Annotated in this window: 89 protein-coding genes and 1 rRNA gene (1 of these 90 only partly in view); 30 read left to right on the plus strand and 60 right to left on the minus strand. The window is 50.3% G+C overall.

What is annotated here, in order from left to right; all coding sequences use genetic code 11:
* A protein-coding gene (locus EVJ24_RS10720; protein WP_131441306.1) for a very short patch repair endonuclease crosses the window boundary here: on the plus strand, nucleotides 1-14 show its 3' portion. The gene continues 433 nt to the left of window position 1, outside the view; 14 of the gene's 447 nt are visible here — the last part of the coding sequence; its start codon lies off the left edge, out of view; its stop codon occupies nucleotides 12-14.
* 13 nt (nucleotides 15-27) lie between these two features.
* Here the strand turns inward: EVJ24_RS10720 and EVJ24_RS10725 are convergent, their stop codons facing one another.
* A complete protein-coding gene (locus EVJ24_RS10725; protein ID WP_131441307.1) occupies nucleotides 28-714 on the minus strand; it encodes a BglII/BstYI family type II restriction endonuclease in 687 nt (228 codons plus the stop codon).
* Nucleotides 715-1,038: 324 nt separating this feature from the next.
* Between EVJ24_RS10725 and ahpC the strand changes: the two genes are divergently transcribed.
* Both ahpC and ahpF read left to right on the plus strand, forming a co-directional pair.
* The gene (gene ahpC, locus EVJ24_RS10730) at nucleotides 1,039-1,602 is read left to right on the plus strand and encodes an alkyl hydroperoxide reductase subunit C (protein ID WP_016510347.1); all 564 of its coding nucleotides are present in this window, start codon (nucleotides 1,039-1,041) and stop codon (nucleotides 1,600-1,602) included.
* Between the two features lie 12 nt (nucleotides 1,603-1,614).
* The gene (gene ahpF, locus EVJ24_RS10735) at nucleotides 1,615-3,138 is read left to right on the plus strand and encodes an alkyl hydroperoxide reductase subunit F (protein ID WP_131441308.1); all 1,524 of its coding nucleotides are present in this window, start codon (nucleotides 1,615-1,617) and stop codon (nucleotides 3,136-3,138) included.
* A 36-nt stretch (nucleotides 3,139-3,174) separates the two neighbouring features.
* On the opposite strand, the gene EVJ24_RS10740 is transcribed toward ahpF, so the two are convergent.
* From EVJ24_RS10740 to EVJ24_RS10765, 6 genes are all read right to left on the minus strand, one after another.
* Nucleotides 3,175-3,471, minus strand: coding sequence for a hypothetical protein (locus EVJ24_RS10740; protein WP_131441309.1), 297 nt, complete (start codon nucleotides 3,469-3,471; stop codon nucleotides 3,175-3,177).
* Between the two features lie 108 nt (nucleotides 3,472-3,579).
* Nucleotides 3,580-4,284, minus strand: coding sequence for a hypothetical protein (locus tag EVJ24_RS10745; protein WP_035386810.1), 705 nt, complete (start codon nucleotides 4,282-4,284; stop codon nucleotides 3,580-3,582).
* 24 nt (nucleotides 4,285-4,308) lie between these two features.
* Nucleotides 4,309-5,262 (minus strand): ABC transporter substrate-binding protein, encoded by a 954-nt coding sequence (locus EVJ24_RS10750; protein ID WP_131441310.1) that lies wholly within the window; start codon nucleotides 5,260-5,262, stop codon nucleotides 4,309-4,311.
* 19 nt (nucleotides 5,263-5,281) lie between these two features.
* Complete coding sequence (locus EVJ24_RS10755) at nucleotides 5,282-6,283, minus strand: FecCD family ABC transporter permease (RefSeq protein WP_131441311.1); 1,002 nt, start codon at nucleotides 6,281-6,283, stop codon at nucleotides 5,282-5,284.
* Nucleotides 6,280-7,344, minus strand: coding sequence for a FecCD family ABC transporter permease (locus EVJ24_RS10760; protein ID WP_016510900.1), 1,065 nt, complete (start codon nucleotides 7,342-7,344; stop codon nucleotides 6,280-6,282). The genes EVJ24_RS10755 and EVJ24_RS10760 overlap by 4 nt, the downstream gene beginning before the upstream one ends.
* Before the next feature lie 154 nt (nucleotides 7,345-7,498).
* Entirely contained in the window at nucleotides 7,499-7,900 is a 402-nt protein-coding gene (locus tag EVJ24_RS10765) for a hypothetical protein (RefSeq protein WP_131441313.1), read from the minus strand.
* 143 nt (nucleotides 7,901-8,043) lie between these two features.
* On the opposite strand from EVJ24_RS10765, the gene EVJ24_RS10770 reads away from it, so the two are divergent.
* The 3 genes from EVJ24_RS10770 (at nucleotide 8,044) to EVJ24_RS10780 (ending at nucleotide 10,267) form a co-directional block, all read left to right on the plus strand.
* Nucleotides 8,044-8,391 (plus strand): PadR family transcriptional regulator, encoded by a 348-nt coding sequence (locus tag EVJ24_RS10770; RefSeq protein ID WP_035386661.1) that lies wholly within the window; start codon nucleotides 8,044-8,046, stop codon nucleotides 8,389-8,391.
* On the plus strand, nucleotides 8,378-9,340 hold the full coding sequence (locus EVJ24_RS10775; RefSeq protein WP_131441314.1) for an HAAS signaling domain-containing protein: 963 nt from the start codon (nucleotides 8,378-8,380) through the stop codon (nucleotides 9,338-9,340). Before EVJ24_RS10770 ends, EVJ24_RS10775 begins: the two co-directional genes overlap by 14 nt.
* A 90-nt stretch (nucleotides 9,341-9,430) precedes the next feature.
* Nucleotides 9,431-10,267, plus strand: a complete 837-nt coding sequence (locus EVJ24_RS10780) for an aldo/keto reductase (RefSeq protein ID WP_131441315.1) — start codon at nucleotides 9,431-9,433, stop codon at nucleotides 10,265-10,267.
* Nucleotides 10,268-10,301: 34 nt separating this feature from the next.
* Here EVJ24_RS10780 and EVJ24_RS10785 read toward each other — a convergent pair whose 3' ends face one another.
* From EVJ24_RS10785 to EVJ24_RS10795, 3 genes are read right to left on the minus strand one after another with little or no spacing between them, the layout of a single operon-like run.
* Nucleotides 10,302-11,117 (minus strand): MetQ/NlpA family ABC transporter substrate-binding protein, encoded by an 816-nt coding sequence (locus EVJ24_RS10785; RefSeq protein WP_131441316.1) that lies wholly within the window; start codon nucleotides 11,115-11,117, stop codon nucleotides 10,302-10,304.
* A 25-nt stretch (nucleotides 11,118-11,142) separates the two neighbouring features.
* A complete protein-coding gene (locus EVJ24_RS10790; RefSeq protein ID WP_071398721.1) occupies nucleotides 11,143-11,805 on the minus strand; it encodes a methionine ABC transporter permease in 663 nt (220 codons plus the stop codon).
* Nucleotides 11,798-12,544, minus strand: coding sequence for a methionine ABC transporter ATP-binding protein (locus tag EVJ24_RS10795; protein ID WP_131441317.1), 747 nt, complete (start codon nucleotides 12,542-12,544; stop codon nucleotides 11,798-11,800). The genes EVJ24_RS10790 and EVJ24_RS10795 overlap by 8 nt, the downstream gene beginning before the upstream one ends.
* A 190-nt stretch (nucleotides 12,545-12,734) precedes the next feature.
* Here EVJ24_RS10795 and EVJ24_RS10800 point away from each other — a divergent pair, with 190 nt between their 5' ends.
* A complete protein-coding gene (locus EVJ24_RS10800) occupies nucleotides 12,735-14,519 on the plus strand; it encodes an SLC13 family permease (protein WP_131441318.1) in 1,785 nt (594 codons plus the stop codon).
* A gap of 48 nt (nucleotides 14,520-14,567) precedes the next feature.
* Here the strand turns inward: EVJ24_RS10800 and EVJ24_RS10805 are convergent, their stop codons facing one another.
* On the minus strand, nucleotides 14,568-15,311 hold the full coding sequence (locus EVJ24_RS10805; protein WP_131441319.1) for a hypothetical protein: 744 nt from the start codon (nucleotides 15,309-15,311) through the stop codon (nucleotides 14,568-14,570).
* Between the two features lie 192 nt (nucleotides 15,312-15,503).
* On the opposite strand from EVJ24_RS10805, the gene adhP reads away from it, so the two are divergent.
* The 3 genes from adhP (at nucleotide 15,504) to EVJ24_RS10820 (ending at nucleotide 17,759) form a co-directional block, all read left to right on the plus strand.
* The gene (adhP, locus tag EVJ24_RS10810; RefSeq protein ID WP_070328005.1) at nucleotides 15,504-16,535 is read left to right on the plus strand and encodes an alcohol dehydrogenase AdhP; all 1,032 of its coding nucleotides are present in this window, start codon (nucleotides 15,504-15,506) and stop codon (nucleotides 16,533-16,535) included.
* 160 nt (nucleotides 16,536-16,695) lie between these two features.
* Nucleotides 16,696-17,130, plus strand: a complete 435-nt coding sequence (locus EVJ24_RS10815; protein WP_070328004.1) for a MarR family winged helix-turn-helix transcriptional regulator — start codon at nucleotides 16,696-16,698, stop codon at nucleotides 17,128-17,130.
* Between the two features lie 104 nt (nucleotides 17,131-17,234).
* Nucleotides 17,235-17,759: a CarD family transcriptional regulator gene (locus EVJ24_RS10820; RefSeq protein ID WP_016510581.1), complete on the plus strand. Its 525-nt coding sequence runs from the start codon at nucleotides 17,235-17,237 to the stop codon at nucleotides 17,757-17,759.
* A gap of 30 nt (nucleotides 17,760-17,789) precedes the next feature.
* Here the strand turns inward: EVJ24_RS10820 and EVJ24_RS10825 are convergent, their stop codons facing one another.
* From EVJ24_RS10825 to mqo, 3 genes are all read right to left on the minus strand, one after another.
* Entirely contained in the window at nucleotides 17,790-18,485 is a 696-nt protein-coding gene (locus tag EVJ24_RS10825) for a hypothetical protein (protein ID WP_131441320.1), read from the minus strand.
* Nucleotides 18,486-18,499: 14 nt separating this feature from the next.
* Nucleotides 18,500-18,988 carry a hypothetical protein gene (locus EVJ24_RS10830; RefSeq protein WP_131441321.1) on the minus strand — a complete coding sequence of 163 codons (489 nt, stop codon included), beginning with the start codon at nucleotides 18,986-18,988 and terminating at the stop codon, nucleotides 18,500-18,502.
* A 114-nt stretch (nucleotides 18,989-19,102) separates the two neighbouring features.
* Nucleotides 19,103-20,602: a malate dehydrogenase (quinone) gene (gene mqo / locus EVJ24_RS10835; protein WP_131441322.1), complete on the minus strand. Its 1,500-nt coding sequence runs from the start codon at nucleotides 20,600-20,602 to the stop codon at nucleotides 19,103-19,105.
* A 192-nt stretch (nucleotides 20,603-20,794) separates the two neighbouring features.
* On the opposite strand from mqo, the gene EVJ24_RS10840 reads away from it, so the two are divergent.
* Nucleotides 20,795-21,256, plus strand: coding sequence for a DUF2691 family protein (locus EVJ24_RS10840; protein WP_131441323.1), 462 nt, complete (start codon nucleotides 20,795-20,797; stop codon nucleotides 21,254-21,256).
* Nucleotides 21,257-21,292: 36 nt separating this feature from the next.
* Entirely contained in the window at nucleotides 21,293-21,835 is a 543-nt protein-coding gene (locus EVJ24_RS10845) for a histidine phosphatase family protein (protein ID WP_070327998.1), read from the plus strand.
* Nucleotides 21,836-21,882: 47 nt separating this feature from the next.
* Here the strand turns inward: EVJ24_RS10845 and EVJ24_RS10850 are convergent, their stop codons facing one another.
* Nucleotides 21,883-22,746, minus strand: coding sequence for a DegV family protein (locus EVJ24_RS10850; RefSeq protein ID WP_070327997.1), 864 nt, complete (start codon nucleotides 22,744-22,746; stop codon nucleotides 21,883-21,885).
* A gap of 259 nt (nucleotides 22,747-23,005) precedes the next feature.
* On the opposite strand from EVJ24_RS10850, the gene mprF reads away from it, so the two are divergent.
* Entirely contained in the window at nucleotides 23,006-25,504 is a 2,499-nt protein-coding gene (mprF, locus tag EVJ24_RS10855) for a bifunctional lysylphosphatidylglycerol flippase/synthetase MprF (protein WP_236633789.1), read from the plus strand.
* Nucleotides 25,505-25,551: 47 nt separating this feature from the next.
* Here mprF and EVJ24_RS10860 read toward each other — a convergent pair whose 3' ends face one another.
* From EVJ24_RS10860 to EVJ24_RS10875, 4 genes are all read right to left on the minus strand, one after another.
* A complete protein-coding gene (locus tag EVJ24_RS10860; RefSeq protein ID WP_201740372.1) occupies nucleotides 25,552-27,942 on the minus strand; it encodes a carbohydrate binding domain-containing protein in 2,391 nt (796 codons plus the stop codon).
* Nucleotides 27,943-28,160: 218 nt separating this feature from the next.
* The gene (locus tag EVJ24_RS10865; protein ID WP_131441326.1) at nucleotides 28,161-28,469 is read right to left on the minus strand and encodes a DUF1349 domain-containing protein; all 309 of its coding nucleotides are present in this window, start codon (nucleotides 28,467-28,469) and stop codon (nucleotides 28,161-28,163) included.
* Nucleotides 28,441-28,983 carry an NUDIX hydrolase gene (locus tag EVJ24_RS10870; protein WP_131441327.1) on the minus strand — a complete coding sequence of 181 codons (543 nt, stop codon included), beginning with the start codon at nucleotides 28,981-28,983 and terminating at the stop codon, nucleotides 28,441-28,443. The genes EVJ24_RS10865 and EVJ24_RS10870 overlap by 29 nt, the downstream gene beginning before the upstream one ends.
* 13 nt (nucleotides 28,984-28,996) lie before the next feature.
* On the minus strand, nucleotides 28,997-29,488 hold the full coding sequence (locus EVJ24_RS10875) for an LURP-one-related/scramblase family protein (protein WP_131441328.1): 492 nt from the start codon (nucleotides 29,486-29,488) through the stop codon (nucleotides 28,997-28,999).
* 129 nt (nucleotides 29,489-29,617) lie between these two features.
* Between EVJ24_RS10875 and mntA the strand changes: the two genes are divergently transcribed.
* Nucleotides 29,618-30,025, plus strand: coding sequence for a type VII toxin-antitoxin system MntA family adenylyltransferase antitoxin (gene mntA, locus EVJ24_RS10880; protein WP_131441329.1), 408 nt, complete (start codon nucleotides 29,618-29,620; stop codon nucleotides 30,023-30,025).
* Entirely contained in the window at nucleotides 30,018-30,425 is a 408-nt protein-coding gene (hepT, locus tag EVJ24_RS10885; protein WP_131441330.1) for a type VII toxin-antitoxin system HepT family RNase toxin, read from the plus strand. The genes mntA and hepT overlap by 8 nt, the downstream gene beginning before the upstream one ends.
* 90 nt (nucleotides 30,426-30,515) lie before the next feature.
* Here hepT and EVJ24_RS10890 read toward each other — a convergent pair whose 3' ends face one another.
* Complete coding sequence (locus EVJ24_RS10890; RefSeq protein WP_131441331.1) at nucleotides 30,516-33,293, minus strand: glycoside hydrolase family 3 C-terminal domain-containing protein; 2,778 nt, start codon at nucleotides 33,291-33,293, stop codon at nucleotides 30,516-30,518.
* Nucleotides 33,290-34,372 (minus strand): alpha/beta hydrolase, encoded by a 1,083-nt coding sequence (locus EVJ24_RS10895; protein ID WP_201740373.1) that lies wholly within the window; start codon nucleotides 34,370-34,372, stop codon nucleotides 33,290-33,292. The genes EVJ24_RS10890 and EVJ24_RS10895 overlap by 4 nt, the downstream gene beginning before the upstream one ends.
* 289 nt (nucleotides 34,373-34,661) lie before the next feature.
* On the opposite strand from EVJ24_RS10895, the gene EVJ24_RS10900 reads away from it, so the two are divergent.
* Nucleotides 34,662-36,107 (plus strand): DEAD/DEAH box helicase, encoded by a 1,446-nt coding sequence (locus EVJ24_RS10900; protein ID WP_131441332.1) that lies wholly within the window; start codon nucleotides 34,662-34,664, stop codon nucleotides 36,105-36,107.
* Nucleotides 36,108-36,515: 408 nt separating this feature from the next.
* On the opposite strand, the gene EVJ24_RS10905 is transcribed toward EVJ24_RS10900, so the two are convergent.
* Nucleotides 36,516-37,709, minus strand: a complete 1,194-nt coding sequence (locus EVJ24_RS10905) for a DUF4317 domain-containing protein (protein ID WP_131441333.1) — start codon at nucleotides 37,707-37,709, stop codon at nucleotides 36,516-36,518.
* A 255-nt stretch (nucleotides 37,710-37,964) separates the two neighbouring features.
* Between EVJ24_RS10905 and EVJ24_RS10910 the strand changes: the two genes are divergently transcribed.
* Together EVJ24_RS10910 and EVJ24_RS10915 are read left to right on the plus strand one after the other, a co-directional pair.
* Complete coding sequence (locus EVJ24_RS10910) at nucleotides 37,965-38,597, plus strand: HNH endonuclease family protein (protein ID WP_131441334.1); 633 nt, start codon at nucleotides 37,965-37,967, stop codon at nucleotides 38,595-38,597.
* 18 nt (nucleotides 38,598-38,615) lie between these two features.
* Complete coding sequence (locus tag EVJ24_RS10915) at nucleotides 38,616-38,858, plus strand: hypothetical protein (RefSeq protein ID WP_131441335.1); 243 nt, start codon at nucleotides 38,616-38,618, stop codon at nucleotides 38,856-38,858.
* A gap of 81 nt (nucleotides 38,859-38,939) precedes the next feature.
* Here EVJ24_RS10915 and EVJ24_RS10920 read toward each other — a convergent pair whose 3' ends face one another.
* The 3 genes from EVJ24_RS10920 to EVJ24_RS10930 form a co-directional block, all read right to left on the minus strand.
* Nucleotides 38,940-39,608 carry a DUF3600 domain-containing protein gene (locus EVJ24_RS10920; protein ID WP_131441336.1) on the minus strand — a complete coding sequence of 223 codons (669 nt, stop codon included), beginning with the start codon at nucleotides 39,606-39,608 and terminating at the stop codon, nucleotides 38,940-38,942.
* Complete coding sequence (locus tag EVJ24_RS10925; RefSeq protein WP_131441337.1) at nucleotides 39,598-40,119, minus strand: sigma-70 family RNA polymerase sigma factor; 522 nt, start codon at nucleotides 40,117-40,119, stop codon at nucleotides 39,598-39,600. The genes EVJ24_RS10920 and EVJ24_RS10925 overlap by 11 nt, the downstream gene beginning before the upstream one ends.
* A 132-nt stretch (nucleotides 40,120-40,251) precedes the next feature.
* The gene (locus tag EVJ24_RS10930) at nucleotides 40,252-40,728 is read right to left on the minus strand and encodes a peptide-methionine (S)-S-oxide reductase (RefSeq protein WP_131441338.1); all 477 of its coding nucleotides are present in this window, start codon (nucleotides 40,726-40,728) and stop codon (nucleotides 40,252-40,254) included.
* A gap of 237 nt (nucleotides 40,729-40,965) precedes the next feature.
* On the opposite strand from EVJ24_RS10930, the gene EVJ24_RS10935 reads away from it, so the two are divergent.
* Nucleotides 40,966-41,340: a hypothetical protein gene (locus tag EVJ24_RS10935; protein ID WP_131441339.1), complete on the plus strand. Its 375-nt coding sequence runs from the start codon at nucleotides 40,966-40,968 to the stop codon at nucleotides 41,338-41,340.
* 22 nt (nucleotides 41,341-41,362) lie between these two features.
* Entirely contained in the window at nucleotides 41,363-41,617 is a 255-nt protein-coding gene (locus tag EVJ24_RS10940; RefSeq protein ID WP_131441340.1) for a hypothetical protein, read from the plus strand.
* Nucleotides 41,618-41,792: 175 nt separating this feature from the next.
* On the opposite strand, the gene EVJ24_RS10945 is transcribed toward EVJ24_RS10940, so the two are convergent.
* From EVJ24_RS10945 to EVJ24_RS11070, 26 genes are all read right to left on the minus strand, one after another.
* Nucleotides 41,793-42,683: a hypothetical protein gene (locus EVJ24_RS10945; protein ID WP_236637639.1), complete on the minus strand. Its 891-nt coding sequence runs from the start codon at nucleotides 42,681-42,683 to the stop codon at nucleotides 41,793-41,795.
* 30 nt (nucleotides 42,684-42,713) lie between these two features.
* Nucleotides 42,714-44,165, minus strand: a complete 1,452-nt coding sequence (locus tag EVJ24_RS10950) for an MBOAT family O-acyltransferase (RefSeq protein ID WP_131441341.1) — start codon at nucleotides 44,163-44,165, stop codon at nucleotides 42,714-42,716.
* Nucleotides 44,166-44,233: 68 nt separating this feature from the next.
* Nucleotides 44,234-45,640, minus strand: a complete 1,407-nt coding sequence (locus tag EVJ24_RS10955; RefSeq protein WP_131441342.1) for an AMP-binding protein — start codon at nucleotides 45,638-45,640, stop codon at nucleotides 44,234-44,236.
* Entirely contained in the window at nucleotides 45,640-45,882 is a 243-nt protein-coding gene (locus EVJ24_RS10960; protein ID WP_131441343.1) for an acyl carrier protein, read from the minus strand. The genes EVJ24_RS10955 and EVJ24_RS10960 overlap by 1 nt, the downstream gene beginning before the upstream one ends.
* 197 nt (nucleotides 45,883-46,079) lie before the next feature.
* Nucleotides 46,080-47,033, minus strand: coding sequence for a hypothetical protein (locus tag EVJ24_RS10965; protein ID WP_131441344.1), 954 nt, complete (start codon nucleotides 47,031-47,033; stop codon nucleotides 46,080-46,082).
* Between the two features lie 238 nt (nucleotides 47,034-47,271).
* Entirely contained in the window at nucleotides 47,272-47,610 is a 339-nt protein-coding gene (locus tag EVJ24_RS10970) for a hypothetical protein (protein ID WP_131441345.1), read from the minus strand.
* A gap of 167 nt (nucleotides 47,611-47,777) precedes the next feature.
* Entirely contained in the window at nucleotides 47,778-48,257 is a 480-nt protein-coding gene (gene rlmH / locus EVJ24_RS10975) for a 23S rRNA (pseudouridine(1915)-N(3))-methyltransferase RlmH (protein ID WP_016509065.1), read from the minus strand.
* Between the two features lie 83 nt (nucleotides 48,258-48,340).
* Nucleotides 48,341-48,502, minus strand: a complete 162-nt coding sequence (locus tag EVJ24_RS10980; RefSeq protein WP_071398695.1) for a CxxH/CxxC protein — start codon at nucleotides 48,500-48,502, stop codon at nucleotides 48,341-48,343.
* A 37-nt stretch (nucleotides 48,503-48,539) separates the two neighbouring features.
* The gene (locus EVJ24_RS10985; protein ID WP_131441346.1) at nucleotides 48,540-49,808 is read right to left on the minus strand and encodes a S1C family serine protease; all 1,269 of its coding nucleotides are present in this window, start codon (nucleotides 49,806-49,808) and stop codon (nucleotides 48,540-48,542) included.
* Nucleotides 49,809-49,857: 49 nt separating this feature from the next.
* Entirely contained in the window at nucleotides 49,858-50,649 is a 792-nt protein-coding gene (locus EVJ24_RS10990) for an MBL fold metallo-hydrolase (RefSeq protein WP_071398693.1), read from the minus strand.
* A 13-nt stretch (nucleotides 50,650-50,662) separates the two neighbouring features.
* Nucleotides 50,663-51,487, minus strand: coding sequence for a two-component system regulatory protein YycI (locus EVJ24_RS10995; protein WP_071398692.1), 825 nt, complete (start codon nucleotides 51,485-51,487; stop codon nucleotides 50,663-50,665).
* On the minus strand, nucleotides 51,474-52,859 hold the full coding sequence (gene yycH / locus EVJ24_RS11000; RefSeq protein ID WP_131441347.1) for a two-component system activity regulator YycH: 1,386 nt from the start codon (nucleotides 52,857-52,859) through the stop codon (nucleotides 51,474-51,476). The genes EVJ24_RS10995 and yycH overlap by 14 nt, the downstream gene beginning before the upstream one ends.
* On the minus strand, nucleotides 52,859-54,700 hold the full coding sequence (gene walK / locus EVJ24_RS11005) for a cell wall metabolism sensor histidine kinase WalK (protein ID WP_071398690.1): 1,842 nt from the start codon (nucleotides 54,698-54,700) through the stop codon (nucleotides 52,859-52,861). The genes yycH and walK overlap by 1 nt, the downstream gene beginning before the upstream one ends.
* Before the next feature lie 3 nt (nucleotides 54,701-54,703).
* A complete protein-coding gene (gene yycF / locus EVJ24_RS11010) occupies nucleotides 54,704-55,414 on the minus strand; it encodes a response regulator YycF (RefSeq protein WP_070329347.1) in 711 nt (236 codons plus the stop codon).
* Between the two features lie 158 nt (nucleotides 55,415-55,572).
* A complete protein-coding gene (locus EVJ24_RS11015) occupies nucleotides 55,573-56,385 on the minus strand; it encodes a protein phosphatase 2C domain-containing protein (RefSeq protein ID WP_131441348.1) in 813 nt (270 codons plus the stop codon).
* The gene (locus tag EVJ24_RS11020) at nucleotides 56,382-56,831 is read right to left on the minus strand and encodes an HIT family protein (RefSeq protein WP_131441349.1); all 450 of its coding nucleotides are present in this window, start codon (nucleotides 56,829-56,831) and stop codon (nucleotides 56,382-56,384) included. The genes EVJ24_RS11015 and EVJ24_RS11020 overlap by 4 nt, the downstream gene beginning before the upstream one ends.
* A 107-nt stretch (nucleotides 56,832-56,938) precedes the next feature.
* Nucleotides 56,939-58,228: an adenylosuccinate synthase gene (locus EVJ24_RS11025; RefSeq protein WP_131441350.1), complete on the minus strand. Its 1,290-nt coding sequence runs from the start codon at nucleotides 58,226-58,228 to the stop codon at nucleotides 56,939-56,941.
* 173 nt (nucleotides 58,229-58,401) lie between these two features.
* On the minus strand, nucleotides 58,402-59,754 hold the full coding sequence (gene dnaB, locus EVJ24_RS11030) for a replicative DNA helicase (protein WP_070329345.1): 1,353 nt from the start codon (nucleotides 59,752-59,754) through the stop codon (nucleotides 58,402-58,404).
* Between the two features lie 17 nt (nucleotides 59,755-59,771).
* Nucleotides 59,772-60,215, minus strand: coding sequence for a 50S ribosomal protein L9 (gene rplI / locus EVJ24_RS11035; RefSeq protein ID WP_070329344.1), 444 nt, complete (start codon nucleotides 60,213-60,215; stop codon nucleotides 59,772-59,774).
* Nucleotides 60,212-62,203 carry a DHH family phosphoesterase gene (locus EVJ24_RS11040; RefSeq protein WP_070329343.1) on the minus strand — a complete coding sequence of 664 codons (1,992 nt, stop codon included), beginning with the start codon at nucleotides 62,201-62,203 and terminating at the stop codon, nucleotides 60,212-60,214. The genes rplI and EVJ24_RS11040 overlap by 4 nt, the downstream gene beginning before the upstream one ends.
* Nucleotides 62,204-62,355: 152 nt before the next feature.
* On the minus strand, nucleotides 62,356-62,586 hold the full coding sequence (gene rpsR / locus EVJ24_RS11045; RefSeq protein ID WP_015880232.1) for a 30S ribosomal protein S18: 231 nt from the start codon (nucleotides 62,584-62,586) through the stop codon (nucleotides 62,356-62,358).
* Nucleotides 62,587-62,627: 41 nt separating this feature from the next.
* Complete coding sequence (gene ssb, locus EVJ24_RS11050; RefSeq protein WP_070329342.1) at nucleotides 62,628-63,155, minus strand: single-stranded DNA-binding protein; 528 nt, start codon at nucleotides 63,153-63,155, stop codon at nucleotides 62,628-62,630.
* A gap of 37 nt (nucleotides 63,156-63,192) precedes the next feature.
* The gene (rpsF, locus tag EVJ24_RS11055; protein ID WP_071398686.1) at nucleotides 63,193-63,480 is read right to left on the minus strand and encodes a 30S ribosomal protein S6; all 288 of its coding nucleotides are present in this window, start codon (nucleotides 63,478-63,480) and stop codon (nucleotides 63,193-63,195) included.
* A 130-nt stretch (nucleotides 63,481-63,610) separates the two neighbouring features.
* Entirely contained in the window at nucleotides 63,611-64,711 is a 1,101-nt protein-coding gene (gene ychF / locus EVJ24_RS11060) for a redox-regulated ATPase YchF (protein WP_070329341.1), read from the minus strand.
* A 153-nt stretch (nucleotides 64,712-64,864) separates the two neighbouring features.
* Nucleotides 64,865-65,068, minus strand: a complete 204-nt coding sequence (locus EVJ24_RS11065; protein WP_016509068.1) for a DUF951 domain-containing protein — start codon at nucleotides 65,066-65,068, stop codon at nucleotides 64,865-64,867.
* Nucleotides 65,058-65,996 (minus strand): mechanosensitive ion channel family protein, encoded by a 939-nt coding sequence (locus EVJ24_RS11070; RefSeq protein ID WP_071398685.1) that lies wholly within the window; start codon nucleotides 65,994-65,996, stop codon nucleotides 65,058-65,060. Before EVJ24_RS11070 ends, EVJ24_RS11065 begins: the two co-directional genes overlap by 11 nt.
* A gap of 170 nt (nucleotides 65,997-66,166) precedes the next feature.
* On the opposite strand from EVJ24_RS11070, the gene yyaC reads away from it, so the two are divergent.
* On the plus strand, nucleotides 66,167-66,793 hold the full coding sequence (gene yyaC, locus EVJ24_RS11075) for a spore protease YyaC (RefSeq protein WP_070329339.1): 627 nt from the start codon (nucleotides 66,167-66,169) through the stop codon (nucleotides 66,791-66,793).
* Here the strand turns inward: yyaC and EVJ24_RS11080 are convergent.
* The 5 genes from EVJ24_RS11080 to mnmE all read right to left on the minus strand — a co-directional run bounded on the left by EVJ24_RS11080 (nucleotide 66,766) and on the right by mnmE (nucleotide 72,551).
* Entirely contained in the window at nucleotides 66,766-67,548 is a 783-nt protein-coding gene (locus EVJ24_RS11080) for a ParB/RepB/Spo0J family partition protein (protein WP_131441351.1), read from the minus strand. The two genes, yyaC and EVJ24_RS11080, sit on opposite strands and share 28 nt — an antisense overlap.
* A 42-nt stretch (nucleotides 67,549-67,590) precedes the next feature.
* Nucleotides 67,591-68,469 carry a nucleoid occlusion protein gene (gene noc, locus EVJ24_RS11085; protein WP_131441352.1) on the minus strand — a complete coding sequence of 293 codons (879 nt, stop codon included), beginning with the start codon at nucleotides 68,467-68,469 and terminating at the stop codon, nucleotides 67,591-67,593.
* Between the two features lie 79 nt (nucleotides 68,470-68,548).
* The gene (gene rsmG / locus EVJ24_RS11090) at nucleotides 68,549-69,265 is read right to left on the minus strand and encodes a 16S rRNA (guanine(527)-N(7))-methyltransferase RsmG (protein ID WP_071398682.1); all 717 of its coding nucleotides are present in this window, start codon (nucleotides 69,263-69,265) and stop codon (nucleotides 68,549-68,551) included.
* A gap of 4 nt (nucleotides 69,266-69,269) precedes the next feature.
* Nucleotides 69,270-71,156: a tRNA uridine-5-carboxymethylaminomethyl(34) synthesis enzyme MnmG gene (gene mnmG, locus EVJ24_RS11095; protein WP_131441353.1), complete on the minus strand. Its 1,887-nt coding sequence runs from the start codon at nucleotides 71,154-71,156 to the stop codon at nucleotides 69,270-69,272.
* A gap of 15 nt (nucleotides 71,157-71,171) precedes the next feature.
* A complete protein-coding gene (gene mnmE / locus EVJ24_RS11100; RefSeq protein ID WP_070329335.1) occupies nucleotides 71,172-72,551 on the minus strand; it encodes a tRNA uridine-5-carboxymethylaminomethyl(34) synthesis GTPase MnmE in 1,380 nt (459 codons plus the stop codon).
* A gap of 170 nt (nucleotides 72,552-72,721) precedes the next feature.
* Between mnmE and EVJ24_RS11105 the strand changes: the two genes are divergently transcribed.
* Nucleotides 72,722-73,474 (plus strand): nucleotidyltransferase domain-containing protein, encoded by a 753-nt coding sequence (locus EVJ24_RS11105; protein WP_131441354.1) that lies wholly within the window; start codon nucleotides 72,722-72,724, stop codon nucleotides 73,472-73,474.
* An 18-nt stretch (nucleotides 73,475-73,492) separates the two neighbouring features.
* Here the strand turns inward: EVJ24_RS11105 and EVJ24_RS11110 are convergent, their stop codons facing one another.
* The 4 genes from EVJ24_RS11110 to rpmH form a co-directional block, all read right to left on the minus strand.
* A complete protein-coding gene (locus tag EVJ24_RS11110; RefSeq protein WP_131441355.1) occupies nucleotides 73,493-74,035 on the minus strand; it encodes an HdeD family acid-resistance protein in 543 nt (180 codons plus the stop codon).
* A 119-nt stretch (nucleotides 74,036-74,154) separates the two neighbouring features.
* The gene (gene yidC / locus EVJ24_RS11115) at nucleotides 74,155-75,015 is read right to left on the minus strand and encodes a membrane protein insertase YidC (protein WP_131441356.1); all 861 of its coding nucleotides are present in this window, start codon (nucleotides 75,013-75,015) and stop codon (nucleotides 74,155-74,157) included.
* Nucleotides 75,016-75,118: 103 nt separating this feature from the next.
* The gene (rnpA, locus tag EVJ24_RS11120) at nucleotides 75,119-75,472 is read right to left on the minus strand and encodes a ribonuclease P protein component (RefSeq protein ID WP_070329331.1); all 354 of its coding nucleotides are present in this window, start codon (nucleotides 75,470-75,472) and stop codon (nucleotides 75,119-75,121) included.
* 157 nt (nucleotides 75,473-75,629) lie between these two features.
* Nucleotides 75,630-75,764 carry a 50S ribosomal protein L34 gene (rpmH, locus tag EVJ24_RS11125; protein WP_083274156.1) on the minus strand — a complete coding sequence of 45 codons (135 nt, stop codon included), beginning with the start codon at nucleotides 75,762-75,764 and terminating at the stop codon, nucleotides 75,630-75,632.
* Nucleotides 75,765-76,542: 778 nt separating this feature from the next.
* Between rpmH and dnaA the strand changes: the two genes are divergently transcribed.
* From dnaA to EVJ24_RS11165, 8 genes are all read left to right on the plus strand, one after another.
* A complete protein-coding gene (gene dnaA, locus EVJ24_RS11130; RefSeq protein WP_131441357.1) occupies nucleotides 76,543-77,916 on the plus strand; it encodes a chromosomal replication initiator protein DnaA in 1,374 nt (457 codons plus the stop codon).
* Between the two features lie 197 nt (nucleotides 77,917-78,113).
* The gene (gene dnaN, locus EVJ24_RS11135; protein WP_070329329.1) at nucleotides 78,114-79,253 is read left to right on the plus strand and encodes a DNA polymerase III subunit beta; all 1,140 of its coding nucleotides are present in this window, start codon (nucleotides 78,114-78,116) and stop codon (nucleotides 79,251-79,253) included.
* Nucleotides 79,254-79,387: 134 nt separating this feature from the next.
* Nucleotides 79,388-79,603, plus strand: coding sequence for a S4 domain-containing protein YaaA (gene yaaA / locus EVJ24_RS11140; protein ID WP_070329328.1), 216 nt, complete (start codon nucleotides 79,388-79,390; stop codon nucleotides 79,601-79,603).
* Nucleotide 79,604: 1 nt separating this feature from the next.
* The gene (recF, locus tag EVJ24_RS11145; protein WP_131441358.1) at nucleotides 79,605-80,723 is read left to right on the plus strand and encodes a DNA replication/repair protein RecF; all 1,119 of its coding nucleotides are present in this window, start codon (nucleotides 79,605-79,607) and stop codon (nucleotides 80,721-80,723) included.
* Between the two features lie 54 nt (nucleotides 80,724-80,777).
* Nucleotides 80,778-82,706: a DNA topoisomerase (ATP-hydrolyzing) subunit B gene (gene gyrB / locus EVJ24_RS11150; protein ID WP_131441359.1), complete on the plus strand. Its 1,929-nt coding sequence runs from the start codon at nucleotides 80,778-80,780 to the stop codon at nucleotides 82,704-82,706.
* A gap of 22 nt (nucleotides 82,707-82,728) precedes the next feature.
* A complete protein-coding gene (gene gyrA, locus EVJ24_RS11155; RefSeq protein ID WP_131441360.1) occupies nucleotides 82,729-85,317 on the plus strand; it encodes a DNA gyrase subunit A in 2,589 nt (862 codons plus the stop codon).
* Nucleotides 85,318-85,378: 61 nt separating this feature from the next.
* Entirely contained in the window at nucleotides 85,379-86,368 is a 990-nt protein-coding gene (locus EVJ24_RS11160) for an HD-GYP domain-containing protein (protein ID WP_131441361.1), read from the plus strand.
* A gap of 225 nt (nucleotides 86,369-86,593) precedes the next feature.
* Nucleotides 86,594-86,699 (plus strand): 16S ribosomal RNA (locus EVJ24_RS11165); the annotation flags it as partial.

Genomic DNA, 86,699 nt, shown 5'->3' on the forward strand with positions numbered 1-86,699 from the left:
GACGAAGTGGTTGATGCTTCAAACGCATCAGTCTAAATCCTCGTCAAACAATGGTTCATCATAGGTCTCTGTCGCATCATCGACAATCAGGTTCGTGTAGAATTCCTCTACACGGCCTCTTTTTTCGCCATTTTCGTTCAAGTACTCAACAATCCTAAACGTCTCAGGCGCCTCGAGTCCGATGATGACGATCGGTACAGTTAGTTGCGTGTTCAATGGCTTCAAATGGTGGACGTATTTCTCAAACGTCCCGATGGCGTTGTCGAAATTCCCTGCACGCTGAAGTCGCTGCGTCGCGCAGATGATCACGCCAATCCTTGTTTGGATTGCTTTTTCTACATGGTTCAGCTCGCTTGCAATGACCGGTTTCAACAGATTCCAGGCAATCGTACCCGAATGGTTGAATCCGACCTCTAGCGAAATATTGTCTTTGGCAAAATCGAGGCGCCACACATTCTCGGAATAGTCACGGTCTTGAAATATCGGACTCTCACTCGCCCATCCCCTTTTTAAAAACTCTGATTTGAACAGCTCATTCAAGGCCTTGGATAGACTTTTGTTCTTGCTCGCGTACTTCTCCTCGAATTTCTTGATGATTGCATCATCACTGATCGACTGGATGATGTCATGAATTTCTGACCAGATTTCAGTGAATGCCGCATCATTTTTTAGAATGGTTTCTCCAAATCGATGTGAATGGATTCTATATTTCAATTGATTCACTCTTCTCTGTTAGTAATTGATAATGATATGCCTCATGGCGAGAATGAGATGCTTCTCTTCATTCAAATCGAACTCTCGACCCTGATAATAACTTTATCAGGATACATGATTGAAAACAAAAGCACATTTGATTTGTAATCGCTTTCTTTGCCTTTATCAAGCCTTTTTTCCATTTAACGTTGATAGATCAACCTTTTAGGCAGCATGCATACGTCTTGACAATTTCGCCTAGTTATATGAAATTAGTATTACATTATAATTATTCTAGTAGAGATACAATTCCGCTAGAGTAAAAACCCAAGGAGGACATACCCCATGTCATTAATCGGCAAAGAAATCTTACCATTCACAGCACAAGCGTTCCAAACAGGAGAATTCCTCGAAGTATCAGACAACAACCTTAAAGGTCAATGGAGCGTCGTTTGCTTCTACCCGGCTGACTTCACATTCGTCTGCCCGACTGAACTTGAAGACCTTCAAAACGAATACGCGACATTGAAAGACCTCGGCGTCGAAGTCTACTCAGTGTCTACAGACACACACTTCACACATAAAGCTTGGCACGAAACGTCAGAGAAAATCGGCAAGATCGAATACATCATGATCGGCGACCCGTCACACACGATCTCACGCAACTTTGACGTCTTGAACGAAGAAGATGGCCTTGCTGACCGCGGTACGTTCATCATCGACCCAGACGGCGTCATCCAAACTGTTGAAATCAACGCAGGCGGCATCGGCCGTGACGCGAGCACGCTCGTAAACAAAGTCAAAGCAGCACAATACGTCCGCAACAACCCAGGCGAAGTTTGCCCAGCGAAATGGGAAGAAGGCTCAGCGACACTTCGTCCAAGCCTCGATCTCGTTGGCAAGTTGTAAGGAGCGGATTCCATGTTAGAAGCAGATATTAAACAACAACTAGATCAATACTTGCAGCTCATGGAGGGCGACGTCGTCCTCCGTGTGAGCGCTGGTGATGACGCGGTCTCTAAAGAGATGCTCGAACTCGTCAACGAGCTCGCAAGCATGTCGTCACGTATCTCCGTCGAAAACGTCACGCTCGAACGCACACCGAGCTTCAGCGTGAACCGTCCGTCTGAAGAGACGGGCATCGTCTTCGCCGGAATCCCGCTCGGTCATGAGTTCACGTCACTCGTCCTCGCGTTGCTCCAAGTGAGCGGCCGAGCGCCGAAAGTCGACGCAGATGCGATCAAGCAAATCCAAAACATCGAAGGCACGTACCACTTCGAGTCGTACATCAGCCTCAGCTGCCATAACTGTCCGGACGTCGTCCAAGCACTTAACGTCATGAGCGTGCTCAACCCGAACATCTCACACACGATGATCGACGGCGGCGCGTTCAAGGCAGAAGTCGAAGCGAAAGAAATCATGGCCGTCCCGACCGTCTTCTTGAACGGAGAAGCGTTCGGTAACGGACGGATGTCACTCGAAGAGATCTTGGCGAAACTCGGCACAGGTCCTGACGCTTCGGCGTTCGAAGACAAAGAGGCGTATGACGTCCTCGTCATCGGTGGTGGTCCGGCTGGTGCAAGCGCGGCCGTTTACGCGGCTCGTAAAGGCATCCGTACCGGCATCGTCGCTGAACGCTTCGGTGGTCAAGTGATGGACACGATGGGCATCGAGAACTTCATCGGCACGTCGTACACGGAAGGTCCAAAACTCGTCGCGAGCTTAGAGGAACACGTGAAAGCATATGGCGTCGACGTCATGAATCTTCAACGCGCGAAGCGCCTTGAGAAGAAAGACCTCGTCGAAGTCGAACTTGAAAACGGCGCGATTCTGAAGAGTAAGAGTGTAATCTTGTCGACAGGGGCACGCTGGCGCAACGTCAACGTCCCAGGCGAAGCCGAGTTTAAAAACAAAGGTGTCGCCTACTGCCCACACTGTGACGGTCCACTCTTCGAAGGCAAGCGTGTCGCGGTCATCGGCGGCGGTAACTCTGGCGTCGAGGCGGCAATCGACCTCGCCGGCCTCGTCAAGCACGTCACGGTACTCGAGTTCGCACCTGAACTGAAGGCCGACCAAGTACTTCAAAACCGTCTTCACAGTCTACCGAACGTGACCGTCGTCACGAACGCCCAGACGACTGAAATCACAGGTACGGACAAAGTGAACGGGATCTCGTACATGTCTCGTGAGACGAACGAAACGCATCACGTCGAACTTGAAGGCGTCTTCGTCCAGATCGGCCTCGTCCCGAACACGGACTGGCTCGATACGGTCGAACGCAACAACTTCGGAGAGGTTATCGTCGACCATCATGGTTCGACGAACATCTCAGGCGTGTTCGCTGCAGGCGACTGCACGAACAGTGCCTACAAACAGATCATCATCTCGATGGGCTCTGGTGCGACAGCCGCACTCGGTGCTTTCGATTACATGATCCGCAACTAACGAAAAACTCGTCCTCCACGTGGGGACGAGTTTTTTTTATAGTTCAAACGACTTCCCAGTATCCGGGATGAACAGGATCGACTCCCCCGTTTCCGTTTCAAATACATAAGCGACAGTTGGGGTGAACGGATTCCATTCGTCCCCGTTCGTTCGCACACTTTCCGTATAAGTGACACTCCCGTACGTTGTGAACAGTTCTTGTTCCGCGGCAGCGACCGAGTAAGTCGGAATCGAAAGTACGATTGTAGCGCCGACTAAAAACACACTCACAAATGCGGACCATACTTTACGTCTCGGATACGTGAGCTTCACTAAAATCAATATCGAAATCATCCAACCGATCGGCACACCAAAGCTTTATCTCAATCATCTCACTCATGTTATCCCAAAAAAATGAATGCATTCAAAACCGCTCGGCAACGCACGAGCGGTTTCAACAAATTAATTATGCAACAACGGACACGTTCCGCAACATGAGGAACGATCACGATTTTGTTTCAAGTACGCCAAGCAACAATGTTTGCGCACATAATAGCTCTCAGTTCCATTATCGATTAGCTTGAACGTCATATTCAACGGATTCGCGCTTTTCACTCCGTCATCAATCAGCGTATGCAGGTTCTGACGATATTCGTCTGCATGTTCAGGCTCTGATTGCTCCATCTGTAAATCGATTTGAAATAGATTATGTGAAATCAGGCTATACATGTGAGACAATTTTGCTTTTGTTTCGTCTGAAACTTTTGTTAGCAAAGGAGTAAGGTGACTAGTAAGCCAGCGAACCCAGGCTTCGTTCGTGTCGTGTCCGTTTTGAGACGAAAACACGTCATATTTATGAATAACAAATTCCATACAACCATCCTCGATGCACCGAATCCCGCCGCTATTAAGACGTGGAATTACTAGACAATCGAATCGGTTGAATGCGTCGAGTAACCCCATGAACAAAACCGAATAGCGTTTGGCAAACAGTGTCCCTGCCACGACCGGATGACAGTTTTCCATTTGCTCTTGTTGATGCCGTAGAAGGGAAGAGACCACACTTGCATCCGTCAGCAACTCATTGTAAGCAAAGTCTGGTGATGACGTCGAATCGATTACAATTCCATATTCGTCTTTTAAATAGCGATGCATTTCATCAGTCATCATGACTCCTCCTTTCTGTGCGGCTTATTTCAGTAGATGTCCTTCAAGTTGATCCATGATCAAATTTCGTCCTTTAGGTCCCCAGGCCATGTATACCCAATAGTCGTCAGGATGAACTTGATTTTTTTGCACGGCCGGGACGGATTGCCAAAGGTTACTGTTTTTAATCTCTTCCATGTGAGCTTTCCCGTTATTGTCGACTTGGAAAAATAAATGGTCAGCGTCAATTTCAGGCACTTTTTCGAAAGATAATTCACTCGATCCGCCATCCGCTGGTACCATGTTCGCGGCATTTAATTTCAGATTCTCATACATCAACGTGTTCAACGGATGATCTGTTTTCGCATAAATGTTAAGACCTCGATCTTTCGGGCGCACGCGAAGGAATGCAACTTTTTCATCCCCTAGTTCAGTTTCAAATTGCGCAGATAACTCTTCCGCACGATCATTTGTCTGTTGGATGATATTTTCCGCTTCTGTTTCTTTACCGAACACTTCTGCTACTTTCAAAAAGTTCGTCTCCCACTCTTTCGGGTCCACGTCTCCCTCTTCCGAACCAATCAATATGGTCGGCGCAATCGCGTTCAATTGGTCATAAGATTCTTTCAACCAGACATCCCCGATGATAACGTCTGGTTCTGTCGCCATAATCGCTTCAAAATTCCCTTGATATGGGTCACCGACACGCTGGGCATCTTTCAAATCTTCTTGTAGATAAGGCAAGACCCCATCGCCAATTTGCTCAAAACCATTCGTGACACCGACCGGCGTAATGCCGAGTGACAACAAATAATCTTCCCATCCAGGGACAAGAACGACTACCTTCTCAACATCTGATGAAAGTTCTGTCGTCCCTCCGGCATGTTCAATCGTTCGTTTTTCAGTCGTCGCTGTTTTCGTCTCAGTCTCTGACTGGGCACATCCAACACCGATCACTAAAAGGAGTGCCGCCATTGTGGCAAGCCATAAATGTTTCATATCTCATCCTGCTTTCTGTTTATATTTTTTTAGCGAGCAAATGTAAAAAGTAAGGGGCTCCGATGATTGCGATAATAATTCCCGCCGGTATCTCACTAGGCTGTAAAATAAGGCGTCCGATTGTGTCAGCTGTCAAAACGAGCAGTGCTCCCACTAGACCTGAAATCGGAATAACATACCGATGCTTTGTCCCGATCAGTTGCTTCGTCAAGTGAGGTGCGATCAAACCGACAAAGCTAATGCCGCCACCGACGGCCACACAAGCGCTAGCAACCGCTACCGCAATCCAGCTCAACCACAGCCGGGTCTGTTCCACTTTCACCCCTAAGCCGACAGCCATGTCTTCTTTAAACGTCAACACATCTAAATAGCGGCTGCGGTACATTAAGAGCCCTCCACCGATCAAGAGCCAAGGGAGCAGTGAAGCAACTTTTTCCCAAGAAGCACCCCAAATACTGCCGGCCAACCAAAGTTTTGTGAATTGGTACTGAAAAGGATTCAACGCAAGTGTCAATACGATCATTAACGCACTCATCCCAGACGCCACACCGATTCCAACTAGAATTAACCGAATCGGCGGTGTTCCTTCGTTCCGATTGTAAGCTAACACATAAATGATGAAGGCGGTTAGCACCCCACCGATTAGCGCGACCACCGGTAAGCTGACCGCTTGAATCCACTCGTTTGAAGTGGTCGGCAACAAAGTGACGAATAATACGACGAATAGCCCTGCCCCGCCATTGATGCCTAATATACCTGGTTCAGCTAAGCTGTTTCGCATCGTCGCTTGTAAAGTAGCCCCTGAAATAGCAAGTCCGAAGCCGATGAATGAAGCCAAGAAAATTCGCGGCAACCTCAAATCGAACAAGATCATTGTCTGTTGACTTGTCCCTTGACCGAAGAGGGTGTCTAACACTTCTTGTGGAGTAAGGGATATGAACCCTGAATTGATGCTATACAGTGCAACTATCCACCAACTCACAATGAGCATACCGGTCCAAACAATATATGGCTTTCTCATAGTTCACGCCTCGCTTTTCGCGCGATGTGTAGGAAGAACGGGACCCCAATCAAAGCTAAAATTGCACCCACTGGGATTTCATAAGGGGGATTGATGGTTCGGGCCAACAGGTCAGAGATAAGCAATAACAAAGCACCGTATACAGCAGAACATGGAATGATATATCGATAGTCAACCCCGACAATCCCACGAACCATATGAGGAACTACTAAACCGATAAAGCCGATCGGACCGACCATCGAGACCGAGGCACCAGCTAACAGTAGGACGACTAAAGCTAGCATAAATTTTGATTTCCTAACGTCTTCTCCTAGACCAATCGCCACATCTTCACCAAGACTTAACGTCGTAACTTTGCGACTGAATAGAACCGCAAACATCAACATGGCGACAATCCATGGTGCCACGACTTTTAATTGTTCGAACGAAACGCCGATGAGTCCTCCGGCATACCAAAACGCCACATCTTGCGACACTTTAAAATAGATGGTGACTGCTTCACTTAAAGCAAAAAATAAAGCCGAGACTGCCGAACCAGCCAACACGAGACGCAGTGCGGTAACTTGACCGTATAAGCTCGTCACACCGAACGTTAAGCCCATACTTATTACAGCTCCGATGAACGTAATAAACATTAACAGCGTAAACGAGATGTTCGGGAAAAATACGAATGAAATCGCCAATGCGAATGCAGCGCCTGCGTTAATCCCAAGAATACCCGGATCCGCTAAGCTATTTCGTGTCACTCCTTGCATGATGGCTCCAGCTACGGCAAAGGATGCTCCAACGAGTATAGCCGCAAACACTCTTGGCAAACGCAAATCCCAAATCACAACGTGTTGGGCATTAGATGAATCATAATGAAAAATGGCGTCTTGAATAGCAGAGATAGGGATCGTGGCTGCCCCGACTGTAATTGAGTAACTTGACACAATCACGATTGAACATAAGCCAAAAAGTATCCAATACGTAAATTTAATTAAATTTGATTTTGCTTGAATGAGTCGCACGTCAATTCCTTTCCGCTTCTTTTCATAGATAATGATAATCATTATCAACATATGTATTATTCTCTACCTGCCCCCATCAGTCAAGGCTATTTTTATAAAAATAGTCAGGCTGCTGACGAACGAAGTCGCCGGAAGGATGAGCGAATCTGCTTGTGTTAGTCAACAAGCTGAAAAAAACTCGTCCTCCGCGTGAGGACGAGTTTTTTTATAGTTCAAACGACTTCCCTGAGTCCGGAATGAACAGGATCGACTCCCCCGTCTCCGTTTCAAATACATACGCGACAGTTGGGACGAACGGATTCCATTCGTCCCCGTTCGTTCGCACACTTTCCGTATAAGTGACGCTCCCGTACGTTGTGAACAGTTCTTGTTCCGCGGCAGCGACCGAGTAAGTCGGAATCGAAAGTACGATTGTAGCGCCGACTAAAAACACACTCACAAATGCGGACCATACTTTACGTCTCGGATACGTGAGCTTCACTAAAATCAATATCGAAATCATCCAACCGATCGGCACACCAAATGTCGCCGCACCTCCGTACCACGCGTCATTCACGTAAAGTAAAGTCACCGTCACTGCCAAACCGAGCGCCCACCACCATTTCATCCCAATCACCTCACTCCAATTATCCCAAAAACAGGAAAATAGGCAACTGAATTCCGGTTTCCTAATACTTTTATTCATAATTGTTGTACATCACACTATAGTGTATAATATACAGTATAAAAAGAATCGAAGGAGGCAAAGAGATGTCTGATGTAAAAGCCTCATTGATGACCGAGTTACGACGAGGCACCTTGACGATTGCAGTCTTGAGTCAACTGAAGACACCACAGTACGGGTATTCACTCGTTCAGGCGCTTCTCGATGCCGATGTCAGCATCGATCAAAGCACGCTCTATCCGCTCTTAAGGCGGCTTGAAAAGCAAGGGCTCGTGACAAGCTCGTGGGATACGACTGAGAGCCGGCCTCGCAAATATTACGTCCTCAGCGCAGAGGGAACGGATATGTTGCAGGAGTTGTATGCAGAATGGAATAAGATGTCGCTCACATTAAACCGTTTGATAGAAGGAGGAAACGACCATGAACCTTCGTGATGTGTATATTGCAGAAGTGACGTCTCGAATCCCTGAGTCGATGCGAGAAGATGTTGCGCTTGAACTCGAGTCCACGATTGATGATATGACGGGAGACGACCCGTCCGAGAAAGCTCTCTTGGAGGCCCTCCGTCAGTTAGGTGACCCGAGCATACTGGCCGCACGGTATGCCAATCGCCCGCTCCATTTAATTGGTCCAGCCCTATTCCCAGGCTATGTGAGTATTTTGAAGACCGTCTTGCCAATTGCTATCACACTCTCGATTATTCTCGCAACTATCGCTTATCTTGCTGATGCGAATGTTGAATCATCATGGGTACAATTCATCATCCAAGGACTGGTTCAAATCAGCTCTGCAATCTTCGAAGTCGTGATTCAGACTTTCTTCTGGATTACGCTTGTCTTCTTTATCATCGAGCGGGCTTCCCCAGAAGGAGATGTCCCTTTATCGAAATGGTCACCAGAAAAATTAAAGAACGTAAAACCACGTACAAAGTTCATCCCCCTCAGTTCAATCGTATTTGATTTTGTTATGGTCGTTGTCTTGCTGATGCTCTATGTGAACACTGATCAATGGATCCGCTTATCAATTGACGGAGAGACATTCCCCCTCATTAACCCAGAAATATTGGATCGATTTTTCCCGTTCGTAATTGCGCTAGCCGTCTTTGACATCGGAATTGGAGTTTATAAGTGGATTGTGCGCTATTGGACGAAACCGCTCGCCCTATGGAATGTGGCCTTGAACGTTCTATGGATTGGAGTGACGGCACTGATTCTGCTGCAACCAGAGCTCATTTCATCGGAAGCTCTCGCTCTCCTAGCCGAACGAACCAGCGTCGCTCTCACGACACTCACACAATGGGGTGTATGGAGCATAGTGCTGACTGTCGTCGTCGTCTGTCTCATCGATTTGATTGAAGGATGTTATAAAGCGTTTCGTCCTTAATTGAAATACTCATCTCGCATTCAAACGTTTCATTCCCCAGGAAAGTGGAATAGCCGAGAAGAGAACGTATTTCCACGGAGGAGGCATTTTATGAACATTCCGACCATCAAACTACACGACGGTTACGAGATTCCAGCTATCGGACTCGGCACCGTCTTCTTACGAGGCGAGACCGGTGTCGACGCCATCACGAGCGCGATCCGTAACGGTTATCGTCTCATCGACTCAGCGATTCGCTACGACAACGAAGGCGCGCTCGGGGAAGCAGTCCGCCAGTCCGGTATCCCGCGTGAGCAGTTATTTTTGACGTCGAAACTGCGTGGTCAATATTTCGATTATGATGAGGCCCTCAATATGATTCAAGAGTCGCTCTACCGGGCCAACCTCGACTATTGGGACTTATTTTTACTCCACTGGCCGAACCCGAAGCAAGATAAATACGTCGAGGCATGGCGCGCGCTCATCCAAGCGAAAAAGAACGGATGGATCCGCTCAATCGGCGTCTCGAACTTTATGCCCGAGCATCTCGACCGCTTAATCGAAGAGACGGGTGAGACACCAGTCATCAACCAAATCGAGCTCCATCCCTACTTCTCCCAAGTCGAGCAACGTCAAGCCGACAAAGAGCGTGGCATCATCACCGAGGCGTGGAGTCCGCTCAGCCGGGCCCGGACCGTCATCCATGACGAGACGATCACCGAGCTCGCCAACCAAAAAGGTAAGACGGTGTCGCAAGTCATCCTGCGTTGGCACATCCAGCTTGGCGTCATCCCGCTCCCGCGTTCGTCGAGTGAGCTGCACCAACAAGAAAATCTCAACGTCTTCAACTTCGAGTTGACCGAGGACGAGATGGAGACCATCAATGCGTTGACGAAACCGGATGGCCGCATCGACAACCAAGACCCGAGAGAATACGAAGAATTCTAAAAAAAAATGAGCCGCATGGGCTCATTTTTTTTCGTTAAAACGCCGGGATCGCCGTTTCGTCGTAATTCTCTTCTAAGAACGCACGGACTTCGTCGCTCGTGAGCGCTTCACCGAGTTTCTGGATTGCTTCGTCGTCCTTGTTGTCTTCACGGGCGACGAGCGTGATGGCGAAGTCGTTCTCGACCCCTTCCGTCAAGAGCGCGTCGCTCTTCGGTGTCAGGTTGAGCGGTGCCGCGTACGCCGGCGTCATGAGGACCGCGTCGACGTCGTCATAGGCACGCGCGAGCATGAGAAGGTCGACTTCTTCAAACTTGAGGTTTTTCGGGTTGTCCGTGATGTCCGCTTGCGTGTAATACGAACCGGTCTTCTCCCCAAGTTTGATCACGTCGTGTTGTGCGAGGAGCGAGAGTGAGCGGTCGATGTTCGAGACGTCGTTCGCGATCGCGATCGTCGCACCTTCTGGGATGTCGTCGATGTTGTCGTACTCTTTCGAGTAGACGCCGTAGTTGGCGAAATAGATCGGTTCGATCGGGACGAGGTTGGCGTCATTGCTGCGGTTGAACTCTTCCATGTACGGGACGTGCTGGAAGAAGTTCGCATCGACTTCTTTCGCCGCGAGCGCCGTGTTCGGTTGCACGTTGTCGCCGAGGACGACGATTTCGAGTTCGATATTGTCTTCCGCGAGCTGGTCTTTCGCAATCTCGAGCATGTCGGTCATCGGTGGGATGAGCGAGGCGACTTTGAGCGTCTGCGGCTCGTTCGTCGGTGCTTCCGTCGGTGTTTCGTTGTCAGTTCCACACGCCGCGAGGACGAGTGTGAGTGAGGCGAAGAGTGCCATTAATTTTTTCATTGATTTTCCTTCTTTCTGTAGGTGATTAGCGTTTATCGATGACCCGGGCCACCGTCGTACCGGTGAACTGAATCAGCTGGACGAAGACGAGCATGATGAAGATCATGTACAGCATCAGCTCCGTCTTGAACTGTTGATAGCCGTAGCGGATGGCGAAGTCGCCGATGCCGCCGCCCCCGACCACCCCCATGATGGTCGAGTACGAGATGAAGCTGATGATCGACGTCGTCAGCCCGAGGACGAGTCCGGACCGGGCCTCGACGTATAAGAATTTGAAGATGACGTCTTTGATCGACGCCCCCATCGATACGGCCGCCTCGACGACGCCGCGTGGGACGTCTAGGAGCGACTGCTCGACGAGACGAGAGTAGTGGGCGATGGCGATGATCGCGAGTGGCACGGTCGCTGCCGCCGTCCCGAGCGCCGTTCCGATGATGAGCCGCGTAAATGGAATCAAAAACACGACGAGGAGCAGGAACGGGAACGAGCGGACGATGTTGACGACCAAGTTGAGCACCGAGAAGACGGCCCGATTCTCGAGCAACTGCCCTTTCCGGGACAAGTAGAGCCACGTCCCGAGCGGTAAGCCGACGAGGACGGCGGCGAGGATCGAAACGCCGACCATGATGAACGTCTCACCGATCGAGCGCCAAATCTCGGTCTGATATTGAACGAGCACGTCAGGCATACGGCTCACCCGCCTTTCGCAACTCATTGACGAACCAGGCCGGATTATTGTCGATTTCCGGGACACCACGCGGGACGAGATCGAGCGTCTCATACACCGAGCCGTCCGCCATGACGGTCACGCGGTCACACACTTGCTTGATGACGTCCATCTCGTGGGTGACGATGACGATCGTGACACCGAGCGCCTCGTTGATCGACTTCAGCACGCCGAGGATCTCGGCCGTCGTGTTCGGGTCGAGCGACGAAGTCGGCTCGTCACACAACAAGACGTGCGGTTCGTTCGCGAGCGCCCGGGCGATGGCGACGCGTTGCTTTTGCCCGCCACTCAGCTGGGCCGGGTACTTGTCCTTGAACGACTCGAGCCCGACGAAGCGGAGGCATTCGAGCACCCGTTCCTCGTGCTGCGCTTTTGGTCGCCCGGCCAGTTTGAGCGGGGCGACCACGTTGTCATATACCGTCTTGTTGCCGACGAGGTTGAACTGTTGAAAGATCATCCCGATGACGTGTCGCTGTTCGCGGAGTTGCCGGCTCGATAGACTCGTCAGTTCGTTCCCATCGACCGTGACCGTCCCTGCGTCCGGCGTCTCGAGCAAGTTCATCAGGCGCAGCAGCGTCGACTTGCCGGCACCGCTCGCACCGATGATACCGTATACCTCGCCTCGTTCAATCTGAAGCGAGACGTCACGGACCGCCTCGTCACGACCAAACTGTTTGCTTACATTCGTTAACGTGATCATAGACCGTCCCTTTCTTTCATACTGGAAAAGTGGAATGATAACCGTTCTCCATTTTAGCGAACTAAAGGACGATTGTCAGTTGAGGCGGCTCGTCATAATGGTTCGGTCTGAGCTTGAAGTACGTTTTACTTCACTTTCCGCCTTCTAGACACTTATAATAAAATTAATAAATACCATAGGGGGTATATGAATGACTACCGAAATATTATTGACCTTCGCTGTCTTGGCGCTAGCGATCGTCTTATTCGTCACCGATAAACTCCGGACCGACCTCGTCGCCGTCTTGATCATGGTCATCTTGCCATGGACCGGGGTCATCACGGCTAATGAGGCATTTTCTGGATTCGCGTCAAACGCTGTCATTTCTGTCATCGGGGTTATGTTGATCGGTTACGGTGTCGAACGTTCCGGCATCATGACCGTCGTCGCAGAATTTATCACGAAACGAGTCGGGGTCAAAGAAAAGAACGTCATGGCAACGACATCGACAACCGTAGGACTCATCTCGGCGTTCATGCAAAACATCGGTGCGGCCGCCTTATTTTTACCGGCCTTGAAGCGGATCAGTAAAAATGCCAACATCCCGGCTTCCAAGCTGATCATGCCGATGGGGTTTGCCGCCATTCTCGGGGGCACACTGACGATGGTCGCTTCGGGCCCGCTCATCATCTTGAACGACTTGTTGACCGAGTCCGGGTTTGACGCTTTAAACTTGTTCGCTGTCACACCAATCGGTCTCGTTTTGCTCGCGACCGGCATCCTCTACTTCTACTTCGCGGGCGGCCTCGTCTTGCCGAAAGCGTCCGGGGAAACGCAGACGACGAGTGCTTCTTTCATGGAAGAAACGCATCAATTGACGACCGACATCCATGAGCTCGACGTCAACGCTCGCCTTGCCGGACAAACGATTGAACAACTCGATATTTGGTCGACGTATGGGATCAACATTCTCGCACTTCGCGAAGGTGAGAGCCACGTCTATGGCCCTTGGCGCAAGACTCGCCTCGCCATCGGGCAGACGCTCGCCATCCTCGGAACGGACGAGGCGATCAATCGCTTCGCGGCCGATTATGAACTGACCATCAAACCTGAACTTGAATACTTCGCTTCGCTTGAAAATGAAGACGAGAGCGGGTTCGCTGAGATCATCATCCCGCCGACGTCGCCGTTCATCGGGAAGACGCTCCGCGATATTGGCTTCAGGAAAAATTTCCGACTTGAGCCGCTTGCCATCGTCGGAAGCGACGGTACGCAGACAAAACTGGAAAACGTCCCGTTCGAAGCCGGCATGCAACTCGTCGTCTACGGCAGCTGGAAAGATTTGATCAATTTGCGGAACGGTCGCGAAGTCGCGATTTTAAGCGATGTGAAAGCACCCGAACTCACTCCGCAGCAGAACAAGAAAAAACCAGCCTTGTTTTCAATCATCGTCGCCCTCGGTCTCGTCTTTCTCGGTTTTCCACTGTCGCTCAGCTTCTTTACGGGAGCTCTGCTGATGATTTTACTCGGTGTCATCCCGAAAGATGAGATTTACCCAGCCATTGACTGGAAGACCGTGTTCTTACTAGCCGGGCTCATCCCGCTCGGTATAGCCTTTGAAAAGAGTGGCGCTGCCGCTTATACGGCGGATGCCATCGTCAATCTCGTTGGCGGGTGGAGCACGCTCGCAATTCTATTCATCATCGGGATCATCACGATGTTCTTCTCACTCTTCATGTCAAACGTGGCAGCGACCGTCTTGCTCGTCCCGCTCGTTCTGATGATGGCCGATACGTTCAACATCGATCCGATCGGTCTTGCGCTACTTGTCGCGGTATCAGCTTCGAACTCGTTCATTTTACCGACCCATCAAGTCAACGCCTTCATCATGGGACCGGGTGGTTACCGCAACGCGGACTATATGAAGGCCGGAGGAGTCATGAGCCTCCTCTTCCTTGTTGTCTCGGTTATGATGATTTACGTATTATATATGTAACATTCAAAAAGGCAGAAAGCGCAATCACGCTTTCTGCCTTTTGTGCATTTAAATCGGGTGCCGCTTGAAATGGTCGGCGATATGAGACCGCATCGCATCACGGTTCTCAGCGAAGATACGATGTCGGTGTCCGTTTCCGCCTGACGGATGCGGAAACCCGCTCACGACACGTTCTGGTGCGATGAGCCCTCGGGCGACGAGCGTCTCGACGGCCCGACGCACGTTGACACCCATCGGTAAAATGAGCGCATCTTCGAGGACGGCCATCTCGTCGGCGAAACTGCCCTCGACGTATGAACGGAACAGCTCCGTTCTTAACATGTCCGGACTCGAACCGTTATAGTTCTTTCCTTTATAAAAAACCGGATAAGGCAACACAGCGGTGTTCTGCACGAGATGGTTCGCCTCACCGAACAAGTCGAGCGTCGACTCGATCTGGAGATGGTGATGCAAGTCCAAGTCGTCGAGCATAGTCACCAAGTTCTTGCGGATCGGCCCTGAGAAGCTGCCGCGCTGTTTGACGGCCTGGAGCGCTGCTTCATCCGAAGCGTCAGCCAAGTCGCGGATCGCCTCGAACGACTGTCGCATTTGATAGAGACCCGGCGTGATGCCAGCAATGACGACTTTAGCGTTCGGATTGATGTATTCGAACGGGGCATAATAAATGGTCAATTGCTTCTTCGGGTCTTCCTCAAGAAGGAACGTCTCGCTCTTCAACGTCGCTTCGTCCATGTCAGGAAGCTCAATGATTTTCTGTTTATAGGCTTGAAACAGGTCGGTTCGTGTCGGCACGATTCATCCTCCTTTCGTGTTCTGTCTTATCCTGTTCCCCAAAATCATTATGTGAAAAAAGTTCATGAAAGCGACAAGACTTCGCCTTTAGTTAAGCGTTTTCATTCCCTTTTTTATGCTATTCTTTTCTTGTCAGTTTGGTAATTACATATCTTTAATTACCTATAATTAGGATGGGGAGCGTGGGATAAAGTGAAAGCAGTCGTAGTCAATTCATCTAACAAAGCGAATATCGAAGTGGTTGAAAAGGAGTTGCGCCCACTAAATTCTGGAGAGGCGCTTGTCGACGTCGAGTATTGTGGCGTATGTCACACAGACCTACACGTTGCCGCGGGAGATTTCGGTGATGTCCAAGGCCGCGTACTCGGACACGAAGGCATCGGGATCGTTTCAAAAATTGCTGACGACGTAACGAGTTTGAAAGTCGGAGACCGCGTCAGTATCGCCTGGATGTATCATGCCTGCGGGCGTTGTGAGTACTGTACGACTGGACGCGAAACGTTCTGCCGCCACGTACAAAACGCTGGATATAGCGTTGATGGCGGGATGGCCGAGCAAAGTATCGTAATGGCCGATTTCACTGTCAAAGTACCAGACGGACTCGATCCGGCACAAGCTTCGAGTATCACGTGTGCCGGTGTCACGACGTATAAAGCCATTAAAGTGGCTGATGTGAAGCCAGGTCAAATCGTTGTCATCTACGGATGCGGTGGTCTTGGTAACCTGGCAATTCAGTACGCCAAACACGTGTTCAATGCGTACGTCGTCGCAGTCGACATCAATGACGACAAACTCAAACTCGCTAAAGACAGCGGCGCCGATATGATCATCAATCCAGTGACAGAGGGCGCTGCGGACAAAATCATCCAAGAGCAACTCGGGGGCGCACATGCAGCGGTCGTCACGGCCGTTTCAAAAGTAGCCTTCAACTCTGCGGTCGACGCTGTAAGAGCGTGTGGAAAAGTTGTCGCGGTCGGACTTCCGTCTGAAACAATGGATTTGAATATCCCACGTCTCGTCCTCGATGGCATCGAAGTCGTCGGATCACTCGTCGGTACACGTAAAGACTTAGAAGAGGCTTTCCAGTTCGGGGCCGAAGGAAAAGTCGTACCGGTCGTCCAGAAACGTTGCCTCCACGAAGTCCAAGATATTTTCGAAGAGATGGAACAAGGTAAAATTCAAGGACGAATGGTCATCGATTTCAAAAATAAAGAATGCCAGTAAAAAAACGAGGCCATTTGGTCTCGTTTTTTTACTGGCGTCTAAACCGGGTCATCGTATGACATGATCATCTGTTCAGTTGAACTTGAGATACTAGCGCATTGACGCGCCCTATCCGCTTTTGTATAGTTAGGAACGACAAAACAGAATAGGAGTGACCAATTTGACTCCATACGAACAACTTACGCCAACGCACCTTTTGGATTTGCTCGGTGAGCGCCACGATCAAATCCGACGCATTAGCGAACGGGCATGGAACGAACAACATGATATTTACATCTCCAACTCGGAATGGTACATCCTCGCCCGCATCTACCGAAAGAATCCGACCATCTCCGAAGTGACACGGAACGTCCATGTGTCACGCCAGGCGATCCATAAACTGATCAAGAACTTGAAGACAAAAGAGCTCGTCACGGTGACCGACCACCCGACGAGCCGAAAAGACAAATGCATTCAGCTGACCGACCTCGGTATCCGCTGTTATGAACAAAACGAGGCGCTAAAAGCCGATCTCGAACAAAAAATTGCCACGACACTTGGCGACGATGCGTTTAATCAATTGCAGACGTTGCTCCAAACCGACTGGAAACTGTGATCTCTTCTCATCATAAGAAGAGGTTTTTTCCGTCTGTGCGGCCTTCAATGTCAACCGGGTTGACAATTTACATCAATTACCTCTATAATGGATATTAGGAAGAGGTGATCGATTTGTTCAAAATTGATGATTTAATCATCTATTCGACCCACGGAGTTTGTCGCATTGACGAAATTTCCGATATGACGGTCGCAGGTGAGACGAAGTCGTACTATACGCTCCATCCAATCAACAACGCGCAGAAGCTACAGATCAGTATTCCGGTCGATAGTGACAAAGTCATGATGTTGACACTCTTGGAAGCTAAAGAAGCAAAAGAGATCCTCGAATCGTTCCGCTCTCCTGGTGTCGAATGGAATCCCCATCCGAATAACCGGAACCGCGAATTCTTGCATGTCGTTCATTCGGGCAACCGTCACGATATCGCTCAAGTCATCAACACGCTTGCTCGGAGACAAACCGAAGCAGTTTCGTTGAACAAAAAGTTATATGAACAGGATCGTAAGATTTTAGAAAACGCTAAAACGATTCTTGTGAAAGAACTTTCACTCGCGCTTCATTTGTCGGAAGAAGTCATCGATCAACAGATTGCCGCTTATTTGAGCGCTGAACCTGTTGCCGCCACTTGATTGGACCCTTCTATATGAAGCGGTCTTTTTTTATTGTTTGAACGCCTGTAACACTTGTTCCTTCAACGGTTGGAAGCTCATCCCTAAGTTCCCGTGGTACATAAAATGCTTCGAGCATAGCACCGTCCCGATTCCACCGTCACGGTATGTAAATGGAATCGGGCCTTTTGCAATCCAGTCGCAGAGTCGAAGGTTTCGATTGAAAGTCTGACGTGGAACCATGTGCTCCTCTTCAAGCAAATCGAGCAGTTCGCCGAGTGCCTGTTTGCTATGGACAATAATTACTTTCGGTCGATAGGTGAATAACAATTCTCGGAACACTCGATTCCCATACTGAATCAAGTCAGGATTTACGCTAAGCAAATCTTTCGCTCGTCTCGTCGGATAGGCGTTCATATTCGTCTCAATCACTTCAACTTCTCCATTCGCCCTCAGCTCTAAATCTTCGACAAATTTATTCAAGCCGATCCGCGTGCGTGATAAGTCCGTCTTCCCTTGCGAACGGCGAATCATCTTCACGCGCTCCAAAAACTGCTCTCGATGACAAAATGTATCGATATACTCTTCAGCACTTGCAAAGTCGTCCTTATGCATCGGCGTCGCTGGATTGATGCCAACGATGAAGACGTTGCCTTTTGAACTCGGGGATTTACTGACGAACGGTCGGAAATAGTAGGGATGGGGCGCACGTTCGACCCAACTTTTTAACACTTCAACTGAACACATGCCCCGGTCTCCTCTCAATCAGTCTGTAAAGTCACATCTTCAGCTAATCCTGTATTGTTAATCTTGTTGTACTGGTCATAAGCTTCCGTCACTTCGTTCAAGTCTTCTGGATCAATCAAAAATGTTTGAGTCCCTTTCTCAATCAGCAAAAGCGGCTGCCCTTTGAACTTTACTTCATCCAAGATCTCGGATGCGTCTCGAACGATCACTGTCTCCGTTGTTGGCGTAAGGCACCGGACTTCTGTATGATCTAGCCACTCCAATATTTCTGTGACTTCCGACTCGACATCAAACAATATGGCGACCAAAACATAATGATCCCCTTGTTTCATCAGGACAGCATAGCAATCACCCATTTGGACGCATTCCGTCTTCGCCGTCTCCATATAGTCTTCGTAATGAGGGAGGACACAATACTCGTAACTGTCCGGATATTTTCGCAGGTGTTCGAGATAAGCACCATACTTTTTTCTTTCCCACTGTGTAAGCTTGATTTTATCCATCCTCTACCTCCTACATGATGGTATTCACCTTTTATTTATAACCAATATATGGTTTTTAATGTTGCAATTCAAAAGAAAAAGCGAGAATATTTTCGCATTCTCGCTTCAACCGATTCAATTGTGCACGACACCCTTTTCTTTCAAGCCGAGCGCCATTGCCGTCGATTCGTGGATCGTCTTGAACAGCTCAGGATGGTCTGAGAGCGAGACGCCGTACGATGGCACCATCGCCTTGATCTTCGGCTCCCATTCCGGCAACTGCTCAGGGAAGCACTGCTCGAGCACTTTCAACATGACGTGGACGGCAGTCGACGCACCGGGTGACGCACCGAGGAGCGCCGCGACCGAACCGTCTTCCGCACTGACGACTTCTGTCCCGAATTGGAGCGTGCCTTTGCCTGCTGGCGTGTCTTTGATGACTTGCACACGCTGACCAGCGGCGACGATTTCCCAATCCTCGTTTTTCGCGGTCGGGATGAACTCACGGAGCTCGTCCATCCGCTTGTCGTGCGACAAGAGCACTTGCTCGATCAAATATTTCGTGAGCGGCATCTCTTTCGCCCCGGCCGCAAGCATCGTCACGACGTTGTACGGTTTGACCGATTGGATGAGGTCGAGGTTCGAGCCTGTCTTCAAGAACTTCGGCGTAAAGCCGGCGAACGGTCCGAACAAGAGCTCTTTCCGTCCATCGATGTAACGTGTATCAAGATGCGGCACCGACATCGGCGGCGCGCCGACTTTCGCCTTGCCGTATACTTTGGCGTGGTGCTGCTCGATGACGTCACGGTTTTTACAGACGAGGAACAACCCGCTCACCGGGAATCCGCCGATATGCTTCGACTCCGGGATACCCGTCTTTTGCAACAACGGCAAGCTGCCGCCACCGCCGCCGATAAAGAGGAACGGCGCCGTATGCGTCTCGATCGTATTCGCCTCGATGTCCTTCACTTTCACTTCCCATAGCCCGTCTGGCAACCGTGTCACGTCCTCGACGCTATGCTTGTAGTTGACCTCGACATCATGATTCGTCAAATGGTCAAACAGCACCCGCGTCAGCGCGCCAAAGTTGACGTCCGTCCCTGAGTCAATTTTCGTCGCGGCAATCGGCTCATCGATCGTGCGACCTTCCATGACGATCGGCATCCATTCGCGCAACTGCTCCGGATCGTCCGATAAGACCATACCATCGAACAACGGATTATTTGTTAGCGCTTCCAAACGTTTCTTCAAGAAGCTGATATCTTTCTCCCCTTGGACCATGCTCATATGTGGGATCGAGCGGATAAAGTCTTCCGGTTGTTGGATCAATCCTTTGTTCACCAGATGCGCCCAAAACTGGCGCGAGATTTGGAACTGCTCGTTGACGTTAATCGCTTTTGAGATGTCGAGCGTGCCGTCCGAATTCTCGGTCGTATAGTTCAACTCGCAGAGGGCGGCATGCCCCGTTCCTGCGTTATTCCACTCGTTCGAGCTCTCTTCCCCTGCGCTTGCGAGCTTCTCGAACACTTTGACTTCCCACTCCGGTACGAGCTCTTTAAAGAGCGACCCGAGCGTCGCGCTCATAATTCCCGCACCAATCAAAATGACGTCTGTTCTCTTTTGGACACTGCTCATGAAAACCCCATCCTTCTCCCCTGGATTTGTGTATGAAACGATTCAGTAAATCCCCATTCGCCGATCGTTTCTTTGTAATCGTTATACTGATTATAACGCTTTTGTGATGAAAGATAAGGGTTAAGTAGTGAAAATAGAGATGAAACTTTTAAGAAGAATTCGGCTCATTAATCGTGAAGGGAGAAAATTACCATGAGGCGAGGCGTCAGTTTTAAAATACCGAACAACTACGGGACTTATTTATTAGAAATACTGAAACCAATCGAATTGAGCCGTTACATGTGGTTCATTCTCGGTGAAGAATCTTACACGGTAAGGGATGACGAGTTAAGTGAGCTGTTATTCCATGAACCGACTGTGATGGATGGAGAAGCGTTTGGCGATTTAATCAGCCAAGACCAACACTATCTCATCTTTTTGAATCTAAAAGCTTTTCCAGCTGGACCGGTGACGGATGTCGAAACGTATGAGGCATTCCTCGACAGCCCTTGCGAATTTGCCCTATTGATTGTCGACAGCACGTTCGTCGACATCTATTGTAAAAATCAACGAATGATTGAATCATTTTATGACCATGCGCTCTCATGTGAATTCAAAGAAGTCGCCTACCTGACCGATGCCAACGATATGAGAACAACATTAACAATTTGGTAAAATACGCTCACCCAAAATGATCAAGGAGAATCCACTATGCCAACCATCTACCTCGTCCGTCACTGTTCGGCCACCGGTCAAGAGCCGGACGCTCCGCTCACGGAAGCCGGTCAAATCCAGGCGATCGCCTTGCGCGATTTTTTCGAAGACGTCCCGATCGAGCGCATCATCTCGAGCGATTACACTCGGGCCGTCGCTTCAATCACACCTGTCGCTAACGAGCGGAACTTAACGATTGAACAGGAACCGAAGCTTCGTGAGCGCATCCTCTCGCTCGAACCGCGGGCTGATTGGTTCGACCTACTCCGCCACTCGTTCGACGACCCTTCGTTCAAGTTACCCGAAGCTGAGTCGGGCCTAGACGCAACTGCTCGGATTTTGGACGTCGTCACTCAAATAAACGGTCCGACGATTCTCGTGACACACGGCAATCTGCTCGCGCTCTTGTTACAACATGTGGATAACCAGTTTGATTTCGAGACGTGGCGGAATCTTAGTAATCCGGACGTCTATCAGTTGGAAATTGTGGATAACTTTTTTTCAGTCAAACGCGTCTGGTCGGACCCTGCCTGTGGATAACGTTATCCACAGAAAAAGCCGTCTCATCACGAGACGGCTTCACTGCTTCACTTTTCCACAAAGAACATCGAGATCGCACCTAGACCGACGTGAGTCCCGACCGAGACACCCATCTGCATCAGATAAATCTCACCTTCGAAGTCCGATTCGGCTTGGATTTTCACTTTCAAGTTCTCAGCGATTTTCTGGTCCGATGTATAACCGATGATGATGAAGTTTGTGACGTCTTTGTCGTAGCGTTTAATGAACTCGTCCGTGTAGTGCTTGAGCACTTTCCGAGTTCCGCGTTCTTTGGCGACGATGGCACCTTTCCCGTTCTTCATGCTCATGATCGGCTTGACCATCAACAGCTTGCCGATGATCGCGCTCGCGTTCGAGATACGGCCACTCTTGATCAAATGATCCAAGTCGTCGACCGACAAGAAGTGTTTCACTTTCATCTTATACGCCTCATTGAAGTCGACGAGTTCCTCGAACGTCGCACCCGCTTCACGCATCTGTGCGCTCTTCATAAGTAACCAACCGCTGCCGTGGCTCATCGAACGGGAATCGACGATATGAATCTTCACCGTCGAATCCGGATGCGCCTCTTCAAAATATTCTTTGCCGAGCACGGCCGATTGATACGAACCACTCGTCCCACTCGACATGCAGATACATAAAATTTCGTGATGGCCGGCCGTGACGGCATCTTCCATCAGCTTCAAAAACGTCGCCGGGCTCGGCATCGCCGTCGTCGGAAATTCCGGTAGCGCTTCCAACATTCCGTAAAACTCATCGGGCTGAATATCGACGCGGTCTTCATACGACTTATTGTTCATCGTGATGATGAGCGGAGCTACACCGATATCATATTTTGCTAAAATGTCGTCTGATAAATCGCAAGTTGAGTCGGCTAGTAATTTAATCATAGTATCCTCCAAATTGTCTCCTAAGGTGACGGGAATCGTCCTAGTTCACTACGCCGATTAAGACGTCAAGACAGGACACCTTTAGTGTACCAAATATAGAGGGTTTGATGTTTTTTTACTAGGCTCAATGTGCGACTTATTCATGTTTTTGAATCGATGTGCGAATTCGGGTCGTATACACTACAGGATTCACTATTCCTCACATGCAAAACAGCATATAATGCTAACACTAAGCTTGTAGCCGTAAGGAGAAGACATGATGCAAAAACGACTTTCTTGGAAGCAGCTGAAATGGTTGGTTCCATTCCTATTGATTGGCCTGATTCTTTATCAGAGCGGGCAAGAACTACAAAACTTATCGCTCGCAGCCGCCTTCTCGGCGTTAGAAAAACTGACAGGATTCGAACAATCCAGCTTGATCCTTCTTGGCTTGCTCGCTGTCCTGACGATGACCGGATACGACTACTTTTTACTCCGCTCATTGAACGTTCATATCCCGTTCCACAAGTTGCTTCGTGCGGCTTGGATCACCAACTCGATGAACGGCATGCTCGGGTTCGGCGGCGTCATCGGCATCGCACTCAGGACCTCGCTGTATCGTCCGTACACGGATACATTGCGACTGCTCCGGGCTATCGGTTGGATGACACCGACGCTGATCAGCGGACTGTCTCTACTGTCGATCGGGGTCCTCTCCGGCCTATTTCCGGCCACAACGCTGATATCGACGAAGCAGTGGATTTGGCCCATATTGCTGGCAACGCTAGCCGTCTTGCCACTTTACATCTATATGACCCGCAAACGATCGAACTTGAGCTGGTCGACGTTACTCGGCTACATCGCCACATCATTCGCGGAATGGGTGACAGCAGGACTCGTCGCCTTGTACGCCTTGTATCTCCTCGGCGGGGACGCCCCGGTTGCTAGTATGCTGGGCGTATTCATCGTCGCCACAATCGTCGGGGTCGTTTCACTCGTCCCAGGCGGAGCCGGCTCGTTTGATCTATTGTATTTGGTCGGGATGACGCAGCTCGGCATCGATCAAGAGATTGTCTTGTCATCCTTGATCGTCTATCGGTTCGTCTACTTCATCGTCCCGTTCATGGTTGGTTTGTTTTTAGCAGCGATCGCCTTCGGGGACCAGGTCGTCAAACAAATCGAATACAAACCGATAATCGGCTCATCGTATGAAATCGGGACGGTCGTCTGGCGCACCGTTTTGCGGACACTCGCCAAGACCGGTCGGCTCGCCGGCAGTCTGATCGCTTTGATGACGAGTCTCGTCCTCTGGTTTCAAACGCTGCTCCCGAGTGTGGCCCCGCTTTATGTGACAGCTCCTTGGATGCAATGGGTCGGGACGCTTTGTCTGTTCGTTGCCGGACTCCTGACGTTAGTGAGCACCTACGGCATGTATATCCGCACGAAACGGGTGCTGTGGATCACGGCTGTGTCGTTCTTCTTCGCGACGCTTGGTATATTCGCACGCGGGTTCAATTTGTTCGAAGCGTTGGTCGTGGTCGGATTTGCCTTGTTCGTTTGGCTGACCCGAAACCAGCACACGCGGTATCGCTCGATCCTGACCATCAGCCGCTTCTTCCGAAACGTGTTGTATGTCAGTCTATATGTCGGGACACATGCGATTTTGCTCCAGTCATTCAGTCAAAGCGACACGATTTTCTTTGAACCGGATCAAGCCGCCCTGTTAAGCGTGAGCGCTGTCATGATATCAGGCCTGCTATTGAGTGTCCTGTTTGTCTTGTTTAACCGTCTGAAACGTCCCCGTCTTGGTGAGGCGTTCGAACCGGTGCGCTTTGAACGGTTCCAGACGACGCATGCGACATCACACACGTTTGATTTGGCTTACATGAATGACAAGCGCGTCTATTATGGCCCTGATGACAACGCCTGCCTGTTGTTCGCGTTATCTGGTAATCACGCAATCGTTTTAGGAGACATACAAGGTGAGACGAGTGCCGCCTCCGAGCTGTTGATTCAGTTCATTGAGGCGACCGACCATCTCGGCTATGTCCCGTTGTTTTATCAAGCCACACCGAACTGGATGCCGCGTCTGCATGACGCTGGCTTCACGTTTTTCAAGCTCGGCGAAGAGGCGACAATCAATGTCGATACGTTCTCACTGACAGGTAAAAAGCGCGCGAACATGCGCTCCCTAAACAACCAGTTCATAAAAAAAGGCTTTACCGTGGACGTGATCACGCGACCGAACGAGGCGATCATCACCTCGTTAAAAGATATTTCCGAAGAATGGATCGGCAATCGCAGTGAGAAAGGCTTCTCGCTCGGATTTTTCAACGAGCAGTCCCTATCCCATTATCCGACGGCGCTGCTGAAGGATGTCGATGGGCAAATTGTCGCCTTCATCACGCTGCTCCGCGGGCATGGTACCGTATCGATTGACTTGATGCGCTCGTGTTGTGACGCTCCGCCCGGCTCAATCGAAGTACTGATTCTTCACGTAATCGAGTGGGCGAGAGAGAATGGGTATGCCGATGTCGGGCTCGGAGTCGCCCCACTCGCATCGGTCGGTGAGCATACGTTCGCTTACTGGCCCGAGCGGATCGCGGCGGACATCTTCGAGAACATCAGCTACATTTATCCGTTCAGTGGGTTAAGGCAATTTAAGAACAAGTTCAAACCGACGTGGGAAGGCCGCTACTTGGCATTCCGGCAACGACGGACGCTCCTGCCTTCCTTGTTGCGCACGGCACGGCTGATCAGTCGAAAAAACGTTCAATGACACGCGAAAGGAGCGCCTCGAAAATGTCGAGACGCTCCTTGTTTACATTATTTCGTTGTCACACTGACATTATCAATCGTCACATCGTGCGCACCGAGCGGTGAACCGTCCGTGCGTCCGAGCAAGAATTTCAATCCTGTCATATCGGTTTGTCCCATCGTGAGCTCAAACTCATACGTTTTCGTCTCAGGTCCAACTTGAACGATTTGGCTCAAGTAACGCGTATACGCCGCGTTCTCGACCGTCACTTCCATGTTGCGCGCGACTGTCGAAGAAGCATCGAAACGGACGACGTACGTCTGTCCCTGGTGCAGTTCAAGACCGCCTTGCTCAAGCAAGACGCTCCAAGGTTCCTGTCCTTCTTGCCCGATCGAGATTTGAGCGGCTTCGTTCACCGATTCAACCGCGGCTTGCGCATCGAAGTGCACGTAAGAGCCCCAATGTGTCAACCCGTCCGTGAACGATCCGTTCTTCAGCGGAGACGGGTCGATCGCGATCGGTGTCACATCGAACAGTTTGACGTCGTCAAGCTCAATTGAGCCTTTCGCCGAACCGAGTACGAACTGGAGCTGGCTCAACAGGTCCGTCGCTTGTCCCATCGTGAACGGGATCTCGATCGTTTCAAACTCGCGCGTCAACGCGACGTCTTGAAGCGGGAGATACGCGTTGCCGTCCGCTCCATTCAAACCGACTTGAAGTGCTTTGATGCGTTCCGCTCTCGCTTTAAAGCGCAACACGTAGTCATGACCTTCCGTCAGTTGAATCCCGTTTTGGACGAGCATTGCCGGTTCGCCCTTTTTCGGGTTCGTCACGAACTTGAAGTGACGCAACTTCTCGTCAACTGTAGCCGTCCCTTTCGTTGCGCCCGGGTCGAACTGCCAGTATGTCAAGCGGTCCATCGCGCCTTGGTCAAACGTTCCGTTGTAGACCAAGTTCCCGTCGCCGAGCGCTGGTTTCGTCGCGTTCGGGTCAAGTGCTGCACGTTCGGCTTGTTCGACACGGACGTTCCCGATTTGAACGCCTGACGTGCTAAGTCCCATGTTGAACTCGAGACGCGCCGCGAGATCCGTGTCTTCCGTCATATCAAACGTCATCGAATATGTCTGTACGTCTGTCGTCAAATCGAATGAACCTTCATCCGAGTATTTCGCGTAACCGCGGTCTGGTCCGCCGCCGATTTTCACGGCGATCGAGCGGGCCGAATCGGCGCTCGCATCGAACGTCACTTTATAGTGTCCGCCTTTACCGAGCGAGACGTTTTGAATCAATTGGTGCGAATACGGCTGACTGCCGGCTTGAGTGATTGATACATCAGCAAAGCGTGAGCCTGCTTGTTCGATGACATCAACCGTCCCGACGCCGCCAAAGTCTGGCAAGGCCACATAGTTCCAGTACGTCGGGTTGAGCGCTTGCGAACCGTTCGTCACGGTCGTGATCGGCTCCGTGTAATCTTGGTCGTAGACGAGGTTTCCGTCTTCAGACGGTTGTTTCGCTCCGTCCGGCAATACGATTTCTTCGTCCGTATAGACTGGTTCGACTGCTTCACGGTAATCGCGGTTTTTCAAATCGAAGACACGAACGTAATCGACTTCCATCTCGGCCGGGAACGGTGTCGTCGCATCGACATCCCCGTCAAACCAACCGCCGACGGCCAAGTTCATCACGAGGTAGAAGTTTTGGTCAAACGGCGCTGGGTAGCTGTACTTCGTCGCCTGGTTCAACCCTTTCGAGTACCAGTCGTTTTGCGTCTGATAGAGCTCTCCATCAACGTACCAGCGCAACTCGCCAGGCTCCCACTCGACGGCATATGTATGCCATTGATTGATGCCGTCACCTTCTTCAAAGTGATAATCTTTGCCTGTATATTTGTTGTTCGGCCAGTTCTCGCCATAGTGAATCGTCCCAGCGACTTTGTCAGGCTGGCTGCCCCATGATTCCATGATGTCGATTTCGCCAGACGATGCCCAGGCACCGTACCGGTCTTGTTCCGGCAACATCCAAAACGCCGGCCACAAGCCTTTCCCTGTCGGTAGTTTTGCCCGCATCTCATAGCGACCGTATGTTTTACTGAACTTGCCTTTCGTCGTCAGCTTCGCCGACGTAAAGTCATACGTCCCGAGTTCATCCATCGTTTGTTCCCGTTTGGCGCGGATGACGAGCTTGCCGTCTTTTACGAAAGCGTTTTCGTTTTTGTCCGTATAAAATTGCTTCTCATTGTTTCCCCAACCCGGTGCGACCGGATTGCCGTCGTTATCTTTCAACCAGTTCCCCGTATCGAAATTCCATTTTGCCTGGTCGATCTCTTTCTTGCTGAACTCATCCGCCCAGACTAGCTTCCATTTCGTATTGTCTTTTTTCTCTGGCTTTTCGGCATATGCGCCTTGTGCGGCTGACAAGACAAGTCCGGTACCGAGAGCAAGTGCTACCCATTTCTTCATCAAAATTCCTCCTTTGACATAAATGAAGGCAGACACACTCCAGTCGTACCTGCCTCTCCTCTAACAACGCACGAACATTGAAAGCGTTTTCCGAAAGCGCTTTCGTTATGTCTATTATAATTTTTTCGCCTACCTAGATTCAACCATTTTCTTGAAGTGAAATGAAAATGACACATAAAAAACACCAACCCATAATCAGGTCGATGCTTAGGTTTTCCTCACTGTCCAATCTGAAAATGTGACTGAAAATCCTGAATGTATTCGATCGACGTCTTGAGCCAATGGTCGTCATTCACATACAACAAAATGCCAGCCTGTTCGTATGTATGGCTCGGCTTCATCTCTACAGTCGCGCGACACGTGAACTGTTCGGTCGACACATCCGTCAACAGGACGTGCGCCGTCATCCGGTTGAAACCGTAGTGGGTATTGCGCCAAAAATCGGTGTCCGCTTCTGTCTCGAAGGTAAGTCTCTCCCGTACATTTATTGCTTTCGGCTCATTGATCCACGTGTACTGCTGCCACATGATTGATTCCTCCCCATTGGCCTCGCATCGCGAACAAAAGTGGAATCATCGGTTCGTGGTACGGGATGAATTCTCCTGATCGGATCATGTCGAGGATGGTCGCCTCATCCGCCCACTGCACCGCCTGCACTTCTGATTCTTGAAGCGTCAACTTATTCAAATCGACATCCATTTCGACAAGATAGATGTCGTCGAACCCTTCGTCAAAGTTGATCGTCAAATGTGGTCGCGTATCTTTTAAGTCTAGTGTCAGACCGATCTCTTCTTCAAGCTCGCGCATCGCCGCCTGTTGACTCGTATCGCCGACCGTGGCACTGCCGCCGACCGTGATGTCCCACATGTTTGACCAGCCGTCTTTGAACGTCTGGCGCTGTTGAATCAACATCTGTCCTTGCTTGTTAAAGATACAGACGTGGATGACAAGATGGTAATCGCCATTCTCGAGACGATTGCCCCGCTGCCACGTCCGCCCTGTCTTTTCTCGGTCAACGTTATAGACGTCCCAAAACTCCATCGTTCAATCTCCTTTATGTGGCCGCACTCGCTGCCGCTTGATCTGATTTCACACAATCGATGGCAACGACGATTGAGATGAGCATGTCCTCCATCGTCTCGTCGATCACTTGAATCTCATACGTGTCGCCCCATGACAACCATTTCTTCTGGACGCTGCCGATGACTTGCCCGTTCTGTGTCACCTCGAAGTCCATATCCCACCAGTCGCCATCGATTTCAATCCCTGCTGCGTCAATCGTATAACGCGGTTTGAAGAAGGTGAACTCTTTTGAGATCGTCATCGTCTCTTCGCCCTCGACGTCGACGTAAAACTTCGGTAAGAAACTGAACGTCTTTTTCGTAATGGTCGTGATCTCGCGCCCATCCTTGTCCGAGATGGTGAACGACTTCGGCAGCTTCATAAAGCTCCCTTCGACGAAATACATATCGTTTTCATCCGCGTCCTTGATCGTGAACCGTCCGCGCAAGCTGAAGACTTTCTGTTTCATGTAAAGCGTGTTCATTATCATCCCTCCATTTTTTACGTGTTATTCTCTATACGGCTCTTTACCCGATTATGGTTCGTTTTTTATGATTGAATAAATGTTCAGGCTTATACTCGAGAGCGTATAATGAAATGAGGAGGTGAGAGTATGATTTCTGAAAAAGTAAGACAAACGATCATTGAAACGCTTCAACGTGAAACAGACGCGGATTTCATCTTGTTGTTCGGGTCATTCGCCAAAGGAACAGATCGTGAGGATAGTGATGTCGATTTAGCATACTTCGGTCAGAAGCGACTCTCACCATATAATCGCTTTGCCTTGGCGAGCGAATTAGCGCTTCTATGCGGGCGAGACGTCGACTTGATCGATATCCGTGAAGTCGACACCGTCTTTGCCATGCAAATTTTCTCAGAGGGCGTTCCATTATCGATTCAAGATCAGAACGAATTTACGCGACAACAGATGAAAGCCTTTCGGATGTATGCCGAATTGAACGAACAACGAGACATCGTCTTGAAAGAAATCAAAGCTAGAGGAAGTGTATTCGATGAATGATGTTGTGTTGAACAAAGTGACGACAATCGAGCGCTGTCTTCAGCGAATCCATGACGTGTATGACGATAATCCAGATCACCTAAACGATTTCACGAAGCAAGACAGTATCATTCTCAACATCCAACGCGCCTGTGAAGCGAGTATCGATATCGCGATGTACCTAGTCAGTCAAAAGAAGTTGGGCGTACCCAAAGCGAGCCGGGACGGGTTCATCATGCTCGAGGAAGCAGGTATCATTGATAATGCCTTAGCGAAGACGCTCATGAACATGGTCGGATTCCGTAATATCGCCGTCCACGACTACCAAGCACTCCAACTCGAAATTCTTGAAGCGATTCTCGAAAAGCACATCGATGATTTTAAAACGTTCACAAAAATTATCCTGCAACTGGATGTGTGACAATCGTGGCTTCTCAGTGCCATGAATCACCACAGTAATCCTTAAAAGTATATTAAAACGCCGCCTCGTTTCCGAGACGGCGTTTTCCAATTATCCGTTCTTCATGCTGAACGAGTCAGCGAGCGTGAACGTGATGTCTTTCACGTCGAGACCGCCGAGTGTGAAGTAGAGTTGCAAGTAGTTGTGTTGGTTCAAGAAGAACAGTTGCTTCGTCTGCGTCACCCATTCCCCGCCCGTTCCGTTAAACGTGAACGTCGGACCCGGGATGTTGTTCGCAAATAGCGTCACCGGCATTTGAGCGAGCTCTCCTGCTTCTGAACGGGCCGTGATCGTCACGTCGTACGTGCCCGTCTCATCGACCGAGACGGCGAAGACGTGTGTGTTCCCCGTCGATGTGTCCGCGTCGATCAAGCTGACGCTCTCTCCGTTCGCAAGATGCTGATACGTCACATCGAAATCGATCGTTTGTCCTGCTTCTTCGTCGAGTCCGATCACTTCGACTGAACCGTCATGAAGCCCGAGCAGACGCTCCATCGCCGGAGACTGTAAGACGAAGCGGCAGATGTTCGCTGCACTCCGCAACAGCTCGCCCCGTGTCAACGTACCGGCAGCGAGTGCAGCTCCCGTATTGTCGTCGAACGAGTTCATATCCGGACGGTCGACGACCATGTACAAGTCGTTCTGCGACTGGACCATCGCCGCCGTGTTCTGGCGGTTGGCCGGCTCATCTTCATGGTGGTTCACTTTCGCCCACCAGTCGGTCATGACGATGCCTTCAAAGCCCCACTCGTCGCGAAGGACACGTGTGTTTTGATCGTACAGCCCGGCCGTCCAGACGCCGTTGACGGCACCGTACGTCGTCATGATCGACGTCGCCTTGCCTTCTTTGACGGCCATCTCGAACCCTTTCAAATAAATCTCACGTAACGCCCGTTCCGAGACGACCGAGTCGATGTCGTGGCGGTGCGCTTCTTGGTTGTTAGCGCTGAAGTGTTTGAGCGTGCCGGTCACGCCGACGCGGTGCATCCCGTTCAACTGGGCGATCGCCATCTTGCCCGTCACGTGCGGATCTTCCGAGAAGTACTCGAAGTTCCGTCCGTTGAGCGGATTACGATGGATGTTCATCCCTGGTCCGAGCAACGTGTCGACGCGGTTTTTCCGCATCTCGAGTCCCGTCATCTCGAACAGGTCTTCGATCAACGCCACGTTGAAGCTTGACGCCAACAGCGTCCCGTTCGGCAACGCGAACGCCTTCGTGCCGATGTCCATCCGGATACCAGACGGACCGTCCGCGCAACAAGCGGCCGGAATGTCGAGCTCGTTCAAACGGTCCGACACGCCGCCGAACGCGGCGGCCGTCCCTGGTGTCACGCGAGGCGAATTCATGCCTTGTCCGCGGACGATACAGGCGAGGTCCTCATCCGTCAACTGGTCGAGGAACGTCTCAAGCTCGGCTTTCCCGTGATAGACGTCCGTCAGCTTCAAGCCGTTGTCGCTTGTCTGATGGCGCTGCATCGGACGTTCGGCGAGATAACGTGCCTCGACGTCAACCTGGCGCAGCGGTGTTTCTTCATAGCTGACTTCATATCCTTGACCGCTTGCGACCGGCTTGATGCGGTCAAACGGTGTGACCGGCGCCATGTTCTCGCTGAGCGTCTCGACGACTTGTAGTTCGGCGAGCTCATAGTCGAAGACCGCGACAGCTGAACGGACGTCCGTCCCAGCGTGAATCCGGTACGTCCCTGCTTCTAAGACAAAGCTCGATGCGTGTCCGGTGACGCCACGATCGTCATAGCTCGCAAAGTCCGTGACCGGGACGGAGAATTCGAGCGTTTGCCGCTCTCCTGGTGCAAGCAGACCTGTCTTATCGAACGCGACGAGGGCGCGCGCCGGGTTACCGAGGACGCCTTGCGGCTTCTCGACATACAGTTGCACGACTTCTTTCCCGTCAACTGCCCCGGTGTTCGTCACCGCGACGTTGATCGTAATCAAACCGTTCTGTTCACTCGCTTCAACGACTTCCATGCTGAAACTTGTATACGATAACCCGAAACCGAATGGATAGAGGACCTCGTCTTTCGCGAACGTCTCGAAATAGCGATAGCCGACATAAATATCTTCTTGATAAATTCCTTTGTCGGCGTGACCGAAGTTTTTCGTCGACGGATAGTCGTCAATCGACCGGGCGATCGTGTCTGTCAACTTGCCAGACGGGCTGACTTTGCCTGTGAGTACATCGACGAGTCCCGTCCCGCCTTCTAATCCCCCTTGCCATGCGTAAAGAATCGCGCTCGGCTCATAGTCCGTCGCCCACTTCATATCGATGATGTTGCCGACGTTCAAGACGACGGCCGTCTTCGTAAACGCCTTCGACACTTTCTCGATCAACTCGTTCTCGATCTCGGTCAACAAGTAGCTACCCGGGTCGGCCGTGTTGTCACGGTCCTCACCCGCCGTACGCCCGATCATGATGAGCGCCATATCCGACTTGGCTGCCGCTTCCGCGACGAGCGCGTCCGTGACGGCCATCTCCGGCTGTGACCACGGTTCGCCGGCCCAGCCGACACCTTTGTCGAACGGGTTTTCTTCGACCCACGCCTCATACGTCTGAAGGAGCGACTCGTTCAGTTGGATGCCTTCACTCGCTTGGAGCGCCTCGAGCGGACTCGTCACGTGGGAGACGTTGACCATCCCGCCTGATCCGGTCCCGCTCTTATAGTAGTTGAATTGGCTGCGACCGAACACGGACACGGTCGTCCCCGCCTGGATCGGCAGCGTCTGTTCGTTCTTTAAGAGGACAGCCCCTTCGGCGACCGCCGTTCGCGCCAGTTGTTTATACGTATCCCAGTTCAATGTGTACTGTTTCATGTTGTCAGCTCCTTCATTTCGTTTGCGATTTCGTTTATACAGTCTTCAGCTTGTGGATAGTCCCCGATTTTATCGAGGAAGGCGTGGTCCATCCCTCGGTATTGGATCAGTCTCGTCTTCACGCCGTCGCGCGCGAGTTTCCGCGCATACGCCTCGCCTTCTAAGCGTAAATAATCGTACTCCGCCGTCACGATGAGCGCGGGCGGGAGATTCTTCAAGTCGTCCGCCAACAAGGGCGATACGAGCGGATGCGTCACGTCGTTCGCACCTTGTAAATAAATGGCGTTGAACATCGAATCCGCGTCGCTGAGCGCTAGCACTATCTCGCGAATCAAGTTGTGATGATATCGGATATCGTATTGTGCGATGTCCCATGCGTAATCATCTGTCGGGACCGAACCTAAATTGACGACCGGATAGATGAGTGCCTGGAAGCTGATCATGCTTGTCTGTTGGGCACGATCGAGTAAACAGCAGCCGGTCGCCAAATTTCCCCCGGCGCTGTCACCTGCGACCGCGATACTTTCGCGCGACACCCCGAGCGCATCGGCCTGGTCGTATACCCATTTGACCGCTTGAAAGCAATCATGCAAACCAGCCGGGAACGGATGCTCCGGCGCGAGCCGATAGTCGACCGAGACGACGACCGCGTTCGCTTTCTCAGCGAGCGCTTTGCACGGGTTCTCGACCGTATCGAGTGTCCCGCCAAAGAAACCGCCGCCGTGGAAGAACAGGACAGCCGGTAACGGCTCGTCTGACTCGGGCCGATAGAGCCGGGCCGGGATATCCCCTTCAAGGCTTGGAATCATGATCAATTCTGTCGTGATCGGACGTGTCGTCACGTCACGGTTCGGCCAGCCCATACTTGCGCGGACGGCCTCAAGATCAAACGGTGCGGGTGCCTCATCGCCCGTTACGTGTTGATTGGTGTTCGCCAACACGCGCGGGTCAAGGTCGCCTTGTTTGCGTGAATCCGGGATCGGTTTGATCGTCGTCTCGACGCCAGCGATCGTCTCTCGAATATGTACTGCACTTAACTCGTCAACTAACCGTTTGTATGAGTTACTATGAGTCGACATGAACTGAATGCTCCTTTCTCCTAAACAGCGCTTCATGAATGGCCGCTTTACACGTTGACTTAAATCTTACTTTTTCGGACACGGCTTCAAATTCGGTCGTGTCATCGGTGAAGTGTTGATGCAGCTGGCGTTAGACGGTAGAAGTCAGGTCGACTTCTCCCCATTCGCACTCGCTCGATTTCACGGATGAACGACGAACTGTTCCCTTTCGTGTATAATGAGACGTAAACTAAATTGCTAATGAAAATTTCTACAACAGAAGTTTCTTACACGAAAACGAGGTAAACATATGAATCAACCAAACTTTGCGGACTACCGCTTAAGTGAAGACATCCAACGCGCACTCGGTATCATGAAGTACGTGGCACCGACAGAAGTGCAACAGAAAGTCATCCCGCTCGCACTCGAGCACCAAGATCTAGTCGTCAAAGCACAGACCGGGAGCGGCAAAACGGCCGCATTCGGCATTCCTATCACTGAACTGATTGAGTGGGAAGAAAACAAACCACAAGTACTGATTCTCACACCGACACGCGAGCTCGCCGTCCAAGTCCGGGAAGATATGACGAACATCGGCCGCTTCAAACGGATCAAGGCGACTGCCGTTTACGGGAAAGAACCGTTCTCGAAACAACGTGAAGACTTGAAACAGAAGACGCATATCGTCGTCGGGACACCGGGACGTGTCATGGACCATATCGAACGTGAAACGCTCGTCTTGGACCAAATCAAGTACTTGATCATCGATGAGGCGGACGAGATGTTGAACCGCGGCTTCCTCGCTGACGTCGAAGCCATCATTCAAAAGCTACCGACTGATCGCGTCACGATGGTGTTCTCGGCCACGTTCCCGAACGACATCGAGCGTCTGTGTAAACAACACATGAACGAGCCGACCCGCATCTCGATCGAGTCTGCTGGCGTCACGGCCTCGACGATCGAGCACGGCTTGATCGAAGTCCGCAATGAAGACAAGTTGTCGGTGTTACAAGACATCACGGTCGTCGAAAATCCTGACAGCTGCCTCATCTTCTGCCGGACGAAAGAACATGTCGACACCGTATACAGCGAGCTCGACAAAGCCGGCTATTCTTGCGAACGGCTCCATGGCGGACTCGAGCAAGAAGACCGGTTCGCCGTCATGGAAGGGTTCAAGACGGGCAACTTCCGTTATCTCGTCGCGACAGATGTCGCGGCACGCGGCATCGATATCGATAACGTCAATCTTGTCATCAACTATGACGTGCCGATGGAAAAAGAGAGCTACGTGCACCGGACCGGACGGACAGGCCGTGCCGGTAACAAAGGGAAAGCCCTCACGCTCGCGACTCCTTATGAAGGTAAATTCGTCCGCGCCATCGAAGCGTTCATCAAGTTCGAGATCCCGACGATGGACGCCCCGACCGAAGCACAAGTCGCTCGCGGCAAAGCGGCGTTCGAAGAGAAGTTGAGCGGTCGCCGTGTCGTCCGCAACAACAAGACGGCCCGCATCAACCAAGACATCCTGAAGCTTCACTTCAGCGGCGGGAAGAAGAAAAAACTTCGTGCCATCGACTTCGTCGGCACGATCGCCAAAATCCCAGGTGTGACCGTCGAAGACATCGGCATCATCACGATCACCGATCAGATGACGTACGTCGACATCTTGAACGGGAAAGGCTCACTCGTCCTTCAGGCGATGGAGTCGACACCGATCAAAGGTAAAAAGCTAAAAGTGAGTAAAGCCCATAAATAACCAATCCAGGTCTCGGAGAGTTTGATCTCTCCGAGCCTTTTTTATGTTTTGACCACGTTATCGAAAGCGCTTTCGAAAAACAGTAAAAAAATAGCGGTTTCGAGAGAACGCTTTCAACAGAATCATACCGATAACACGTCTTGAATTCAACCTTCCTCACCTAATTGTCAAAAAAAGGCTCAGGCAATGTCGCCTGAACCTTCATCTCTCACTCTAAAAATTTCAATTCCGCATTGTTTCGTGCACGATATCCGGTCACTTCTACCTTGCATACAGAGCACAGCCAGCGTACGAATCACCGTTCACCATTTCCCGTGAAATACATAACATCGTAAAGAGAACAATCGCTGCGAGCACATGCTCAATCAGCTCTGTCGGGTGCAACGGATTTCGTCCAGCCGAGATGAATTAGTCGAACAGTTCTTCCGAGATCAACTTGAATCCTTCGATTTCCGTGTCCTCTTCTAATTCGATTAACAGACATCGTTTGCCTTTCACGTTCACTTGCTTCACGTATTTCAAATCTTGCGGGCTGATCGTGATATTCGCGACTTTCGTGTTGATTTTAATCGACTTCGACGTATACTTCGGGACGACGCTGCTCGCCTTCATCTCGTATTTCGTGTCATCGACGACTTGTTTGAACGCCTGCTCGACTTTCTCCGTCGTCACGTCCTCGACGCCACTCGCTTTCAAGACGACCTCGACCGCTCGTGCGTCAAGCATCGGGACCGTCTCGTCCTCGTCCTCACGCTCTTCTTCCGCGACGATCAAATAATTGATCTCTTCATAGACGGTGGCGAGCGTCGCCAAGTTGACTTCCTCCCCGATAACGGCTTTGACGACTTCTTCGAACATCGCTTTCTCTTCGACCGCCGTCACGATCTCGGTGCCATTCAACACGTTCTCGATAAAACCGAAGTCCGGTTGGTGCGCCTTCTGGGCCGCATACAAGACATGGTTGACGTCGGCCGCGTTGTCCGTGAAACACGGGAACAAGAAACCGCCGACGGGTGCGTCGAGTTTGATGATGGGATTAATGAAGACGTTCGATTTGTACTCACGTTCGATAAAGTCGAACACGAGCGACTGTTTCGGCAGTTCGGTCTGGTTGATGCTGCCGAGGATGAACCGCGACGTGTAAACCTCGTCGCGCATATCGATTTCCGTCTCTTCAGAATGACGCCGCGTCGGTTTATTGTATTGGAAGCGAATGAACGTGACGACGACATCTTTTTCGAACGGAGCGTCTTGAACCATCTTCAACGCGACTTTCTGCATCGAAGCGGCCCAGTCCTCTGTGTCATCCGTTTGCAATCCTTTGTACAATAGCGTCTGCGTATGGTCGGTCTGACCCGCTTCCGGGTGCTCGAACTTCACTTCAAACAGCTTCTCGTCGAGCTTACCGCCGAGTACTTTCTTAAAACTCGTCAAAAATAGCTCCTGATGCTCTTGCTCCAAAAACGGGAACGACCGCATCTCTTCGTGGAAGATCTCGTTGCTGTCTTGCCGGATGTAAATATTATAAATTTCAGCGATTTTGACCGCTTCCGCATTCAACTTGAAATGCTTGCGGATTGCCGCGATGTCTTTTTGATTCATCTTTCCCAACTCCTTCGTTCTTGACTACAAATCGACTTCATTATACCAATAGTTGTTGCTCACGCGTATGTCAGTAGTTCTAAAGCCGGGACGTCTGATGTCATGTCTCATGTCCCTGACCTCAACTTTTCTAATCTTTTGATTCATTTTTGTAAATTTCAATCTTTCTGCCGACTTTGCCGTGTATATTCGATGTGCATCCGGAAAATGAGGGTGCGAGTCGTACAGTCGTCATACATAATAGGAGGCACAAACATGTTGAAAAAATGCATCAGTTCTTTGTTCGCCATCGTCTTAGTCGTCACGACGCTTCACTTAACCACTCCGACCGCCTCGGCGCTCCCGCCGGGTATCCCGTCGAAGTCGAGCGCTCTCACGAAGTTGAACGCGTTGACGGTCAAGACTGAAGGTGCGATGACCGGCTATAGCCGCGACTTATTTCCCCATTGGAGCGGTCAAGGCAATGGTTGTGACACCCGTCAAATCGTCTTGAAACGCGACGCGGACTCATACGTCGGCGACTGCCCGGTCACGTCAGGGTCATGGTACAGTTACTACGATGGGCTCACATTCACGTCGCCATCTAGCCTCGACGTCGACCACGTCGTACCTTTGGCTGAAGCATGGCGTTCAGGCGCAAACAGCTGGACGACGACGAAACGCCAAAGTTTCGCCAACGATTTAACTGGCCCGCAACTGATTGCCGTCTCAGCTAGCTCGAACCGCTCAAAAGGTGACCAAGATCCATCAACATGGCAACCGACACGGACCGGGGCTCGTTGTGCTTACGCGAAGATGTGGGTCGAGACGAAGAGCCGTTGGGGACTAAGCCTCCAGTCATCGGAGAAAGCGGCCCTGCAAACGGCCATCAATACATGCATCTATTGATTTAGAAAGGAGTTCGCTATGAGTCAGCTATCTTCTATCTTTAAAGCCTCCCATGGCGTCACGACCGAGGAAGTCGGCGTCATCAGTGGAGAACTTGAATTACGAACGTCGTGCCAGGAAGACGGGACGCTCGAACTCGCCATCACGTACGTCGGGGCGGCCGAATGGTATACATTGCCCGGGAAAGACTACAAGCTGCATGACATGCGTGACCACGAGGTCGTGCATCGCTTGCTCGTCAACGTTCTCGAGCGTGAGTGAGAAAACTCAGAGGTGAATCTGTTCGAATGAAAGAAGGGACAAACTATCGAAAAACGATGGTCGGTCCCCTTTTCATATATTTTATTGATGCTGTTTCTCGTTGACTGCTCGAATCAGCATCAACACTTGCTCATACTCTTTACGAAGTGACGGTGCCATCTTTTCAATATCATCACCTGCACGCGCACGAATCGATTCTTCTGTCATAATCGCCTCGATATAAGCATCGTATTCTTCCGCTGTTAATCGCTCTCTTGTCGATGCCTGTTTGTTGAGCGTATCGAAATAGGGTTGTAATTCAGCAAGCGCTTGTTTAACGTCTGCACGTGTCTCAACGGGAATCGCATCATAGTCCACATTCCCGCTCGCATCTCCATACGTCATCCGAACGTTCGTGAAAATGCGTAACTCTGTTTTGAACGCATCATATTCTGACGCGTCTAACGTTCCTTTCGCTTGTTTCAACTTGGCATCAAGTAATAAATACTTCTCCATCGTCGCGCTGACAATATGTACTTTCAGCTCATCGAATGAACCGTATAAATCATCGGCCAAGAGTGATTGATAAGCGAACGCACCCGTCGGCACAATTAGTGCAACCGCGAGACTCGCTACCATCAAACGCTTTCGAAAGAAGCTAGGCGTCTTTCGCATCTCCAGTTTCGCTCGTTCCACGCCCTTTTGACTTCGTTCCCGTAACTCACTCGGAATTTCAATTGCCTCTAGGATGCGTTTCATTTCATGATCCATAGTAGTCAGCCTCCTTCAACTCGTTTCGAAGTTTTTCGACCGCTCGATACAATGTTGATTTCACAGTCCCGATTGGCAGTTCAAGTAAATCCGAAATTTGTTGGAACGTATAATCTTGATAATATTTTAGGACGATTATACTGCGCTCTTCTTCGCACAGCGTTTCCATCATATCGGCAAGCGTGAGCGTCAATGCAATATCTTGCTCTTCTTTTCCAACAATTTCGTCAAACTCGGGTTTTAATTGAATGACCTTCTGTCTTTGTTTCATCAGATTGAGCGCACAGTTGATCGTGATTTTGACGAGCCACGTCTTCACGTAGTCGGGTTCTCGTAGTGTCCCAATCTTTTTGAATGCTTGATAGGCCACTTCTTGCACCACATCTAGTGCGTCATCCGGATTTTTGACATACACGTAAGCCATGCGATACAGATCTGACTCATAATGATGAAATACCTTTAGAAATGCTTGGTCGTTTCCACGTTGCGCTTTTTGAATGAGACGTTTCATCAGCCGTCCCCCCTTTTCATTTTGTCCATACACTCATTAGACAAAAGTTTGATGGATTTAGCTTCGTCATTCTAGATTTATTTGAAAAAATCCCTAAAAAAAGACACCTCGTTTGAGATGCCCAATTCATCCTCATGATGTTTGATATTTTTGCAGCAGCGCTTGCGGGATATGGCAGTAATCGTCCGGACATCGTTCTAACCGGTCTTGATGCTCGTCCGCACTCCGCACGTAGTTCGTAAGCGGCAGCACCTCGAGCGCGATCCGATTGACATCGTTCCGTCTGTGAATAAACGCACGGGCCGCATCCACATGCCGAAGGTCCTCGCTATAGACACCGGTTCGATACTTCTCCCCGACGTCCTCGCCTTGACGATTGACGCTATACGGGTCGATGATTTCAAACAAATAGCTCATCAACTCATCTATCGTGACGACTTCTGGGTCAAACGTCGTTTTGACGCATTCCGCGTAGCCGTCATAGTTTCCGTCAAGTGTATCCGTCGTCCCGTTCGCACGTCCAGCTTCTGTTTCGACGACGCCCGGTAACGTCTTGATGAACGCTTGGACGCCCCAGAGACAACCTCCCGCTAAATATACAGTTTGCATTCAATGACCTCCTTAAAATTTTAGTCAATCAATCCCACAATTCGTCATAAATACACTACGATATATGTAAATCTATGATCGGTGCACAGATATGGGGGGCCTCCTTTGAAAAAACTCATGCTGACCACATTTTGTACCATCATGCTCGTATCAGGCACCTATCAGACGGCGACAGGGGAATCATTCGTCTCAATGAGCCAGTCCATTTCCGTTGATCGCAAGGAGATCGAACGCTAGTTGACGACCGAGGTGATGGAGCCGAACTTCGGTGGCGATGTGTGGACCACGTTCAAAATTCTCGACACGAATACACCGAAGAACGAGGTTTATGTTTGGGCGCTCATTCAAGAGTATGTGCAAGAAGGTAACCGCTTCGATCAGGGATCCGGCATGTCGGTCCCCCTTGTATTATACCTCGATGACAAAGACGAATCATTCACAATCCAAGGTCATCGGTTGCCTCGTGACGGTTCGTACTATCCGACCGACTTATGGACCCTGTTCCTGGTCCACGTTCAAGTTTCGATTTCTCCATATCCAGATGGCCTTGTCAAAAAGCTACATGCACAAATGGAACAAAAACTTTCGCAAAGCCAGCAAGCGAAACAATGAAAGGATCCTGAACTTGAAGAACATGAAACTCGCAGTCCTCATCTCAGCAGCATTGCACATCCTTTACTTCGTCGGTACGTTCGGCGTCGGTTTCATCCGGACAGTCACCTATGAGCCCGATATAATCGCTCAAGCAGATTCGGTCGTCGTGTTGCAAAACGAGGTCGTCATTGGAACGACCGGGTCGCCGCTCATCTACGTGCTCACGTGGATTGGCCTCACGATCGTCCTGGCACTCGGACTGCTCGCGGCTCAACGCATGCGACGAACCCGTTGAATATTAATGACTCCGCAAAAGCCAGCTCCATAATGTATTTACAAGTCAAACATGGATGGTCTTCTTGAAGATTTTGAGGACAACACACATGCGTTGATGCGTGAGAGCGATGTATAATATGAAGCCAAACAAAAAGGAAATCTACACGACGATGTAGATTTCCTTTTTAGACTGCTTATAGATAACCGAGTCGTTTCAAATCCTCGTAGACGAGAGACGATAGGAGCGTTCTCCCTTTCCCGTTCAAGTGGTCTGGATTATGGAAGTAGGCTCTATTGTCTATGAACCGCTCGTCCTCCATATAATCCAGGAACGGGACATCTAAATCGAGTGCTTCCAGATGTTGATTGACAAGTCGATCCATCGCTGTCTCATTAAAGTAGGCCAGATATGATTCATGGATCGGTTCCATTGCTAAGACGACCCGATAACCTTTCGTCTGACAATACTCGACGATGTCTTTCAATCGTTCCATATTCTGCTCGATATCATGATGCTCCACAGCCTGTTTATACTGAGCTTCGACCATCTCGTATTTCCGTTCCGAATAGTTCTGGCCGTTATTTACCCACGGTTTGTGAGACTCCCATCTAAAATCACGAATCTCTCGCGACAGCGCCGTATAGACGCTCCCGCTGTTCAACGCCGGGATCGATGTGTACGTGTAGTAATCAAACGTACTGACCGGTTCGATATCTTCCCGGTCCAACACGTGATAATAGTTTTCTTTCCGGCTGATCTCCGCATTGCTGAACGTGATTTGCGAGAGCGAGACGATGACAACCCCACCCGGACGAAGATGTTCGTCGTGCTGCTTCAACATCTTCAAGTCGTACTCAATCGTTTGGCTTGGCAACGCCAAGTCGAGATGCGACAAGCCGAGCGGCTTGAACGCATAGCCGAACATCGCGTGCGACGTCCCCAAGTTGATGATATCTAAAGGGGTCGGGTCTTCTTGAAACGCCAATACGCCGCGGTTGTTATTGTATGCCCACGACTCTTTGACAAAGTTGTTGAGCGGAATCAACAATAGGGCAACGATTCCGATGATCACCGCAATTTTCATCCATATACTTCTCATAGCCATTCCTTTCATTTAGAAACCACCATAAATGAACCCTTCACTCGAAACACCGAACACAATCACCGAGACGATTACGAACAGTTGAATTACCACGTTCGTAAAGGCCGAACGCCCGGCCAACCAGTCCCATGCCGAACCCTTCGTCCGTTCGATGTACTGAAACACGTGGACGGTCGTAAAGAAGAAGAGAAACACGAGTAAATCGAGCAACGAGAACAGTTCAAGGGCGTTCATCAGTTCCAGCGGCGCCCATGACGACGGCGTCACATACAGCCGGGCATGGTGAAACGCTTGCGCGACCGAGTCGGATACGAAAAAAACGCGCGAGAAACAAACTAACTGGAACGTGACCGCGATCTTCAACCATTTATGAAGCTCAGGCGTCCGGTCGAGTCGAATGAAGGATGCCATCTGTTCCCGCTGATGTTTCGTCGCATCTCCGAACACGCGGTACAGACCATGAATCAGCCCCCATAAGACGAAACTCCAAGCTGCCCCATGCCAGATGCCGCTCACCAAGAACGTGATGATGATGGCGACATAAATCTGATAGCGCTTCTTTTTCCCTTTGCATAACGGGATGAAGATATAATCGCGGAGCCATGTCGAGAGCGAGATGTGCCATCTGTTCCAAAAGTCGGCGATCGATACCGCGAAGTGAGGCTGTCGAAAGTTCTCCGTCAACTTGATGCCGAATAACCGAGCGCTGCCGATGGCGATGTCGCTGCAGGCTGAAAAATCGGCGTACAATTGAATCGAAAACAACATCGTGCCGAGCACAATCTCTGAACCGGTCGGGTCTGGCTGACTGAACACACTTGCGACCATCGGCGCCAATCGGTCGGCGATGAGCGTCTTTTTAAAGAAGCCCCAAGCGATCCGCTTCATCCCGTAACTGACATGTTCATAATCGAACCGTTGCTCCGCCTTAAATTGAGGGAGTAATTTCTTGGCCCGCTCAATCGGCCCCGCCACTAACTGCGGGAAGAAAGCGAAGTAAATTGAGAAATAGCCGTAATGGCGCTCGGCCTTCAGTTTCCCGCGATACAAATCGACGAGATAACTGATCGCTTGGAATGTATAAAACGAAATCGCGAGCGGCAAGACGACGTCTCGATACGGGATCTCATAGTTCCAACCTAGCGATATGGCCATCGTGCGCAACGATTCGTTCACGAAGTTAAAGTATTTGAACCAACCGAGGAACAGGACCAACATCGTAACGCCCATAAGCATGAGGCGTTTCTTCTGCCGTTTCTCGTCCTGGCGTTCAATCAGGAGTCCTGTGACATACGTAAAGGCGGTGCTCACAAGCAACAGTGGGATGAACTGGATACTGAGCGTGGCGTAAAACAAGTAGCTTGCCGCCAGCAACAGGACCCATCTAAACCGATGCGGTACCATATAATACATCGCCATCAAGATGGCGAGAAAGAGTAAAAACTCGATTGAAATAAACGTCATAGCTTCACCTGATTATTCTAAACTTGTGTTGCGTTCAACAAAGGATTCTCTTGCACCAGCTTGTTGGTTCAGGTGGTGATGAGTTCTCGTTTCGGTAATGCAGAATAGAGCACTTTCCCGGATGCGTTCCGTGGAATCGCATCGATTCGTAAAATCGTGACCCCTCTTGTATGCATCATGTCCTTGATGACTTGTTTGACGGCGGCACGGTCGTCGTGCAACGTGTACACGTATAGCTCGTCATCCGTTCCTGTACACACACACTCATGTCCGTGTGCTCGTAACAGGTCCTCCACTTCATCGAGGCTGATTCGGTTTCCATGCATCTTAATCATGCGCTTGATGCGGCCGACGATGAAGAAATAGCCGTCTTCATCCATATACGCCAAATCTCCCGTCTGCAGGGCGCCCCCGTTCTCATCTCCGTTCGCGAGATCAGACAATGCGGTAGCATACCCTAACGAAACGTTGTCTCCTTTGTAAATCAATTCGCCGACGACGTCGGGTGAGGTGATCACTTCACCCGTTTCCTTGCGTAACGTCAATTCGCCACCTTGGATGGCAACGCCGATGCTGCCAGCCTTCTCACGATTCCGGTCCGGCGGTAGATACGACATGCGCGCCGTCGCTTCCGTTTGACCGTACATCATGAAAAATTGGATGCCTTTTCGTTCGCATATATCGGTAAAGGCACTTGCGAGAGACGGATTCAACTTCCCTCCGGCTTGCGTCAGTTTCGTCAAACTCGGCAGCTCCATCGTTTCGAATTTAAGCCGGTGTAACATCTCATAGACGAACGGGACGCCGCCGAACGTCGTGACGTGCTGGTCGCGGCACAACTGCCAAAATTCCTTCTGCATGATGGATGCATCCGTTACTACGACGGTCGCGCCAGACACAAGGTGGCTGTTAAGAATCGAGAGACCATACGAATAGTTCATCGGGAGCGTCGTGATGGGACGATCGTCTTCATTGATATCAAGATACGACACGATGGATGCCGCATTGCGGAAGACGTTATCGTAACTGAGTCGCACGAGCTTCGGACTGCCCATGCTACCGGACGTCGTCAACAAGAGCCAGAGCTCGTCATGAAGTTTGTGCTCAATCACGTGGGGACACTCGAATAGCGCATAGTCTCCGTATGCGTAAACCGTATCCATCTCCTGCGCTAATAAATCGTGATCCCGATTCGCCCAGATGTGCGTCGGTCGGTAGCGATCCATTAAGTTCTGCAGCTGTTCCGATTGAATCGCTGCATCTAACAGGAGCGGCACGATGTGTCCGCGGAGAAATCCGACATAGCCGAAAATTGACTCTTTATTATTGGCACATAAACAAAAGACAAGCGTTCGATCACCGACCTCATCCGCAATCGCGTCGGCCGCCTCAATCATTTCAGTATACGAATACGCTCGATCCGTATAAATGGCGGTTCGTTCTCCATACTGATCAATCGTGTCGAAGCGTTTCATTAACTGAAGTCCACGCCCAATCGTTTCAATAGGTCGATGCCAGATTGATACGTGTTGAACTCCGTGATTACATCGGCATCGAGATCGACGTCAAAGGCGTCCTCGAGCTCCGCGATCAATGTCATGTGGCCGATCGAATCCCACTCTTTTGTGTCACCAAGCTTCATTTCTTCGAGTGACGCGTCTGGCTCGACATCAAGTCCGTCGATGAATGCCGTTTTATATAATTCGATGTTTTTCATTGGATGAATTCTCCCCATTTTCTATAATTGATAATGATAATCATTTGCCATGTGATTCTATCATATTGCCTTTTGGACGGCAATAAGACTTCGGAGCATTGATGTTATTCATTGAAAAAACCGGTACCTAAATTTGGTTTCCGGTCTTCAATGTAAGACTTTTAGATTAGAGTGGATTGCAATCAGCGTCGCTTTTTTTAATCTCCTTGAATCACTTCAGCTAGTCTTATGACTTGAAGTTCTGTTTTCACTTCATTGATGGATGAAATCGTCTTTTTCGAACGCTCGGCCATTTCATCAGGAAGATCTTTAAGGCGTTCTCTTGAATCCGCAAGTTCTTTTTCAATTCGATTAAATTCATCTTGATCAATTTTCTTTTCGTTTTTTTCTTCTTTCCAGAATTGAAGTGTCTCGAAGGCTTTCCCGCTCGCATTTTTGACCTTTTGGTAAATAGAGATGGTATTGTTCGTCGCCATTACGACACCAGCAGATGATTCTAGTACTTCCCTCGCTTCAATCGTTGCCGTTCGAACGTCCTCAATTTGATATACAAGTTCCGTATCCAATTCGTGCTCCATTTCTAATAGTAATGCCGGATCATTCTCAGTTTGATATTTCTCATACAATTCACTAATCTGTTTGCGCGTCTCACCCATCTCTTGTTTGACACTCGACAAGTGCTCTAACCGGAATAGAAAGGCGTCTACTTCATTCAACGTGCTGTTGGCAGAACTTAAAGAGGAACTCATTTTACCTAACACCGGACTACTCACCACACTGTTGACTCCTGAGATTACAAGCGTCGCTGAATTGATATGTTCTAATACGTTACGGACAGGGACCATATTTTGCTCTAACCAATCTACTTGTTGGACAAGCTGAGCTAAGTCTTTATCGTATTCCTTTAAATCATGAATAATTTTTGGGACTTCTCTTTCAATAGTTGTGACAGACTCTTCTTGCATATCGTCGACGCGTGATTGCATCTCCGCTTGAGCGATAGATCCGTCCGCATTCCTATTCATATTGAATTGACTGACAAAGTACCCGACTGTGCCGGATACAACTACAGATGATGCGATTGTAATTGGGATCAAATAGGTTTGAAAAAATGATGTTCGTCTGCCAGTTAGCTCTCTTTTCGATTCCATTATGAAAAGCTCCTCTACTAATATTTTTATAAAAATTACCATTTTATGATTATTTTTATCTATATTGTAAATCCGAAACTAAATATCAACAATCCTTTTTAAGATTAGACTCACAAAAAAAGCGACTAGAACTATTCTCTCGTCGCTGTCTGCAGGAGACTTAATAAACTAACTCTGCTTGTTTGTAAGTTCCACTAATTAGACGAACCGGCTTATGATGTGGAATAATTTTTCACTTTTAAAAAGACCACCTGTGATCTTCTGGTAAACAGTCATCACACAGCAGTTTTCCTTCGAAAGTTGCTCCATTACACAACTGTAACAACGGATTATCTTTTTCTCTGTCTGTTGTCCAACGTCCACAAGTTGAGCATTGTACACAATTCATTGAAACTGGATTCAAGACAACCGTGGAGCAACTTTCCCATTCTACATTCACTTCCTTCGCTCCGATTTTGATTGTTTGGGCGTGACACAACTCGTTTGTGACTTGATCAATCATCCCAAAATCTTTATGTACTTCTGTTTCTTCTATTTCGACCAAGAAAGATACATTGATTAAAACTGTTTTTTTCAAAGTTAAGTCTCCTTTCAGATATTCAATGCCTCAGAGTTTTAATTAGAAGGTATCTTTTGCTAAAGTTTCTCTTCAACAAGATTACCATTCGGCAATGGCGAAGATTCACCTACAAAAAGCGTCAAAACCGGTGAATGGCTCTGACGCTTCAATCATTTTTTATGTGATTACTTATGATACGGTTCATTCCGGTTAATCCGGTACGCCCGATAAATCTGCTCACACAAGACGAGCTTCATCAATTGATGTGGGAACGTCATCTTCGAAAATGAGATCGTATCGTCCGACCGTTTCATGACGTCGTCGGATAAGCCAAGCGACCCACCGATGACGAAGGCGATTTTGCTCTTGCCGTACGTTGCCAACTTGTCGAGCTCGCGGGCGAACTCTTCACTCGTCCGCTGCTTGGCGTCGATCGCGAGAGCGATGACGTGCGTGTCCGGACTGATTTTCGCCAAAATCCGCTCGCCTTCTTTTTGTTTTACTAGAAACATGTCGGCTTCACTCAAATGTTCGGGCGCTTTCTCGTCCGCAACCTCGATTTCATGCACTTTCGCGTATGCCGACAGGCGCTTCGTGTACTCCGCAATTCCTAGTTTCAAATATTTTTCTTTTAATTTGCCGACCGTGATAATTGAAATATTCATCCAATTCTTCCTTTTTCCACAGTTTTTTCGGAGTTATCCATAGGGTTATCCACAGAGTTATCCACAAATCCACATGTTGACAATCATTTTTTGCTTGACACAACATATGTTGCGTCGGCGTCACAGAACTCACATTTGACTTGTCCACTTGTGGATAGTTCTTCGAGTAACGGGTACTCCCCCGTCTCATCGACAATGATGTCTAAAGCGATTTCAACATGTTCCTTGCATACTTTTTTTTCCACAAATTTTCCTCCTTAAAAAAGAAGCGTCGCCGCTCCTTTACGTTGCTTCTGTTAATGTGGCCTCGGTCGTTTCTGCCTTGCCTCGCCGTGTATATTCGATGACGATGTTATCCCCGACCGCGGCGTCTCGGTACAAAGCGTCACGTAAATCGACGTAGCGTTTAATCTCACGGTCGCCGATCTTCGTGATGACGTCCCCGACGCGAAGCCCTGCTTGTTCGGCCGGACTACCGGGTGTGATCGCTTCGATGAACACACCGTCCTCTTTGTCAAAACTGATGCCGTATTCTTCCCGGACGTTGCCCGGGACGGCGATGACTTCTTGGATCGTGACGCCGAGCTGAGCCCGTGTCACCCGTCCGTCACGCTCGAGCATGTCGATGACCGGTAGCGCCACGTTGACCGGGATCGAGAAGCCGACCCCTTCGACGCTCGCTTCGGCGATCTTCATCGAGTTGATGCCGACGAGCTCACCGCGGATGTTGATGAGTGCCCCGCCCGAGTTGCCGGGATTGATGGCGGCGTCGGTCTGGATGACTTCGGCATTATAGTCCATGAGACCGTCCGCGTTCGTATCGACCGGCACGGTCCGTTCGACACCACTGACGATACCACGCGTGACCGAGTTTGAAAAGACGCCGAGCGGGTTGCCAATCGCCATCACGGTCTCGCCGGCCTGTAGCACCGTCGAATCGCCGAGCACGATCGGATTGACGTCAATATTCTCCGGAAGTTTCACGGAGGCGACCGCCAAGTCGTTGAGCGGGTCTTCTCCTAAAATCGTGGCCGGGGCGACTTGCCCATCGGCGAAAGCGACGTTGATCTCGTCCGCTTCCTCGATGACGTGGAAGTTCGTGACGATGTACGCCGTATCCCCGTCGACTTTATACACGACGCCAGAACCCGCACCAGCCTCCCATTGCGAGTCCGAGGTGAAGGCGCGCTGGATGTTCGTGATGCTGACGACGGACGTCTTCGCGCCTGTGACGGCGGCCGTGATGTCCGATTCCGTGACGGTGACGGCTTGCTCGGTACGGACCAGCTCGTTTGTAACAAAACGAGAGGTCGGCGAATCCCAGAGCATCATCGCGAAAAAGAATAACGCCGCTCCTAAGAATCCGCCAACCCCTCCGAGTAATAACGGTTTTACATTCAGCCGTGGCTTATGGCGCACGTGTTCCTCTTGCTTCGGACGCCACTCGCTTCGGGATGGAAAAGTCGATGGTGAATCGTTCATTGATGTTGCTTCGTGCTCTAAAGGTTCGACGTCTTGAGGTTCATACTCATGGTGTCTCTCTTCGTTCACGACGCGCCCCCCCTTCAGGACAGTGTTACCTGTCTTTTCCCAAGTTCGCTTATAAAGAAACGAGCGGACATGGGATTAATGGGTCGGTGTCATGCAATTTGATGCGTCCGAGATCGACGTCACGCATGCCGAGCGTCTGTGCGACGCTCATCTGCGCGAGTTCTTTCATATTGTTGTCTTTACTGAGGTGGGCCAAAAAGATCCGTTTCGTCCGCTCACCGATGACCTCGCTCATCGCGATGGCGGCGTCTTCGTTCGAGACGTGGCCATAGTCCCCGAGGATGCGCCGTTTGACGCTCCACGGGTACCGTCCCATCTGCAGCATCGAGACATCATGGTTCGACTCAAAGATGAAGTCGTCCGCGCCGCGGATGAGCCCTTTCATCCGGTCCGAGACGTACCCGGTGTCTGTGATGTGGGCCAATCGCTTGCCGTCATGGGCGAACTGATAAAACATCGGGTCGGCCGCATCGTGGCTGACGTTGAACGACTCGATCTCGATGTCACCGAACTGTTTGATGTCACCGACCTCAAAATGGAACTTCAAGGCCGGATCGATCTTCCCGATTTTATCTTCCATCGCTGCCCACGTCTTCGCATTCGCATAGATCGGCAAGTTGTACTTCCGGGCGAGAATCCCGACTCCTTTAATATGGTCGGAGTGCTCATGTGTGACGAGCAGTGCGTCGATACCCTCGAACGACTGGCCGATGTCTGTGATGCGTTGCTGCATCGCCTTACCGGTCAATCCGGCGTCGACGAGCAATTTCGCACGGTCCGTCTCAATATAGAGCGCGTTACCGGTCGAACCGCTCGCGAGCACACTGTAGCGTAAAGTCACTCGATCACTCCTTTCAGTCTTCTAAATTAAATTCAACCCGTTCGACCGTCCCATCGATGGCATTGACGAAATACACGTTGTCGTCGATGGCGATCGACCAGAGCGGCGGCATGATGATCAAACTGCCGGAACTGTCGAGCGGTAAGCTATAAAACCCGGTGTTGATGGCGCGCATCTCTTGGTTCGGCTGGAAGTACTTCCGGGCCGCGAGTTGCGAGATCGCCTCGCTCGCCGTCAAGACGAGGTCGTCTTGCGATTTCGACGACAAGTTCGTCAAATGGCGCTGCTTGTAGTCCGTCACTTCGTAGTTTTCGTTCAATTGGAGCAATAACAGGGACGGACCGATATATGTCTCTGTGTCCGCCTCGATTTCCGGGTTCGAGAAAATCTTATTGTTTTCATACGTCTGAACGAACGCGAGTTGGCGCGTCTCTTGGTCAAACCGCCAGTAGGCGTACTCTGATCCGAACGGCACGTACTCGGTGACGAACGTCGACGACGTCGTCCGCAAGTCGTTCTCGTCGAGCGGGACGGCTTGTTTGAGCTCGACTTCAAGCTGCATGTTGTCGAGCGTCGTCGCTAGTTGTACTTCACGATTTTTCGTGATCATCGACGCCGACATCTGCTCAGACGAGCCGGTCAAATAACCGATATCCCGTCCCATCCGTGGCAATTTCGATGCGTCGACGTCACGTTGGTCCAAGATTTGGGCGATTGACGTGTTGTCGCTCGTCACAACCTCGGTCGCCCACGTTTCCGTCAAGAGCTGGAACAACAGGTAGATGTTCAGCGCGAGGAAGGCGAAGATTAAAATCGTTTTCGCTTTACTCCAATCCACGGTACATCATCCTCTCTGTCCAATCTTCCGGCTTGTCGTAAGGGATCCATCTCCCGGCTTCACGGACGAACCAATTCGGAGAGAACGTGACGTAACGACTCGCGTCTTCATTGTATTCAATCTCATAACCGAGACGAATCTCGGTCACGTTTTCGAACCGATCTGCGTTGACGAGCGTATCGATGACGTCTTGCCCGTCCGCAAGCTGTGTCGTCCCGACCGAGATCAACCGGTCGATTTCGAGATGGTGACGCGTGATGGACCGGACTTGTGCCCCGTCGTTTTCAACGCGCAGTGTGGATAAGTCGATCGCATCGTTGTTGATAAACGCATCACGCTGGCTAAAGACAGGGTGCCCTTTCACGTGAAACCGAAACACGGTCGTCTCAAATCCTTTGTTCGCTGGTGTGATCGCATCGAAACGAAGGGACAGGCCTTGACTCTCTGACGTCTCATCGACCCAGCCGCCATGAAAGTTGACGAAGTCGACGATCGTATCAAGCCCGATTGCCGACTCGCGCTCGGTGCTATTACGTGACAAGTTGCGATAGCGGCTCGCGTTCAACGTCGCGTCATACTCGGCGACGCTGATCCCGTTCGTGAGTGCGCCGACCGAACTCGCCGGATCGACTTCTTGAACGTTCGGGTCCCCGGGGAAGAACGTATCGCGCATCCAATCAAGGCGTGCCGAGATCTGGATTTGTGAGACGTCATACGCGAACAGCTCGTTCATCTCAGGCCCGACGACCGGGATATAGTTGACCCGCTCGTCCGTGTACGTGACCCGTTGCATCGCGCGGTTCGAATCTTTTAAGAACAAACTATTGACGTCCCCTTGTCCGGCTTTAGAGAGCCGACCTTCCCACAGCGACTGATCGCTCATGATCGCCCGGACTTTCCAGACGTTGTCGTCCATGAAGATGAGCGCCCGTTGCGGTACTTTCCCTGACAGGCTGTAAGACCCGGGCAGAATGTAACTGAGCGTGTCCGCATAGTATGGTTCCGGTAAAATCAGTTCAACTGCCTCGTTGACACCTGCATACAAGCTCGGTACGTTTTTGGCAGCGAGCGGTTTAAACTCGTTCGCCTCGAACGCATCGCGGATGACCCGAGCGATTTGCTTCGGCGTGTTCTTCGTCGCAAAGACAGCGTTGTTCTCGTGGACGACCGTCTGGGTTGGCACGATAATTTGCCTCGCCTGACGTTGCAGCGACTCGTCCACCGTCGCCACTTGGGTCTCGGATTGGACCGATTGATACTTCGGATGGTAATCCCAAAGGATGACCGTTTGGACGATGGACGTGACGATCAAGGTAAGCAAGACGAGCGATTTCACCAGCTCTGGCTTCGCCCAGAAACGTTTTCGTCCCATCAGTCATTCACCTCCACGATCGTATCGAACGGGATGGTGAAGTAAATCGTCGTCCCACGTCCAAACTCGCTCTCCGCCCAAATGTCGCCACCGTGGGCTGAAACGACTTCCTTGGCAATCGACAGACCGAGTCCGGTCCCGCCGATATTTCGCGCTCGGGCCTTGTCGACCCGATAGAACCGTTCAAAGATTTTCTTCAAGTTCGACTTCGGAATCCCGACACCTTCATCTTTGATGCCGATGACGAGACGTTTCGCCCGTAGCATCGTCCGGAACGTGATCGTCCCGCCTTCTGGCGAGAACTTGACCGCGTTCGTGATGATGTTGTCGATCACTTGCGTCATCTTATCTTGATCGGCGTGCACGTAGACGCGACGCTTCATGAGCTTCCGGCGGAACTGGATCGTTTCGCCTTTCGTCATCTCATGGCGCTCGATGATATCGTTGAAAAACTGGATGAAGTCGAACTTCACTTTTTGCATCGTATACTCTTTACTGTCCATCTTCGAGAGCTGGAGTAAGTCGTTGACGAGACGAATCATCCGTTCGGTCTCGTTTTGGGTCGTCTCTAGGAACCGTGGTGCGAGTTCATCGTCTTTGTACGCGCCTTCGGCGAGCACTTCGAGATAGCTCCGCATCGTCGTGAGCGGCGTCCGCAGCTCGTGGCTGACGTTGGCGACGAACTCACGGCGGTCTTGTTCGACTTGCTCTTGCTCGGTCACGTCATGCAAGACGACGATGAGACCAGTGATCGGACCGCTATGTTTTTGAATTGGTGAGAAGTAGGCGCGGACGAGGAACAATTCTTCGTCCGTACTGAGATCGATCAATTTCGCCGGCATCGTCCCATCTTCCGGGATGACGATCTCATCGTCAAACTCGAGCAGGCTCTGCAGGTTCGACCCCATCGCCTCTTCTTCGGCGACACCGATCATATCGCGGGCCTGGTCGTTCATGAGGATGACGCGGAGCGAACGGTCGGTCGCGACGACACCGTCCGACATGTTCTCTAATACACTTGTCAACCGGCGTCGTTCCGCCTCGGTCGTCGCGTTCGCTTCCATCAGTTCATCGGTCAGTTCGTTAAAGGCGTAAGCGAGTTGCCCGACCTCATCGTCGGAATAGACTTTAACTTTCCGCGAGAAGTTTCCTTTTCGCATCTCGACGGCTTGACGACGCATGTCCGCAATCGGCCGCGTGATCGTCCGTGACAGCAAAATTCCGAGGATGGACGTGATGATCAAGGCGATGAGCGTACCGGTCGCAAGGATCCTTGTCACTTGCTCCATCTGGTTGTAAATCGATTGCATCGACGCCTCGATATAGATCATCCCGGTCGTCGTCCCATCGACCTCGGATTTGATCGGGACGGCGACGACGCGCATCCGCTCGTTCGAGTCTTCATAGACGAGCGTCTCTTGCGCACCACTTGTCGCGAACGATTTTTGAATGAATGAACTCGCCGTCCGTTGTCCGACGAGGCTTTGGTTATTTTGGTTCGAAGTCGCCCGGACGACACTGTTCGTGTCGATAATTTGGACTTCGCGAATGTCGTCAGCTAGCGTCGTGCTCTCCGTAAACTCAGACAGCAGTTGATCCAGTACCTGGTTCAACTGCTGATCAGTAGTCGAGTCACCGCCGTTCGATGCGATCCCTTCACTGACGTTATAGCTCAGAAGGTTGGCCCGATCGACGAGCGACTGCGAGAAGTTGTTGATGTATTGTCGTTCGAGGGAGCGTACGAAGTACACTCCGATGACTTGCATCGCAACAAGGATGAGCAGCGCATAGATGACGACGAGCTTCCACTGGATTGATTTAAAGAAGTTCGTCCGTTTCATCGTTTAGTCTTCTTCTCCCGCTTTTAAATAGTACCCGACACCGCGACGCGTAATAATATACGTCGGCGTGCTCGGGCTGTCTTCGACCTTCTCCCGCAAACGGCGGACCGTCACGTCGACCGTACGCACGTCTCCGAAGTAGTCGTAACCCCATACCGTCTGGAGCAAATGCTCGCGCGTCATCACTTGGCCGATATTTTGGGCCAAGTAATGGATGAGCTCGAACTCACGGTGTGTCAGTTCAATCTTCTCTTCGCGTTTCGTGACCATGTATGAATCCGGATGAATCGTCAAGTCACCGATCACGATATCGTTCGCATTGGCGCCTTTCGCTTCAACGGCCGGTGCCGTCGCGTGACGACGCATGTTCGCTTTGACGCGGGCCAATAGCTCGCGTGAGCTGAACGGCTTCGTGACGTAGTCGTCGGCGCCGAGTTCGAGACCGAGCACTTTGTCAATCTCTGAATCTTTCGCCGTCAACATGATGATCGGCATATCATACTTCTTACGCACTTCACGACACACTTCCATGCCGTCTTTGAGCGGGAGCATGATGTCGAGCAAGATCAAATCCGGTTTGACCTCCTCGACTTTCACGAGTGCCTCTTCCCCGTCATACGCGACGTGGACGACATAGCCCTCTTTTTCAAGTTTAAACTTCAATATATCAGCGATTGGTTGTTCGTCATCTACCACTAAAATCGTACGATCCATTCAGTAAGTCCTCCTCTTATCGTTAAACGTACATGCCTACATTGTAACTCTTTTTCTATAGGTTAGAAAGTGTGGTCCATTTCCGTGGAAATAGACGACAGCTTATAAAAAAAGTACATCAAATGATTTTGATGTACGCTAGTAAAACTCAGATGTAGTTACTTTTGATCACTCGGAATCATGACAGGTTGTTTATGCGCACATTCCCAAGTGATTAATGTCGTGCTGTCTCGTACGCCTTTATTTTGAATCGTTTCTAAGATGGAATAAAGAGATTGGGTAGTGTTACCTGAAAATGCACGATGTAATTCTGAAGAATCAATGAACGGATCACCTGGGCATTCCAGTACGCCGTCGGTCACTAATAAAATTCGACTTCTCCCAGACCTGAGTTCCCGTACCCCACTGCTATAGCATGGAATCTGCTGACTGAACGTATTTACTTTGCCAATCCATTCATAGAATTGCCTCTGATTTAGCTGGTATTGATTCAAGTTTACAAGTTCGTCATGAAATAAAAAGCAGACACAGTCTCCAACGGAAAGCCACCATATGTATTTGTCTTTACGGACTACAAGTAAACAGGCAGTCTCCCCTTTTAATATTTCACACTTTATCAGAAATTCAGGTGATTGTAACAGTTGTAGAATGTGATTTTCAATCTTTGAAAAATAGGTTCTTGTAATTGATTGATTTAACAGATGTATCAGCGAATTTTCGTTGGCATTCAGTAAATCAATCAACGCTTCAGCACTATCTGCTGATTGATGTGCATCCAAAATCATTGCTAATTCCCAATCTTGCTCTTCGTTCGCCCAAACTAAACAACCATCTTCATTTTTGTATTGTCCTTTAGTTGAGTTGCCACCAAATCGTCCCACATGAACGTGATTGATTGACATGACATCAATTTGGTCTACGTAATGCGATTGAGCACCTGTCCAATGAAATTGATTCGGGATCGATCTCATAGACGTACCAACTCTAAGCCATGCCTCATTTGTTTGCAAAATCGAATGAGTGATTCGGATTGAAGCAGTGGTGCATCGTCCCAACCATAGACATCCATCGGCCCAAAATACGCTTCCGGGGTACCAGGGTAACGAGCAACCATGTGCATATGTAAATGAGGGACAGAATTCCCGGACACAAGCGTATAGACATGTTCCGCTCCCGCTACGTCTTTCAGGACTCGACTTAATTGCATCGTCATTACACCCCAAGCTTGGGCTTCTTGGACGGTCATATCAGCTAAAGAAGGTACATGTCTTTTCAAATCGATCATCAGATGACCTTTATAATTCGGCTTTCCTTCCCGATCAATATGACCCACATATAGCAAGTCATCTTCATAAATGGCTTGACCATCAGTCTGAATGACACCTCGATGTTTGTCGCAGATAAAGCAGTTATTCACATGTCTCGCCTCCTTTTGTGTGTTTCATTATGAAGGATGTTATCCACATTTACCCAAATAAAAAAGGAGAGAGTGCTCAATGTTTTGAACAATCTCTCCTTTAGTTTTTATACTGCGTAAATATCACGCAAGATGACCGTCTGTTCACGCGCCGGTCCGACCGAGAACGTCAACAGTTCGATGCCCGTCAACGCTTCGATCCGTTTGACGTAGCGCTGTGCGTTCACCGGCAAGTCTTCGAACTTGCGAACTCCTGTGATGTCTTCCGTCCAACCTGGGAGCTCTTCAAACACCGGCTCACACTTCTCGAGGACGCGGAAGTTCGGCGGGTACTCGTCGAGGAGCTTGCCTTCGTACTCGTATGCCGTACAAATTTTAAGCGTCTCAAGACCTGTCAACACGTCGATCGAGTTGAGGCACAGGTCGGTAATGCCGCTGACACGACGCGAATGGCGTACGACGACCGAGTCGAACCAACCGACACGGCGCGGACGTCCTGTCGTCGTACCGTACTCCTTACCGACTTCACGAATCGTGTGACCAATTTCGTCATCGAGCTGAGTCGGGAACGGGCCGTCTCCGACGCGTGACGTGTACGCTTTACAGACGCCGACGACGTGGTCGATTTTCGAAGGTCCGATTCCGGCACCGCTCGATACCCCGCCTGACGCCGCGTTCGACGATGTGACGAACGGGTACGTCCCGTGATCGATGTCTAACAGCACACCTTGCGCGCCTTCGAACAGGATTTTCTGTTCTTCGTCGAGCGCATCGTTCAACACGACCGATGTATCACACACGTACTTGGCAAACTGTTGGCCGTACGCATAGTATTCTTCAAAGATATCATCGAATTCGACCGCGTCGACTTCATACATCTTGACGAACATCCGGTTTTTGATTGCGAGGACCGTCTTCAGTTTCTCGGCGAACACTTCTTTGTCGAGCAGGTCAGCGATCCGGATCCCGATCCGTGCCGCTTTGTCCATGTAACAAGGGCCGATCCCTTTGAGTGTCGTCCCGACTTTCGCGTCACCTTTCGCATCTTCTTCAAGCTTGTCTTGAAGCTGGTGATACGGCAAGATGACGTGGGCCCGGTTTGAGATGCGGAGGTTGTCCGTGCTCACGCCGCGCTCATGTAAGTATGCAAGCTCTGTAATGAGTGACTTCGGGTTGACGACCATCCCGTTCCCGATGACACATGTCTTGTCCGAATAGAAGATCCCCGATGGAATCAAGTGAAGTTTATACTTCGTATCATTGAAGACGATCGTATGACCAGCGTTGTCTCCCCCTTGATAACGCGCGACGACGTCGGCTTGTTTAGACAAGAAATCGGTGATCTTCCCTTTTCCTTCATCGCCCCACTGCGTTCCCACTACGACTACTGATGACATAATGAATCCTCCTTGTAGATAAACGTTCTGTTCAAACCATTGGTAAGTGTACACTTGCCACTTCAGAAAGTCAACCTAATACCGAACGATAATTTTATGTATTACCCTTTCGTTCGTTATTGACTCACATTCAATTACTATTTCCCCGATTCTACAAAAAAACACCACCGATCTCACATCGGTGGTGCGAAAGCTTGCGTCTCCATGTTGACGAACTTGTTGTACTCTTTCCGGAACGAGAGTTTGACCGTCCCGGTCGGACCGTTACGCTGTTTGGCGATAATGATCTCAATCGTGTTGGCATCTTCACTCTCTTTATCGTAATAGTCGTCCCGGTACAAGAAGGCGACGATATCGGCATCTTGCTCGATTGCCCCGGATTCCCGGATATCCGACATCATCGGCCGTTTGTCTTGACGGCTCTCTACGCCACGCGAGAGCTGCGACAAGGCGATGACCGGTACTTGGAGTTCCCGGGCGATCGCTTTGAGCGTACGCGAGATCTCAGAGACTTCTTGTTGCCGGTTCTCGCCCGGCTTGCCGGTCCCGACAATGAGCTGCAAGTAGTCGATCATGATCATGCCGAGACCGTACTCTTGCTTCAAGCGGCGGCATTTGGCCCGAATCTCGTTGACGCGAAGACCTGGTGTATCGTCGATAAAGATACCGGCCTGTGATAACGACGACATCGCGAGCGATAGCCGTCCCCAGTCCTCAGACTCGAGTCGCCCGGTCCGCAGACGCTGCGCGTCGATATTGCCTTCCGCACAGAGCATCCGCATGACGAGTTGTTCGGCACCCATCTCAAGACTAAAGATGGCGACGTTCTCGCCCGTACGGACCGCGACGTTTTGCGAGATGTTGAGGGCGAAGGCCGTCTTCCCGACAGAAGGACGGGCGGCCACGATGATGAGGTCGTTACGCTGGAACCCGGCCGTCATCTTGTCGAGGTCGCTAAAGCCGGTCGCGATCCCCGTGATCTCACCACTCGATTGATGCAGCTTCTCGATCGTCGAATACGCATCCGACAAAACCGAACCGATCGAATGGAAACTCGATTGGCCTTTCCGTTGCGAAACTTTTAAAATGTTTCGCTCGGCATCAGATAGGACCGCATCGACTTCGTCTTGACGCTCGTATCCGTCCGAGACGATATTCGTCGCCGTCCGGATGAGACGCCGGAGCGCCGCCTTTTGATCGACGACGTTCAAATAGTACCCGATGTTCCCGATGGCAGGAACCGCCTCGGCGATTTCGGCCAAGTAGTTCAATCCACCGATCTCATCGAGGATTCCTTGTGATTGGAGCTCCGAACTGAGCGTGACCAAGTCGACGAGTTCCCCGCGGTCGTTGATCTTCAGCATCGCTTCGAAGATCCGTTGATGGCTGACACGATAAAAGTCGTCCGGGTCGACTCGTTCCGAGGCCGTGATCAGCCGGTCAGAATCGAGAATAACTGCCCCAAGGACGGCTTGTTCCGCCTCAACGCTATGTGGCGGAGTATTGACTTGAATCGCATCACTCATTCGTTTCTACCTCGCCTTCAAGCTTCTTGAACATGTACGTTTAACAGTGCCGTGACGTCATGGTGCAACTTCACGGGCACTTTTGTGAAACCGAGCGCTTTGATCGGATGTTCAAGTTCGATTTTACGCTTATCGATCTTGTAACCCATCCCTTTGAGCGCTTCACCGATTTGTTTGCTCGTTACCGAGCCGAAGACACGGCCGCCTTCGCCTGATTTCGTCTTGACGACGATCGTCTCTTTTTCAAGCTTGTCTTTCAACTGTTGCGCGGCTTTCAGCTCTTCTTCGGCTGCTTCCTCGGCACGGCGTTCTTTCGCTTGAAACGCCTTCAAGTTGCCTGGTGTCGCTTCGACTGCCAAGTTTTGCTTGAAGAGTACGTTTTTTGCGTAAGCATCGGCGACGTTTTTCACGTCCCCTGCCTGTCCTTGACCTTTAACATCTACTTTTAAAATGACTTTCATTCCGATTCCTCTCCCTCGTTTTCATCTGTCGTGTAATGATCGATCGCTTCTTTTAACAGCTGTTTCGCCTCGTCGCGACCCACGTTCAACTGCGTGGCCGCGTTCGTCAAGTGGCCGCCCCCGTCGAGCATCTCCATGATGACTTGAACGTTGACGTCACCGAGCGAACGGGCACTGATCCCGGTCCGACCGTCTGGCAAGATGGCGATGACGAACGAAGCCTTGACGCCTTCCATGTTCAGGAGTTGGTCCGCCGATTGGGCGATCAACACTTGATGATGGGCCTCGTCGTCTGAAGCGACCGCAATTGCCATACCGCCTGCATAAATGTCGGTATTCTCTAAAATATGCGACTGTTCGATATAAGAATCGAGGTCTTGCCGCATGAAATGTTGGACGAGCACGGTGTCCGCTCCTTGAATCCGGAGGAATGAAGCGGCATCAAACGTCCGCGACCCGGTCCGGAGCGTGAACCCTTTCGTATCGACCATGATTCCGGCAAGGAGCGACGTCGCCTCTAAAATCGACAGTTTGCGGGTACCCGCTTGATATTCAATCAACTCTGTCACGAGTTCACACGTCGACGACGCGTAAGGTTCCATGTAGACGAGCACCGGGTCCTCGATAAACTCTTCGCCGCGACGATGATGGTCGATGACGACGACTCGTTCGGCCCGGTCTAAAAGATCCCGTGAGATGACGAGTGAGGGACGATGCGTGTCGACGATGACGAGAAGTGTCTGGTCATCGATGAGCGGTTGCGCCTCAAACTCCGTCAAAAAGCGGCTGTACAAGTCTTCATCATTCTCGACTTCATGGACGAGCCGTTGAATCCCGACACTCGTCTCGCCGGCCGGGATGACGACGTACGCCTCACGACCGACAAACTCAGCGAGCTTCATGATTCCGATCGATGCGCCGAGCGAATCCATGTCCGGGTTTTTATGTCCCATGATGAGGACACGGCTCGACTCTCGAATCAAATCACGCATCGAGTTCGAGATGACGCGGGCACGTACCCGCGTCCGTTTCTCGGTCGGATTCGTCTTGCCGCCGAAGAAGCGGACTTTTCCGTTATGACGTTTGACGACGACTTGGTCACCACCGCGTCCGAGCCCTAAATCGAGGCTCGATTGGGACAAGTTTCCGAGTTCGGTCAGCGTCGTCTCGCCGCAGCCGATACCGATCGAGAGCGTGAGCGGAATTTTATGTTCCTTCGTCGCTTCCCGTACCTCATCAAGAATCGAGAAGCGATTGTTCTCGAGTTCCGAGAGCGTTCGTTCGTTCATGACGAGGAAAAACCGGTCGGCAGCCGTCCGCCGCATATAAATGTGATATTTTTGCGCCCACTGGTTCAAGAGAACGGTCACACGGCGGTTGATTTCGCTGCGGACCTGTTCATCGACGGCAGTCGACATCTCATCGTAGTTGTCTAAGTAGAGGACGCCGATCACTGTCTGCGTTTCAGAGTACTTCTGTTCAATCTCCGCCTCGTCCGTCATATCGAACAAGTACAGCGTTTGATATTCCTTATTGTACAGGACACGGTATACACGGTCCCCGACTTCAATCGTCGCCTCGTCCTCTTCCTCCTCGATCAACTCCGTAAAGGCCGAATGAATCGAGTCGATCGAGATGCCCAGTTCCATCTCAAGTTCAAAGATGAGTCGGGACTGTTCATTGAACCAACTGATGCGCCGGGTCTCATCGAATATTAGAATCCCGATCGGCATACTCGTGAGCGCTTCTTTGCCGACATCCTCAATCCGATGTGAGAGCGAGTGGACATAACGTTCCCACGCTTTGCGTTCTCGCCGGATCGTCACTTGCTGATACGTGAAGAAGATCAGCGTGCCCACGAACAGGGTGATTGCCGCCACAATGCTGTAGAACGCCAATCCTAACGAAACGAGCATTCCAATCACATACGGAATCGCGTAACGTGCGTATTGGTTCTTCACTGATGTTATTGCTTCACCACTGTGCATGTGTGCCTCCTAAAATGAGTGCCAAGCACTCATGATGTCTAAATGGTTTCTGCTCTATCATACCATATCTGCCGGTTTCACTTACACTCCTACGTGGAGACAGAAAACAAAAAAAAACGACTTACCCCAAAGGATAAGCCGTGTGTCAAACATTACTCTGCAACGTATGGAAGCAAAGCCATTTGACGTGAACGCTTGATAGCGACAGTAAGTGGACGTTGGTATTTCGCTGAAGTACCAGTCACACGACGTGGAAGAATTTTCCCACGCTCTGAAACGAAGCGCTTGAGCAATTCTACGTCTTTATAATCGATATGAGTGATGTTGTTCGACGTAAAGAAACATACTTTACGACGACGACGACCTCCTGGACGACGTGCCATGTGAAGACCTCCTTTATTAGTTTAGTTTCGAATCGACGCGATCAAAATGGTAGATCGTCATCCGATAAGTCGATTTTGCCGCCACCCGAGAACGGATCTGCTTCAAAACCTTTGTTTGAAGATTGGTTTGAAGATTGGTTTGAGGACTGAGATGAAGTCGAAGAAGCGGCTGCGCCCCATCCTGATCCACTTGACTCACCACCACCGAAAACATCTCCCGCTGGTGCTGTATCACGTTGCGCTGAGGCACCGCGTGGTTCAAGGAAGCGTACGCTATCTGCTACGACTTCTGCCCGGTAACGACGTTGGCCATCTTGACCCTCGTAACTACTGATTTGAAGGCGACCGTCTACGCCGGCCATGCTGCCTTTTTTCAAATATTGCGCCACGTTCTCTGCTTGTTTGCGCCAAACGACACAATCAATAAAGTCCGCCTCACGCTTCCCATCTTGTCCAGTAAATGGACGATCGCAAGCGAGAGTGAAGCGAGTTACGGCGATTCCGCTCTGCGTATAACGCATTTCTGGATCGCGTGTCAATCGACCAACTAACACAACTCGGTTAATCATCTCAAAGCTCCCCTTTCACAATATGAAGCGTCAAGAATCAACGCTCATCTTTAGTTGTCATTTGACGGACAACGTCATCAGAGATCTTCATGAGACGCTCTGTTTCTTGGATCGCTTTAGGTTCAGCAGTGATGCTAAGAAGAACGTAGTATCCTTCGCGCATTTTGTTGATCTCGTAAGCGAAACGACGTTTACCCATATCTGTTGTTTTTTCAACAGTACCTCCGTTGTCAGTGATGACGTTGTTAAAACGTTCAATCAACGCTTTTTTAGCTTCCTCATCAACTGATGGACGGATAATGTAAAGTAGTTCATATTTACGCATTATCTTTCACCTCCTCTTGGACTAGCGGCTCCTACCGGTTGCAGGAGCAAGGAGCAAACAATTGTTTTACTCACGTCATAATATACTATCAAACTTATTTGCATTTTACAATACGTTTCAAGGAAATGTCTTAAACGTTGAAGCGGAACGTGACTACGTCGCCATCTTCGAACACATATTCTTTACCTTCTGAACGCAACTTGCCTTGTTCTTTGACGAGCGTCATGTTGCCGGCAGCCGACAAGTCTTCGTACGAGACGACTTCGGCCCGGATGAATCCACGCTCAAAGTCCGAGTGGATGACGCCGGCACACTGAGGAGCCTTCATCCCTTGTTTGAACGTCCAAGCACGGACTTCTTTCTCACCTGCCGTGAAGTATGTGGCGAGACCAAGCGTCGAGTACGCGGCATGGATCAGTTGATCGAGGCCAGACTCTTCGATCCCGAGGTCTTGCAAGAACTCGAGGCGCTCTTCTGGCTCAAGCTCAGAGATCTCTTCCTCGATGCGCGCGCAGATGACGATCACTTTCGCATCTTCCGTCGCGGCGTGTTCACGTACGGCTTGCACATACTTGTTATTGTCCGAGTCTGCGACTTCGTCTTCGCTCACGTTCGCGACATAAAGCATCGGTTTCATCGTCAACAGTTGGAAGTGTTTGACGATCGCGAGTTGGTCTTCCGTCAATTCTGCTACACGGGCCGGGCGCTCTGATTCGAGGACCGCTTGGACAATCTCGAGTGCTTCAAGTTCTTGCGCGGCCCCTTTATCTTTTGACTTCACCATTTTTTGAACGCGCGTGATGCGCTTGTCGACAAGTTCAAGGTCCGCCAAGATGAGCTCGAGGTTGATTGTCGTGATGTCATCGATCGGCGATACTTTACCGGCGACGTGGGTGATGTTGTCATCTTCAAAACAACGGACGACTTGGCAAATCGCGTCCACTTCACGGATGTTGGCCAGGAACTTGTTCCCGAGCCCTTCTCCTTTTGATGCTCCTTTGACGATTCCGGCGATATCTGTAAATTCGAACGCTGTCGGTACCGTCTTCTTCGGTTTGACGAGTTCCGTCAACCGGTCCAGACGCGCGTCCGGTACTTCGACGACTCCGACGTTCGGGTCGATTGTAGCAAACGGATAGTTGGCCGCTTCTACACCTGCTTGCGTGATGGCGTTAAATAATGTCGATTTCCCGACGTTCGGTAACCCGACGATTCCTGCTGTTAATCCCACTTATATTTCCTCCTCATCCGGCGTTTCCCGGGAAATGTTGATCCGTCTGTGGAGTGGGTACGTTCAGTACACCACACCGTCACATCCTTCACAATTATAGATAGTCCTCGATTAAACCGCAACTCACGGTTGCAACATAGAGAAGAACGCCACTTATTCAGCGGCGTTCTCTTGTTTAAGCACTTTTTTCAAACGTTTGTCAAAGTCACGTCGCGGCATTAAGACGCTCGCTCCGCAGCCTTGACATTTGATGCGGATGTCCATCCCGACACGTGTGACTTGCCAACGGTTCGTTTGACAAGCGTGCGGTTTCTTCATCTCTACAAAATCGTTTAACTCATACGATTTAGCCTGCATTTTCGGGCGCTCCTTTAGTCGAAGTGGTTGGAGACATCATGACCGTGCGCGGATATGGAATTTCAATCCCGCGCTCATCAAGTCCGGCCTTCAACTCTTTATGCAAAATCCGGCCTGCCGCGAAATGTTGCGTCGGCGGCACTTCGGCCATAAGACGGTACACGACTTCCGAGGGTCCGAGCGACTGCACACCGGCGAGTGTGATCGGTTCGATGAACAGATCGTGATACTTTTCTTCGACCGCCTTCGCGATTTCTTTCAGCGCTTTCTCGACCCGTTCCGTCTCTTCCTCATAAGCGACCCCGATATCGACGACAGCGACGCTATTCTCAAGCGAGTAGTTCGTCACTTGCATGATCTGGCCGTTCGGAATGATCGTCACTTGTCCGTTCAATCCTTTAAGTTTCGTCGTCCGGATGCCAACTTCGATGACGGTCCCGTCGACTTGTTGGTTCAAGTTCACATAGTCCCCGTTCTTGTACTGGTTCTCAAAAATAATGAACGCGCCTGTGATGACGTCTTTGACCAAGTTTTGGGCACCGAACGAGATGGCGAGACCCGCGACCCCGGCCGATGCGATCAAACCAGCGATATTGACCCCGAATTGACCGAGTACGGTCAAAATCATAATGAGCCCAATCACATAACGGATCGTGTTTTGCGCCAGTTTCAAAAGCGTTTCATTTTGCCGTTGCGCCACAATGTTATCTTCATGGATTTTACGTAACGTGAAAACGCGCTGGACCATCGACGTTAATATTCTTGTCGCCGCATACAACGCCACGATGATGAGCACGACCCCGGTCAGCTTAATCCCAAGAGCGATCCACATCTCTGTATCTTGAAAATACGCGACGAAGCGGTTGACGTTATTAATCGTCTCGTCAGCCACCGTACTTAAATCTGTTTCTGTATTCTGTGAAGCCATGTTGTCACCTCTAAAGTCATATATTCTAACCCATCAAACCATAATTGATGACTTTTCTCAAACCCTACATCCGGACGTTATAAGTTTCTTCGTTCCGGGAATGGGTTAATACGATATCCTTCCACAATTGCAACTAGATCCCAAACAGCTTAGAAGAGAGGATGAGATTCATGCCGTTTCGCCTAAAACCTCATAAACCATACTCTTTCTTCATCGAACATACTGAACGGAGTGGATCCAAACTTTTTGCTGACCAGCTTCATGAACAGTTGGCGAGCGAGACACACCGTCCGATCGTTCTCGTCTGCATCGGATCCGACCGTTCGACCGGAGATTCGCTCGGTCCCCTCGTCGGTACGTTTCTCGAGGAAAAAATGGTTCGGAACTTGCACGTCTACGGGACACTCACGAAACCGGTCCATGCCTTAAACCTAGTAGAAACGCTCCATGAGATTCAGACACGCTTTCACCGTCCGCTCATCATCGCCATCGATGCCTGCCTCGGCCGCTTATCGAGCGTCGGTTACGTCTTCTTCTCGGAAGGCCCGCTCGCACCGGGAGCTGGCGTTCAAAAAGAACTCCCATCGGTCGGCGAATACAACATCAAGGCGGTCGTCAACGTGAGCGGCTTCATGGAGATGATGATTCTACAAAACACGCGTCTCCACCTCGTTTACGAACTGGCGCGCTTCGTCACCGCCGGATTCGTCGAATTCGATTCACGAATCGGAAACATCCACCATGAAGAGGCCGCGTTCACAAGACTTCGTCAATCACGTGACGAATCAAAATCTTGAGGTGACAAAAGCGTCAACAAATGTTCCAAGTCTTCCTGCGAAAAATATTTCAACTCGAGGACGCCGCCTTTTCGACGTGACCGAATCGAGACATCCATTTGAAGACGTTCCGCAAGCACGGCCTCGACGGCTTCGACGTCTGACTCTGAGCGTTTGAGCGTCTTTTTTTCTGTGCGCTCTTTTTGCAAATGGCGCTCGAGCCGGCGGACCGTCCACTGCTCAGCAATGACACGTCGCGCGATTTGTTCCATCGCCGCCTCCGACTTCATGCCGGTGATGGCACGGGCATGACCCATCGTCAGTTCCCCGACCATGACCGCGTGTTGGACCGCGCTCGGCAGTCTCAGGAGCCGGAGGCTGTTCGTCACATGGCTCCGGCTCTTCCCGACACGTTCGGCGAGCTGTTGTTGCGTCAGCCCTAATGTCTGCATGAGTTGCTCATAGGCGAGCGCTTCTTCGATCGCGTTCAAATCAGCCCGTTGGATGTTCTCGATGAGCGCGAGCTCCATGACCCGATCCGAGTCGGCCGTCACGACGAGCGCGGGAATGTCTTCTTTTCCGGCAAGTCGCGCCGCCTGATAGCGCCGCTCGCCGGCGATGATCTCATAATAGCCGCTCGCCTTACGGACGACGATGGGCTGTAAGACACCGTACCGTTCAATCGATTGTCGCAGCTCTTCTAGCTTCTCGGCTTCGAATTGCTTCCTTGGTTGGTTCGGGTTGGGACGGATAAATTTGAGCGCTAACTTTTCCATCGTGACGCCTCCTTGTTTATGATTTATAAAAAAAGCACGAGCTCACTTTTGTGGCCGCGCTTTTGGGATTCGGATTCGAATTTCAACAAACTCTTCTTCATCGACTTCTTCGGTTTGAACTTCGATACCGGTTTTCCCGATCAAATCAATCGAGTCACGGATCGTGTTGATCGCGATTCGAGTGTCTCGGGCAAAACTTTTCGTCCGCCGGCGTTGCTTCTTCGGTTTCCGTTTTTCTTCTTCAATCGGTGTCGTCAAGAACGCGACACGCTGTTCCGTCTCTTTGACGTTATAGTCTTCTTCAAGGATCTCCGTGAGTACTTGAATTTGCAGCAACTCTTCTTTGAGCGGCAAGAGCGCCCGGGCATGTCGTTCGTTGATTTGACGGTCACGTAAACATTGTTTGACGTCGTTCGGCAGCTTCAAGAGGCGTAACTTGTTCGCGATTGTCGACTGGCTCTTACCAAGGCTCTTCGCGAGCGCATCTTGCGTCAACTGTTTCATCGACAACAACCGGTCATACGCTTCCGCTTCTTCAATCGGGCTAAGCTGTTCGCGTTGTAAGTTTTCGATGAGCGCCAAGGCGGCCGTTGTATCGTCATCCATGTCACGGACGATAGCCGGAATGACGGACCATCCTAACGATTTGACCGCACGAAAACGACGCTCCCCAGCGATGATCTCATAGCGGCCCCCTTCCGCCTTACGAACAACGATCGGCTGAAGCAATCCGTGCTCTTCGATCGTGACGGCCAACTCTTCAATCTTAGCCGGTTCAAATACTTTACGCGGTTGATAACGGTTTGGAAGAAGTAATGCTAAAGCGATTTCTTGGACCGTGTCGTTCGGTTTAACTTGCGTCATTTCCGTGACGGCCACTTCTTGACGACTTCCGAACAGTTTAGCAAATGTTTTCTTCAACGTCGGCACCCCTTTATGTAAAAAATAAGCAGATTCCACCACTGGAATCTGCTTTTAGTTTCACGTGAAACAAGAATACTCAGATTAGCGGCTCTTTCGCCGGCGTTCCCGCTTTACGCGGATATTTCCCGGGCGTTTTACGTAATTTATCTACAATTACGATATTACGCTCACTCATCTCTCCTGGCAATAGGAACTGGTGTGTCGCTTTTACTTTCCCACCGAGCACCGCCAAGGCATTTTTCGCGTCCACAAGTTCATCGGAAACTTTCGCGGCTTTGAGCGCCACGAACGTTCCGCCGACTTTTGCGAGCGGTAGACAGTACTCGGCGAGCACCGTCATCCGCGCGACGGCACGGGCCGTCACGACATCAAATTGCTCACGGAATTTTTTATTTTTCCCGAACTCTTCGGCGCGTCCATGGTGGAACGCGACGCCATCTAGCTCGAGAGCGAGGGCGAGTTCGTTCAAGAACGTGATGCGCTTGTTGAGCGAATCGACAATCGTCACATGTAAGTGCGGGAACAAGATTTTGAGCGGTAAGCTCGGGAATCCTGCCCCGGCGCCGACGTCACATACCGTCTCGACGGTCGTGAAGTCGAAATGAAACGCAGCGCTCAGCGAATCGTAGAAATGCTTCAAATAGACTTCTTCTTTATCCGTGATTGCCGTCAAATTCATCTTCTCGTTCCATTCGACGAGCATCTCGAAATACCGTTCGAACTGGGCGAGTTGTTTCTCGCTCAGTTCGAACCCTTCTGCCTGTAAGGCTTCAATAAATTGGGATTGATTCATCGTTTCACTCCACCGTTGCGTATTGTCCCTGCTCGATATAGACAAGAAGAATCGATACGTCGGCCGGGTTCACCCCGGAAATACGTGACGCTTGTCCAATCGAGAGCGGACGAACTTGTTTCAATTTTTGTTGTGCTTCCGTCGCAAGACCACTGATCGCGTCATAGTCGAGCTTCTCAGGGATGCGCTTCTCTTCCATACGACGCATTTTTTCGACTTGCTCGAGCTGTTTCGAGATGTATCCTTCATATTTCACTTGAATCTCGACTTGTTCAGCCACTTCGAACGGCACTTCGACCGGAGCCGGTGCAAACCGCGTCAGCGTCGCGTACGTCACTTCGGGCCGCTTCAACAAGATGTTGGCATGTGTTGCTTCTTTGAGCGGGTTCGCCCCGACTTCTTCCAAAATCGCATTCACTTCAGCCGACGGTTTGATTACGAGCGACTGGAGCCGCTTCACTTCCGCAGCGATGGCTGTACGTTTGTCTTCAAGATTTGCATGGCGCTCAGCCGACAACAAACCGACTTCGTGTCCGATGTCGCTGAGGCGAAGATCGGCGTTATCGTGGCGAAGGAGCAAGCGATATTCGGCACGTGACGTCAGCAGACGGTACGGCTCGTTCGTCCCTTTCGTCACGAGGTCGTCGATCAAGACACCGATATACGCTTGCGACCGGTCCAAGATGACCGGGTCTTTCCCGAGCACTTTGCAGGCGGCGTTCATACCGGCCATGATACCTTGCCCGGCTGCCTCCTCGTATCCGCTCGTCCCGTTGATCTGCCCAGCCGTGAACAGACCGCTGACCGTCTTCGTTTCGAGTGTCGGCCAAAGTTGCGTCGGTACGACCGCGTCGTATTCGATCGCGTAACCAGGGCGCATCATCTCTGAGTTCTCAAGACCCGGGATCGTCCGGAGCATCTGGTGCTGGACGTCTTCCGGCATGCTCGTCGAGAAGCCTTGGACGTAGATTTCTTCCGTGTCGCGGCCTTCTGGCTCGAGGAAGATTTGATGACGCGGCTTGTCGTTGAAACGAACGACCTTATCTTCGATCGACGGACAGTAGCGTGGCCCTGTCCCTTTGATCGCGCCCGAATACATCGGCGAACGATGCAAGTTCTCGTCGATCAACTGGTGCGTCCGCTCACTCGTATACGTGAGCCAGCACGGGATCTGTTCGATTGGATTGAGGTCAGTCGACGTGTAAGAGAAGAGTGACGGGTTCTCATCCCCTGGCTGAATCTCCGTTTTCGAGTAATCGATCGTCTTCCCGTCGATTCGCGGCGGCGTACCCGTTTTGAAACGAACAAGTTCAAGCCCGAGCTCTTCGAGATGCTTCGACAGCTCGACAGAAGGCATTTGGTTGTTCGGACCGCTCTCGTAAGACAGTTCTCCGATGATGATCTGTCCGCGCATGAACGTACCGGTCGTGACGATGACCGCGTTCGCTCGATACTCCGAGCCTGTGTTCGTGATGACGCCGCGCACTTGCCCGTCTTCGACGATGAGTCGCTCGACGAGTGCTTGGCGAAGCAATAGGTTCGGTTCGTCTTCAAGCACTTTCTTCATGTGATTTTGATATTGGAATTTGTCTGCTTGCGCCCGTAACGCACGCACCGCTGGACCTTTTGATGTGTTGAGCATTTTCATTTGAATATATGTCGCGTCAATCGCTTTCGCCATCTCGCCTCCGAGGGCATCGATTTCACGAACGACGATCCCTTTAGCGGGACCTCCGATCGACGGATTGCAATACATAAACCCGACCATGTCCGGGTTCATCGTGAGCATCGCTGTCTTCGCGCCCATGCGCGCCGACGCAAGTGCCGCTTCGATCCCCGCGTGACCGGCTCCGATGACGATGACGTCAAACTCGCCTGCCGTGTAAGCCATAGTGTTTCCTCCTTCTTATTTCCCAAGACAAAACTGTGAAAACAGTTGATCGATCAAACTTTCCTGAACTGTGTCCCCATTGATTTCCCCGAGCGTATCCCACGCCCGACGTAAATCAATTTGGACCATGTCAATCGGCATGTTCATGCCGGCGCTACCGAGCGCCTCATCGATTTGCTCGATCGTCCGTTTGATGAGTTGAATGTGTCGTGCGTTCGAGATATATGTCATATCTTGCGATTCGACGCCTTTGGCAAAGAACAAGTTCGAAATCGCCTTTTCAAGCGCATCGATCCCTTCTTCCAATAATAGCGATGTAGCCACAATCGGGCGTCCCGCCGCTAATTTCTCTAGCTTAGAAGAATCCATGTTTTGTGGCAAGTCCGTCTTGTTGATGATGATGATCGCATTCATGCCGGCAATCGCCTCGAATAGCGCCTCATCTTCGACCGTCAAGCCCTCATGACCGTTCAAGACGAGCAAGATGAGATCGGCGCCCGCAAGCGCCTTCCGCGATTTTTCAACACCGATCCGTTCGACGATGTCTTCCGTCTCGCGAATCCCGGCCGTATCAATCAGCTTGAGCGGAACGCCTTTGACGTTCACGTACTCTTCGATCGTGTCGCGCGTCGTTCCCGCGATTTCTGTGACGATCGCCTTCGTTTCCTGGACGAGCGTGTTGAGCAGCGAGGACTTGCCGACGTTCGGCCGTCCGATGATCGCTGTCGCGAGACCTTCACGCAAAATTTTTCCTTGGCGAGCCGTTTCGAGCAGTTGTTCGAGCACACGTTTCACTTCGCCCGCTTTCTCTTCGACGATCGCTTGCGTCATCTCTTCAGCATCGTACTCTGGGTAATCGATATTGACCTCGACGGCTGCGATCGTTTCAAGCAACAGTTGACGCAAATCGCGGACGAGCCGTGACAAACGACCTTCCATCTGTGACATCGCCACGGTCATGGCGCGGTCGGTCTTCGCCCGAATCAAATCCATGACCGCTTCTGCTTGTGATAAGTCGATGCGGCCATTCAAAAAGGCGCGCTTCGTGAACTCGCCTGGTTCTGCCAATCGAATGTTCGGTTGTTCGAGGATCAGCTCGAGGACACGATTGACCGCGACGATTCCTCCGTGACAGTTGATTTCGACGACGTCTTCTCGCGTGAACGTCTTCGGCGCCCGCATGACGCTGACCATCACTTCATCGATGACCTCGTCTGTGCCAGGCCGTTTCAGTTTTCCGTAATGGATCGTGTGCGAGTCCACTTCCGTCAAGTCTTTGCCCGCGAACACGTTCGCCGTCGTCTCGACAGCCTTATCACCGGACAAACGGACGATTCCGATTGCCCCTTCACCCATCGGCGTCGAAATGGCTGTAATCGTGTCAAACTCTAGCATAATCTTCCCCTCCCATACTTCAAACATCTTTATCTATCATATGCATAACGCACCTACTATACACGATATTTAGCTCGAACGAAAGGGTCCGACCTTTCCATCACGAGTTGCTTTTTCAGCTTTTACTTTTGTACAATAGCGGAATATATTTCCAAAGGAGGCACGACGGAATGAGACAACTTGAGGCCATTTCTAAACTGACGGACGTGTTACAGCAAGACGAAGCCGTTCAAGCGATTTTTCTTAAAGGATCGTTTGGACGTGGGGAAGGCGATGAACATTCGGACGTCGACCTTTATGTCATGGTCGCCCCGGAGAAGGTCGCTGACTTTTTAAGCCGACGGCGCCAGCACTTGTCGGCGTACCGTCCAATCTTGCTCGAGGACGACATCGACATCGTCGCCCCGCAACTGATTGTCGTCTACGATAATTTCTTACACGTCGACTTGTTCACCGTCACGTCGGAGACGTTGAACGGACACGACGAAATTATGGTGCTGTTCGACCCCGGCAACCGGCTTGAACATCATCCCCGTTCGCTCACCTTGGCTACAGATGACTTATACGGGCACGCCTTCGATACGATTTGGTTTTTCTTTCAATATACGAAAGCACGCGACCGCGGAAACGACATTTGGGCCGTCGAGATGTTGCGCCAAGGGATGAACCATTTCGCCTACGTCCTTGCAGCCCATTACGAGCCGCACCGTAGCGTCCTCGGGTTGAAAGACGTGGCTGCACGTGCCCACATTGATTTGCGTGCGTGGTATGAGTCGTTGACCCCGACAAAACATGCCACGGCAGCGCGACTGTATATCGCTCGCCTAGAGGAGGAGCGTCGATTTTTGGAGACGATCGAAGGGTTCGCAACAATCCGACCGTTTTTCATAAATTTGCTCCAACGCGAAAAGAGCCGCCTGTAAAATCAGGCGGCTCTTCGTTCATACGTGCTGGCGTCTTGCAGACCGAAGCGTGAAATAGAGTACTAATTCGATGAGACCGACGGCAATTAAAAAGCCCCCGAACAATTGAAACAAGACGAGTAAGCTGTCGAACGGGTTCGCCAGCATGAGTAGTCCGATCCCGATCCACAACAAGCTGCTCAATAGAAAGAACATCCACCGATTCGCAATCGTCTTGCGAAAACCAACGGCTTGAATGAGCCGGATGAGCCCGCCAAACAAGAACAAGAAACCGATGAAGAGCGGTAAGAGGCTGGCTAACGTTTCAGCGAAGAAAAAGACGATTAAGGCAATCAAGATATAGACGATCCCCATAAAGAACGATGGCGGCAACCCATCTTTTCGTTGGCGAAGACCTTGGAACAACACCCAAAGACCGAGTACAGCAAAATAACCGGCGACGAGATAAACGATGACGTCAAAGAAAAAGCGCGGATTAAATAAAATCAGTAACCCGATCACCAAATAAATACCGGCTTGGACTAACGTCGAACGTTCAAGCCGTTTGATCAGCGTCTCCATTAGGAATGCTCCCTTCTTGGTTCAGATAATTGGTCTTTAATCCTATTCCCGTATTTTATCCACAATACTTCTCTTGTCACAAAAAAAGGCTGTGGATTATTTATCCACAGCCTCAACGTTTATTTGCGTTTTTTCTTTTTGTTCTGTTTTTCTTCTTCTGCGAGTACCGCGCGCTCTGCTTCTTTCGCAGCGATTTTCGCTTCAGCTTGAACTTTCATCTTCTCACGCATCGGCAACATGATTGCCATCGTCACGATGATTGAGATGATGTAACCGACGACCCAGTACATCGAGAGGGCTGCCGGGAGGGTGATCGACATGACGAAGATCATGACCGGGAAGATATAAAGCATCATCTTCAACTGCGGGTTTTGTTCTTGCCCCGCCATTGAGATTTTTTGTTGGGCATACGTCAAGATCGCAGCAAGGATCGGCAAGATGAACGTCGGATCCGGCGCACCAAGGTCGAACCAAAGGAAACTTGCTTCAAAGATTTCAGGTGTCCGACGAATCGCATCATAGAATGCGAACAAGATCGGCATTTGAATCAAGATTGGCAAACACCCTGCGAGCGGGTTGATTTGGTAGTCTTGATACATCTTCATCATTTCTTCTTGCAGTTTACGCTGTGTCTCTTGGTCTTTCGAGCTATACTTCTCACGAAGCTTGAGCATTTCCGGCTGCAACACTTGCATCGCACCCATACTCTTCGTTTGCTTGATCATGAGCGGTAAGATCAAGAGGCGGACGATGATCGTCGCAACGATGATTGAAAAACCGTACTGCCAAGTGCCGCCGATTAAATAAGCCGCTTCTTTTAACAACCATGCTAGTGGCCATACAAAGTATTTAGACCAGAAGCCTTCCGTTTCAGCCGTGATTGGCTCTCCTTGGATTGTCGATGGATCGACACATCCGGCCATCAACAAGATGACACCAGTCATGACGGCCAATAATCCTAATTTCAGGTTTTTGCTCATAATTCCTCCTACGCTTTCTGTATCGATTCTTTTAGTTGCGTCACACGTCTATCGGTCAATCCTAATTAGTTCGCGTTATATATGAAAGAACGAGCTCGGATTGTTATGATCGATCGACTTGTCTCTGTTGCCATACTTTAGCCCGTTTGAACACATGTTTCAAACTCTCCGTCACTTCATCTTGCGAGAGCGACGTCGCTGGTTTACGAGCGATGATGACATAATTATGCGGAGCCACGTTCGGTTCGAGCAAGCGAAGCGATTCACGCATCAATCGTTTCATTCGGTTTCGTTCCACTGCGTTCCCTAACTTTTTGCTGACAGAAAGTCCAACCCGGAAATGCGCTTGATCCGCCTTCTGCGTGTAGACGACAAACTGACGATTAGCCACGGAGCGTCCTTCACGAAACACCGCTTGGAACTCTTCATTCTTTTGGAGGCGGTATTCTTTTTTCAAAATTCTCACTCCATCCTTCGCTTCAAAAATCGTCACCTAACATCATATCATATCCCATTCGTTTCAACGAGTGAGAATCGATTTTTTCCGTTCAATTCTGTGACGATAAAAAAAGATTGCCCGAGGATCAGTTCCCCGGGCAATCTTTTGATCTTTATTAGACAGTCAAGGCTTTGCGGCCTTTACGACGACGAGCAGCAAGAATGTTGCGGCCGTTTTTAGTCGCCATACGCGAACGGAATCCGTGAACTTTTTTACGCTTACGGTTGTTAGGATTAAAAGTTGGTTTCATGGTTAAAGCACCTCCTCAAGGTTAACGCTCTATTAGCAAGTTATAGTTTCATTTAAGGCAGTCTTTAAGATTATATAAACTGTTCTACCGATTGTCAATGGCATTTCAAGAGGTTTTCGAATCGGGCACGAATAGTTGGCAGCGATGGACTTGATCTCCCCAGCTAGACTGATCAGGCTAGACATCGATAAAATAGGGGACTAAACGAGACGCAACCTTTACATTTAAGCCGTCATTCCTTTACAAATAGCTTGATAAAGCCATTTTATCCACATATCCACCTAGTTATCCACACTTATATGTGTATAACTCCGTCTTTTTCAACAATTGTAGCGTGCGGTTTCTTAAAATTCCACTTTCTTCTCTTACAAAAACAATACGTTATTTTCTTTCTCCCTCTTTTGTGTATAACTTTTTCATGACGGCTCGTTCACTTTAAGTTTATCCACAACATATCCACAGCTTATCCACACTGTCCACAGCATGTGGATAAGTGCCTGTGGATTGTTTTTTAAATCTGTGGATAAATGTCAAAAACCGTTGCCACGTCTATTTTATTTTGCTAAACTAAATGTGCACAACTCGTGGATGATATTTCATCAATTCCGAGATATACACAGCCTGTGGATAACTGTTATCCCCATAGTTAACACCTTGTGGATAACGTTATCCACAGTTTTTGTTTCCTGGGGATAAGCCTAGTTTCTACTATAAGAATAGTGAATGTGTATATCATGTGAATAAGTTTCGCCAATATGTGAGTAAAGGAGGTCTTTCATTGAAAAATGCTCGCGAGATTTGGAGAAATGTTTTATCTCTAATCGACGAAGAAGAACGAACACCAAAAGCTAGCTTTGACATGTGGTTGAAGTCAACGGAAGGAATTTCATTGATGGGAACGACACTCGTCGTATCCGCCCCCGCTAGTTTCATTGTCACTTGGCTCGAACGTCAGTACTTGTCATTACTGCAAGATACGGTTGAGGAAGTGACGAACAATCGACTTGAGATTCATTTTATCGAGGAGTCGCAAGCGCACAAGTATGCTCCTGCAGAGGGATCAAAAGAAGCGATTGCCGCTACAGAAACGAGAGAGCAGCCGGTTCCAGTACGATCAAAAGAGGAAGGGAACCTCGGTCAATTAAACGATAAGTATATCTTTGAAACGTTCGTCATCGGTTCGGGCAACCGGTTTGCCCACGCTGCCTCACTGGCTGTGGCCGAAGCGCCTGCGAGAGCTTACAACCCGCTCTTCATCTATGGGGGAGTCGGACTTGGAAAGACACACTTGATGCATGCGATCGGTCATTACGTGAAAGGGCAGAAGCCAGGCGCACGAATCGCCTACGTTTCGTCGGAAAAGTTTACAAACGAGTTCATTAACTCAATCCGCGACAATAAGACAGAGGAGTTCCGTAACCGTTACCGGAACATCGATGTTCTATTAATAGATGACATTCAGTTCTTGGCCGGGAAAGAACAGACGCAAGAAGAGTTCTTCCACACGTTCAATGCGCTCCATAACGATCAAAAACAAATCGTCATCTCGAGCGATCGGCCGCCTAAAGAGATTCCGACGTTAGAAGATCGTCTCCGGTCTCGGTTCGAATGGGGACTGATAACGGATATCACGCCGCCTGACCTCGAGACGCGGATCGCGATTTTACGGAAGAAAGCGACGGCTGAAGGGCTTGATATCGCCAATGATGTCATGCTATATATCGCGAATCAAATCGACACGAACATTCGTGAGCTTGAAGGCGCACTTACCCGCGTCGTCGCCTATGCGAAGCTCGTCGCCCGGCCGATTGACCCTGATGTCGCTGCCGAAGCGCTCCACAACATCATGCCGGTGCAAGAGGCGAAGAAGATTGTCATCCGTGACATCCAAGAGATCGTCGGTCATCACTTCAATATCGAGGTCGATGAGCTCAAAGCGAAAAAACGGACGAAGACGCTCGCTTTCCCGAGACAGATCGCGATGTATTTATCACGCGAGATGACCGAGAGCTCACTCCCTAAAATCGGGGAAGAGTTCGGTGGGCGGGATCACACGACAGTTATCCACGCGCATGAGAAGATTAGCACGTTACTCAAGCATGATCCGGAGATGCAAGAGACGATTCAAACATTGAAGAAGGCGTTGTCGTAACCGTCTCATTCCTCCTGTGGATATCCTGTGGATAAACAAGCCGAGTTATCCACACGTTATTCACAGGCAGATTGGCTCAACGCCAGTTGTTCAAGTGAGTTATCCACACTATCCACAGCCCTTATTACTATTATGACTTAAATAATACTATTATTATTAAACTATATGACTCATTTCACTTAGGAGGAATTATCCACATGCACTTAACGATTCAGCGCGATGTATTCATGCAAGCCGTACAAGATGTATCAAAAGCTGTTGCTTCTAGAACGACGATTCCGATTTTGACAGGATTAAAACTTGAAGCTCATGCGGATGGATTGACGCTCACAGGAAGTGATACGGAAATTTCGATCGAACGATTGATCCCGGTCGAAGAGGGTGGAATCGAACTCATCCAAATCCAACGTGCCGGTAGCGTCGTCTTGAACGCCCGTTTCCTTGGTGAAATCGTCAAAAAGCTCCCGACGAACGAAGTCACACTCGAAGTCTCACCAAACTTCATGACGCGTATCGAATCAGGTCAAGCGGAGTTCCATCTGAACGGACTCGACCCAGACGAGTATCCACGTCTCCCTGAACTAGCGAGCGACCGTCGGTTCTATCTCCCGGCCGATTTGTTGAAGACGATCATTCGCCAAACAAGCTTTGCCGTCTCGTCGCAAGAGACACGGCCAGTCCTGACAGGTGTGAATTTCTCAGCTGAAAAAGGATTTTTGACATGCGTCGCGACGGATAGCCATCGGTTGGCACTGCGCCGGGCCCGTTTTGAAACAGATGACGATTTGACGTTCCAAAACGTCGTCGTACCTGGTCGTTCGCTCAATGAGCTCGCGAAATTACTCGACCGTGAAGAGTTGCCGATTGAAATCGTCTTGACGGACCAACAGATTCTATTCCGTCTGAAAAACATTTCGTTCTTTTCACGTCTTCTTGATGGAGCGTACCCAGATACGTCTCGCTTGATCCCAGAAGAATATCGGACTGCAGTTCGTTTGAATGCGAAAGATTTCTTACAGGCGATTGATCGTGCATCGCTGTTGGCACGTTCGGATCGCAACAATGTCATCAAGTTCGTGGCTGAAGAAGCGAACACGGTCGAAGTCTCTTCGCACTCGCCTGAAGTCGGGAAAGTGTCCGAGCGGGTCAGCATCTTATCGCTCGAAGGTGAAGAACTCAAAATTTCGTTCAACTCGAAATTTGTCATGGATGCACTTCGTGCGCTCGATGCGACGGAAATCGAGGTTCAATTCACAGGTTCGATGCGCCCGTTCATTTTGCGTCCGGTTGAACAAGATAGTGTCCTTCAGTTGATTTTGCCAGTCCGCACATCTTAATCAAGATGGAGCGAATCGGGGATGATGAGGTGTTTCACCTTATCATCCCTATTTTTGCCTTATTCGACGTTTTTCGATAAACTAATATGTATGGCGATTTTTTGTGAAAAGTATGAAGGAAAGGAAGTGACGACATGGAAAAAGTGTCGATTACGACCGAGTATGTAACACTCGGACAATTTTTAAAATTAGCTGATATTATTTCAAGCGGAGGCCAAGCGAAGTTCTTTTTGGAAGACGTTGAGATCAAAGTGAACGGCGAGGTCGATCAACGCCGCGGCCGTAAACTCCGCGACGGAGACAAGATTGAAGTCGAGGGCTACGGGGACTTCCAAATCGAGGGGAACTAACGTGCACTTATTGTCGATTCGACTGCAAAACTACCGCAACTACGAAGCCCTTGAGCTAAATTTTTCAGAACAGACGAATGTTCTCATCGGTGAGAACGCCCAAGGCAAAACAAATCTGCTTGAATCGATTTACGTACTTGCGCTCGCAAAGTCGCATCGGACGACGCAAGACCGTGAACTGATCGGGTGGGAAGCGGAAACGGCCGTCGTCGAGGGTCGGATCCATAAACGTACCGGTGAAACGGTACAGTCGCTGAGCTTTTCTCCGAAAGGGAAAAAAGCGAAACTGAACCACCTCGAGCAACGACGGCTCAGTGACTACGTCGGAGCGTTCAACGTCGTCTTGTTCGCGCCAGAAGATCTTGCGATCGTCAAAGGCAGCCCTCAAGGACGAAGACGTTTTTTAGATATGGAAATCGGACAAGTCAGTCCGATTTACTTACATGACTTGACTCAGTATTTGAAAACACTGAAGCAACGGAATGCATTTTTAAAACAACTGTCGATCAAAGGTGGGGACGAGACATTGCTCGAAGTGCTCACCGACCAACTGATTGAGCTTGCCGTAAAAATCGTCTCCAGGCGCCACCATTTTATCGATCAACTTGAGAAATGGGCCGGACCGATCCATGCAGGAATCACTCGGAACTTAGAAACGTTGACGATTCAATACGTCTCGGACACGTTTCAAAAAGAACGTCACACGAAAGAACAGATGTTTGAAACGTATCGGCAAAAGTTTGATAAAATAAGAGAGAACGAACGAAGAAGAGGTGTGACCTTGTTCGGTCCCCATCGCGACGACTTCGAACTGTACGTCAATGATCGGAACGTCCAAACGTTCGGTTCACAGGGCCAGCAACGCACGGCGGCCTTGTCGTTAAAACTAGCGGAGATTGAACTGATCCACGAAGAGGTCGGGGAGTATCCGCTGCTGTTGTTAGACGACGTCTTATCTGAATTAGATGATCATCGCCAAACCCATCTGCTTGATACGATGGGGCAGAAAGTCCAAACGATTATTACGACGACCAATATCGATGGAATTGCTCACGAAACGATTCAACAAGCCAAGTTGTTTCACGTGAAACAAGGTAAAGTTGAGACGGAATCTGTCTAACGTACGACCAATCCTTATGAACACCAATTCATGTATAGTAGGTGAATGAAACCGATGAGTAACGAAAACGAAAAACAAATGCAAGATTACGGTGCCGATCAGATTCAAGTGCTTGAAGGGTTAGAAGCCGTTCGTAAACGCCCAGGGATGTATATCGGTTCGACGAGTTCACGCGGGCTCCACCACTTAGTGTGGGAAGTCGTCGACAACTCGATTGATGAAGCGCTCGCCGGTCATTGTGAAACGATTACCGTGACGGTCGAACCAGGCAACTCTGTCGTGGTCGAAGATGACGGCCGGGGGATTCCGGTCGACATTCAGAAAAAGACAGGACGTCCTGCCGTCGAAGTCATCTTCACCGTTCTCCACGCCGGAGGTAAATTTGGCGGCGGTGGATATAAAGTGTCGGGCGGTTTGCACGGAGTCGGGGCGTCCGTCGTTAACGCCTTGTCGAAGAAGCTCGAAGTGTTCGTACGCCGAAACGGTAACGTTTACTATCAATCGTTCAAACGTGGTGCACCTCAAGGTGAGCTCGAGATTGTCGGCACGACTGACACGACCGGTACGACGGTTCGTTTCTTCCCAGATGGAGATATCTTCGAAGAAACACTCGAATATGATTTTGATCTTCTCGCAACGCGCTTGCGTGAACTTGCTTTCTTGAACAAAGGACTCCGCATCGTCGCGAAAGATGAGCGTGGCGACGAAACGATTGAGCGCAATTATTATTACGAAGGCGGGATCAAGTCTTACGTCGAGCATTTGAACCGTTCGAAGTCCTCGATCCACGAGGAGCCTGTTTATGTACACGGTACGAAAGACGGGATCGAAGTAGAGATCGCGCTACAGTACAACGAAGGGTTCTCGAGCAATATTTACTCGTTCACAAACAACATTCCGACACACGAAGGCGGAACGCACGAGACCGGGTTCAAAACGGCACTGACACGGGCGATCAACGATTACGCCAAACGCTTTGGATTGATGAAAGAGGCTGATGGCAGTCTTTCTGGCGACGACGTGCGTGAAGGGATGACCGCGATCGTCTCGGTCAAACACCCGTCACCGCAGTTCGAGGGACAGACGAAGACGAAGCTCGGTAACGCTGACGCCCGTACGGTGACAGATTCACTCTTTAGCGAGACGTTCGAACAGTTCTTGCTTGAGAACCCGTCGGTTGGCCGACTCATCGTTGATAAAGGGCTCATGGCAGCCCGTGCCCGCCTCGCGGCCAAACGCGCCCGTGAAATGACACGTCGTAAAGGCATCCTTGAAGTCAGCTCGTTGCCAGGTAAGCTGGCCGACTGTTCATCGAAGGACGCATCGAAATCTGAACTGTACATCGTCGAGGGTGACTCGGCCGGTGGATCAGCCAAGTCAGGACGCGACCGTCATTTCCAAGCGATTTTGCCAATCCGAGGTAAGATCATCAACGTCGAGAAAGCAAGACTCGATAAAATCTTAGCCAACCAAGAAGTCCGGACAATCATCACGGCACTTGGGACCGGGATCGCCGACGAATTCGATCTCGGCAAGGCGCGTTACCATAAGTTGATCATCATGACCGATGCCGACGTCGATGGTGCCCATATCCGGACACTGTTGCTGACGTTCTTCTATCGTTACATGCGGCCACTTATTGAGAGCGGCTACGTCTACATCGCCCAGCCGCCACTCTACGGTGTAAAACATGGTAAAGAGATTGTTTACGTCCAAAACGACCGCGAACTCCAAGAAGCAATCAAACGGCTTCCTGAGAACGCGCGCTATAGTGTACAGCGCTACAAGGGTCTCGGTGAGATGGACCCGGAACAACTTTGGAGCACGACGATGAATCCAGAGTCTCGCTCGATGCTTCGTGTCGACCTTCAAGACGCCATCGAGGCAGATGAGGTCTTTGAGACGCTCATGGGCGACAATGTCGAGCCGCGCCGTGACTTTATCCAGTCACACGCACACTACGTGAAAAACCTCGATATTTAAAAAGAAGGGTAGGCAATAACGAATGGCAGAACAAGAAAATATCAAGGATATAAATATTAGCCAAGAGATGCGGACGTCGTTCATGGACTATGCGATGAGCGTCATCGTGTCGCGTGCCCTCCCGGACGTGCGAGATGGTCTCAAGCCGGTTCACCGCCGTATCCTTTATGCGATGAACGAGCTCGGGATTCGTGCCGACAAGCCCCATAAGAAGTCTGCCCGTGTCGTCGGTGACGTCATCGGTAAGTATCACCCACACGGTGATTCGGCCGTTTACGAGACGATGGTGCGGATGGCCCAAGATTTCAGTTATCGCTATGAACTCGTCGATGGCCACGGAAACTTCGGGTCCGTCGATGGAGACTCGGCAGCGGCAATGCGTTACACGGAAGCCCGAATGTCGAAAATCGCGATGGAACTCGTGCGCGATATCGGTAAAAACACGATCGACTATCAAGCAAACTTTGATGGTGAAGAGAAAGAACCAGTCGTTATGCCGGCCCGTTTCCCGAACTTCCTCGTCAATGGTACGAGCGGGATTGCGGTCGGGATGGCGACGAACGTACCACCACATAACTTGAACGAAGTAATCGATGGCGTGCTTGCGCTCACGCACAATCCGGACATCACGATTTCAGAGCTCATGCAGTACATTCCGGGTCCGGACTTTCCGACGTCTGGTGAGATTTTAGGACGCAGCGGTATTCGCCGGGCGTATGAGACAGGTCGCGGATCGATCACGATGCGCGCGAAAGCCGAGATCCAAGTGTTGAAGAACGGCCGTGAACGCATCCTCATCCATGAAATTCCGTATCAAGTGAACAAAGCCCGTCTCGTTGAAAAGATTGCTGACCTAGTTCGCGACAAGAAAATCGAGGGCATCACAGACCTTCGTGACGAGTCGGACCGAAACGGGATGCGCGTCGTCATCGAGGTACGCCGCGATGCGAACGCAAGCGTCATTTTGAACAACTTGTATAAACAGACGCCGATGCAAACGACGTTCGGGGTGAACATGCTCGCGCTCGTCGGAGGACGTCCGAAAACGCTCAACTTGAAACAAGCGATCTATTATTACATCGAACACCAAAAAGAAGTCGTTCGGCGCCGGACGCAGTTCGACCTCGATAAGGCAGAAGCGCGTGCGCATATTCTCGAAGGTCTCCGTGTCGCGCTCGACCACCTCGATGAAGTCATCGCCATCATCCGCAGCACGCGGACCGGTGACGAGGCCCGTGAGAAATTGATTGCTCGCTTCGGACTATCAACAGAGCAGACACAAGCCATTCTCGATATGCGTCTCCAACGGTTGACCGGTCTTGAACGCGAGAAAATCGAAGGCGAGTATCGTGAGATCCGTACGTTGATCGAAGAATTGCGTGCGATTTTAGGGGATGAGGAACTCCTTCTCGAAATCATTCGCAATGAGTTGACTGAAATCAAAGAGCGTTACGGCGATGCACGTCGTACGGTGATCCGTACCGACATCATCGAGCTTGAGGATGAGGATTTGATCCCGGTTCGGGACATGATGATCGCACTGACGAGCGAAGGCTACATCAAATCGATTCCGAGTGACTCGTATCGCACACAACGTCGCGGCGGTCGAGGGAAACAAGGAATGGGTACGAATGACGAAGACTTCGTATTGCGCCTCTTATCTGCTTCAACGCACGATACGATCTTGTTCTTCACGAACTTCGGTCGCGTGTTCCGCTTGAAAGGATATGAGATTCCTGAGATGAGCCGAACCGCGAAAGGGATGCCGATTATCAACTTGCTCCAAGTCGATAAGGGCGAGAAGGTCGAAACGATGATCCCGGTCGACTTCAATAGCTATTTGGCGGACAAAGCCATCGTTGAGGACACTGGTGAAGGTTCAGAAGAAGAAGAAGAAGTGGCTGATGAGCAATTGTCACTCGTGTTTATCACGAAGCACGGACTTGTCAAACGGTCACCGCTTTCTGCCTATGCTCGCATCAACAAAAACGGGTTGCGTGCTATCAGCTTAAATGATAGCGATGAGCTCGTTACCGTACGTCTCGCGAAGAGCGACGACGAGATGTTGATCGTGACACACGCAGGGATGTCGATTCGCTTCCCGCTCGAAGGTGAGGTCCGTTCGATGGGCCGTACCGCTCGCGGTGTACGTGCGATTCGACTGAAGAAAGATGATGATCGAGTCGTTTCGATGGAAATCGTACGCCCGACGCAAGACGTGCTCATCATTACGGAAAAAGGATACGGCAAACGCACGGCGATGGAACAATTCCGTACACAAGGTCGAGGCGGTTCTGGAATTATCGGAATCAAGACAGACCGCGGAACTGTCGTCGGGATGCGCGTAGTCGACGAAGATGATGACATCATGCTCATGACCGAGCTCGGTGTCGCGATTCGAATCGATGCCCAAACAATTTCGCAAATGGGGCGTAGCACGCGCGGTGTCAAAGTCATGAATATCGAAGATGGCGATCGCTTGGCGACAATTGCTAAACTGAAAAAAGATGAATTAGAAGATGAATTAGAAGAGGAATCGACAGTTGATGTGGAGAATGGGTTTGTTGATGAAGCACCCGAAGTTGGCCCATCGTCTGAAGAGACTGAGTAAGACGAAAAGGTTGAACGGTGCTTCCGTTCGACCTTTTTTCATACAATCAGGAGGGATGAGCATGCGACTTGCCATTTCAAACGTTCACGTTGGGATGACGCTTTTGACGTCAGTTTCTTCGTTAGAGGCAGGAACGAAACTGACAAACGAACATTTACGCTTGCTCCGTTTTTTAAAGGTGGGAGCGATTGATGTTGCTCCGGTCGAATGTCGCCCCCTTACTCGCGACGAGGAAATCGATTTATGTGCAAAAGTGCTCCAATATGAACGGCATTATAATCAATGGGAAGAACGAATTGCCCCTAACCCTTACGAAGCGCTTGAATTCGTCCATCAACTGTTTAAACGTGAATATCCGCTATCGGCCATCGTCACCTTCTTCACGAATCAACCACTTCGAAAAAATCATGTGATTCATCATGCGATTTATCGAGCCTTAGTAGCCAAGACGCTATCGAAATACCGAGGAGACGAACACCGCATTCAATTCGATTATGGCGTGGCTTCTTATTTCGCAGATGCGAGCTACGCTAAAATACGAAAATGGTCCCACATGCGCTATTTCACAAAAATGGAACGAGAGTTGTTGTATCAGCACCCGCTCGTCTCGTTTGCGATGTTACCGCAAGATCAGACACTTAGAGCCAGGGTCGGTAAATTGATTGCCGAACATCATGAACGCTTAGACGGGTCAGGTTTTCCGAATCGGCTAGAAGAACGAGCCCTCCATCCTGCATCACCGTTGTTTATCGTCGCTGATCGGTTCTGCCAATTGACAGCCCCACGTACGTTCAGGTCAGCGTTGACAGCAGAAGATGCTTATTTTTATATGTGGCAAAATGAGGCATACGATGGGGAAGCGTTGACGCTTTTAGCTACACTGCTCGGTTTTTACGATGTAGGACGGACTGTCCTACTGAGCAGCGGTGTGCGCGGAACGATTCAAGGTTACACGCCGAGCGTGGAACAACCGGTCGTGATCGCTGAACCAACGCAAGAAACGTACGATTTGTCTCAACTTGATGAGGTTCGAATCGTCGCTTTTCAATAACCGTCTAGCGTGTTCCTTCTATATAGTGCCGTTGAAAGAATACGCTAGATATTATTCTTTTAAAATATTTTATTTTTATAGTTGACGAATATAATTACAGATGATACTATTAATGAGTCGTTAAGAGCGACAGACGAACTTTGAAAACTGAACGATGAGGCAAAAAAAGTTTTACAAGTTTTGATTGAAGCGCAAGCTTCGTCATTTTCAAGAGCTATATCAAATTCTTTGGAGAGTTTGATCCTGGCTCAGGACGAACGCTGGCGGCGTGCCTAATACATGCAAGTCGAGCGCAGGAAATCGACGGAACCCTTCGGGGGGAAGTCGACGG

Source organism: Exiguobacterium sp. SH1S21 (genome assembly GCF_004337175.1).
Taxonomy (GTDB): Bacteria; Bacillota; Bacilli; order Exiguobacteriales; family Exiguobacteriaceae; genus Exiguobacterium; species Exiguobacterium aurantiacum_A.

Bases quoted from the DNA above. Each gene is read 5' to 3' on its own strand.
- EVJ24_RS10785 (WP_131441316.1), bottom strand. From the start codon at position 11,117: ATGAAAAAATTAATGGCACTCTTCGCCTCACTCACACTCGTCCTCGCG.
- EVJ24_RS10960 (WP_131441343.1), bottom strand. From the start codon at position 45,882: ATGAAAAACATCGAATTATATAAAACGGCATTCATCGACGGACTTGAT.
- EVJ24_RS10790 (WP_071398721.1), bottom strand. From the start codon at position 11,805: ATGCCTGACGTGCTCGTTCAATATCAGACCGAGATTTGGCGCTCGATC.
- gyrA (WP_131441360.1), top strand. From the start codon at position 82,729: ATGGCAGAACAAGAAAATATCAAGGATATAAATATTAGCCAAGAGATG.
- EVJ24_RS11025 (WP_131441350.1), bottom strand. From the start codon at position 58,228: ATGTCATCAGTAGTCGTAGTGGGAACGCAGTGGGGCGATGAAGGAAAA.
- ahpF (WP_131441308.1), top strand. From the start codon at position 1,615: ATGTTAGAAGCAGATATTAAACAACAACTAGATCAATACTTGCAGCTC.
- EVJ24_RS10780 (WP_131441315.1), top strand. From the start codon at position 9,431: ATGAACATTCCGACCATCAAACTACACGACGGTTACGAGATTCCAGCT.
- dnaB (WP_070329345.1), bottom strand. From the start codon at position 59,754: ATGAGTGATGCGATTCAAGTCAATACTCCGCCACATAGCGTTGAGGCG.
- EVJ24_RS10740 (WP_131441309.1), bottom strand. From the start codon at position 3,471: ATGATTTCGATATTGATTTTAGTGAAGCTCACGTATCCGAGACGTAAA.
- EVJ24_RS10760 (WP_016510900.1), bottom strand. From the start codon at position 7,344: ATGTTGATAATGATTATCATTATCTATGAAAAGAAGCGGAAAGGAATT.
- EVJ24_RS10925 (WP_131441337.1), bottom strand. From the start codon at position 40,119: ATGAAACGTCTCATTCAAAAAGCGCAACGTGGAAACGACCAAGCATTT.
- EVJ24_RS10860 (WP_201740372.1), bottom strand. From the start codon at position 27,942: ATGAAGAAATGGGTAGCACTTGCTCTCGGTACCGGACTTGTCTTGTCA.
- dnaN (WP_070329329.1), top strand. From the start codon at position 78,114: ATGCACTTAACGATTCAGCGCGATGTATTCATGCAAGCCGTACAAGAT.
- EVJ24_RS11105 (WP_131441354.1), top strand. From the start codon at position 72,722: ATGAGACAACTTGAGGCCATTTCTAAACTGACGGACGTGTTACAGCAA.
- EVJ24_RS10945 (WP_236637639.1), bottom strand. From the start codon at position 42,683: ATGAAAATTGCGGTGATCATCGGAATCGTTGCCCTATTGTTGATTCCG.
- yaaA (WP_070329328.1), top strand. From the start codon at position 79,388: ATGGAAAAAGTGTCGATTACGACCGAGTATGTAACACTCGGACAATTT.
- EVJ24_RS10915 (WP_131441335.1), top strand. From the start codon at position 38,616: ATGAGTCAGCTATCTTCTATCTTTAAAGCCTCCCATGGCGTCACGACC.
- EVJ24_RS10875 (WP_131441328.1), bottom strand. From the start codon at position 29,488: ATGAACACGCTTTACATGAAACAGAAAGTCTTCAGCTTGCGCGGACGG.
- rplI (WP_070329344.1), bottom strand. From the start codon at position 60,215: ATGAAAGTCATTTTAAAAGTAGATGTTAAAGGTCAAGGACAGGCAGGG.
- ahpC (WP_016510347.1), top strand. From the start codon at position 1,039: ATGTCATTAATCGGCAAAGAAATCTTACCATTCACAGCACAAGCGTTC.
- EVJ24_RS11015 (WP_131441348.1), bottom strand. From the start codon at position 56,385: ATGAGATCGATCCCGAATCAATTTCATTGGACAGGTGCTCAATCGCAT.
- rpmH (WP_083274156.1), bottom strand. From the start codon at position 75,764: ATGAAACCAACTTTTAATCCTAACAACCGTAAGCGTAAAAAAGTTCAC.
- gyrB (WP_131441359.1), top strand. From the start codon at position 80,778: ATGAGTAACGAAAACGAAAAACAAATGCAAGATTACGGTGCCGATCAG.
- ssb (WP_070329342.1), bottom strand. From the start codon at position 63,155: ATGATTAACCGAGTTGTGTTAGTTGGTCGATTGACACGCGATCCAGAA.
- EVJ24_RS10930 (WP_131441338.1), bottom strand. From the start codon at position 40,728: ATGCAAACTGTATATTTAGCGGGAGGTTGTCTCTGGGGCGTCCAAGCG.
- mprF (WP_236633789.1), top strand. From the start codon at position 23,006: ATGCAAAAACGACTTTCTTGGAAGCAGCTGAAATGGTTGGTTCCATTC.
- EVJ24_RS10765 (WP_131441313.1), bottom strand. From the start codon at position 7,900: ATGAAATGGTGGTGGGCGCTCGGTTTGGCAGTGACGGTGACTTTACTT.
- EVJ24_RS11160 (WP_131441361.1), top strand. From the start codon at position 85,379: ATGCGACTTGCCATTTCAAACGTTCACGTTGGGATGACGCTTTTGACG.
- EVJ24_RS10965 (WP_131441344.1), bottom strand. From the start codon at position 47,033: ATGGAATCGAAAAGAGAGCTAACTGGCAGACGAACATCATTTTTTCAA.
- walK (WP_071398690.1), bottom strand. From the start codon at position 54,700: ATGAAACGGACGAACTTCTTTAAATCAATCCAGTGGAAGCTCGTCGTC.
- EVJ24_RS10845 (WP_070327998.1), top strand. From the start codon at position 21,293: ATGCCAACCATCTACCTCGTCCGTCACTGTTCGGCCACCGGTCAAGAG.
- hepT (WP_131441330.1), top strand. From the start codon at position 30,018: ATGAATGATGTTGTGTTGAACAAAGTGACGACAATCGAGCGCTGTCTT.
- EVJ24_RS10750 (WP_131441310.1), bottom strand. From the start codon at position 5,262: ATGAAACATTTATGGCTTGCCACAATGGCGGCACTCCTTTTAGTGATC.
- EVJ24_RS10800 (WP_131441318.1), top strand. From the start codon at position 12,735: ATGACTACCGAAATATTATTGACCTTCGCTGTCTTGGCGCTAGCGATC.
- EVJ24_RS10755 (WP_131441311.1), bottom strand. From the start codon at position 6,283: ATGAGAAAGCCATATATTGTTTGGACCGGTATGCTCATTGTGAGTTGG.
- mntA (WP_131441329.1), top strand. From the start codon at position 29,618: ATGATTTCTGAAAAAGTAAGACAAACGATCATTGAAACGCTTCAACGT.
- yycF (WP_070329347.1), bottom strand. From the start codon at position 55,414: ATGGATCGTACGATTTTAGTGGTAGATGACGAACAACCAATCGCTGAT.
- EVJ24_RS10890 (WP_131441331.1), bottom strand. From the start codon at position 33,293: ATGAAACAGTACACATTGAACTGGGATACGTATAAACAACTGGCGCGA.
- EVJ24_RS11040 (WP_070329343.1), bottom strand. From the start codon at position 62,203: ATGCACAGTGGTGAAGCAATAACATCAGTGAAGAACCAATACGCACGT.
- EVJ24_RS10840 (WP_131441323.1), top strand. From the start codon at position 20,795: ATGAGGCGAGGCGTCAGTTTTAAAATACCGAACAACTACGGGACTTAT.
- EVJ24_RS10940 (WP_131441340.1), top strand. From the start codon at position 41,363: ATGAAACTCGCAGTCCTCATCTCAGCAGCATTGCACATCCTTTACTTC.
- EVJ24_RS10770 (WP_035386661.1), top strand. From the start codon at position 8,044: ATGTCTGATGTAAAAGCCTCATTGATGACCGAGTTACGACGAGGCACC.
- EVJ24_RS10745 (WP_035386810.1), bottom strand. From the start codon at position 4,284: ATGACTGATGAAATGCATCGCTATTTAAAAGACGAATATGGAATTGTA.
- EVJ24_RS10900 (WP_131441332.1), top strand. From the start codon at position 34,662: ATGAATCAACCAAACTTTGCGGACTACCGCTTAAGTGAAGACATCCAA.
- EVJ24_RS10850 (WP_070327997.1), bottom strand. From the start codon at position 22,746: ATGATTAAATTACTAGCCGACTCAACTTGCGATTTATCAGACGACATT.
- yyaC (WP_070329339.1), top strand. From the start codon at position 66,167: ATGCCGTTTCGCCTAAAACCTCATAAACCATACTCTTTCTTCATCGAA.
- EVJ24_RS10950 (WP_131441341.1), bottom strand. From the start codon at position 44,165: ATGACGTTTATTTCAATCGAGTTTTTACTCTTTCTCGCCATCTTGATG.
- mnmE (WP_070329335.1), bottom strand. From the start codon at position 72,551: ATGCTAGAGTTTGACACGATTACAGCCATTTCGACGCCGATGGGTGAA.
- EVJ24_RS10865 (WP_131441326.1), bottom strand. From the start codon at position 28,469: ATGTGGCAGCAGTACACGTGGATCAATGAGCCGAAAGCAATAAATGTA.
- EVJ24_RS10775 (WP_131441314.1), top strand. From the start codon at position 8,378: ATGAACCTTCGTGATGTGTATATTGCAGAAGTGACGTCTCGAATCCCT.
- yidC (WP_131441356.1), bottom strand. From the start codon at position 75,015: ATGAGCAAAAACCTGAAATTAGGATTATTGGCCGTCATGACTGGTGTC.
- EVJ24_RS10795 (WP_131441317.1), bottom strand. From the start codon at position 12,544: ATGATCACGTTAACGAATGTAAGCAAACAGTTTGGTCGTGACGAGGCG.
- EVJ24_RS11070 (WP_071398685.1), bottom strand. From the start codon at position 65,996: ATGGCTTCACAGAATACAGAAACAGATTTAAGTACGGTGGCTGACGAG.
- mqo (WP_131441322.1), bottom strand. From the start codon at position 20,602: ATGAGCAGTGTCCAAAAGAGAACAGACGTCATTTTGATTGGTGCGGGA.
- rpsR (WP_015880232.1), bottom strand. From the start codon at position 62,586: ATGGCACGTCGTCCAGGAGGTCGTCGTCGTCGTAAAGTATGTTTCTTT.
- EVJ24_RS10910 (WP_131441334.1), top strand. From the start codon at position 37,965: ATGTTGAAAAAATGCATCAGTTCTTTGTTCGCCATCGTCTTAGTCGTC.
- EVJ24_RS10955 (WP_131441342.1), bottom strand. From the start codon at position 45,640: ATGAAACGCTTCGACACGATTGATCAGTATGGAGAACGAACCGCCATT.
- EVJ24_RS11065 (WP_016509068.1), bottom strand. From the start codon at position 65,068: ATGCAGGCTAAATCGTATGAGTTAAACGATTTTGTAGAGATGAAGAAA.
- rpsF (WP_071398686.1), bottom strand. From the start codon at position 63,480: ATGCGTAAATATGAACTACTTTACATTATCCGTCCATCAGTTGATGAG.
- EVJ24_RS10920 (WP_131441336.1), bottom strand. From the start codon at position 39,608: ATGGATCATGAAATGAAACGCATCCTAGAGGCAATTGAAATTCCGAGT.
- EVJ24_RS10870 (WP_131441327.1), bottom strand. From the start codon at position 28,983: ATGGAGTTTTGGGACGTCTATAACGTTGACCGAGAAAAGACAGGGCGG.
- EVJ24_RS11080 (WP_131441351.1), bottom strand. From the start codon at position 67,548: ATGGAAAAGTTAGCGCTCAAATTTATCCGTCCCAACCCGAACCAACCA.
- EVJ24_RS10825 (WP_131441320.1), bottom strand. From the start codon at position 18,485: ATGTGTTCAGTTGAAGTGTTAAAAAGTTGGGTCGAACGTGCGCCCCAT.
- EVJ24_RS10830 (WP_131441321.1), bottom strand. From the start codon at position 18,988: ATGGATAAAATCAAGCTTACACAGTGGGAAAGAAAAAAGTATGGTGCT.
- rlmH (WP_016509065.1), bottom strand. From the start codon at position 48,257: ATGAATATTTCAATTATCACGGTCGGCAAATTAAAAGAAAAATATTTG.
- EVJ24_RS11110 (WP_131441355.1), bottom strand. From the start codon at position 74,035: ATGGAGACGCTGATCAAACGGCTTGAACGTTCGACGTTAGTCCAAGCC.
- EVJ24_RS10905 (WP_131441333.1), bottom strand. From the start codon at position 37,709: ATGAATCAAAAAGACATCGCGGCAATCCGCAAGCATTTCAAGTTGAAT.
- yycH (WP_131441347.1), bottom strand. From the start codon at position 52,859: ATGGGACGAAAACGTTTCTGGGCGAAGCCAGAGCTGGTGAAATCGCTC.
- rsmG (WP_071398682.1), bottom strand. From the start codon at position 69,265: ATGAATCAATCCCAATTTATTGAAGCCTTACAGGCAGAAGGGTTCGAA.
- mnmG (WP_131441353.1), bottom strand. From the start codon at position 71,156: ATGGCTTACACGGCAGGCGAGTTTGACGTCATCGTCATCGGAGCCGGT.
- EVJ24_RS10895 (WP_201740373.1), bottom strand. From the start codon at position 34,372: ATGTCGACTCATAGTAACTCATACAAACGGTTAGTTGACGAGTTAAGT.